This window comes from Mesorhizobium delmotii (assembly GCF_900149755.1).
Classification (GTDB): Bacteria; Pseudomonadota; Alphaproteobacteria; order Rhizobiales; family Rhizobiaceae; genus Mesorhizobium; species Mesorhizobium delmotii.
The window spans coordinates 642-107,576 of record NZ_FUIG01000025.1 but is presented as its reverse complement, the minus strand read 5'-3'; the positions used below and the strand labels follow the sequence as shown (position 1 = coordinate 107,576).

Annotated in this window: 104 protein-coding genes, 1 tRNA gene, 4 pseudogenes and 1 riboswitch; of the genes and pseudogenes, 53 read left to right on the top strand and 56 right to left on the bottom strand. The window is 61.9% G+C overall.

What is annotated here, in order from left to right:
• A pseudogene (locus tag BQ8482_RS16695) lies at nucleotides 1-240 on the bottom strand (sigma factor); the annotation flags it as partial.
• A 206-nt stretch (nucleotides 241-446) separates the two neighbouring features.
• On the opposite strand from BQ8482_RS16695, the gene BQ8482_RS16690 reads away from it, so the two are divergent.
• From BQ8482_RS16690 to BQ8482_RS16680, 3 genes are all read left to right on the top strand, one after another.
• A complete protein-coding gene (locus tag BQ8482_RS16690; RefSeq protein WP_123148657.1) occupies nucleotides 447-1,454 on the top strand; it encodes an iron ABC transporter substrate-binding protein in 1,008 nt (335 codons plus the stop codon).
• A 177-nt stretch (nucleotides 1,455-1,631) separates the two neighbouring features.
• Complete coding sequence (locus tag BQ8482_RS16685) at nucleotides 1,632-3,218, top strand: ABC transporter permease (protein WP_165848599.1); 1,587 nt, start codon at nucleotides 1,632-1,634, stop codon at nucleotides 3,216-3,218.
• Entirely contained in the window at nucleotides 3,215-4,297 is a 1,083-nt protein-coding gene (locus BQ8482_RS16680) for an ABC transporter ATP-binding protein (protein WP_123148647.1), read from the top strand. Before BQ8482_RS16685 ends, BQ8482_RS16680 begins: the two co-directional genes overlap by 4 nt.
• 48 nt (nucleotides 4,298-4,345) lie before the next feature.
• Here the strand turns inward: BQ8482_RS16680 and BQ8482_RS16675 are convergent, their stop codons facing one another.
• From BQ8482_RS16675 to tlpA, 5 genes are all read right to left on the bottom strand, one after another.
• Nucleotides 4,346-5,413: a sn-glycerol-3-phosphate import ATP-binding protein UgpC gene (locus tag BQ8482_RS16675; protein WP_123148646.1), complete on the bottom strand. Its 1,068-nt coding sequence runs from the start codon at nucleotides 5,411-5,413 to the stop codon at nucleotides 4,346-4,348.
• Between the two features lie 7 nt (nucleotides 5,414-5,420).
• Nucleotides 5,421-6,269: a sn-glycerol-3-phosphate ABC transporter permease UgpE gene (ugpE, locus tag BQ8482_RS16670; protein WP_123148645.1), complete on the bottom strand. Its 849-nt coding sequence runs from the start codon at nucleotides 6,267-6,269 to the stop codon at nucleotides 5,421-5,423.
• 8 nt (nucleotides 6,270-6,277) lie between these two features.
• Complete coding sequence (ugpA, locus tag BQ8482_RS16665) at nucleotides 6,278-7,162, bottom strand: sn-glycerol-3-phosphate ABC transporter permease UgpA (protein ID WP_123148644.1); 885 nt, start codon at nucleotides 7,160-7,162, stop codon at nucleotides 6,278-6,280.
• Nucleotides 7,163-7,244: 82 nt separating this feature from the next.
• Nucleotides 7,245-8,555 (bottom strand): sn-glycerol-3-phosphate ABC transporter substrate-binding protein UgpB, encoded by a 1,311-nt coding sequence (gene ugpB / locus BQ8482_RS16660; RefSeq protein ID WP_123148643.1) that lies wholly within the window; start codon nucleotides 8,553-8,555, stop codon nucleotides 7,245-7,247.
• Nucleotides 8,556-8,898: 343 nt separating this feature from the next.
• Nucleotides 8,899-9,585 (bottom strand): thiol:disulfide interchange protein TlpA, encoded by a 687-nt coding sequence (gene tlpA, locus BQ8482_RS16655; protein ID WP_123148642.1) that lies wholly within the window; start codon nucleotides 9,583-9,585, stop codon nucleotides 8,899-8,901.
• 34 nt (nucleotides 9,586-9,619) lie between these two features.
• Between tlpA and argH the strand changes: the two genes are divergently transcribed.
• The 3 genes from argH to lysA all read left to right on the top strand — a co-directional run bounded on the left by argH (nucleotide 9,620) and on the right by lysA (nucleotide 12,776).
• The gene (gene argH, locus BQ8482_RS16650; protein WP_123148641.1) at nucleotides 9,620-11,020 is read left to right on the top strand and encodes an argininosuccinate lyase; all 1,401 of its coding nucleotides are present in this window, start codon (nucleotides 9,620-9,622) and stop codon (nucleotides 11,018-11,020) included.
• Between the two features lie 228 nt (nucleotides 11,021-11,248).
• Complete coding sequence (locus BQ8482_RS16645; protein ID WP_095493413.1) at nucleotides 11,249-11,455, top strand: lipoprotein; 207 nt, start codon at nucleotides 11,249-11,251, stop codon at nucleotides 11,453-11,455.
• A gap of 52 nt (nucleotides 11,456-11,507) precedes the next feature.
• Nucleotides 11,508-12,776, top strand: coding sequence for a diaminopimelate decarboxylase (gene lysA / locus BQ8482_RS16640; protein ID WP_123148640.1), 1,269 nt, complete (start codon nucleotides 11,508-11,510; stop codon nucleotides 12,774-12,776).
• Between the two features lie 75 nt (nucleotides 12,777-12,851).
• On the opposite strand, the gene BQ8482_RS16635 is transcribed toward lysA, so the two are convergent.
• On the bottom strand, nucleotides 12,852-13,154 hold the full coding sequence (locus BQ8482_RS16635) for an ArsR/SmtB family transcription factor (protein ID WP_077372890.1): 303 nt from the start codon (nucleotides 13,152-13,154) through the stop codon (nucleotides 12,852-12,854).
• Between the two features lie 50 nt (nucleotides 13,155-13,204).
• Here BQ8482_RS16635 and BQ8482_RS16630 point away from each other — a divergent pair, with 50 nt between their 5' ends.
• Nucleotides 13,205-14,146 (top strand): threonine/serine dehydratase, encoded by a 942-nt coding sequence (locus BQ8482_RS16630; protein ID WP_123148639.1) that lies wholly within the window; start codon nucleotides 13,205-13,207, stop codon nucleotides 14,144-14,146.
• A gap of 173 nt (nucleotides 14,147-14,319) precedes the next feature.
• Entirely contained in the window at nucleotides 14,320-16,968 is a 2,649-nt protein-coding gene (locus BQ8482_RS16625; RefSeq protein ID WP_123148638.1) for a TIGR02302 family protein, read from the top strand.
• A 12-nt stretch (nucleotides 16,969-16,980) separates the two neighbouring features.
• Here BQ8482_RS16625 and BQ8482_RS16620 read toward each other — a convergent pair whose 3' ends face one another.
• Nucleotides 16,981-17,838, bottom strand: a complete 858-nt coding sequence (locus BQ8482_RS16620; protein ID WP_123148637.1) for a LysR family transcriptional regulator — start codon at nucleotides 17,836-17,838, stop codon at nucleotides 16,981-16,983.
• 280 nt (nucleotides 17,839-18,118) lie between these two features.
• Here BQ8482_RS16620 and BQ8482_RS16615 point away from each other — a divergent pair, with 280 nt between their 5' ends.
• Complete coding sequence (locus BQ8482_RS16615) at nucleotides 18,119-19,069, top strand: DMT family transporter (protein WP_123148655.1); 951 nt, start codon at nucleotides 18,119-18,121, stop codon at nucleotides 19,067-19,069.
• Between the two features lie 121 nt (nucleotides 19,070-19,190).
• Here the strand turns inward: BQ8482_RS16615 and BQ8482_RS16610 are convergent, their stop codons facing one another.
• The 3 genes from BQ8482_RS16610 to BQ8482_RS16600 all read right to left on the bottom strand — a co-directional run bounded on the left by BQ8482_RS16610 (nucleotide 19,191) and on the right by BQ8482_RS16600 (nucleotide 21,143).
• Nucleotides 19,191-19,562 carry a response regulator gene (locus BQ8482_RS16610; protein ID WP_123148636.1) on the bottom strand — a complete coding sequence of 124 codons (372 nt, stop codon included), beginning with the start codon at nucleotides 19,560-19,562 and terminating at the stop codon, nucleotides 19,191-19,193.
• A 370-nt stretch (nucleotides 19,563-19,932) separates the two neighbouring features.
• On the bottom strand, nucleotides 19,933-20,475 hold the full coding sequence (gene hpt, locus BQ8482_RS16605; protein WP_123148635.1) for a hypoxanthine phosphoribosyltransferase: 543 nt from the start codon (nucleotides 20,473-20,475) through the stop codon (nucleotides 19,933-19,935).
• A gap of 26 nt (nucleotides 20,476-20,501) precedes the next feature.
• Nucleotides 20,502-21,143 carry a hypothetical protein gene (locus tag BQ8482_RS16600; protein WP_123148634.1) on the bottom strand — a complete coding sequence of 214 codons (642 nt, stop codon included), beginning with the start codon at nucleotides 21,141-21,143 and terminating at the stop codon, nucleotides 20,502-20,504.
• A 192-nt stretch (nucleotides 21,144-21,335) separates the two neighbouring features.
• Here BQ8482_RS16600 and ftsE point away from each other — a divergent pair, with 192 nt between their 5' ends.
• The 3 genes from ftsE (at nucleotide 21,336) to BQ8482_RS16585 (ending at nucleotide 23,778) form a co-directional block, all read left to right on the top strand.
• On the top strand, nucleotides 21,336-21,995 hold the full coding sequence (gene ftsE / locus BQ8482_RS16595; protein ID WP_010911739.1) for a cell division ATP-binding protein FtsE: 660 nt from the start codon (nucleotides 21,336-21,338) through the stop codon (nucleotides 21,993-21,995).
• On the top strand, nucleotides 21,988-22,977 hold the full coding sequence (locus tag BQ8482_RS16590) for a cell division protein FtsX (RefSeq protein ID WP_123148633.1): 990 nt from the start codon (nucleotides 21,988-21,990) through the stop codon (nucleotides 22,975-22,977). Before ftsE ends, BQ8482_RS16590 begins: the two co-directional genes overlap by 8 nt.
• 78 nt (nucleotides 22,978-23,055) lie before the next feature.
• Complete coding sequence (locus BQ8482_RS16585) at nucleotides 23,056-23,778, top strand: YdcF family protein (protein WP_123148632.1); 723 nt, start codon at nucleotides 23,056-23,058, stop codon at nucleotides 23,776-23,778.
• A 24-nt stretch (nucleotides 23,779-23,802) separates the two neighbouring features.
• Here the strand turns inward: BQ8482_RS16585 and BQ8482_RS16580 are convergent, their stop codons facing one another.
• The 3 genes from BQ8482_RS16580 to BQ8482_RS16570 all read right to left on the bottom strand — a co-directional run bounded on the left by BQ8482_RS16580 (nucleotide 23,803) and on the right by BQ8482_RS16570 (nucleotide 25,626).
• Nucleotides 23,803-24,435, bottom strand: a complete 633-nt coding sequence (locus tag BQ8482_RS16580) for a pyridoxamine 5'-phosphate oxidase family protein (RefSeq protein ID WP_123148631.1) — start codon at nucleotides 24,433-24,435, stop codon at nucleotides 23,803-23,805.
• A 12-nt stretch (nucleotides 24,436-24,447) separates the two neighbouring features.
• Nucleotides 24,448-24,918, bottom strand: a complete 471-nt coding sequence (locus tag BQ8482_RS16575; RefSeq protein ID WP_123148630.1) for a nuclear transport factor 2 family protein — start codon at nucleotides 24,916-24,918, stop codon at nucleotides 24,448-24,450.
• A gap of 156 nt (nucleotides 24,919-25,074) precedes the next feature.
• Entirely contained in the window at nucleotides 25,075-25,626 is a 552-nt protein-coding gene (locus tag BQ8482_RS16570; RefSeq protein WP_123148654.1) for a carboxymuconolactone decarboxylase family protein, read from the bottom strand.
• Nucleotides 25,627-25,732: 106 nt separating this feature from the next.
• Here BQ8482_RS16570 and BQ8482_RS16565 point away from each other — a divergent pair, with 106 nt between their 5' ends.
• Both BQ8482_RS16565 and BQ8482_RS16560 read left to right on the top strand, forming a co-directional pair.
• A complete protein-coding gene (locus BQ8482_RS16565; protein WP_123148629.1) occupies nucleotides 25,733-26,644 on the top strand; it encodes a LysR family transcriptional regulator in 912 nt (303 codons plus the stop codon).
• Nucleotides 26,645-26,723: 79 nt separating this feature from the next.
• Nucleotides 26,724-27,518 carry a lysophospholipid acyltransferase family protein gene (locus tag BQ8482_RS16560; protein ID WP_095493428.1) on the top strand — a complete coding sequence of 265 codons (795 nt, stop codon included), beginning with the start codon at nucleotides 26,724-26,726 and terminating at the stop codon, nucleotides 27,516-27,518.
• Between the two features lie 26 nt (nucleotides 27,519-27,544).
• Here BQ8482_RS16560 and BQ8482_RS16555 read toward each other — a convergent pair whose 3' ends face one another.
• The 3 genes from BQ8482_RS16555 to BQ8482_RS16545 all read right to left on the bottom strand — a co-directional run bounded on the left by BQ8482_RS16555 (nucleotide 27,545) and on the right by BQ8482_RS16545 (nucleotide 30,389).
• Nucleotides 27,545-28,162, bottom strand: a complete 618-nt coding sequence (locus tag BQ8482_RS16555) for a LysE family translocator (protein ID WP_123148628.1) — start codon at nucleotides 28,160-28,162, stop codon at nucleotides 27,545-27,547.
• Nucleotides 28,163-28,308: 146 nt separating this feature from the next.
• Nucleotides 28,309-29,256 (bottom strand): aldo/keto reductase, encoded by a 948-nt coding sequence (locus tag BQ8482_RS16550; RefSeq protein ID WP_123148627.1) that lies wholly within the window; start codon nucleotides 29,254-29,256, stop codon nucleotides 28,309-28,311.
• Nucleotides 29,257-29,420: 164 nt separating this feature from the next.
• Nucleotides 29,421-30,389: a GlxA family transcriptional regulator gene (locus BQ8482_RS16545; RefSeq protein ID WP_123148626.1), complete on the bottom strand. Its 969-nt coding sequence runs from the start codon at nucleotides 30,387-30,389 to the stop codon at nucleotides 29,421-29,423.
• A 169-nt stretch (nucleotides 30,390-30,558) separates the two neighbouring features.
• On the opposite strand from BQ8482_RS16545, the gene BQ8482_RS16540 reads away from it, so the two are divergent.
• The gene (locus BQ8482_RS16540) at nucleotides 30,559-31,539 is read left to right on the top strand and encodes a quinone oxidoreductase family protein (protein WP_123148625.1); all 981 of its coding nucleotides are present in this window, start codon (nucleotides 30,559-30,561) and stop codon (nucleotides 31,537-31,539) included.
• 85 nt (nucleotides 31,540-31,624) lie between these two features.
• Here BQ8482_RS16540 and BQ8482_RS16535 read toward each other — a convergent pair whose 3' ends face one another.
• On the bottom strand, nucleotides 31,625-32,170 hold the full coding sequence (locus BQ8482_RS16535) for a gamma-glutamylcyclotransferase (RefSeq protein ID WP_123148624.1): 546 nt from the start codon (nucleotides 32,168-32,170) through the stop codon (nucleotides 31,625-31,627).
• Between the two features lie 120 nt (nucleotides 32,171-32,290).
• Between BQ8482_RS16535 and BQ8482_RS16530 the strand changes: the two genes are divergently transcribed.
• On the top strand, nucleotides 32,291-33,289 hold the full coding sequence (locus BQ8482_RS16530; RefSeq protein WP_123148623.1) for a DUF2125 domain-containing protein: 999 nt from the start codon (nucleotides 32,291-32,293) through the stop codon (nucleotides 33,287-33,289).
• Between the two features lie 55 nt (nucleotides 33,290-33,344).
• Entirely contained in the window at nucleotides 33,345-34,268 is a 924-nt protein-coding gene (locus BQ8482_RS16525; RefSeq protein WP_123148622.1) for a sugar kinase, read from the top strand.
• Between the two features lie 100 nt (nucleotides 34,269-34,368).
• Here BQ8482_RS16525 and BQ8482_RS16520 read toward each other — a convergent pair whose 3' ends face one another.
• Both BQ8482_RS16520 and hisC read right to left on the bottom strand, forming a co-directional pair.
• Nucleotides 34,369-35,304, bottom strand: a complete 936-nt coding sequence (locus tag BQ8482_RS16520; RefSeq protein ID WP_208867732.1) for a prephenate/arogenate dehydrogenase family protein — start codon at nucleotides 35,302-35,304, stop codon at nucleotides 34,369-34,371.
• 6 nt (nucleotides 35,305-35,310) lie between these two features.
• On the bottom strand, nucleotides 35,311-36,420 hold the full coding sequence (hisC, locus tag BQ8482_RS16515) for a histidinol-phosphate transaminase (protein WP_123148653.1): 1,110 nt from the start codon (nucleotides 36,418-36,420) through the stop codon (nucleotides 35,311-35,313).
• A 156-nt stretch (nucleotides 36,421-36,576) separates the two neighbouring features.
• Nucleotides 36,577-36,654: riboswitch (SAM riboswitch) on the top strand.
• A gap of 120 nt (nucleotides 36,655-36,774) precedes the next feature.
• On the opposite strand from hisC, the gene metX reads away from it, so the two are divergent.
• Complete coding sequence (gene metX, locus BQ8482_RS16510; protein WP_095493438.1) at nucleotides 36,775-37,944, top strand: homoserine O-acetyltransferase MetX; 1,170 nt, start codon at nucleotides 36,775-36,777, stop codon at nucleotides 37,942-37,944.
• A gap of 169 nt (nucleotides 37,945-38,113) precedes the next feature.
• Nucleotides 38,114-38,728: a methionine biosynthesis protein MetW gene (gene metW / locus BQ8482_RS16505; RefSeq protein ID WP_023797197.1), complete on the top strand. Its 615-nt coding sequence runs from the start codon at nucleotides 38,114-38,116 to the stop codon at nucleotides 38,726-38,728.
• Between the two features lie 79 nt (nucleotides 38,729-38,807).
• Here metW and BQ8482_RS16500 read toward each other — a convergent pair whose 3' ends face one another.
• The 3 genes from BQ8482_RS16500 to BQ8482_RS16490 form a co-directional block, all read right to left on the bottom strand.
• Complete coding sequence (locus BQ8482_RS16500) at nucleotides 38,808-39,608, bottom strand: DUF1194 domain-containing protein (protein WP_425294106.1); 801 nt, start codon at nucleotides 39,606-39,608, stop codon at nucleotides 38,808-38,810.
• 210 nt (nucleotides 39,609-39,818) lie between these two features.
• Nucleotides 39,819-41,645 carry an ABC transporter ATP-binding protein/permease gene (locus BQ8482_RS16495; protein ID WP_123148619.1) on the bottom strand — a complete coding sequence of 609 codons (1,827 nt, stop codon included), beginning with the start codon at nucleotides 41,643-41,645 and terminating at the stop codon, nucleotides 39,819-39,821.
• Between the two features lie 119 nt (nucleotides 41,646-41,764).
• Nucleotides 41,765-42,541 (bottom strand): class I SAM-dependent methyltransferase, encoded by a 777-nt coding sequence (locus BQ8482_RS16490; RefSeq protein ID WP_123148652.1) that lies wholly within the window; start codon nucleotides 42,539-42,541, stop codon nucleotides 41,765-41,767.
• Nucleotides 42,542-42,759: 218 nt separating this feature from the next.
• Between BQ8482_RS16490 and gloB the strand changes: the two genes are divergently transcribed.
• Together gloB and BQ8482_RS16480 are read left to right on the top strand one after the other, a co-directional pair.
• Nucleotides 42,760-43,527, top strand: a complete 768-nt coding sequence (gloB, locus tag BQ8482_RS16485) for a hydroxyacylglutathione hydrolase (RefSeq protein WP_123148618.1) — start codon at nucleotides 42,760-42,762, stop codon at nucleotides 43,525-43,527.
• Nucleotides 43,528-43,549: 22 nt separating this feature from the next.
• Nucleotides 43,550-43,990 carry a cupin domain-containing protein gene (locus BQ8482_RS16480; protein WP_123148651.1) on the top strand — a complete coding sequence of 147 codons (441 nt, stop codon included), beginning with the start codon at nucleotides 43,550-43,552 and terminating at the stop codon, nucleotides 43,988-43,990.
• Here BQ8482_RS16480 and BQ8482_RS16475 read toward each other — a convergent pair.
• The 3 genes from BQ8482_RS16475 to BQ8482_RS16465 are packed head-to-tail and all read right to left on the bottom strand — an operon-like array spanning nucleotide 43,965 to nucleotide 46,337.
• Nucleotides 43,965-44,636 (bottom strand): lysoplasmalogenase family protein, encoded by a 672-nt coding sequence (locus tag BQ8482_RS16475; protein WP_123148617.1) that lies wholly within the window; start codon nucleotides 44,634-44,636, stop codon nucleotides 43,965-43,967. The genes BQ8482_RS16480 and BQ8482_RS16475 overlap by 26 nt on opposite strands.
• Nucleotides 44,633-45,520 (bottom strand): aromatic amino acid exporter YddG, encoded by an 888-nt coding sequence (gene yddG, locus BQ8482_RS16470; protein ID WP_123148616.1) that lies wholly within the window; start codon nucleotides 45,518-45,520, stop codon nucleotides 44,633-44,635. Before yddG ends, BQ8482_RS16475 begins: the two co-directional genes overlap by 4 nt.
• A 28-nt stretch (nucleotides 45,521-45,548) precedes the next feature.
• Nucleotides 45,549-46,337 (bottom strand): DUF3108 domain-containing protein, encoded by a 789-nt coding sequence (locus BQ8482_RS16465; protein ID WP_123148615.1) that lies wholly within the window; start codon nucleotides 46,335-46,337, stop codon nucleotides 45,549-45,551.
• Nucleotides 46,338-46,594: 257 nt separating this feature from the next.
• Here BQ8482_RS16465 and rpmB point away from each other — a divergent pair, with 257 nt between their 5' ends.
• The 3 genes from rpmB (at nucleotide 46,595) to BQ8482_RS16450 (ending at nucleotide 48,438) form a co-directional block, all read left to right on the top strand.
• Complete coding sequence (gene rpmB, locus BQ8482_RS16460) at nucleotides 46,595-46,891, top strand: 50S ribosomal protein L28 (protein ID WP_123148614.1); 297 nt, start codon at nucleotides 46,595-46,597, stop codon at nucleotides 46,889-46,891.
• Nucleotides 46,892-46,972: 81 nt separating this feature from the next.
• The gene (locus tag BQ8482_RS16455; RefSeq protein WP_123148613.1) at nucleotides 46,973-47,653 is read left to right on the top strand and encodes a queuosine precursor transporter; all 681 of its coding nucleotides are present in this window, start codon (nucleotides 46,973-46,975) and stop codon (nucleotides 47,651-47,653) included.
• Between the two features lie 83 nt (nucleotides 47,654-47,736).
• Nucleotides 47,737-48,438, top strand: coding sequence for a spermidine synthase (locus BQ8482_RS16450; RefSeq protein ID WP_123148612.1), 702 nt, complete (start codon nucleotides 47,737-47,739; stop codon nucleotides 48,436-48,438).
• 33 nt (nucleotides 48,439-48,471) lie between these two features.
• Here the strand turns inward: BQ8482_RS16450 and BQ8482_RS16445 are convergent, their stop codons facing one another.
• The 4 genes from BQ8482_RS16445 to BQ8482_RS16430 form a co-directional block, all read right to left on the bottom strand.
• On the bottom strand, nucleotides 48,472-49,503 hold the full coding sequence (locus tag BQ8482_RS16445; protein WP_123148611.1) for an esterase-like activity of phytase family protein: 1,032 nt from the start codon (nucleotides 49,501-49,503) through the stop codon (nucleotides 48,472-48,474).
• On the bottom strand, nucleotides 49,500-51,398 hold the full coding sequence (gene cobT / locus BQ8482_RS16440; RefSeq protein ID WP_123148610.1) for a cobaltochelatase subunit CobT: 1,899 nt from the start codon (nucleotides 51,396-51,398) through the stop codon (nucleotides 49,500-49,502). The genes BQ8482_RS16445 and cobT overlap by 4 nt, the downstream gene beginning before the upstream one ends.
• A gap of 47 nt (nucleotides 51,399-51,445) precedes the next feature.
• Nucleotides 51,446-52,429: a cobaltochelatase subunit CobS gene (gene cobS / locus BQ8482_RS16435; RefSeq protein ID WP_123148650.1), complete on the bottom strand. Its 984-nt coding sequence runs from the start codon at nucleotides 52,427-52,429 to the stop codon at nucleotides 51,446-51,448.
• A gap of 123 nt (nucleotides 52,430-52,552) precedes the next feature.
• Complete coding sequence (locus BQ8482_RS16430) at nucleotides 52,553-53,182, bottom strand: J domain-containing protein (protein WP_036262308.1); 630 nt, start codon at nucleotides 53,180-53,182, stop codon at nucleotides 52,553-52,555.
• 193 nt (nucleotides 53,183-53,375) lie between these two features.
• On the opposite strand from BQ8482_RS16430, the gene BQ8482_RS16425 reads away from it, so the two are divergent.
• A complete protein-coding gene (locus tag BQ8482_RS16425; protein ID WP_123148609.1) occupies nucleotides 53,376-53,678 on the top strand; it encodes a BolA family protein in 303 nt (100 codons plus the stop codon).
• Nucleotides 53,679-53,704: 26 nt separating this feature from the next.
• Here BQ8482_RS16425 and BQ8482_RS16420 read toward each other — a convergent pair.
• The 5 genes and pseudogenes from BQ8482_RS16420 to BQ8482_RS16400 form a co-directional block, all read right to left on the bottom strand.
• Nucleotides 53,705-55,257 (bottom strand): annotated as a pseudogene (locus tag BQ8482_RS16420) (acetolactate synthase large subunit).
• A gap of 153 nt (nucleotides 55,258-55,410) precedes the next feature.
• On the bottom strand, nucleotides 55,411-56,214 hold the full coding sequence (locus BQ8482_RS16415; protein ID WP_123148649.1) for an alpha/beta hydrolase: 804 nt from the start codon (nucleotides 56,212-56,214) through the stop codon (nucleotides 55,411-55,413).
• 194 nt (nucleotides 56,215-56,408) lie between these two features.
• Nucleotides 56,409-57,302, bottom strand: coding sequence for an HlyC/CorC family transporter (locus BQ8482_RS16410; RefSeq protein WP_123148608.1), 894 nt, complete (start codon nucleotides 57,300-57,302; stop codon nucleotides 56,409-56,411).
• Complete coding sequence (gene aroB / locus BQ8482_RS16405) at nucleotides 57,299-58,462, bottom strand: 3-dehydroquinate synthase (protein WP_123148607.1); 1,164 nt, start codon at nucleotides 58,460-58,462, stop codon at nucleotides 57,299-57,301. Before aroB ends, BQ8482_RS16410 begins: the two co-directional genes overlap by 4 nt.
• Complete coding sequence (locus tag BQ8482_RS16400) at nucleotides 58,459-59,064, bottom strand: shikimate kinase (protein ID WP_123148606.1); 606 nt, start codon at nucleotides 59,062-59,064, stop codon at nucleotides 58,459-58,461. Before BQ8482_RS16400 ends, aroB begins: the two co-directional genes overlap by 4 nt.
• A 275-nt stretch (nucleotides 59,065-59,339) precedes the next feature.
• On the opposite strand from BQ8482_RS16400, the gene BQ8482_RS16390 reads away from it, so the two are divergent.
• The 5 genes from BQ8482_RS16390 to BQ8482_RS16370 all read left to right on the top strand — a co-directional run bounded on the left by BQ8482_RS16390 (nucleotide 59,340) and on the right by BQ8482_RS16370 (nucleotide 63,368).
• A complete protein-coding gene (locus tag BQ8482_RS16390; RefSeq protein ID WP_123148604.1) occupies nucleotides 59,340-59,492 on the top strand; it encodes a histidine kinase in 153 nt (50 codons plus the stop codon).
• Nucleotides 59,493-59,531: 39 nt separating this feature from the next.
• A complete protein-coding gene (locus BQ8482_RS16385; RefSeq protein WP_123148603.1) occupies nucleotides 59,532-60,449 on the top strand; it encodes a site-specific tyrosine recombinase XerD in 918 nt (305 codons plus the stop codon).
• 99 nt (nucleotides 60,450-60,548) lie between these two features.
• Complete coding sequence (locus tag BQ8482_RS16380; protein ID WP_123148602.1) at nucleotides 60,549-61,499, top strand: acetyl-CoA carboxylase carboxyltransferase subunit alpha; 951 nt, start codon at nucleotides 60,549-60,551, stop codon at nucleotides 61,497-61,499.
• 295 nt (nucleotides 61,500-61,794) lie between these two features.
• Nucleotides 61,795-63,087: a L,D-transpeptidase family protein gene (locus BQ8482_RS16375; RefSeq protein WP_123148601.1), complete on the top strand. Its 1,293-nt coding sequence runs from the start codon at nucleotides 61,795-61,797 to the stop codon at nucleotides 63,085-63,087.
• Between the two features lie 5 nt (nucleotides 63,088-63,092).
• Nucleotides 63,093-63,368, top strand: coding sequence for a sulfurtransferase TusA family protein (locus tag BQ8482_RS16370; RefSeq protein WP_123148600.1), 276 nt, complete (start codon nucleotides 63,093-63,095; stop codon nucleotides 63,366-63,368).
• A 174-nt stretch (nucleotides 63,369-63,542) separates the two neighbouring features.
• Here BQ8482_RS16370 and BQ8482_RS16365 read toward each other — a convergent pair whose 3' ends face one another.
• Entirely contained in the window at nucleotides 63,543-64,643 is a 1,101-nt protein-coding gene (locus BQ8482_RS16365; RefSeq protein WP_123148599.1) for a CobW family GTP-binding protein, read from the bottom strand.
• 4 nt (nucleotides 64,644-64,647) lie between these two features.
• Complete coding sequence (locus BQ8482_RS16360) at nucleotides 64,648-65,835, bottom strand: D-alanyl-D-alanine carboxypeptidase family protein (protein ID WP_123148598.1); 1,188 nt, start codon at nucleotides 65,833-65,835, stop codon at nucleotides 64,648-64,650.
• 367 nt (nucleotides 65,836-66,202) lie between these two features.
• Here BQ8482_RS16360 and BQ8482_RS16355 point away from each other — a divergent pair, with 367 nt between their 5' ends.
• The gene (locus BQ8482_RS16355) at nucleotides 66,203-67,366 is read left to right on the top strand and encodes a M20 aminoacylase family protein (protein ID WP_123148597.1); all 1,164 of its coding nucleotides are present in this window, start codon (nucleotides 66,203-66,205) and stop codon (nucleotides 67,364-67,366) included.
• 334 nt (nucleotides 67,367-67,700) lie between these two features.
• Here BQ8482_RS16355 and BQ8482_RS16350 read toward each other — a convergent pair whose 3' ends face one another.
• On the bottom strand, nucleotides 67,701-67,994 hold the full coding sequence (locus tag BQ8482_RS16350; protein WP_123148596.1) for a DUF768 domain-containing protein: 294 nt from the start codon (nucleotides 67,992-67,994) through the stop codon (nucleotides 67,701-67,703).
• 149 nt (nucleotides 67,995-68,143) lie between these two features.
• Here BQ8482_RS16350 and BQ8482_RS16345 point away from each other — a divergent pair.
• Nucleotides 68,144-68,220 (top strand) — tRNA-Arg (locus BQ8482_RS16345).
• Between the two features lie 208 nt (nucleotides 68,221-68,428).
• Here the strand turns inward: BQ8482_RS16345 and BQ8482_RS37735 are convergent.
• The 4 genes from BQ8482_RS37735 to BQ8482_RS39295 all read right to left on the bottom strand — a co-directional run bounded on the left by BQ8482_RS37735 (nucleotide 68,429) and on the right by BQ8482_RS39295 (nucleotide 70,851).
• Entirely contained in the window at nucleotides 68,429-68,731 is a 303-nt protein-coding gene (locus tag BQ8482_RS37735) for a hypothetical protein (RefSeq protein WP_133254782.1), read from the bottom strand.
• Nucleotides 68,732-68,974: 243 nt separating this feature from the next.
• Nucleotides 68,975-69,280 carry a hypothetical protein gene (locus tag BQ8482_RS16340; RefSeq protein ID WP_244602838.1) on the bottom strand — a complete coding sequence of 102 codons (306 nt, stop codon included), beginning with the start codon at nucleotides 69,278-69,280 and terminating at the stop codon, nucleotides 68,975-68,977.
• Nucleotides 69,281-69,424: 144 nt separating this feature from the next.
• The gene (locus tag BQ8482_RS16335; RefSeq protein ID WP_123148595.1) at nucleotides 69,425-70,108 is read right to left on the bottom strand and encodes an outer membrane protein; all 684 of its coding nucleotides are present in this window, start codon (nucleotides 70,106-70,108) and stop codon (nucleotides 69,425-69,427) included.
• A 539-nt stretch (nucleotides 70,109-70,647) separates the two neighbouring features.
• Nucleotides 70,648-70,851: a DUF6471 domain-containing protein gene (locus BQ8482_RS39295; protein ID WP_280178839.1), complete on the bottom strand. Its 204-nt coding sequence runs from the start codon at nucleotides 70,849-70,851 to the stop codon at nucleotides 70,648-70,650.
• 104 nt (nucleotides 70,852-70,955) lie between these two features.
• Here BQ8482_RS39295 and BQ8482_RS16325 point away from each other — a divergent pair, with 104 nt between their 5' ends.
• Nucleotides 70,956-71,327: a hypothetical protein gene (locus BQ8482_RS16325; protein WP_123148593.1), complete on the top strand. Its 372-nt coding sequence runs from the start codon at nucleotides 70,956-70,958 to the stop codon at nucleotides 71,325-71,327.
• Between the two features lie 156 nt (nucleotides 71,328-71,483).
• Here BQ8482_RS16325 and BQ8482_RS16320 read toward each other — a convergent pair whose 3' ends face one another.
• On the bottom strand, nucleotides 71,484-72,467 hold the full coding sequence (locus BQ8482_RS16320) for an SMI1/KNR4 family protein (protein ID WP_244602840.1): 984 nt from the start codon (nucleotides 72,465-72,467) through the stop codon (nucleotides 71,484-71,486).
• 495 nt (nucleotides 72,468-72,962) lie between these two features.
• On the opposite strand from BQ8482_RS16320, the gene BQ8482_RS16315 reads away from it, so the two are divergent.
• Together BQ8482_RS16315 and BQ8482_RS16310 are read left to right on the top strand one after the other, a co-directional pair.
• A complete protein-coding gene (locus tag BQ8482_RS16315; protein ID WP_165848598.1) occupies nucleotides 72,963-73,781 on the top strand; it encodes an FkbM family methyltransferase in 819 nt (272 codons plus the stop codon).
• A gap of 140 nt (nucleotides 73,782-73,921) precedes the next feature.
• Nucleotides 73,922-74,695: a lysylphosphatidylglycerol synthase domain-containing protein gene (locus tag BQ8482_RS16310; RefSeq protein ID WP_165848597.1), complete on the top strand. Its 774-nt coding sequence runs from the start codon at nucleotides 73,922-73,924 to the stop codon at nucleotides 74,693-74,695.
• Here BQ8482_RS16310 and BQ8482_RS16305 read toward each other — a convergent pair.
• The 5 genes from BQ8482_RS16305 to BQ8482_RS16285 all read right to left on the bottom strand — a co-directional run bounded on the left by BQ8482_RS16305 (nucleotide 74,692) and on the right by BQ8482_RS16285 (nucleotide 80,733).
• Complete coding sequence (locus BQ8482_RS16305; protein ID WP_208867729.1) at nucleotides 74,692-75,423, bottom strand: class I SAM-dependent methyltransferase; 732 nt, start codon at nucleotides 75,421-75,423, stop codon at nucleotides 74,692-74,694. The genes BQ8482_RS16310 and BQ8482_RS16305 overlap by 4 nt on opposite strands.
• An 8-nt stretch (nucleotides 75,424-75,431) precedes the next feature.
• Nucleotides 75,432-76,649 (bottom strand): glycosyltransferase, encoded by a 1,218-nt coding sequence (locus BQ8482_RS16300; RefSeq protein WP_133254779.1) that lies wholly within the window; start codon nucleotides 76,647-76,649, stop codon nucleotides 75,432-75,434.
• A gap of 17 nt (nucleotides 76,650-76,666) precedes the next feature.
• Nucleotides 76,667-78,355, bottom strand: a complete 1,689-nt coding sequence (locus BQ8482_RS16295) for an ArnT family glycosyltransferase (protein WP_123148588.1) — start codon at nucleotides 78,353-78,355, stop codon at nucleotides 76,667-76,669.
• Nucleotides 78,355-79,308, bottom strand: a complete 954-nt coding sequence (locus BQ8482_RS16290; RefSeq protein ID WP_123148587.1) for a glycosyltransferase family 2 protein — start codon at nucleotides 79,306-79,308, stop codon at nucleotides 78,355-78,357. The genes BQ8482_RS16295 and BQ8482_RS16290 overlap by 1 nt, the downstream gene beginning before the upstream one ends.
• Nucleotides 79,309-79,746: 438 nt before the next feature.
• Nucleotides 79,747-80,733, bottom strand: coding sequence for a phosphatase PAP2 family protein (locus BQ8482_RS16285; protein WP_165848596.1), 987 nt, complete (start codon nucleotides 80,731-80,733; stop codon nucleotides 79,747-79,749).
• A gap of 730 nt (nucleotides 80,734-81,463) precedes the next feature.
• Here BQ8482_RS16285 and BQ8482_RS40905 point away from each other — a divergent pair.
• Nucleotides 81,464-81,529 (top strand): annotated as a pseudogene (locus BQ8482_RS40905) (sunset domain-containing protein); the annotation flags it as partial.
• 127 nt (nucleotides 81,530-81,656) lie between these two features.
• Here BQ8482_RS40905 and BQ8482_RS16275 read toward each other — a convergent pair.
• The 3 genes from BQ8482_RS16275 to BQ8482_RS16265 are packed head-to-tail and all read right to left on the bottom strand — an operon-like array spanning nucleotide 81,657 to nucleotide 83,422.
• The gene (locus BQ8482_RS16275) at nucleotides 81,657-82,181 is read right to left on the bottom strand and encodes a prepilin peptidase (RefSeq protein WP_123148585.1); all 525 of its coding nucleotides are present in this window, start codon (nucleotides 82,179-82,181) and stop codon (nucleotides 81,657-81,659) included.
• A 9-nt stretch (nucleotides 82,182-82,190) separates the two neighbouring features.
• A complete protein-coding gene (locus tag BQ8482_RS16270) occupies nucleotides 82,191-82,736 on the bottom strand; it encodes a tetratricopeptide repeat protein (protein WP_165848595.1) in 546 nt (181 codons plus the stop codon).
• Between the two features lie 56 nt (nucleotides 82,737-82,792).
• A complete protein-coding gene (locus BQ8482_RS16265; RefSeq protein WP_244602837.1) occupies nucleotides 82,793-83,422 on the bottom strand; it encodes a type II secretion system F family protein in 630 nt (209 codons plus the stop codon).
• Nucleotides 83,423-83,446: 24 nt separating this feature from the next.
• On the opposite strand from BQ8482_RS16265, the gene BQ8482_RS39290 reads away from it, so the two are divergent.
• Nucleotides 83,447-83,677: a hypothetical protein gene (locus BQ8482_RS39290; protein WP_244602836.1), complete on the top strand. Its 231-nt coding sequence runs from the start codon at nucleotides 83,447-83,449 to the stop codon at nucleotides 83,675-83,677.
• An 84-nt stretch (nucleotides 83,678-83,761) separates the two neighbouring features.
• Here BQ8482_RS39290 and BQ8482_RS16260 read toward each other — a convergent pair whose 3' ends face one another.
• Nucleotides 83,762-84,733 (bottom strand): type II secretion system F family protein, encoded by a 972-nt coding sequence (locus BQ8482_RS16260; protein WP_123148582.1) that lies wholly within the window; start codon nucleotides 84,731-84,733, stop codon nucleotides 83,762-83,764.
• Nucleotides 84,733-86,124 (bottom strand): TadA family conjugal transfer-associated ATPase, encoded by a 1,392-nt coding sequence (locus BQ8482_RS16255; protein WP_123148581.1) that lies wholly within the window; start codon nucleotides 86,122-86,124, stop codon nucleotides 84,733-84,735. The genes BQ8482_RS16260 and BQ8482_RS16255 overlap by 1 nt, the downstream gene beginning before the upstream one ends.
• 523 nt (nucleotides 86,125-86,647) lie before the next feature.
• On the opposite strand from BQ8482_RS16255, the gene BQ8482_RS16250 reads away from it, so the two are divergent.
• The 10 genes from BQ8482_RS16250 to BQ8482_RS16205 all read left to right on the top strand — a co-directional run bounded on the left by BQ8482_RS16250 (nucleotide 86,648) and on the right by BQ8482_RS16205 (nucleotide 94,826).
• The gene (locus tag BQ8482_RS16250) at nucleotides 86,648-86,860 is read left to right on the top strand and encodes a Flp family type IVb pilin (protein ID WP_123148580.1); all 213 of its coding nucleotides are present in this window, start codon (nucleotides 86,648-86,650) and stop codon (nucleotides 86,858-86,860) included.
• Between the two features lie 92 nt (nucleotides 86,861-86,952).
• A complete protein-coding gene (gene cpaB / locus BQ8482_RS16245; protein WP_123148579.1) occupies nucleotides 86,953-87,993 on the top strand; it encodes a Flp pilus assembly protein CpaB in 1,041 nt (346 codons plus the stop codon).
• Between the two features lie 43 nt (nucleotides 87,994-88,036).
• A complete protein-coding gene (locus tag BQ8482_RS16240) occupies nucleotides 88,037-89,476 on the top strand; it encodes a type II and III secretion system protein family protein (RefSeq protein WP_123148578.1) in 1,440 nt (479 codons plus the stop codon).
• The gene (locus tag BQ8482_RS16235) at nucleotides 89,463-89,747 is read left to right on the top strand and encodes a hypothetical protein (RefSeq protein ID WP_123148577.1); all 285 of its coding nucleotides are present in this window, start codon (nucleotides 89,463-89,465) and stop codon (nucleotides 89,745-89,747) included. The genes BQ8482_RS16240 and BQ8482_RS16235 overlap by 14 nt, the downstream gene beginning before the upstream one ends.
• 60 nt (nucleotides 89,748-89,807) lie before the next feature.
• Complete coding sequence (locus tag BQ8482_RS16230; protein WP_123148576.1) at nucleotides 89,808-91,340, top strand: TadE/TadG family type IV pilus assembly protein; 1,533 nt, start codon at nucleotides 89,808-89,810, stop codon at nucleotides 91,338-91,340.
• Nucleotides 91,341-91,345: 5 nt separating this feature from the next.
• On the top strand, nucleotides 91,346-91,870 hold the full coding sequence (locus tag BQ8482_RS16225; protein WP_244602835.1) for a TadE/TadG family type IV pilus assembly protein: 525 nt from the start codon (nucleotides 91,346-91,348) through the stop codon (nucleotides 91,868-91,870).
• Between the two features lie 2 nt (nucleotides 91,871-91,872).
• Nucleotides 91,873-92,508 carry a TadE/TadG family type IV pilus assembly protein gene (locus tag BQ8482_RS16220; RefSeq protein WP_123148574.1) on the top strand — a complete coding sequence of 212 codons (636 nt, stop codon included), beginning with the start codon at nucleotides 91,873-91,875 and terminating at the stop codon, nucleotides 92,506-92,508.
• Complete coding sequence (locus BQ8482_RS16215) at nucleotides 92,505-93,668, top strand: CpaE/TadZ family protein (RefSeq protein WP_123148573.1); 1,164 nt, start codon at nucleotides 92,505-92,507, stop codon at nucleotides 93,666-93,668. Before BQ8482_RS16220 ends, BQ8482_RS16215 begins: the two co-directional genes overlap by 4 nt.
• Nucleotides 93,652-94,242 (top strand): L,D-transpeptidase, encoded by a 591-nt coding sequence (locus BQ8482_RS16210; RefSeq protein ID WP_123148572.1) that lies wholly within the window; start codon nucleotides 93,652-93,654, stop codon nucleotides 94,240-94,242. The genes BQ8482_RS16215 and BQ8482_RS16210 overlap by 17 nt, the downstream gene beginning before the upstream one ends.
• Nucleotides 94,239-94,826, top strand: coding sequence for a hypothetical protein (locus BQ8482_RS16205; protein WP_123148571.1), 588 nt, complete (start codon nucleotides 94,239-94,241; stop codon nucleotides 94,824-94,826). Before BQ8482_RS16210 ends, BQ8482_RS16205 begins: the two co-directional genes overlap by 4 nt.
• Before the next feature lie 571 nt (nucleotides 94,827-95,397).
• Here the strand turns inward: BQ8482_RS16205 and BQ8482_RS16200 are convergent.
• Nucleotides 95,398-95,685, bottom strand: a complete 288-nt coding sequence (locus BQ8482_RS16200) for a GIY-YIG nuclease family protein (RefSeq protein WP_123148570.1) — start codon at nucleotides 95,683-95,685, stop codon at nucleotides 95,398-95,400.
• 154 nt (nucleotides 95,686-95,839) lie between these two features.
• Here BQ8482_RS16200 and BQ8482_RS16195 point away from each other — a divergent pair.
• Nucleotides 95,840-96,853, top strand: a pseudogene (locus tag BQ8482_RS16195) (IS110 family RNA-guided transposase); the annotation flags it as partial.
• A gap of 445 nt (nucleotides 96,854-97,298) precedes the next feature.
• Here BQ8482_RS16195 and BQ8482_RS16190 read toward each other — a convergent pair.
• The gene (locus tag BQ8482_RS16190; protein ID WP_123148569.1) at nucleotides 97,299-97,838 is read right to left on the bottom strand and encodes a hypothetical protein; all 540 of its coding nucleotides are present in this window, start codon (nucleotides 97,836-97,838) and stop codon (nucleotides 97,299-97,301) included.
• A 300-nt stretch (nucleotides 97,839-98,138) separates the two neighbouring features.
• Between BQ8482_RS16190 and BQ8482_RS16185 the strand changes: the two genes are divergently transcribed.
• From BQ8482_RS16185 to BQ8482_RS16170, 4 genes are read left to right on the top strand one after another with little or no spacing between them, the layout of a single operon-like run.
• Nucleotides 98,139-99,587, top strand: a complete 1,449-nt coding sequence (locus tag BQ8482_RS16185; protein ID WP_123148568.1) for a TolC family protein — start codon at nucleotides 98,139-98,141, stop codon at nucleotides 99,585-99,587.
• A 40-nt stretch (nucleotides 99,588-99,627) separates the two neighbouring features.
• Nucleotides 99,628-101,757 carry a type I secretion system permease/ATPase gene (locus tag BQ8482_RS16180; RefSeq protein ID WP_123148567.1) on the top strand — a complete coding sequence of 710 codons (2,130 nt, stop codon included), beginning with the start codon at nucleotides 99,628-99,630 and terminating at the stop codon, nucleotides 101,755-101,757.
• A gap of 50 nt (nucleotides 101,758-101,807) precedes the next feature.
• On the top strand, nucleotides 101,808-103,097 hold the full coding sequence (locus BQ8482_RS16175) for an HlyD family type I secretion periplasmic adaptor subunit (RefSeq protein ID WP_123148566.1): 1,290 nt from the start codon (nucleotides 101,808-101,810) through the stop codon (nucleotides 103,095-103,097).
• Nucleotides 103,087-103,725, top strand: coding sequence for a ribbon-helix-helix domain-containing protein (locus tag BQ8482_RS16170; protein WP_123148565.1), 639 nt, complete (start codon nucleotides 103,087-103,089; stop codon nucleotides 103,723-103,725). The genes BQ8482_RS16175 and BQ8482_RS16170 overlap by 11 nt, the downstream gene beginning before the upstream one ends.
• 62 nt (nucleotides 103,726-103,787) lie before the next feature.
• Here BQ8482_RS16170 and BQ8482_RS16165 read toward each other — a convergent pair whose 3' ends face one another.
• Nucleotides 103,788-104,738, bottom strand: a complete 951-nt coding sequence (locus BQ8482_RS16165) for a transglutaminase-like cysteine peptidase (protein ID WP_123148564.1) — start codon at nucleotides 104,736-104,738, stop codon at nucleotides 103,788-103,790.
• Between the two features lie 321 nt (nucleotides 104,739-105,059).
• On the opposite strand from BQ8482_RS16165, the gene BQ8482_RS16160 reads away from it, so the two are divergent.
• On the top strand, nucleotides 105,060-106,935 hold a 1,876-nt coding region (locus BQ8482_RS16160), incomplete at its 3' end, for a VCBS domain-containing protein (protein WP_208867727.1).

Sequence of the window (106,935 nt, the reverse complement as noted above, 5' to 3'; positions counted from 1 at the left end):
GGCGTAGACCCAGGGCAGCACAGCCAAATCCTGGCGCCAGGTATGCCGTTTCACATGAATGGCCAGCAAGGTTTCCTGCACGACATCCTCGGGATCGACACCGCCCTGAACGATCTTGCGCCTGATAAAGCCTCGAACGAGAGCAGCCGTCCGGCGCAGAAAGTCGGCGTAAGCCTTTTCATCTCCCGCGATCGCGGCCCGCATCAGCCGGGAAAGCTCGGCTTCGTCCTTGCCGGTCACAAGAGTTCACTCCCCGATATTCGCGCCTCGGCGCTGATTTGTTACGTGCTGGCGAAATAATGTCCAAGCCAAAATATGGGAACATCACGAAGGTTTCACCTCCGGCGCCCGATTACGCAGCTCATCAATGTTGACTACACCGGTCATGAATTGATAGGTGCAGCCTTGCTAAATCAAGACCATCGAGATCGAGAGGGATGACGTCCATGAAATATGCTCTTTCCGCCCTTGCCGGTGCCACGGCACTTGCAATCAGCCTGATCGCCGGCCCGGCGATGGCCCAGGACGGCGGCATCGTCGTCTACAATGCCCAGCACGAAAGCCTGACCAATGCCTGGGTTGAAGGTTTCACCAAGGAAACCGGCATCAAGGTCACCGTTCGCCACGGCGGGGACAGCGATTTCTCCAACCAGATCGTCGCCGAAGGCGCCGCCTCGCCGGCCGACGTGTTCCTCACGGAAAACTCGCCCGCCATGGTGCTGGTCGAGTCCGCCGGCCTGTTCGCGCCGGTCGATGCCGATACGCAAGCGCAGGTCCCGCAGGAGTACCAGCCGGCCAGCGGCAAGTGGGTGGGCATCGCCGCGCGCAGCACCGTCTTTGTCTACGACAAGACCAAGCTGACCGCCGAGCAGTTGCCCAAGTCGCTGCTTGATCTCGCCGATCCGAGCTGGAAGGGACGCTGGGCCGCTTCGCCCTCCGGCGCCGATTTCCAGGCGATCGTCAGCGCCCTTGTGCAGCTCAAGGGTGAGGCCGCAACGGCCGACTGGCTGAAGGCAATGAAAGAGAACTTCACCGCCTACAAAGGCAACAGCACGGTGATGAAGGCGGTCAATGCCGGCGAGGTCGAAGGCGGCGTGATCTATCACTATTACTACTACGGCGACCAGGCCAAGACCGGCGAGAACAGCAAGAACATCGGGCTCCACTATTTCAAGAACCAGGATCCGGGCGCGTTCGTCTCGGTTTCCGGCGGTGGCGTGCTGGCCTCCAGCAAGCACCCGAAGGAGGCCCAGGCCTTCCTGAAATGGGTAACCGGCAAGGGTGGTCAGGACGTGCTGAAGACCGGCAATTCCTTCGAATACGCCGTCGGCAAGGGCGCGGATTCGAATCCGGCGCTGGTGCCGCTGGCCGATCTGCAGGCGCCGAAGGTCGACGCGACGACGCTGAACTCCAAGAAGGTGACCGATCTGATGACGGCAGCCGGCTTGCTTTAGTCGGCGTTCGTCCTAAAAGGGCAACCGACTGCGCTCCTGCGGGAAATCGCTTTCCGCAGGAGCGCTCTGTTTTTCGAGGTGGCATTCGTCCATGACGACAAGCTGCGTTTTTGGCCACGTTCGCGGCCCTTCGACCGTTTCCGCCACCGGGCCGGCAGCGGCGCGGCGTCTGAGCTGATGCAGTCTGCGGCCGACCTTGCACGTTCAGGCTTGCCGACCGGCATGGTCGCTGGGCAATGGACGCGCCGGCGGCCCATATCCTGGATTTCGCTAGCCGCCATCCTGGTCTCACTTTTCTCCCTGCTGCCGCTCGCCTTCATCATCTGGATTGCCGTGCAGACCGGCTGGGAAACCGTATCGGCACTGGTGTTCCGGCCGCGCGTCGGCGAGCTGCTGGCCAACACCCTGCTTTTGGTGGTGCTGGCCGTACCGATCTGCATCGTGCTCTCGGTGGCGCTGGCCTGGCTGACCGAACGCAGCAGTCTTCCCGGTGCCCGCCTGTGGGCCTGGCTGTCGGTGGCGCCGCTCGCCATTCCTGCCTTCGTCCACAGCTATGCCTGGATCACCCTGGTGCCGGGACTGCACGGCCTGTGGGCCGGCGTTCTGGTTTCCGTCGTCGCCTATTTCCCGCTCCTCTATCTGCCGGTGGCGGCAGCTTTGCGCCGGCTCGATCCTGCCCTCGAAGACGCCGCAGCAGCCGTCGGCCTTGGGCCGTGGCGCGTGTTCCGGCGGGTGGTGCTGCCGCAGCTCAGGCTCGCCATCTGCGGCGGCTCGCTGCTGATCGGCCTGCATCTCCTGGCCGAATACGGCCTCTACGTGTTCATCCGCTTCGATACCTTCACAACGGCGATCGTCGACCAGTTCCAGTCGACCTTCAATGGCCCCGCCGCCAACATGCTGGCTGCGGTGCTGGTGACGTGCTGTTTCGTGCTGCTCGGGATCGAAGTGCTGGTGCGCGGCGAGGAGCGCTATGCCCGAGTCGGCTCGGGCGCTGCGCGGCAGCAGCAACGCACAAGGCTCGGCCGCGCCACGATCCCGTGCTTGGCTCTGCCGGTCGTCACCACCCTGCTGGCGCTGGGCGTGCCGTTCGTCACCATCAGCCGCTGGCTTGTGGCCGGCGGTGCCGATGTCTGGCGCCTCGATGAGATCGGCCTGGCGCTCGGCCAGACCCTGTTCCTGGCGCTCGCCGGTGCCCTGCTCGCCACCATCGCCGCCATGCCGATGGCCTGGATCTCGATCCGCGCGCCGGTGCCGCTGCAGCGGCTTCTGGAGGGCTGCAACTACATCGTCGGCTCGCTGCCCGGCGTCGTCGTGGCGCTGGCGCTGGTCACCATCACCGTGCGGATCGCTCTGCCGCTCTACCAGACCCTGTTCACGATCCTCGTTGCCTATGCGCTGATGTTCCTGCCGCGCGCCCTGATCAGCCTGCGGGCGTCGATCGCGCAGGCGCCGGTCGAGCTCGAACGCGCCGCCGCCAGCCTTGGCCGATCACCGCTCAAAGCGCTGTGGTCGACGACAATCCGTCTGTCGGCGCCGGGAGCCGCGGCGGGCATGGCGCTGGTGGCGCTCGGCATCATGAACGAATTGACTGCAACGCAGATGCTGGCGCCCAACGGCACCCGTACGCTGGCGATGGCCTTCTGGGCCCACAGCGGCGAGATCGACTATGCCTCCGCCGCACCTTACGCCCTTATCATGGTGGCGATGTCGCTGCCGCTGACCTGGCTGCTCTACGTCCAGTCGAAGCGGATGGCCGGGCGATGAGCTTCCTCGAACTCACCGATGTGCACAAGCACTACGGCCCGGTGGCTGCACTGGCCGGTGTCGATCTCAGCGTGGACAGCGGCAGCCGCACCGCAATCGTCGGGCCGTCCGGCTGCGGCAAGACGACCTTGCTGCGGCTGATCGCCGGCTTTGAGGCGCCGGACCAGGGCCGCATCGTGCTCGACGGCGAGGTGCTGGCCAATGGCGGCGCCGCCGTGCCCGCATATCGGCGGGGCATCGGCGTGGTGGCGCAGGACGGCGCCCTGTTCCCGCATCTGAGCATCGCCGCCAATATCGGCTTCGGCATGCGAAATCACGAGGACAAGCGCACCGAGCGCATCGTCGAACTCGCCTATATCGTCGGGCTCGACAAGGCGATCCTGAAACGGCGGCCGCACGAGCTCTCCGGCGGCCAGCAGCAGCGTGTGGCGCTGGCCCGCGCCATGGCCATGAAGCCGCGGCTGATGCTGCTCGACGAACCGTTCTCGGCGCTCGACACCGGTCTGCGCGCCTCTATGCGCAAGGCGGTGGCCGAGCTTCTGGAGACCGCCGGCATCACCACGATCCTGGTCACCCACGACCAGGCCGAGGCGCTGTCCTTTGCCAGCCAGGTCGCGGTGATGCGTGACGGGGTATTTTCGCAGGTCGGCACGCCGCGCGAGCTCTATCTCAAGCCGAAGGACAGGATGGTCGCCGAATTCCTCGGCGATGCCATCATCCTGCCGGCCAAGATCGCGGACGGTTTCGCCAGCTCGCCGCTCGGCCGCATCGCCGTCGACAGCACCGAACGGCGCGATGTCGTCCGCATCATGCTGCGGCCGGAACAGGTGCTGTTGAAACGGACATCGCGCGAAGGCATGTCGGGCACGCCGGACATGCTGTTCGGCGAAGTGACGGAATCCGAATTCGCCGGTTCGATGTGCACCATCGCGGTGCGGCTCTTGAACAGTCCCGATCCGCCGGACGCAGCCGCGATCGGCAACACGCCATTGATCCTGCGCAAGCCGGGCATGGACACACCGGTGGTTGGCGAAATCGTCCGGCTGACGGTGTCGGGCAAGGCGCATGTGTTTGCCTGAACGGTCTTGCGCCGCTCGCGGTCCGCTGGCCAGGACGACAGGCTGGCTTCAATCGACCCGTTTTCCGGCCTGATCGAACCAATGCAGCTTTTCGGCCCTGGCGACGACACGCAACTGGTCGCCAGGCTTTGCGGCGGCGCGCCCTGACACGCGCACGACGATACGGCTGCCGCCTGCGGCGCAGTGAAGAAAGCTTTCGGCACCGACCGGCTCGACTGCCTCGACTGTCGCCGGCAGGACGAGCGCACCGGGCAGCGCCTCAGCGTTGAAGGTGACGTCGGCATCTTCAGGGCGAAAACCCAGTGTCACTGCTGGTGTTTCGCGAGCCGCGAAGTCGATCGCTGTGCCGTCAGCCAATATCGGGCCTGAGGAACTTCCGGTCAGCGCCAGAAGATTCATCGGCGGTGCGCCGATGAAGGAAGCAACGAAGATCGAGGCCGGCTTTTCGTAGATGTCGAGCGGCGCACCCGTTTGCTCGACCAGTCCGGCGTTCATGACAACAAGGATGTCGGCCAGCGTCATCGCCTCGAACTGGTCGTGGGTGACATAGACCGAGGTGACGCCAAGCTTGCGCTGCAAATTCTTGATCTCGACCCGCATCTGGCCGCGCAATTTGGCATCGAGATTGCTGAGCGGCTCGTCGAACAGGAAGACTTTCGGATTGCGCACGATGGCGCGGCCCATGGCAACACGCTGGCGCTGGCCGCCGGAAAGCTCGCGCGGGCGCCGGTCGAGCAGCGCCGAGAGCTCCAGCACCTTGGCGGTCGAGCGCACCCTGCTGTCGATCTCGTCCTTCGGCGTGCCGCGGTTGCGCAGGCCATAGGCCATGTTGTCGTAGACCTTCATATGCGGGTAGAGCGCATAGTTCTGGAACACCATGGCGATGTCGCGCTCGGTCGGGCCGATGGCGTTGACCACCTCGCCGTCGATGGCGACCGTACCGGCAGAAATGGTCTCCAACCCGGCGATCATTCTGAGAAGGGTGGACTTGCCGCAGCCCGATGGACCGACCAGCACGCAAAGCTCCTTGTCGGGAATGGCGATGGAAACGCCCTTCACGGCTTCGACGCCGCCGGGATAGACCTTCTTCACATCCTTCAGATCGACGGTCGCCATCGGCTTCTCACTTTTCGGATTCGACCAGGCCGCGCACGAACCAGCGTTGCATCAGCACTACCACCAGGATCGGCGGCACGATGGCCAGCATCGCCGTGACCATGACCAGGTGCCATTCGGTGTCGGCATCGGCGAAGGAAACCATCTTTCTCAGTGCGATGACGATGGTGTTCATATCGTTGCTGTTGGTGACAAGCAGCGGCCAGAGATACTGCGTCCAGCCATAGATGAAGAGGATCACGAACAGCGCCGCGATGTTGGTGCGCGACAACGGCAAGAGAATATCGAAGAAGAAGCGCCATGGCCCGGCGCCGTCGACACGCGCCGCCTCGACCAATTCGCCCGGTATGGTCATGAAGAACTGGCGGAACAGCAGCGTCGCGGTGGCCGAGGCGATCAGCGGGATGATCAGGCCGGCATAGGTGTCGATCATGCCGAGATCGACCATCACCTTGTAGGTCGGCAGGATGCGCACCTCCACGGGAAGCATCAAGGTGATGAAGATCAGCCAGAAGAAGGTCATGCGCAGCGGAAAGCGGAAGAACACGATCGCATAGGCCGACAGGATCGAGATGAAGATCTTTCCCACCGCAACGCCAAACGCCATGATCGTGGTGTTGAGGAGCAGTTGGCCGACGCTGACGCCGCCGATGCGGCCAATGCCGCCGAACAGCGCCTCGCTGTAATTGTTCCATAGCTGGCCGCCGGGCAAGAGCGGCAGTGGCGGCCTGAGGATGGTTTGCAGCGTGTGTGTCGAGGCAACGAAGGTGTAGTAGATCGGAAAAGCCACGATCAATATGCCGAAGATGAGCACGGCATGGGCGATGAAGGTGCGGAGCGGGGCTTGGCCGATCATCGCTGACCTCAACCGTAATGGACTTTGCGTTCCACGTAGCGGAACTGGATGGCGGTAAGCGCGATGACGATGGCCATCAGGATGACCGACTGCGCCGCCGAGTCACCCAGGATCAGATTGACGAAGCCGTCATTGTAGACCTTGTAGACCAGCGTCTCGGTCGTCTTGCCCGGCCCGCCGCCGGTGACGGCATGAACGATGCCGAAAGTGTCGAACAGGGCATAGACCGTGTTGACGACCAGCAGGAAAAAGGTCGTCGGCGCGAGCAGCGGGAAGACGATAGTCCAGAAGCGCTTGGTCTCACCGGCGCCATCCATGGCCGCCGCCTCGATCAGCGTTTTCGGCACCGCCTGCAGGCCGGCGACGAAGAACAGGAAATTGTAGCTGATCTGCTTCCAGGCAGCCGCCGATACCAGCAGGATCATGGCGTGGGTGCCGTTGAGCAGCGGATCCCAGGCGATGCCGAGGCTTCTCAGCAAATAGGCCAACGAGCCGATCGAAGGATTGAACAGAAAAAGCCACAGCATGCCGGCAATCGCCGGCGCCACGGCGTAAGGCCATATCAACAGTGTGCGGTAGAGGCCTTTGCCGCGCACTGCCTTCTCGGCCATGACCGCAAGCAAGAGGGCCACACCCATGGCAACGATCGCCGTCGCAAGCGAAAACACCACCGTGACCTTGATCGAGTTGAGGTAGGCCGGATCGGCCAGCACTTTGCGGAAATTGGCGAACCAGACGAACTTGGTCCTCAGCCCGAACGGGTCCTGTCTGAGCATCGACTGGTAAAGCGCCTGACCGGCCGGCCAGTAGAAGAAAACCAGTGTTATGGCGAGTTGTGGCGCCACCAGCAGGAAGGGCAGGATCTTGTTGGGAAAGACGATGCGTGGAGACAGGCTGATTTTCCCTCGCTATCCAGGGGTCGCCCACGCGAGCTCGCGTGGGCGATATTCCAATCGACCAACCGAGATAATCTCGTCAGTTCTCTAGCGCTTCCTTGATCGCGGCGTTGCCGCGCGTGACCGCGTTGTCAAGCGCCTGCTGAGCGGTTTGCTGGCCGGCCAGCATCTTCTCCAACTCCTCGTTCTGGATATCGCGCACCTGCGGCAGATTCGGCAGGCGCACGCCCTTCGAGTTGTCGGTCGGCGCCTTGCCCGTCATCTGCAGGATGGGCGTCTCGCGGCCGGGGTTCTTGTCATAGAATCCTGATTTCTTGGTCGCCTCGTACGCAGCGAGCGTCACCGGCAGGTATCCCGACTTCTGGTGCAGATATTCCTGCACATCGGTCTTGGACAGGTAGGCGAAGAAGGCCGCGACGCCCTTATATTGCTCGTCCGACTTGTTGCCGAACACCCACAGGCTGGCACCGCCCGGCGTGGTGTTCTGCGGTGCGCCCTTGGCGTCGGTATCGTAGGGAAGCTGGCCGATGCCATAGTTCATGCCGGACTTGACGATGTCGCCGAGACCGCCCGAGGATTCGGTGAAGATGCCGCATTCGCCAGCAAGGAAGATCTGCTTGGCTTCGGACGTGCGCCCGCCATATTTGAAGGTGCCGTCCTTGGCGAGGTCTGCGAGCGCCTGGAAGTGGTTGACGAAAATCGGCGCGTTGATCTTGAGTTCGACATCACCGCCGGCCAGACCGTTCTGCTGGGTGGCCCACGACACGTCATTCCATGCCGCGAAATTCTCCAGATGGATCCAGGTCAGCCAGGTCGAGGTATAGCCGCATGAGGCGGCGCCGCTCGTCTTGATCTTCTTGGCAGCTTCCCACACCTCGTTCCAGGTCTTGGGCGGGTTGTTCACGTCGAGGCCCGCCTTCTGGAAGATGTCCTTGCTGTAGTAGAGGATCGGCGAGGAGGAGTTGTAGGGGAAGGACAGCATGGTGCCGTCCGGCTTCGAATAATAGCCGACGATGCCGGGCAGATACTGGCTCTTGTCGAAGATCATCCCGGCACCTGTCATCACCTCGGCCACCGGCTTGATCGCACCCTCGGCCGCCATCATCACGCCGGTGCCGACATCGAACACCTGGAGGATATCTGGCGCCTGTCCGGCGCGGAAGGCAGCGATGCCGGCATTCAGCGTCTCGGGGTAGGTGCCCTTGAACACCGGAACCAGCTCATAGTCGCTCTGACTGGCGTTGAAATCCTTGGAGATCTTGTCGACGACCTCGGCGTTGGCACCGGTCATGGCGTGCCACCAGCTGATCTGCGTGACGGCGAAGGCGGAGGTGGTGGAAAGCAGGGTCAAGGTGGCGGCAACACCGGCCGCGAAGCCGAAGAACTTCATGTTTCATCTCCCGTTTTGTCATTGGCGAAAGGGCACTCTCGCAAAGGCAATATGTGCCGCTCGTGACAATTGGACAACGGATTTGTTGCGGATCGATGAACTCGATCTCCACTTAAAGTGGCGCACGCTTCCGAATGATAGTCGATGGAAAGGAATTGCCAAGCCGGCTTACTGTTCGAACAAAGGCGACGGTGACCGGCAATCGCCGGCGCCTAAAGCGCGTCGCATTTGAATGGATGCGACGCGCTTTAGGTTCTTGTTTTAATGCATGTCGTTATCGCACTGCGCACCCTCGGGTCAGGCCCTGGGTCAGGCCCGAGGGCATGCTTGTGCGCGACATGCATTAGTCGGACTTGCCGAGCGCCGTCTCGACCAGCCGCTTGGCATCCGGGCTCGACCACTCGGCAGGGCCGTTCATGTGAGCGATCAGGCAGCCTTCACCGTCGATCAGCATGGTGACCGGCAGGCCGAGCGCCAGGCCGCGCGTCTTGAGATCGTTGAACAGCGCCATCGTCGAATCACGGTAATAGCCGAGCGCCTCGACGCCGATTTCCTTGAGGAACTTCTTCGGCTTGGTGTCGTCGCCGGCATCGACATTGACCGCGACGACCTCGAAGGCGTCGCTGCCCATTTCTTTCTGCAGCGCGTCGAGCGCCGGCATTTCGGCGCGGCACGGCGCGCACCATGTCGCCCACAGATTGAGCAGCACCGTCTTGCCGGCATGGTCGGCGAGCGTCATCGGCTTGCCGCCAGGGTCGTTGAAGGCAAGGCTTTTCAGCGATTGCGGCGGATCGGCCGGCAAGAGTGCGGCAACCTGGCCGGTGGCAGCCGCCGCGACCGTCTTGGCGCGGTCAGCCTTGGCGGCGCAGGCGACATCGTCCTTGCTGTCGTCAACGGCGACTTGAGCGGGCGCGTTGTTGCCAGAACCGCTCTCGCTGACATATACCGCGACCGCGCCGGCCAGCACGCCCGCCACCAAAGCGGCGAGGATGAGGCGCGGGGCCGGAAAAAATTGATTGCCGTCTGCCATTTTTAAAAACTGCTCCGGAGCACGGGTTATAGCGATGAGCGACAAGAAGGCCAGCAACCAGATGTGGGGCGGACGTTTTGCCTCGGGTCCGGCCGCGATCATGGAAGCCATCAACGCGTCGATCTCGTTCGACCGCAAGCTCTACGCGCAGGATATCAGAGGCTCGATCGCCCATAGCGAGATGCTGGCGCAAACGGGCATTATTTCGGCGGCCGATCAAGAAAAAATCGCTCACGGGCTGAACACGATCCTGGCAGAGATCGAAGCCGGCACGTTCGAGTTCTCGACCAGGCTGGAAGACATCCACATGAATGTCGAGGCTCGCCTTGCGGAACTGATCGGGCCGGCCGCCGGCCGCCTGCACACCGCCCGTTCGCGCAACGACCAGGTGGCGGTCGATCTTAGACTGTGGGTCAAGGACGAGTGCTTTCGCGTCGCCGGGGCCCTGAAGGGCCTGATCACGGCGTTCCTAGAACGGGCCGAGGAGCATGCGGCAACTGTGATGCCTGGCTTCACCCATATGCAGGCGGCGCAGCCGGTGACCTTCGGCCACCACTGCATGGCCTATGTCGAGATGTTTTCGCGCGACCTGTCGCGTGTTCGCGACGCCATCGAACGGATGGACGAAAGCCCGCTCGGTGCCGCCGCCCTTGCCGGCACCAGCTTTCCGATCGACCGGCACAAGACGGCCAAGGCGCTCGGCTTCCGCGAGCCGATGCGCAATTCCCTGGACAGCGTTTCGGACCGCGATTTCGCGCTTGAATTCTTAGGGCTGGCGGCAATCTGCGCGACGCATCTGTCGCGGCTGGCCGAAGAGATCATCATCTGGTCGACGCCGCAATTCGGCTTCGTCAGGCTGTCGGACTCATTCTCTACCGGCTCCTCGATCATGCCGCAGAAAAAGAACCCCGACGCCGCCGAACTGGTGCGCGGCAAGACCGGCCGCGTCACTGGCCATCTGGTCGGTCTGCTGACGGTGATGAAGGGCATGCCGCTGACCTATGGCAAGGACATGCAGGAGGACAAGGAATCCGTGTTCGACGCCGCCGAGACGCTTGACCTGATGCTGGCGGCGATGACCGGCATGGTGCGCGACATGACGGTGAACGCTGCCGCCATGAAGAAGGCCGCCGGGTCAGGCTATGCGACCGCGACCGATCTCGCCGACTGGCTGGTGCGCACCCTCGGCCTGCCGTTCCGCGAGGCGCATCATGTCACCGGCCGCGCGGTGGCGCTGGCCGAAGAGAAGAAGATCGGGCTCGACAGGCTGCCGCTGGAAGACTTGCAGTCCATTCACCCCGGCATCACGGCGGACGTGTTTTCCGTGCTTGCCGTGCAGAACTCGGTGAAGAGCCGCACGAGCTTCGGCGGCACCGCGCCGTCGGAAGTGAGGAAGCAGATCCGATACTGGAAAAAGCACATTACCAAGGCGTGATGCTCGTGCGGCGAATCCGAAATTCGCATCACGTTGGAGCAGCGCGGCGAGCGAATTTCGGATTCAAAAGCCGCACGAGTTAATTGATGAATTCTAGTGTGGTTTTGGATTTGAAGTTCCTTAACGCGAATGCCATCAATGACAGGAACTTCAAATCCACCACACTAGGTGCAATGCCAGAAAAACTCGGCTAAAAGCGGCGGGCAAAAGTTTCGGACGGATGGATCGATGACCGCAAGCAGGATTTTGGTGACGCTCGCGCTGCTGGCGGCGCTGGCAACCGTAACGGCCTGCGGCAGGAAAGCCGGGCTCGAGACGCCCTATGAGGCGGCCGTGCAGGCGCGCAAGGACGCACAAAAGGCCGAGCAGCCCGTGCCGCCCGAGCCGGAAAAACCGGTCAAGGACAAGAAGTTCATTCTCGACCCGTTGATCTAGAGCCGATGAGATCGGCCGATCTCATCGTGCTCCAACTTCCGGAACCGCTCTTGTGAACCATTTCGACTACCGCGACGGCGTGCTGCATGCCGAGGACGTGGCGATATCAGATATCGCCGCAAGCGTCGGCACACCGTTCTATTGTTATTCGACGGCGACGCTGACCAGGCATTTCCGCGTGTTTGCGCAGGCCTTTGCCGGGCTCGACGCGCTGGTCTGCTACGCCATGAAGGCGAATTCCAACCAGGCGGTGCTAAAAATCCTGGGCAGGCTCGGCGCCGGCGCCGACGTGGTCTCGGAAGGCGAACTGCGCCGCGCGCTGGCCGCCGGCATTCCGGCCAACAAGATCCTGTTTTCCGGCGTCGGCAAGACCGCGCGCGAAATGGATTTTGCGCTCTCGGCCGGCATTCTCTGCTTCAACGTCGAATCCGAGCCGGAACTTGAATTGCTGTCGGCCCGCGCCGCGGCGCTGGGCAAGGTCGCGCCGATCTCGCTGCGCATCAACCCGGATGTCGATGCCAAGACCCACAAGAAGATCTCCACCGGCAGGGCCGAGAACAAGTTCGGCATTCCCTGGCAGAAGGCGCGCCAGGTCTATGCCCGCGCGGCTGAACTGCCTGGCATCAAGGTCACCGGTATCGACACCCATATCGGCAGCCAGATCACCGAATTGCAGCCCTTCGACGACGCCTTCGCGCTGCTGGTGGAACTGGTCGGTGTGCTTCGTGCCGACGGGCACGCCATCGAGCATATCGATCTCGGCGGCGGCCTCGGCATTCCCTACCGCGTCGACAACAGCCCGCCTCCCTTGCCGGACGCTTATGCCCAGATCGTCAGGAAGCACGTCGCCAAGCTCGGGCTGAAGGTGATGTTCGAGCCGGGCCGGCTGATCGTCGGCAATGCCGGTGTCCTCGTCTCGCAAGTGATCTTCGTGAAGGAGGGCGACGCCAAGAACTTCCTGGTCGTCGACGCCGCGATGAACGATCTGATCCGGCCGACGCTCTACGACGCCTTCCATAACATCAAGCCGGTGGTGCAGCAGCCGGCCGTGGCGCCGCGCATGACGGTCGACGTCGTCGGCCCGGTCTGCGAGACCGGCGATTATCTCGGCCTCGACCGCGACCTGCCGCGGCTCAAGGCCGGCGACCTGATCGCCGTCGCCACCGCCGGCGCCTATGGCGCGGTGCAGGCCGGTACCTACAACACCCGCCTGTTGGTGCCCGAAGTGCTGGTCGACGGCGACCGTTTCCATGTCGTGCGCCCGCGCCAGACTTATGACGAGCTAATCGGGCTGGATTCGCTGCCTGATTGGCTGGAATAGACCCATGATCCCGAAAAAGTGGGAACCGGTTTTCGGAAAAGATCATGGTCAAACAAGAATAGATCGTCTGCAGCGCTACAGCCGGTGCTGAATCAGCGCCCTGGTCTCGGCGATCCTGCCCTCGTCGCGGCGATAGAATGTCCACTGCTTGATGCGTTTGCTGCGCAGAAGGCCCGCCTGGGTCAGCACTCGCATATGCTCGCTGAGCGTCGCCTGGGTGATGCCAAGCTTTTCGGCGATCAGCAGCGCGCAGACGCCGTCCTCGACCAGATCGCCATCCGTCTGCGGCGAAAAATGCGCGCGCGGATCCTTCAGCCAATCGAGGATTTGCAGCCTGCGCTCGTTGGCAATCGCCTTGAAGACATCAACCTCTTGCATTTAGCCATTTTGCTAAGTTACTAAGTGATGTCAACCCTCGGGAGCAGACCATGCTGAACGGCAATAGGATCACACGCGAACGCATCGCCGCAATGGAGCCGCGCATCCGGCCATTCGTGCGCCACACGCCGGTGCTGCGCGTCGACATGGCCGATTTCGGCCGTCCGCCTCTTGCCGTCGACCTGAAGCTCGAATGTCTGCAGCATTCCGGCTCGTTCAAGGCGCGCGGCGCGTTCACCAATCTTCTCGAACGGCCGGTTCCCGCGGCCGGCGTCGTCGCCGCATCCGGCGGCAATCATGGTGCCGCGGTCGCCTATGCCGCCATGCGGCTCGGCCACAAGGCGACGATCTTCGTTCCCGAAGTGAGCCCGCCGGCCAAGCTGGAACGCATCCGCGGCTACGGCGCCGAGCTGATTGTCGGCGGCGCGCGCTATGCCGAGGCACTGGCCGCCAGCGAAGGCTTCGCGGAAAAGTCGGGCGCGCTGCAGATCCACGCCTTCAACCAGGAGGAAACGCTGGTCGGGCAAGGCACGCTCGGCCTCGAGATCGAGGCTGACCTGCCGGAGCTCGACACGCTGCTGGTCGCCGTCGGTGGCGGCGGCCTGATCGGCGGCATCGCCGCCTGGTTTGCCGGCCGCATCAGGATCATCGCCGTTGAGCCCGAGGGTGCACCGACGCTCTATCGCGCCTTCGAGGCCGGCCAGCCTGTCGATGCGCCGACTGAGGGCATCGCCGCCGATTCGCTGGCGCCGAAGCGCGTCGGCGAAATGATGTTTCCAATCGCCGAAGCCTTCGTCGAGCGTTCCATACTGGTCAGCGACAACGAGATCATCGCCGCGCAGGCGGCGCTTTGGGACCGGGTGCGAATCATCTCCGAGCCGGGTGGCGCCGCCGCCTTCGCAGCGCTCCTGTCCGGCCGTTACGCGCCGGCTGCGGGCGAGCGTGTTGCCGTGCTGGTCTGCGGTGCAAACGCCAATCCGACTAAATTCTGACGATAATGGAGGCAGTATCGTTCACGTTTTCGGGAACCGCCTCGCCTTCGCCGTGTTTGTTGATATGCTTCGAGTGACGTGCATCTAAAACTTTGAGTCCTTCGCATCCGATTTTCGGGCCGGTGCGATAGATTTGTGAGGTTCGGGTTATCCCGCCCGAACAGGAAGGGCCGATGACGCAACGACCCACCTCCACCAGCGATCGCAGCCTGGCCGGGCGCCTTGCCCTGAGCCGGCTGGCGACGCGGGTCTCGATGACGGTCGAGCGTGGCTGGCCGTTGCTGCTGCCGCTGCTCATTGTCGCCAGCCTGTTCCTCAGCGTCTCGTGGCTCGGCCTCTTCCTTCTGCTGCCCGACGTGGCGCGCATGGGCCTCATGGCAGTGTTCGGCATCGCAGCCCTTGCCGCGCTCTATCCCCTGCGTTTCTTCCGGGTGCCGACCAGCGCCGAGATCGACCGGCGCATCGAGGCGGCCAACCAGTTGCTGCACAGCCCGGTGCTGGTGCAGACCGACCGGCCGAGCGGCAGGGAAAGCATATTTTCGCAAGCGCTGTGGCGCGAGCACCAGAAACGCATGGCCGAAAAACTCGGCAACCTCGGTGGCGACCTGCCGCGCACCCGGGTGCCGGAGCGCGACCCGTGGGGGCTGCGCGCCGTGGCTGCGCTTTTGTTGGTCACCGCCTTTGCCTTCTCGTTCGGACCGTCGGGCGGCCGCATCGCAGACGGGTTCAGTGCCCACGCGGCGCGGGACGCCGTGCCGCCGCGCATCGACGCCTGGGTGACGCCGCCGGCCTACACCGGCAGGCCGCCGGTCTTCCTCACGTCCCCAGCCCTCGCCAACCCAGCCCTCGCCGACAATGGCAATCAGGCTGCGCCCACCTTCACTGTTCCGGAAGGCAGCGATGTGTCGCTGCGCGTCACCGGCGGTTCCGGCGAGGAAACGCTGAGCTACGCCGACGCCGACGGCAACGCTCGCACCATCGAGCCGGCCGGTCAGCAGGCCGACGCGGCCAAGCCGGCGGCGGCAACGCCCTCCACGGCAACGCCCTCCACGGTGCGCCAGTTCACCGGAAAGCTGACCGCCAACGGCACGCTGACGCTGAACTCGGGCAATGACGAACTCGGCAACTGGGCCTTCGCGGTGATCCCTGACAAGCCGCCGCAGATCCGCTTCGTCGGCGAGCCGAAACGCGCCGTCAATGGCTCCTTCGAACTCAACTACCAGATCGACGACGACTATGGCGCGGCCTCCGCCAAGGCGGATTTCGTATTGGCCGACCCGCCGGCGCCGAATGCGCATCCGCTCTATGGCCCGCCCGAAATGCCGCTGACGCTGCCGCGCCGCGGCGCCAAGGGGAATGCCGCCAAGACCACCAAGGACCTGACCGAGCATGTCTGGGCCGGCGGCAACATCGAGCTCAGGCTTGTCGCCACCGACGACGCCGGACATACGGCAACCAGCGAAACCAAGACGCTGGTGATGCCGGAGCGGCCTTTCTCCAACCCGCTGGCGAGGGCCGTGATCGAGCAGCGCCGCGTGCTGGCGCTCGACGCCAACGCCAAGAGCCGCGTGCTCGACCTGATGGACGCGATCACGCTCAGGCCCGAAGACACGTTCGACAACATGGCGCACTACCTCGCCATCATGAGCGCCCGCACCCGTTTGAAGATGGCCGACAACGACGACAAGTTGCGCGACGAGGTCGCCTATCTGTGGGAGATCGCGCTCGGCATCGAGGAAGGCAATCTTTCGGAAGCCGAGCGGCGGCTGCGCCAGGCGCAGCAGGCGCTGCAGGACGCGATCAAGAACGGCGCCAGCGACGAGGAAATCGACAAGGCGATGAAGGAACTGCGCGAGGCGATGAACCAGTTCCTGCAGGAATTCGCCCAGCGTGCACAGCAGAATCCGAACGCGCCGCAGATGCAGCAGAACGGCCAGGAACTGCGCCAGAGCGACATCGAACGCATGATGGACCAGATCGAAAACCTGGCGAAATCAGGCGACCGCGACAGCGCGCAGCAATTGCTTTCGCAACTGCAGGACATGATGAACAATCTGCAGGCCGGACGTCAGCAGCAGGGCGGCCAGCAGAACAGCGAAATGCGCCAGCAGATGGACAAGCTCGGCGAGATCATGCGGCGCCAGCAGGAGATGATGAACGAGACCTTCCGCTTGGACCAGATGCAGCGCGGCCAGCAACAGCGCGGGCAGAATCGCGAAGAGCAGCTCGGCGAGAACGGTGAGCAGGGCCAAATGGGCGAACAGGGCGAGCAGCCCGGCCCAGGTGAAGACCGTGATCCGCTCGGCCGGCCGAAGCCGATGACGCCGCAGGAATTCGCCGACGCGCTGAAGCGGTTGCAGGAAGGCCAGGGCAAGCTGCAAGGCGACCTCGAGCAGCTGAGAAAAGGCCTCGAAGGCATGGGTCTCGAGCCCAACGAAGGGTTTGGCGAGGCCGGCAAATCCATGGGCAATGCCGAGCAGGCGCTTGGCGACAGCGATGGCGACCAGGCCGTCGGTCACCAGGGCCGCGCGCTGGAAGCGTTGCGCAAGGGCGCCAAGGACATGATGAAGCAATTGCAGGCCATGCAGGGCGACGAGGGCGAAGGCGAGCGGGGCGGCCGCCAGCAGAACGCCGACCGCGATCCGCTCGGCCGGCCGCGCGCTACCGAAGGTCCCGATTTCGGCGATTCGGTGAAGGTCCCGGACGAAATCGACGTGCAGCGCGCCCGCCAGATCCTCGAAGCGATCCGCAAGCGGCTCGGCAACGCGCTCAGCCCCGACATCGAGCGCAGCTATCTGGAGCGGCTGCTGGAGCTGAAATAAAGCCGCCCTGCTCTAGCGGTTGGTGAACGCCTCGCGGATCGCCTCCTCCATGCCGTCGATGGCCTCGCCGGAAGCGTTCGGATTGCGGCGCAGCACCACGTTCGAGGAATCGATGTCGCCGAACCCATCGGCGGCCGTAAGTTCGCGGCAGCCGGCCGGGATGTTGCTGCGCGAGATCGGCGCGATCGCCAGCCCGGAGGTGACGGCGAGCCGCAGGCCGCCATTGGTGTCGCTGGTATAAGCGACACGATAGGCGAGGCCGCGCTGCTCCAGCGACTTGATCGCGAAATCCTTGCACCAGCCGGCACGGTTGTAGAGTGCGATCGGCACCGGCCGCTCCTCATGCATGTGATGCAGCTCCGACGTCACCCACACGGTCGGGTCATGCATCAGCACCTCACCGCCGGAGAGATCCTGCCATTCGAACACCACCGCCAGATCGAGTTCGCCGGCGGCGAGCGCCGCGATCTGCGCACCGGAATGCGCGTAGCGGACGGTGATGTCGACCTGAGGATGGCGCTTGGCAAAGGCGCCGAGCGCGCGCGACAGGATCGCGTGGCCATATTCCTCCGGGATGCCGATGCGCACCGGCCCGCCAAGCGGCGCCGCGACCATCGATGCCGCCGTCTCGTCCAGCAGCGATACGATCCGGCGGGCGTTGACGATGAGTTCGCCGCCGCGGCGCGTCAGCGCCACACCACGCGAGCCACGCTCGAACAGGCTGTCGCCGACCACATCTTCGAGCTTCTTCATCTGCATCGAAACCGCCGATTGGGTACGGCCGGCCTGCTCCGCTGCCTTGGTGAAATTGCCGGTGTCGGCAACCGCGACGAAGGTGCGCAGCAGATCGCTGTCGAGCGTGGGCTTCATTTGTCCGCCATAAGAAAATATGATTGCTGGCATCATTCCAATTCGTTTGCAACATGTCAAACGGCAGATAATAGTCACCTCACCCATTGGATATGCGGCTGCGAAATCGGCCGCGGACCAATCTAGAGTCCTCACTCGTACCCGCTGCCCGAAACGGTGGCGGGTTCTTTTTGATGCATGTCGCCCAAAAGTGCGCAGCGGTTTTGGGACAGCGACATGCATCACCAAAAATTACCAGGCCCGGCTCTCGGGCCGCACACGCAAGGAGCCGCTGAACGACATGCAGAACCGGATCGTTTTCGGCATGGCAAGCCTTTGCCTCGGCGTTCTGGTGTTCTCGCTCCAGGACCCGCTGATCAAGGCCGTATCGAGCACTTATCCGGTGACCGAGGTGATGGCGATCCGCTCAATCGTCGCCCTGCCCATTCTTCTCGTGCTTGTTCATGCCGATGTCGGGCTCAGCGCGATCTTTTCGAAGCGGTTTCGCATGCTGACGATGCGCGCCTTCATCCTGTTCACCTCCTACACGGTCTACTACCTGGCGATCGCCGCCCTGCCGCTTGCCGACGCGGTGGCGCTCTATTTCATGGCACCGCTGTTCATCATGGCGCTTGCCGGGCCTTATCTCGGCGAACGGGTGGCGTGGCAGACGCTGGTCACCGTCATGGTCGGAATGCTGGGCGTGCTGGTGATGCTGCGGCCCGGTGCCGGGCTGTTCGACTGGGCGGCGCTGCTGTCGCTGGCCTCGGCGGTTCTGTACGGCTTTTCGCAGTTGATGGCCCGCAAGATCGGTGACACCGAATCATCCACGGTCATGGCGTTCTATCAAAACGGCGTCTATCTCCTGGGCGCTGCAGCGGTCGCCGGGCTGTTCTGGCTGGCAGGAATAGCTCACGCCACGCATCCGAGCCTCGAATTCCTGGTCAGGCCATGGATCTGGCCGACGCCGATCGATCTTCTGACGATGGCCGCCTGCGGCTTGGTCGCTTCGGCCGGGATGATCCTGTTGTCGCAGGCCTACCGGCTGGCGCCCGCCAACAGCGTCGCCACCTTCGAATACACCGGCATCATCTGGTCGCCGCTGTGGGGTTTCCTGTTCTTTGCCGAAGTGCCGCGATCGACCACCGTCGTCGGCGCCGTCCTCATCATCGGCGCCGGTCTGTTCGCGCTCCATGCCAGCCGGCGCCGGAGCAGCGGGCCGGCAATCGCGGCGACCTGCGATCCCGCCTGACCGCGATTAGGCTTGGATTCTAATGCATGTCGCCCAAAAGTGCGCAGCGGTTTTGGGACGACGACATGCATAAAAACAAGAACTTAAAGCGTCGCATGAATCCCTTCAGACGCGACGCGCTTTAGGCAAAACAGGCGAGCGCCTGTTCGACACGCGCGCGGATTTCGGCCAGCGTGAACGGCTTCTGCACGACATCCACAATGACGCCGTTCAATTCCTCGGCGCGTTCGCGCTGGTCGGCATAGCCGGTCATCAGCAAGATCTTCATCGCCGGGAAAAGCGACGCCGCCGCCTTGGCCATTTGGATGCCGTCCATCGCCGGCATGCGGATATCGGAGACGACAAGGTCGTAGCCGCCACGTGCTGCGCGGATCAGGGCAAGCCCTTGCGCGCCGTCGGCGGCGATGTCGATCATATGCCCGGCGCGTTCGAGCGCGCGGGCGGCGAGGGTGCGGACGGATTCATCGTCCTCGACGATCAGGAGCTTTGCCATAGCGGAATGTTGCCGTGGAAAAGTTGACTTTTTCTGAACCGCAACCGCAGTCAGGGAGAAAATCCGGAGCGCGCCGCATCGAAGAATTGCATACAGCGATTTCAAGCCCAGCGCACGGATCGAGCACCAAGGTGTGTTGAGATTCAGGTCAGGCCGAGTCGAAAACAGCGGCTTCCGAGAACCGGAGCGGAGCGTACTTTTGGTACGTGAGCCCGCGCATGATTTCGAAATCGAATTTGATTTCGGAAAGGTCATGCGCAAAATCAGAGTTCTACAGCGTCCTTTGCGCGCCCAAGAAGGCGCGCGGCGCTGTAGTAAGCGCAGGAATCCGCTGTTTGCAGGCCGGCCTCACCCTGAATATCAGCACACCCTAGGCGTCGCCCTTGACGACGCCCACAAACGGCAGTTCGCGAAAGGCGTGGGCGACATCCATGCCGTAGCCGACGACGAAATAGTCGGGGCAGTCGAAGCCGACATAGTCGGCGATGAGCGCGGTCTGGCGCCGCATGCGCTTGTCGAGCAGCACGGCGATGGCGCAGCTTTTGGCGCCACGCGACAGCATCAGGTCGCGGGTGAAGGACAGCGTCTTGCCGGATTCGAGGATGTCGTCGATCAACAGTACGTCGCGGCCGGCGACCTCGTTGTCGATGTCGCGCAGCACCCTAACCTCGCCGCTGGTGGTGCCGGCGCCGTAGCTGGAGATGAAGATGAATTCGACCTCGGGCGACAGGCCGACATCGTGCATGGCGCGGATGAGATCGGCAGCGAAAATGAACGATCCTTTCAGCACCGAAATCACCAGAAGGTCCTGATAGTCGTGTCCGGCAATCTCCTTGGCGAGCTCCAAATTGCGGCGGGCAATCGCCGACGCCGAAAACAGAACCTCGATATCCTTGCCGCGCACGACTGGCATTGGCAGCCTTTCCAGAAATGATCGCCCTAGTTGGCGAAGGTGACCGAGACGGTCCTGACCCCGTTTCTAGGCATGTCGAGCCGGCTCGAAAAGCCAAATCTTTCGCCGGGCGCCAGCGAACGGTTGAATGTCTCCAGCGTATAGCGGGTTGTGCGCCTGTCATTGCCGGTGACCCGGATTTCCAGCGGCGGCAATGGCGACGGACTGGCGCCGTCATTCGCGGCCTCGCCACCAACGAACAGGACAGGTTCCGGCCCGGACGCATCGATACGCGACGTAACGCCTGAAATGGTGAGTGCAGCGCCCGTTTCCTGTGCCGCAAGAAGAAGCGGCGCCTGGCGCACCAGCGCGTGCCCGCCCGAGATCCAGAAGGCTGCAAACGCCGCACTGAGGCCGGCGATCCAGAAGATCGGCCCGCCGCGCGCCCGCAGCCGTTCCATCGCGGCTTTGGGTTTGCGCAGCATGTCCATGCCTTCGATCGATGGCGTGGCGATTACGCGCGAAAGCGGCGGTGAAGGGTCTATGCTGGCGGTGCGGCGCGGCAGCACCTCGTAGTCGGCATCGACGATGTCGTCGGCCGGATCACGCATGATGCGTTCCGGCGCGGCGGCCGTGTCGGTCATGATTTCGCCGGAAACCGGGCGCGCGGTTCGATCCTCAGCCATCATGGCCCCAGCACTACGGCACTTGTTCGCTCTTCGTTTCTTTTGCGTAAACGGAAATGGTTAACGCTTCCCCATCGGTACCCCTGTGACGCGCCCAAAAAACCTCAGCATTAACCGCCGGTTAACCATGCCGGCCGATGGTCTTTTCTCAGAGAAGGCTGGCTCGTCGCCGCCGCAAGTTTCAGGTCGTCGAACGTGATCCGCTTCGAAAATGTCGGCCTCCGCTATGGCATGGGTCCGGAAATCCTCCGCGACATTTCCTTGCACATACCGGAGCGCTCCTTCCAGTTCCTGAGCGGCCCTTCGGGCGCCGGCAAGACGACGCTGCTGCGGCTTTTGTTCATGTCGCTCAAGCCGACGCGCGGACTGATCACCATCTTCGGCAAGGACCGCTCGCGCATCTCGCGCACCGAGCTGCCGCATCTGCGGCGGCGCATCGGCGTCGTGTTCCAGGACTTTCGCCTGCTCGACCACATGACGACCTACGAGAACGTGGCCTTACCGCTGCGCGTGCGCGGTCGCGAGGAGGCGAGCTACCGCACCGACGTGACTGAGCTCTTGAAATGGGTCGGCCTTGGCGAGCGTATGCATGTGCTGCCGCCGGTGCTGTCGGGTGGCGAGAAACAGCGTGCCGCAATTGCCAGGGCGCTGATCGAGCAGCCCGAGATCCTGCTTGCCGACGAGCCGACCGGCAATGTCGATCCGCCGCTGGCGCGGCGCCTGTTGCGGCTGTTCATCGAACTCAACCGACTGGGCACCGCGGTGGTGATCGCAACGCACGACCTCGGCCTGATGGAACAGGTCGACGCACGGCGCATGATCCTGGCCGGCGGAAGGCTGGATATCTATGACTGACCATTCCGTTCAGCATGTCGAAGACCAGCACGCCGGGAAGGCTGCGACGACGCAGCGCGTTCAGCGCAAGATGGCGCCGATCGTGCCGGCGCAGAACATCGCCGGCCGGGCTCTGGTCCTGGTCATCGCCATCATGACGTTCCTCTCCTGCCTGACCTTCGGCGCGGTGACGCTGGTGCGCGACACCGCCTCGGTCTGGGAGAACCAGATCTCACGCGAGGCGACGATCCAGATCAAGCCAGTAGACGGCCTCGACATGGAGGCAGCACTTGCCCAGGCCTCGCAGATCGCTGGCGAATTTCCTGGCGTGAAGAGCGCCAGGATCGTCGACCGCGATGCCACGGCGCGGCTACTGGAGCCGTGGCTTGGCTCGGGTCTCAACATCGACGACCTGCCGGTGCCGCGCCTGATCATCGTCACCATAGACGAGAACAACCCGCCCGACTTCGCCGCAATGCGCGCCGCGATCACGCCGAAGCTGCCCAGTGCAGCGCTTGACGACCATCGCACCTGGGTCGACCGGCTGGTGGCTATGGCCCGCACCACGGTGACCATCGGCATCGCCGTGCTGGCGCTGATGCTGTCGGCAACCGTGCTGACCGTGGTGTTCGCGACGCGCGGCGCCATGGCCGGCAACGGCCACATCATCGAGGTGCTGCATTTCGTCGGCGCCGAAGCGCGCTTCATCGCGCGCGAATTCCGCCACCACTTTCTGGTCACCGGCATGAAGGGTGCAGCCGCCGGGGGTGCGGCGGCGGTGCTCGTCTTCATCGTCTTCTCATGGTGGTCGTCGCGCAACATGGCAACGCCTGAGGCAGATCAGGCGACCGCCTTGTTCGGCAATTTCGCCATCGGTTCGGCGGGCTATCTCGGCGTTGTCCTCATGGTGCTGGTCATCGGTGCGCTGACGGCGGCAACCTCCCATGCCACCGTCGTCACCTATCTCAGCGACATCGATGTCCGCCAACCGGACGCGGGGTGATCACGAATAGAGAATTAACGTAACGTAATGTGTGCTTTTTCACCTACTAAACGCCGCATTTCGGGGTTAACGATAAAGATGATGGACGCGCGCGACTCGACCGGAATGGCTGGACAGTTGCCCTTGGTGATTACGCGTTCCCGCGAGCGCGCCAAGCCTAGCCGATTGGCGGGCGCGTTGCGCATCTCCGCGTTCTTTCTGCTCGTGCTGGCAACGCTGTTTGCCGGCGGCTTCGGCTGGTTCGCCAACACCGTCAGCCGTCTCGCGACGCCTACTAATCCGGCAAAAGCCGATGCCATCATCGTGCTGACCGGCGGCCATTCGCGTCTCGACGCCGCTATGGGTCTGCTGGCATCCGGCAAGGGCGAGCGGCTGCTGATCAGCGGCGTGCATCCTTCCGCCAGCCGCCGCCAGCTTCAGGTCGCGACCCGCGGCGACAAGAAATTGTTTTCCTGCTGCGTCGATATCGACCGCGCCGCGCTCGATACGATCGGCAATGCCGAGGAAAGTGCCAAGTGGGTGGAAGACCACGCCTATGGCACCGTGATCCTCGTCACCAACAACTATCACATGCCGCGCAGCCTGCTGGAAATGGGCCGGCTGCTGCACAAGGCCAAGCTCGAGCCCTATCCAGTGGTCAACAGCAATCTCGGCAATGGCGGCTGGCTGACCAAGCCGAGGGCGCTGCGCGTGCTGTTCACCGAATACAACAAATATCTGCTGGCGCTGGCGCGCGGCATCGTGCCGGTAAAGCCAACGCCAACCGGCGTCGCGCTGGCCGAGGCTGCTGCGCCGAACTGAGCCGATCTGGAACCGGCAGCGGCATCATTCCTTGACCGTGGCGCTTGAGGCGTCACGCAGACGCGCGTTCTCCTGTTCGAGCCATTCGATACGCTTGTCCCTCTCGGCCAGCGCCGCCGCCACATCGGCCGCTTCGAAACGTTGTGGAATGTGCTGCGGGCAATTGGAATCCCAGGCCGAAACCGTGAACAGGATGATTTGCTCTGGGTGCGCCTTATAGCCTTCCGGCATCAGCTTCGCCATCAGTTCGGCATCGTCCTCGACGACACGCGCGCTGCCCCAGATCTTGATGCGCTGCCGGTGCGCATAGTCGATCAGGAACAGGAATGCGCGGGGGTTGTCGTCCAGATTGCCCTGGGTGATGAATTGCCTGTTGCCGGAGAAATCCGTGAAGCCGATCGTCCGCTCGTCGAGCACCTTGAGGAAGCCGGCCGGCCCGCCGCGATGCTGGATATAAGGCTGGCCCTCACCATTGGCCGTCGACAGGAAGACGCTGGTCTGCGCCTCGATGAAGGCGGCGAGATCGGGCGTGATATCGGCTTGCCAGCCGCCACGCTCCTCGACACGCGCATAGGCATCACGTGAGCCTTTGCGGGTCTGGATCGCCTTGACGGTTGGCGTAAAGGCGACATCGCTGGTGAAGACGTGAGCATTCATGGAAAGCCTCCTTCAAAGGCCGAGTTCCGTCAGAGAGGGATGATCGTCCGGCCGGCGGCCGAGCGGCCAATGATATTTGCGGTCGGCCTCGCGGATCGGCAGGTCGTTGATGCTAGCGATGCGCAAGCGCATCAATCCATGTTCATCGAACTCCCAGTTCTCGTTGCCGTAGCTGCGAAACCACGAGCCGCTGTCGTCGTGCCATTCATAAGCGAACCGCACCGCGATACGGTTGTCGCGGAAGGCCCAGACCTCCTTGATGAGCCGGTAGTCGCGTTCGCGATCCCATTTGCGTGTGAGGAAGGTCTGGATGGCGTCGCGCCCTTGCAGGAACTCGGCCCGGTTGCGCCAGCGACTGTCGATTGTGTACGCAAGCGCGACCCGTGCCGGATCACGGGAGTTCCAGGCATCCTCCGCCATGCGTGCCTTTTGTGCGGCGGTCTCGGCGGTGAATGGCGGGAGCGGCGGGCGGCTTTCAGACATGCGAACTCCTTGCGATGGGCTAGAGCGGTGAACTTTCAAGTCGAACCGTGCCGCCGCTCTATCTTTTTGTTTTAGCATCGGATTTTCCCAAAACCGGTACCCACTTTTGGGTCCGATGCTCTAACGCCACGACCGATGACACACCGGTCGCTGAGTTCAGGCTGCCCTGCGGACAGAAACGACGGGAAAGTCGATCTCCGTCCTGGCAACCTCATTGACATAGTTGGTCCAGACATTGAGAGCGACATGCTGGACGATCTCGATGATCTGCGCATCGTCGTAGCCTGCGAGCCTGACGGCGCTGAGATCCTCGTCACCGATATGGCCGCGGTCGCGCGCAATCTTGGCGGCGAAACGCACCGCTGCGGCGGCCTTGGGGTCGTTGGACCCGCCGCCGCGATTGGCGACCATCTCGGCATCGTCAAGCTTGGCGAGGTTCTTGCCGAGATAGGTGTGGGCGGAAAGGCAGTAGCTGCAGCCATTGATCTCGGCGACCGCCAGAGCGATGCGCTCGCGCGTCGGCGCGGGAAGGCGGCCCTTGGCAAGCGCTCCGGACAGAGCGAGATAGCCTTCCAGCGCAGCCGGGCTATTGGAAACGAGCCTGAAGAGGTTTGGGACGACGCCGAGTTGCTTCTCGACGGCATGCAATATCGGCTGCGACGCAGCAGGCGCGGCCTCTATGGACGCGGGCGTAGGGATACGGGGCATCGGCATTCCTTCCCATTGATCAGCTTCGCCGCCAAACATGGCCCCTTCCATCTTTTGGATTTAGATGTGATATTCGCAACCAATCCTTCCATTTTCCGGGAGAAGTATGGATCGCCTCGAGGCCATGTCGCTTTTCGTCGCCGCGGTGGAGGCCGGCAGCCTTTCGGCCGCCGGACGCCGCTTTAGCATCCCGCTTGCAACGGTCAGCCGCAAGGTCTCCGACCTGGAGCGGCATCTGAAGACGCGTCTCCTGAACCGCTCGACGCGGCAGCTGACGCTGACCGACGCGGGTCACGCCTACCTCGCTGCCTGCCATCGTATTCTCGACGAGGTCGGCGAGGCCGAGCGTGCCGCCGCCGGCGAATACAGCGCCCCGACGGGCGATCTGATCATCACCGCGCCGATCGTCTTTGGCCGGCTGCATGTGCTACCGGTCGTCACCGGCTTCCTTGCCGCCTACCCCGACGTGGCTATCCGCCTGATGCTCGCCGACCGGATAACCCAGTTGACCGAGGAGCACATCGATCTCGCCGTCCGCATCGGCGAGCTTCCCGACTCGAGCCTGGTGGCCACCCGCATCGGCTCGATCCGGCGCGTTGTTTGCGCGAGCCCGGCCTATTTGGCCGAGCACGGCATGCCAAAGACGCCGAAAGACCTCGCGGCACACAGCTGCGTCACCTTCGAAGGGCTCACCGCTCCTGCCGCATGGACTTTTTCCACCGGCAAGAGCGACCTCACTGTTCCGATCCGCTCACGGCTTCGGGTCAACACCGCGGAAGCGGCGATCGATGCCGCGATTGCCGGCGCCGGGATGACGAGGGTGCTTTCCTACCAGATCACTGCTGCGGTGCGGTCCGGCACGCTCCGCACCGTGCTGGAGGCATTCGAGCCGCAGCCATGGTCGGTCAGTCTCGTGCATGCCGGCCAGGGTCTACTGCCGGTGAAACTGCGTGCGTTCCTCGATTTCGCCGCCCCACGCCTGAAGAAGCGGCTGGTGCAAGCGACGTGGCAGGCCTGACGAACGGGCCATCGCACCGTTTCCTTTTTGCCTGCGCTTGGTGTAACCAACGCACACCTCCTCACCGGGCACTTCCCCCATGCTCCTTATTCGCTCGTTGGCGTTCAACCTCGTCTTTTACGTCAATCTGATCGTCCAGATGATCCTCTGGACCCCGTACTATTTTCTGTCGCCTCGCCACCGCGCCTGGTTTGTGCCGAAATTCTGGTCGCGCACCAGCATGTGGCTCTATGACAAGATCGCCGGCACCAAAAGCGAGATCACCGGCCAGGAAAACCTGCCCGAGGGTTCATTCATCCTGGCGCCGAAGCACCAATCCTTCTGGGACGCGATCGCCTTCTTCCCGTTCCTGCAAGATCCGATCTACATCCTGAAGCGGGAACTGACCTGGATCCCGTTCTTCGGCTGGTACATCCTGAAAATGCGGATGATCCCAGTCGACCGCGGCAGCCGCTCGAAGGCGCTGAAAGCGGTGGTCGCCGCGACCAGGCAGGAGCTGGCGCGCAATCCCCGCCAGCTGATCATCTATCCCGAGGGCACGCGCCGGGCGCCGGGCGACGAGCCGGCCTATAAATACGGCATCGTCGAGCTCTATACCCAGCTTGGCATTCCCGTGGTGCCGGTCGCCCATGTCGCCGGTCTCTACTGGCCGCGCCGGAAATTCCTGCGCTATCCCGGCACGATCAAGGCGCGCTTCCTGCCGCCGATCCCGGCGGGGTTGGGCAAGGAGGAATTCATGGAACGGCTGATCGGCGAGACGGAAGCCGCCTGCGACCAGCTGCTCATCGAGGCGTCCCAGGCGCCAAACCCGCCGCCAATGCCGCCGACGGCGGTAAAGCGGCTGAGGGAACTTGGCTCCGATACCCCGGCCTGAACCATCTGCCTGGTCGGCAGTATCCCCTAGGGAATCACAGCCAGCGCCGTTGTCAAAACCAGTGTCGCCGCGAACGTCAGATTGATGATCCGCGAGGCCAGCGGTTTGCGCAGGAAGCGCGCAAACGCTGCCCCGGCGAGAAGCCACAGGACATGGATGGCGACGATCATCGAAGCGAGGACCGCCAGCTTGAGCCCTGCATCGAGCTCACCGGCGGACGACGTGCCGGCAAATACGGCGGCAATCGCCACATAGGCTTTCGGGTTGGCGACGGCCAGAAGAAACCCGCCGAGGAATGTGGGACGTGCCGCCCCGCCGGTACGCGCTGCCAGAGGCGGAGCCGTTGCTATCTTGAAGGCGAGGTAGAGGATGTAGGCTGCGGATGCCACCGCCAGGAGCGGTGTGAGCTTCGGCACAGAGGCGAGCATGGCCGTAATGCCCGTCGCCACGACCAAAAGCACGGCGACCGTACCAAGAATGATGCCCGAGGCGTAGCGGAGCGAATCGCGCAGGCCGAAGGCGGCGCCAACGGCGGTGACGCTTATCGTCGCCGGCCCCGGACTGCCCATCACGACCGCCGATGCCAGCACAAGCGCGAGCAATTGCTGCCATAGTTCCGGATGGGAAAAGACCAGTTCGGCCATCTGTATACCAGTATCCAGGCGCGATGCGGGCAATGGTATGGCAGGGCAGACAAGGGCGTCTTGAACGATCGTGCAGGGGCCTTCCGGCGCAGGCCGCGCACGGCCCTTGGCTGCTGGTTGAGCAAGCCGCCGCTTCGCGCTGGCGTCTATGCGCTCGCGCTATCGAGCTCTGCGATATCGTCCGGACTGAGCTTCAATGATGCGGCGCCGGCGAGGCTATCGACCTGGTCCAGCGTCGTGGCGCTGGCGATCGGCGCCGTTACGCCGGGCCGCGCGATCACCCAGGCGAGCGCCACTTCCGCCTGCTTGGCCGCGTGACGCGTCGACACCGCGTCGAGTGCTGCCAGGATGCGCATGCCGCGCCCGTTGAGATAGCCCTTCACGCCGTCGCCACGCGCGCTTTTGCCGAGATCGGCTTCGCTGCGGTATTTGCCGCTCAAAAACCCTTTGGCGAGGCTGAAATAGCTGATGACGCCGATATCCTCGGCCATGCACAGATCGCGCAGCGGCCCATCGAAGGAGGCGCGATCATAGAGATTGTATTCCGGCTGCAGCACCGCATAGCGCGGCAGGCCCCGCAGGCTTGCCACGTCGAGCGCGGCGCGCAACTGGCCGGCGTCGAGATTGGAAGCGCCGACATGGCGGATCTTGCCCTTGGCGAGCAGTTTTTGGTAGGCGCCGAGCGTTTCCTCGTAGGGGGTGGTCGGGTCCGGCCAGTGCGACAGATAGAGATCGACGACATCGGTCTGCAGCCGCTGCAGCGACGCATCGATGGCCTTTTCGATATAGGCGGCGGAGAGATCTTTCCTGCCCTGCCCCATATCCGACCCGACCTTGGTGATCACCACGACCTTGTCGCGATTGCCGCGGCTCTTCATCCATCTGCCGATGATCGTTTCGGATTCGCCGCCCTTGTTGCCGGGAACCCAGCGCGAGTAGGAATCGGCGGTGTCGATGGCGTTGAGGCCGGCGCCGACGAAGCGGTCGAGCAGGTCGAAGGAGGTTTTCTCGTCGGCGGTCCAGCCGAAGACGTTGCCGCCCAGAACCAGCGGCGCGATGGACAGGTCGGTTTGACCGAGACGACGTTTCTGCAAGACTGATCTCCGTGAGGATGGGAAGGAGCGGGCGAAAAGCCCCCGCTTACCTAGGTCTCACCGCGCCGAGGTCAAAGGCCTGGCCGTTCTTTCCGACGGACCACTGCTTCACAAGGGCGCGATCCGGGGGCGCGATCCGCCGCGTTCGACGTTCCAGCCGATGTCTACTGGCTCTGGCGCCGGTATTCACCAGGCGGCAGTCCGACCACGCGGTTGAAAAGTCGGCTGAATGAGGCCGTGTCCCGGTATCCGACCTGGTAACATATTTCCGAAATACCGAGTTTGGTGCTTTCAAGAAGTGTTTTCGCGGCCTCAAGGCGCCGGTCCTGGATCCATCGGCCGGGAGTGGTGTGCAATTCATCGGAAAACCGGCGCGCAAGCGTTCGCGGCGACAGACCGAGTTGCGCACCAAGGAAGGCAAGGTCGAGCGCTCCGAGCTGTTTTCTGGACAAGGTTTCGAGCCGGTCGCGGAACGGCTCTTGCGAAGGCAGCAGATCGGTGAGCGGGAACTCGTAGGGTGTCTGGATCTGCCGCGGCGGCGGCAACACCAGCAACTTGCGAACCAGGCGCTCCTCCCTGGCGAAGCCAAGATCCCGCAGAAGCGCCTTGCCGAGCTCCAGACCTGAAAAACCGCCGCCGCAAGTATAGATCCGTCCGTCCCCGATCAGCACACGTGAAGCGTCCCAACGCACCTTCGGAAAGCGACGCTGGGCATCGGTCGTCAGCCACCAGGAGATCGTCGCGCGCTTTCGGTCGAGAAGACCGGCGTCTGCCAGGAAGTAACCGGCCCCGCAATGCGCGGCGATGATGGCGCCGTCGCGTTGCGCGCTTGCGATAAGCGGCGCGGCGTGGCGGCTCTCTTCCTCCAGCGCGGCAACAAGCTTCGGGATTTGCATGCCGGGCATGGCCAGCAGGATCAGCAGGTCCATGCGCTGCGAGGGTTCGCGTCTGGTGTGAAAGACGATTCCAGGCGTCGTCGTGGCGTCGGCCTGCCGTGCCACGAATTCGAAGGAAATCGCCGGCGCGCCGCGAATGGTGTTTACCAGCTCGAACATTTCGACAAGCGTCGCGGCGACGGCCGAATAGAAGGTCGACGGCAGCCAGATCACGGCGTGGACGGGACGATTGTCCAAGATGGCTCCTTTGAACAGCTATGGCAAGTTTAGCACATAGATTGTCAAATCTGCCAATTCCGATTTTTGCCAGCGGCCTTAGGTTCCGCGACGCCGATGCAAACGCCGGTGCCTGCGATCTGGCCGCGTCCAGATTGCATGGCCAGATCGCCCTTTATTGGAGACCACCATGAAAGCCGTTGTATTCGACGCAATCGGCTCGCCGCAGGACGTGCTCTATCTCGGCGACGTGCCCATGCCGCGAATCGGCGACGGTGAGGTGCTGCTCAGGATGGTCTCCGCCTCGATCAACCCTGGCGACTTTCTGTTCATCCAGAACCTCTATCCCGAACCGAAGAAGCCGCATTTCCCCCGCCAGATCGCCGGAAACCATGGCGCCGGCATTGTCGAGGCCGTGGGCGCGAACGTCGCCTTGAAACCGGGCACGCTTGTCGCATTCAGCTACTACAACAGCTGGGCTGAATATGCGGCCGTTCCGGCCGCTTGGCTGATCCCGCTGCCCGCCGGCTATCCGCTCGAACGCGCCGGGCAGATGGTGAACCCCATCACCGCCTGGGACCTGCTGGCGGATACCCGTGTGCAGCCTGGACAGTGGCTGGCCGTCACGGCCGGCTATTCATCGGTTTCGACGATGGTGATGCAGTTCGCCCAACGGCGCGGCATCAACGTGATTGCGCTCGTGCGACGATCTCGCGACAGGCTGGACCTGAAGGGGCTTGGTGCTACCGCCATCCTCGATCTGTCGGGCTTGAAGGTCGGCATCAGGGAAGCGATCATGGACATGACCGACGGCGCCGGGCTGAACGGGATCATCGATAATGTCGGCGGACCCGTCAGTGGCGAGTTGATCCGCACCCTGGCGATGGGCGGGCAGATGGTTATCAATGGCGGCATGAGCACCGAGCGTTTCGAACTGCACAATTTCGACGTGCTGCTGAGCGGCCTCGAGATCAGGGCAAATATATACCGCTACTTCTTTTCGCCGCCTGTCGAAGCCGACCGGCCAGTGTTGCGCGAGATTGTCGACATCTTCGGCCAACCCGATTTCCATGTCCCTTTTGGCGGCATCCATCCGCTGGCGGAGTACGAGCTCGCCGTGACAAACAGCCTGGATCGCGCCGATCTCGGAAAGCAGATTTTCGGGATGTAACCCGGACCATGATCCCGAACCGAAGGTCAGCGACGCAAAAAGTGGGAACCGGTTTTCGGGATCATGATCAAACAACGAAAGAAGATCACGACCCGATCCGTTTCGCTACCTCTTCCAGCCAGTGGTCGCGGATGCCCAGCGCCTCGAGGTGCTCCAGCGTGCTGAGCACGTAGTCCTCGTTCTTTCCCGATTGGCCGGCGGCACCGCGAACGACGGTCGCCGCATCGGCAGCATCGAGCGCGCCGGCATATTGCTCGTGGGCACGATCGACGACATAGGCGACCGCCGAGACCGTCTCGCCCCCATCCGTCTCGCCGTTCGCAGCGTCATTGTCGAGGCGGATGCTAAGCATGCGCTCGCGATAGACATTGGTGACCAACTCGCGCTCGCGCAGATAGGTGATGACCTCGTTGCGCAGATCGCCGGGGACGCGGAAAGCCAACCCGATGCAGGAGCCGCCACGGTCAAGGCCGAGCACCAGCCCGGGCCGTTCGCGCGTGCCACGATGCACGAAGGAGTAGACGCACAGCGAGCGGCGGTAGCCGTGGAGGCGGGCGCGCCGCGTCTCGACATGCGCAAATCCCGGCCGCCAGATCAGCGACCCGTAGCCAAAAACCCAAAAATCGCCCATATCGCCAAGCCTGGTTGCAGCACCGCACTGGAATCGGTGTTTTTTCAATCCGTCTCCGTCTACCTGATGTTGCCGGAAACGACAGTCCCCTCTGCAACACGCGCTAGCGAGAGCCGCAGCATGACGTCAAGTGACGAGCGTCCGCCGAATTTTCGCCGCCGCCTCTTCTGGCTTGGCGCTTTCATCCTTGTGCTGTTCGGCCTCTACAGCGCCGGCTGGTTCTACCTGGCGGACAAGGTCAAGAGCGAAGCCGACAAAGCGGTGGCCGAGCTCAACGGCAACGGCATCGAGGCGGACTGCGCCAACCTCACGGTCAGCGGCTATCCGCTGAGCTTCGCGGTTTCCTGCGACAGCCTGGCTTATCAGGACGATAACAGGAACGTCGCCGCCTCCCTCGGCAGCCTCAACGCCGTCACACACATCACCCAGATCCTGTCGCCCGGCGCCGACCTGCGGGGGCCGCTCAGGACCTCCGTGCCGGGGATGGCGCCGCTGTGGATCGACTGGGATGATCTGCGAGCGAACGTCAAACTATCCTGGCCCCTGCCCCGACGCGTTTCACTGGAGGCCGAGGGCCTGTCAGCCCAGACCGATCCGGCGGATGGCACAGACCCGGTCGAGTTGTTCAGCGCCGGGACAGCGGCCGGACAACTGCGTCCGAACGGCCAGGACATCGACTATTCCGGGAGTTTCACCAATCTCGAAATCGAACCGGATGCCATCGATGGCCGCGTGCTGCCGCCGCTCGACGGCAGTGGCGACGTGACGCTGAAGAACGGCGTGGCGCTGATCAAGACACAAACAGAGAGCCTGCGCGGCCAGGCGATGGATATCGGCAAGCTCGATCTGTCGTCGGGGACCGCGCGCGTCACCGTTTCCGGACCGATGTCGGTCGATGCCGACGGGCTGATCGACGCCGACCTGATGATCAAGCTCAGCGATCCGAAGGCGGTGGCGGCAATCCTCGGCAAGGCCATTCCCGAGCAGAAGAGCCAGATCAAAACCGGCTTTGCCGGACTGGCGCTGCTTGGCAACGAACCGTCGATGCCCCTCAAGGTCGTCAAGGGCAAGGCCTCGCTGGGTTTTATCCCGCTGGGCAGGATCAAGCCGGTCGATTAGACCATGATTGCGAACCTCCAGTTCGGAGAAAAATCATGATGAAACAGGAAGATAGATGAACAGCCCGGTGAAGCTCCTGAGTGTTGGCGCGCTGACGCTCGATACCATCCTTCGCGTCGACACGCTTCCGGCACGTCAGGGCAAGTTCATCGCGTCCGACGGCGTCCAGATCGCCTCGGGCATGGCTTCGAGCGCGGCCTGCGCCGCACGCCGCCTCGGCGCGGACGTATCGCTATGGGCGAGCGCGGGAGACGACCTCGTCGGCGATCAGCTGGTCGCCGGGATCGAGGCCGAAGGCGTCGATTGCAGCTTTGTCCGGCGCGTCGGCGGCGCGCGGTCGGCACTGTCGGCCATCTTGGTCGACACGCATGGCGAGCGCATCATCGTTCCATTCTATGACCAACTCGCCCAGGCCGACCCCGGGGCGCTCCCCATCCAAGATCTCACCGCATTCGACGCCGTCCTGGTCGATGTGCGCTGGCCGGGCGCAGCAGCTCTGGCCATGGCGGCGGCGCGCGAAATCGGCCGTCCGGCCATACTGGACGCCGACACCGCGCCACGAGACGTGCTGGAACGGCTGTTTCCGCTGGCCTCGCACATCGTCGCGTCGGAGCCGGCGGCGTTCATCCTCGGCGGCGAGGAACGAGGTCCGCAAAAGGCCTGTGAAGCGCTGGGCAGACGCACCGATGCGTTTGTCGCGGTGACCGGCGGCGCGGCGGGAAGCTGGTGGTTCGACCGCTCGGCTGGGTCCGTGCGCCATGTCGCAGCGCCAAGGATCAACGCAGTGGATACGCTTGCCGCCGGCGACGTGTTTCACGGCGCCTTTGCCGTCGGGTTGGCGGAGGCGATGCCGATCGAACGGACATTGCGCTTTGCCAGCGCCGCCGCCGCGCTCAAATGCCTGCGCTTCGGCGGCAGGCTGGGCGCGCCGGACAGGGCCGAGACACTGGCGATGATGGCGGCTCACTGGCCGGCCTGAGACAGCGGCGGGCTTTCAAATCGAATCGTACCGCTGCTCTATCTTTTTGTTTGAGCATCGGATTTTCCTAAAACCAGTACCCACTTTTGGGTCCGATGCTCTATCCCTTGGCCGGGTGCTCGACTGCCTGCCGGCCAAAGTCCGGTACGTCGATGTCCTGACCGGCCTCGATGATCGAGCGGCGGACGGCGCGGGTGCGGGTGAACAGGTCGAAAAGTTTTTCGCCGTCGCCCCAGCGGATCGCCCGCTGCAGCGAGGCCAGATCTTCCGAGAACCGCGCCAGCATTTCGAGGATGGCGTCCTTGTTGTGCAGGCAGACGTCCCGCCACATCGTCGGGTCGGACGCGGCAAGGCGAGTGAAGTCGCGAAAGCCGGAGGCCGAATATTTGATCACCTCGGACTTGGTCACCGACTCCAGATCGTCGGCGGTGCCGACGATGTTATAGGCGATGATGTGCGGCAGGTGCGAGACGATGGCCAGCGTCATGTCGTGATGCTGGGGATCCATCGTGTCGATGTTGGAGCCGCAACGGCGCCAGAATTCCGAGAGCTTTTTCAAGGCGGCCGGATCGGTGCCGGGCAACGGCGTGAAGATGCACCAGCGGTTTTCGAACAGTTCGGCAAAGCCGGCGTCCGGGCCCGATTTTTCAGTGCCGGCCAGCGGGTGGCCGGGAATGAAATGCACGCCAGCAGGCACATGCGGCTGCATCTGCGCGATGACCGACGCCTTGGTCGAGCCGACATCGGTGAGGATGGCGCCCTGCTTCAGCGCCGGTGCGATTTCCTCGGCGACCTCGCCCGAAGAGCCGACCGGCACCGAAACGATCACCAGGTCGGCATCGCCGACCGCCTCTTTCGCGTCCATCGCGTAGGAGGAGCCGAGGCCGAGTTCCCGCGCCCGCGCCAGGGTCGTTTCGCTGCGCGTCGAGATGGCGACGTGACCGGCAAGGCATTCGCGATGGATTACGCGGGCCAGCGACGAGCCGATCAGGCCGATGCCGACCAGCGCGATCTTTTCGAACATCGGTGATGTCATGGTCTTCTAGCTTTTCAGAAATGTCGCGAGGGCGGCGACAACGCCACGATTGGCCTCTTCGGTGCCGATGCTCATGCGCAGTGCATTGGGGAAGCCGTAGCCGGAAACGCGCCGCAATATATAGCCGCGCGCGGAGAGGTAATCGTCCGCAGCTGCCGCCGAATGTTTTTTGTCCTCGGGAAAGTGGATGAGGACGAAATTGCCGACGCTCGGCGTCACCCGCAGTCCGAGCTTGGTCAACTCCTCGCTCACCCATCGCAGCCAAGTGTCGTTATGAGCCACGCTGCGCTCGACATGGGCGCGGTCGCGGATCGCGGCAATGCCGGCCTCGATCGCCGTCGCGTTGACGTTGAAGGGACCTCGCACGCGGTTGATCGCGTCGATGATATGCATCGGCGCGTACATCCAGCCGATCCGCGCACCGCCGAGGCCGAGCTTGGAGAAGGTGCGGGTCATAACCACGTTTTCCGCGCCAGCCACCAGCTCGACGCCGGCTTCATAATCGTTGCGGCGGACATATTCGGCATAGGCTGCATCCAGCACCAGAAGCACGTTTCGAGGCAGGCTGGCATGCAGGCGGCGCACCTCCTGGAACGGCAAATAGGTGCCGGTCGGGTTGTTGGGATTGGCGAGGAAGATGATCCTGGTACGCGGCGTCACCGCAGCGAGGATCGCATCGACGTCGGCGCGCTCATTGGTTTCCTTGACCGACACCGGGACAGCACCTGCCGACTGGATGTAGATCTTGTAGACCATGAAGGCGTGTTCGGTGATCACAGCTTCAGCGCCGGGCGCGAGATAGGTCTGCGCAAGCAGGCCGAGAATCTCGTCGGAACCATTGGAACAGACGATGTTCGCCGGGTTGAGGCCATGCACCTCGGCGATCGCCTCCCGTAGGCGCCTGGCGGTGCCGTCGGGATATATGTCGAGTTTGGCCGCGACGTCGCGCGCGGCTTCTATCGCCTTCGGCGAGGGGCCAAGCGGGTTCTCGTTCGACGACAGTTTGTGGACCTTGGCAACGCCGGCCGGCGCCGTGCTTTTGCCCGGCACATACGCTTCGATGTCCATGATCCCCGCGCGGGGCGTTGGACGTGCCCGATCCGATGCCTGGTTCATATTGCAAAAATCCGTCGAAAACGCTTCCACCCGGGAAGCCGCAGCGGAAATACAAGCCGTGGCCTGGAATGTCGAGAGGCGGCGATCATGGGTGAGCGACTGGCATGGGTGAACGACTGGCCGTTGACGCCGAGACGCTCCGGTCCTAGAAGAAAGGCGAAATCCCGTGGTGATTTGGCCGGTCGGCTTGCAGCCACGTTAAACAACTCGCTAAAGGGCCGTTTGCATCCTGTAACCGGCTTTGCGAAGGCGATGTCGGTTTTTTTGTTGTCCGTAGCCGGCCGGACAATCGCATCGACTCGAAAATCGGTATCGACTTTCGGAAAGCGCGATGGGTTAATGTAAGAGGATGCGATGGTCGCGCTGCGCACTAAAAGAACCAACAACGAGGCCGACGAGCCGTCGAGCCCGGTGTTGCGTTTCGGTGCCGACAAGCCGCTCAAGCTCGATGCCGGCACGCTGCTGTCACCGTTCCAGATCGCCTACAAGACTTACGGCACCCTCAACGACGCCCGCTCCAACGCCATCCTCGTCTGCCATGCACTGACCGGCGACCAGCATGTCGCCAGCACCAATCCAGTGACCGGCAAGCCGGGCTGGTGGGAAGTGCTGATTGGCCCCGGCAAGATCATCGACACCAGCCGCTTCTTCGTCATCTGCTCAAACGTCATCGGCGGCTGCCTCGGCTCGACCGGCCCCGCCTCGACCAATCCAGCCACCGGCAAGCCCTACGGGCTCGACCTGCCGATCATCACCATACGCGACATGGTGCGGGCGCAGTTGATGCTGGTCGATCATTTCGGCATCGAAAAACTGTTCTCGGTGCTCGGCGGCTCGATGGGCGGCATGCAGGTGCTGCAATGGGCGTCGAGCTATCCGGAGCGCGTTTTCTCGGCGCTGCCGATCGCCACTGGCGCGCGCCATTCCTCGCAGAACATCGCCTTCCATGAGGTCGGCCGGCAAGCGGTGATGGCCGATCCGGACTGGCATGGCGGCAAATATTTCGAGCAGGGCAAGCGCCCGGAAAAGGGACTGGCTGTGGCGCGCATGGCCGCTCACATCACTTATCTGTCGGAGGCGGCCCTGCACCGGAAGTTTGGCCGCAACCTGCAGGACCGTGAAGCGCTCACCTTCGGTTTTGACGCCGACTTCCAGATTGAGAGCTATCTGCGCCATCAGGGCATGACCTTCGTCGACCGCTTCGACGCCAACTCCTATCTCTACATGACCCGGGCGATGGACTATTTCGACCTCGCCGCCGATCATGGCGGCCGGCTGGCCGACGCCTTTGCCGGCACCAGAACCCGTTTCTGCCTGGTCTCCTTCACCAGCGACTGGCTGTTCCCGACCGAGGAGAGCCGCTCGGTCGTTCACGCGCTGAACGCGGCCGGCGCCTCGGTGTCCTTCGTCGAGATCGAGACCGATCGCGGCCACGACGCCTTCCTGCTCGACGAGCCGGAGCTGTTTGCCGCCATCAACGGCTTCATCGCCTCGGCGGCTCGCGCCAGGGGGCTCAGCGCATGATCCCTGAAGATTGCAGGCTTTCCGGACCGGCATCTTTCGCCATGCATCAGCGCATGACCCCGAAAAGTTGCAGATTTTTCGGACCGGGATCATGTGCCAGGCAACGCATGGCCCCGAAAAGTTGCAGACTTTTCGGATCAAGGTCATGCGCCAAGCAAAAGCCACGATCATGAGTGTCAACCACGCCCAGCGCGTCGACCTCGAAGTTGTCGCCGATCTCATCCCGCCCCAGTCGCGGGTGCTGGACGTCGGCTCCGGTGATGGCCTGCTGCTCGAATTGCTGCAGGCGACGAAGCAGGTCGACGGCCGTGGGATGGAACTGTCGCAGCGCGGCGTCAACGAATGCGTGGCGCGCGGCCTGTCCGTCATCCAGGGCGACGCCGACAAGGACCTCAAATTCTATCCCGACAAGGGATTTGATTTCGTCGTCCTGTCGCAGACCTTGCAGGCGACCCGCAACCCGAAGCTAGTGCTCGACGAGTTGCTTAGGATCGGCAAGCACGCCATCGTCTCCTTCCCCAATTTCGGCCACTGGCGGGTGCGCCTTTCGCTGTTCGTCGAAGGGCGGATGCCGGTGACCAAGGACCTGCCCTATTCCTGGTACGACACGCCCAACATCCATTTCTGCACCATCCGCGACTTCGTCAATCTCTGCGAAGAGCTCGGCGCAACGGTAGAAAAGGCAACCGCGCTCGACGCCAATGGCCAGAAAATCGGCCTGTCGATGCCTTGGTGGTTCTGGAATTTCTTTGGCCAGCAAGCGGTGTTCCTGCTGAAGCGATAACGGCCGTCGCATATGGCGCGCGGCCGGCAAGAGTCCGGAGACCATCTGCGACTGTTCGCCATTCATCGACCAAGTCTAGCTAGCGATCAAGCTCCGGAAAATACGGATCGGAGAAAAACTGGCGGCCGCGCTCGCCTTGCAAACAGTCGACCGGCGTTGCCGCATCGACCCGGAGTGTCGCGGGAGCGGCCCTGGGACCGGCAACACCGCTGACCTCCAGGACCAGCTTGCGGCGTATGGCGGTCACGAATTCGGAAGCGGCATAGACCGGCAGCACGAAGGAACCTGGCCCGCCGGTAACGCACTCGGCATAGTACCGGTCGAGATGGCTAAAGCTGGGCGACGGGCTGATCAGGATCGGCAGGCCGTTGACGACGATGTCCTTTGCCACCGCGGCGTCGCGTGTCGTGGTGACGGGCATCCCGGTATTGTTGGGGCCATCGCCTGAAATGTCGATGACGCTGCGCGTCGCGTCGAAAGCGGCTCCATCCAAAAGCTTGGCGCCGAAGGCGAGCGCACCGGAAATCGAGGTGCCGCGAAAGCTCCTGAACGGGCGCGCCTCGATCTTGTCGGCGAAAGCGTTAGCGCTCTCAGCATTGTCGATGACCTGCCAGGCAATGACCGCATCGTCGCGGACGGTGCCTGCCCATTCGAAATAGGCCAGCGCAATGCGGCCGGTCACGCCCGAACGCACCGCATTGATGAAGTCGGGGTGGCGCAGCGCCTCGACATAGCCGGCGCGCTGCAGCGCGAATTCCTTTTCGTCCATCGAGTGCGAAATGTCGACCGCCAGCACCAGTTCGACGTCCACTGCAATGGCATCGGCGGGCGCGGCCAGTGGTGCTGCCTGAGCGCAGGCAAGGCAGGCAAGCAGGCTAATGCATGTCGCCCAAAAGTGCGCAGCGGCTTTGGGGTAACGACATGAATAGAAACAGAGGCTTAAAGCGTGTCGCATGAATCTCTTGAATCTCTTCACCGGGACGCGCTTTAAGCGCGTCAAGCATGGGTCCAACGCCGCAGGCTTTCGAACGATACCAGGCAATCTTTCGCTGCGATCACGGCGAAATAAAGCTTGCCGGCGTATAGCCGGCTACGTCTCTTGGTAGGCTGCGGCGACAGCCGGGGGTGGTTCGATCGCGCCGGCCCTGACACGGACTGGCTTGAGAGCCGGTCGCTCGATGTCTTTCACAATCGCCAATGAGCGTGGAAAGAATTCAATGTTCTGCTGGCCTCGGCCGATATTGAGGATTGCGGCGTCGGCCAGACGCGCCTCCAGCATCGACAGCACCCGCCTCAGCGTCGCGCCGTCGAACGTGTCCAAGGCCTCGTCGATGATCACCCATTTCGGCTGCCGCAAGACCAGCCGGGCAAAGGCAAGCAGGCGCTGCTCGTCATCGCTCAATTCGCGCTCCCAGCGCGCCGAGCGGTCGAGCGAGGACGACAGACGCCCGAGACCGACCTCGGCAAGCACCGCCGAGATCTCGGCGTCGCTAACCGCCGCATCGGCGTGGTCGAGCACTTCGCGCAGCGTGCCGAGCGGGAAATAGGGTTTTCGGGGAACGAAGGCGGGCACCTCTCCGGCCGGCATGCCGATCCGCCCGCTTCCCCACGGCCACAGACCGGCAATGGCGCGAAAGAACAGCGTCTTGCCGGCGCGCGGATCTCCGGTGATCATGACGCGCTCGCCGGCGCGGATTTCGACATGGGGCTCGGCGAGCTTCGTACATCCATCCCGCGACGCAATCTCGAGGTTCTCGAATGTCAACCTGCCATTCGGGTTTTCGCCGATCGTGATGCGTTCTTCGGTATCGTGCAGCACATCCGTTTCAACGAGCGCGATGCGGAAATCGGCGACGCGCATCAGCGTGGCGCGCCAATCGGCGATACCGCCGATATTGTTGATGAACCAACGTAACGAGGCATGCACCTGGTTGAAGGCGCCGACTGCCATCATCAGCCCGCCGAAGCTGATATCGCCGGCAAAATAGACCGGCGAGGCGACGAGGATCGGTGCGACGACAGTGATCCAGCCATAGGTATCGGTCACCCAGGAAAGATTGATCTGGGCGCTGTAGATGCGCCGCATCGCGCCGAGCACCGTGCCCAGGTCGAGCTCGAGCCGTCGTCTCGCGTCGGCCTCGCCGTGCGCAAGCGCGATGGCATCGACATTCTCGTTGACGCGGACCACCGAGGAGCGCAGCTCCGCTTCACGCGTATAGCGGTCGCTGTTGAAGCGGATGAGCGGCCGTCCGACCAGCCAGCTCAGCCAGGAGGCCGTGCCGGCATAGAGGATCGCGGCCCACACCATGTAGCCCGGAATGGCCAGCGAATAGCCGCCGATATGGAAGACGAAGCCCGAAGACAGCGACCATAGGACGCCGACGAACGAAACAAGCAGAATGAATGACTGCAACAGCCCTATGCCGAGACCGGTGGAAAGATCGGAGAGATGCCCGGCATCCTGCTGCAGGCGCTGGTCAGGGTTGACGCCGATGGCGCCGGCGTTGGCGAGCCGGAAGGCACGCGCCGGCCGCATCCATTCACCGATCAGATCGAGGGTCAACGCCTCGCGCAGCTTCAGCCGGATCATCTGGTCGAGCCAGGTCTGGCCGACATTGAGCACCACGAGCCCGCCGGCGATGGCGGCAAAGACCAGAAGCTGGTGCAGGAAGCCCTGCATGTCGCGCCGAGCCAGCGCATCGTAGAAGGGCTCGTTCCAGCGATTGAGCAGAACCTGCCCGATCGAGGTTGCCACAATGACAGCGACTATGCCGACGCAGGCCCAGAACAGGTGTTTGCGGATCGGCGAGGTCCCCAGCGCCAGCTTGATGGTCGCCAATTGGTCGCTCAGGCTGCTGGCCTCGATCGATGCGGCAGCCGGCTTGGCGCTGCCTTCGACATCCGGATGATCAGCCATTGGTGAAGTCCTTCAATTCGGAAGCGGTGCTGAAACCGATGAACATGTCGACTCAATCGGGTACCTAACCCGCCCTCGACAGATAGGTGAGAAAAAGCGCGATTCCGATCACGAACATGTCATCGACGGCCCGGCAATGTTGCGTTCCCGGTCGGCGATATCCGGCCGAGCCTTGTGGCGCCATGCGGCGAGAAAACCGGCACGAAGACGCGGCGAGAGGCGCGCTGGACGACCGGCACGCCCTGATAGAGCCGCTTCTGCGCCTCGACGACGATGACGCCGGAAAAGATCGGCCAGAACCTGCGACCGGCGCGCTCCAGCACATTGTGGAACTGCATCATGAAGCGTCGCCGCGATGGCGGGAAGAACAGGGCGTCGGACCAGGCCGCGGGCGTGAAGTTTGCTTCGCGCAGCAATTCGGTGAGCTGGCCGCGCGAAAACGGCCGGCCGCTGCCGAACGGCGTATGCTCGAAACGGGCCCAGACACCGCGCCGGTTGGGCACGACGATGACGACGCGGCCGGCGGGCGACAGCACCCGCCAGATTTCGTTCAGCGTCTCGCGCGGGTTCTCGGCATGTTCGAGTGAATGGACGAGCAGCATGCGGTCGATGGAGGCATCGACCAGCGGCAATTCCTCATCGAAGACCAGTGCGGTGGCGGTCGGCCCCGTAGCCGGCCAGACCACCGCGCCTTGCGTTGCCGGCATGAAGGCAAAGACACGCTCCGCGTCGGTGCCGAACCGATCCAGCCACGGCAAGGTGTAACCGAGACCAACCAGCCGCTCATTGGGCACGACAGCCCATATCGAGGACAACGCCATGGTGATCGAGCGTTCGGCCAATCGCCCGAGCGTGGTCGAATAGAAGGAGCGAAGGTCGATGATATCGGAATGCATGCGCGGGACGGTATCTTCGATGCTGTCCAAGTTCAACAAAGGCGCCAAGTTCTACAAAGGCGGATGACATCCGCGGGCAAGCGCCCTATGTCTGCGGCGACTACTGCGTCGGCCCGAAATCGGTTTCGATTTCGGAAAGCACGATGCAGCAGATAAAAAGTGTTAGAGCGTCCTTTGTGCGTCCAACTGGACGCACGGCGCACTAGTGGAGAGACGCCATGCCGGTTGAAATGGAACAGTTCATGTGCCGCAGCGACAATTTCGGTGTGCTGGTGCATGACCCGAAAAGCGGCCAGACCGCGATCATCGACGCGCCCGAGGAGGCGCCGATCCTGGCCGCGATCGAGCGTACCGGCTGGACGCCGACGATGATCCTGACCACCCATCACCATGTCGACCATGTCGAGGCCAATCTGGCGCTGAAGGAGCGCTTCAAGCTGCGCATTGTCGGACCGGAAGCGGAAAAGGCAAAAATTCCCGGCATCGACGAAACCGTCGAGCAGGGTTCGGTCATCCACCTCGGCGACGAGAGGATCGACGTGATCGCCACGCCCGGCCACACGGCGGGCCATGTCTCCTATCATCTGCCGGCATCGAAAGTGGCGTTCACCGCCGACACGCTGTTCGCGCTCGGCTGCGGCCGGCTGTTCGAATGCGAGCCGCCGGTGATGTACGATTCGTTGAAAAAGCTCGCGGCGCTTCCGGCCGAGACGGTCGTTTATTGCGGCCATGAATACACGCTCTCCAACGCCCGCTTCGCGCTGACCGTCGACCCGACCAATTCGGCGTTGAAGGAGCGCGCTGCGAAAATCGAGGCGCTGCGCGCCGACGGCAAGCCGACGCTGCCAACCACGATCGGCGAGGAACTGTCGACGAATCCGTTCCTGCGCTGGCACGATCCGGCAATCCGCAGGCATCTCGGCATGGAGAAAGCCTCCGACGCCGAAGTGTTTGCCGAAATTCGCAAGCGCAAGGACAATTTCTGAACACCATGACGTGCTGGAATTCATGACCAGTTCCGCCGAAATCATCGCAACGCTCGGCCTGAAACCGCATCCGGAAGGCGGCTGGTATGCCGAGACCTTCCGCGATGGCGCGGAGGGCGCGCGCGGCCATTCGACCGCGATCTATTTCCTTTTGGAGCAGGAGCAAGTGTCGGCCTGGCACCGCGTCAAGGACGCGGCCGAGGTCTGGCATTTCTATGCCGGCGCCCCGTTGGCACTGTCGATTCATCGGGAAAACGGGCCGGTGATCGAGCAGGTGCTCGGCGCGGCCTTGGCGGCGGGCGAGCGGCCGCAGATCGTCGTGCCGGCAGGCTGGTGGCAATCGGCACGCAGCCTAGGCGAGTGGACGCTGCTCGGCTGCACCGTGGCGCCGGGCTTCGATTTCGCCGCCTTCGAACTGGCCGAATCGGGTTGGAGTCCTAGCCCAACAGGAAACCCATCGTGATCGCCAGCTGGGCGGCGTAATACAGCATCCAGGCCGCGTTGCGCATCCAGGCGCGGTGTGGCGAGATGGCGCTTAGCAGGAACTTTTCCGAGGCGAGCAGCCCGTCGGACGCGATGAACAGCGCGGCGCCGCCGATGATCCAGAAATTGCTCAGGGTGAGGGCTGAAATCGCCATGGCGAGGATTGCCGCGATATAGACGCTGACCGGAAGGCGCAAGGCGGGGCCGACACGGCGCCAGAGCGCAAAAAGCATGGCGAGCGCGAACACGGCCATTGCCATGGCAATCGCTGCGCGCCACGGCTCGGCCGACAGCAGCCCGACCCCGTCGCCGAAGCGCAGGTACAGCGCGATGTAAAGCCCATGCGCAACGAGAAAACTGGCCAGCCCGCCGAGAAAAGCCTTTTCACCCTCGCGTGACAGGAACGCGTCGCCGATGGCACTGAGCGTCAGCGCAGCGACGAGCAGCCACGGACCGCCCTGCAGCGATGCCAGCACGGCAAGCATTGCCACGGCCAGTGTCTTGACCGCAGAACGCGCAAGCTTCGGCGGCATGTCGATGGTGAAGGCGTAGATCACCGCCGCCGCCAGCGAAAACAGCAGCGTCGCATTGGCGTTGGCGTCGATGCCGCCGGGAAACGGCGTCATGCCCCTGCCTCGCGCGTTGCCTGCTTGCGCAAGAACAGCGATTTCGCCGCAAGAGCCGCCCCGCCGGTGATCAGCACGCAGGCGGCGAGGACGCGCAGGGACGGTTCGGCGAAACCGGCTGATATCAGCACCAGCGTCGACAGCAGCGGCGCGGCATAGCTCGCCGCGCCCAGCACCTGGATGTTGCCGCGCTTGACGCCGATGTCCCAGGCGTAGAAGGCCGCGCCCACCGGCATCAGCCCAAGGCCGAGCACGGCCAGCCACTGGCCGGCGCCGACAGGCAGCACCGTCTCTTCCAGCATGAGATGGCAGACAAGCGAAAGCGCTGCCGTAGCCGCACAGAACCAGGTGACGATGCTGGTCGGCACCGACGGGAAGCGGCGCGACAACAGCGAATAGGACGACCACAGCACGGCGCAGACGCCGGCCATCGCATAGCCGAAGGCATAGCGTGCGTCGAAGGCAAGCCCGCCACCCTTGGTGACGATCAGGACAGTGCCGGCAAGACCGAGCAGTGCGCCGACGACATGGTTCCAGGCCAGCCGCTCGCCCGGCATCAGCGCCGATCCGAGCACGATCAGCAGCGGCCACAGATAGGCGATGAGGCTCGCCTCCACCGCTGGTGCGTTGCGCAGCGCGGTAAAATAGAAGAAATGATAGCCGAACAGGCCGGCAATGCCGATCACCCACACTTGCGGCGGTATCTTCTGCCGGCTGGCGGCGGCCGGCATGAACAGCCGCGCGACGAGCCCGACGCTGGTGCCGATCGTGAAGGTGATCGCCGAAAGCAGGAACGGCGGCACCGCGCCGGAAGCGTCCGTAAGCAGCGCCAGCAGCGCCCACATGGCGACCGCCGAGAAGCCGATCAGTGTTGCGCGCCCCATGTCCGTCTCCGGCGGCGCGCGATCGCGCCTATTCTGTTGCTTCGAACCGCTCCGCGCTGACGGTGAGAGTGCCGATTTTCGTGCTGACCGTGGCGTGGATCGGCGCATATACGCCAGTTTGGCCGACCGGCGCAAACGTCACCATGATGCGGCTGCGATCCTTCAGGTACTTCAAAGCTTTGCGGTTCTTGCGGTACCCCGCCACCGGCTCAAAGCCCAGCCTGCAAGTGACGGTATCGCCCTTGTAGCCGCGCACCGAGGTCGAGCCTTTCGAATCGTAGGTCAGCGTCAGATTGGCGCGCATCTCGCCATCATAGAGTTTCACCGTGCGCCCGCAGACCTTGTCGAGACTATCGGCATGGATGACAGTGGCGGCCATCGGATCAAGCACCGACGCGAGATGGCTGGCGCCCAGCGGTATCCAATTCTTGGGATTGCGCTTCTTCGGCGCAGGCACGACCTTCGTCGCGGTAACAGTGCCATTGGCGAACTGGATATCGATCATCGACGCCTTCTCGCCCGACTTGTAGTCGGCGCGGAACGCTTGCGGCTGCAATTGCTTGCCCGAAATCGTGCCCTTTGACGAGACCGTGCCACGCGTGTCGTCGAATATTGTGGCGAGGCCGGCGCTGGAGACGCTGCCGTCGATCGAATAGGTGTCGCCTTCGTAACTGCTGGAAAAGCTTGCCTTGGCCACCGAGAAGCCGTGGATCGATACCGTATACTCGCCCTTGAAGGATTGTGGCGTGGCGGCAGACGCTGCCGTCGGCAGCGCCACGGCAAGCGAGGCAAGGAGAGCAAGAGACGAACGAAGCATGGCGGGGATTGATCCTCGATTTTTCAGCGGAAGCGGACAACTCCGGCCTGGTATCTCCTTGTGCGACCGCTTATAGGCTGAATTCCGGCCTTTATGTGAAAGGCGTCGTCACACCCGCGCGCAAGCCGGAGCTTGACGCATCGGCGAAATGCAACTATGGAACGCCAACTTTTTCCATAAGGCCGCCTGACCGAAACTGCGCGCCACCCGGCGCGGGTCGAATGTTTGGCCAGACCGAGAACTGAAGGTTTAGAACCATGTCCCGCACCTGCGAACTCACTGCCAAGGCAGTCATGTCCGGCAACAATGTGAGCCACGCCAACAACAAGAGCAAGCGTCGCTTCCTGCCCAATCTCGTCAATGTGACGCTGATCTCGGAAGCGCTGAACCAGAATGTTCGCCTGCGCATTTCGGCCAACGCGCTGCGTTCGGTCGAGCATCGCGGCGGCCTCGATGCGTTCCTTGCCAAGGCCGACGTCAAGGAGCTGTCGCAGCGCGCGCGCCTGCTGAAGAAGCAGATCGCCAAGAAGCTTGCCGAACAGCCGGCCGCTTAATTTTTCAGGCAACCGCCTTCCAAGGAGTGTCGTCCGAACTCGGCATGACACCCCGCTGGTTCCATTACCCAGGATAAAAAAATGAGTTTTGTCTCCCGATATCTGTCCTTTGTTGCGTCCATGGCGCTTGTCGTGGTGGCGTCGAACATCCTCGTGCAGTTCCCGCTGCAAGGTGCGATCGGCGGCTTGTCGCTGGCCGACATTCTGACCTGGGGCGCCTTCACCTATCCGTTCTCCTTCCTGGTCACCGACCTTGCCAACCGCCGCTACGGTCCGGCCGTGGCGCGCCGGATCGTGTTTGTCGGCTTCACGGCGGCGGTAATCTGCTCGGTCGTCATCCCGCCCCTGCTGTTCCGCTACGGCTTGATCGAGTTCGAAACGGCCGCCGACCGGCTGGTGCGCATTGCGGCGGCTTCCGGCACCGCGTTCCTGATCGCGCAACTGCTCGACGTGACCGTGTTCAACCGGCTGCGCCGGCAGAGCTGGTGGCGGGCGCCGATCGTCGGCACGCTGGTCGGCTCGGTATTCGACACCGCCGTGTTCTTCACCGTCGCCTTTTCGGCGGCTTTCGCCTTCGCTGGCCCGAACGATGGCTTCGCGCTCGAAACCGCGCCGCTGATGGGCGTGCTGCCGGTCGAGACCATGCGCTGGGTGTCATGGGCGCTCGGCGACCTCGGCGTGAAGCTGATCATCGCCGTGGTGGCGCTGATCCCCTACCGGCTGCTTGCCGCCCGCTGGAGCCAGCCGGCACTGGCGGCATAGAGCATGATCCCTGAAAGTGGGAACCGGTTTTTGCTATCGCTGACCTGCGGTTCGGAAAGGATCATGCTCACAGGTTCTCGAGCATGATCCCATGGGTCCAGCTCGATACCGCGCAAACGCCTGACGGCGACCACGAGCTTCGCCTGAAACAACGCGGCGCCGAATTCTCGATCATGCTCGGCTCGAACGAGCTGATGAACAGCCGCCTCAGCGGCTCCGAGGAAGCGCTGGCCCGGCTGTCCTGCCAAAGGATTGCCGGCCATCGCCAGCCGAAAATCCTGATTGGCGGGCTGGGCATGGGTTTCACGCTGCGTGCCGCTCTAGCCGGGCTTGGCGCCGATGTCCGTATCGTTGTCGCCGAGTTGGTGCCCGCCGTCGTGGCGTGGGCGCGCGGCCCGATGGCCGCGGTGTTCGGTGGCTGTCTCGACGATCCACGCGTGACTGTTCGCGAAATGGATGTCGGGCAGCTCATACGATCGGAAGCCTCGGCCTGGGATGCCATCCTGCTCGACGTCGACAACGGTCCGGAAGGGATCGTCCACCAGGCCAACGATGCTCTCTACAGTATAGCTGGGCTGATCAGCGCGAGAGCAGCGCTCACGCCCGGCGGCGTGCTGGCGGTCTGGTCGCAGGGACCCGACAGCGGTTTTACCCGCAGGCTCAAGCAGGCGGGCTTCGCGGTCGAGGAAGTCAAAGTCCGCGCCAACGGCAAGCGCGGCGCCCGCCACGTTATCTGGATCGCGACCAACGGACCCCGGCCTGCGGCAACCGGCGCCAAGCTGTAGACTTGTTATCGACCGTCCCTTGCCGACCGCCTCTCAATCCTCGTGCAGCACAAATTCCAGGTAGAGATTGCGCTGCAGCATCGAGTGGTTGTCGTCGGAGATCAGCGACACCATCAGCGCGCCGTCGTCGCGGGTCCAGACGTCTAGCCCTTCCATGTTGTCGATCTGGTAGCTCATGTCGGCTTCCATCAGCACCGGCCCGTCGGCAACGGCGCCCTTCTCGACGCTCTCGCCATAGATGCGCCGCAGCCGGATCTTGACGCCGCGGGCCATCGAATAGCTGCGCTCCAAAAGCAAGAGGTCGCCGTCCGGCAGGAAGGCGCCGTCGGTGATATCGAAATCGCCGTTGCGCTTAACGGTGAAAACGCCTTTGTGCGGCCCTTCGATAACAGCCGCATAGATGTTGCCTGATTTGTCGAGGCTCTTTTCCGAGACCACGACCAGCCCGCCTTCGTGCTGCCCGTGAGGATTGGCGTGGGTGATGGTCTCCAAGCCGCGATTCCGTCGGAGCTCCCAGGCAGGAACCAGGAAGTCGAGCTGCCTGAACGGCGGCTTCATGTCGCCCGGTTCGATCTTGAACTGTGCAATGCGGTGATCGCGCTCGAAGCCGACTGTGGCAATGCCGTCCTTGACCGCAAGCCCTTCCGCGTCGACCTGCCATTTCTCATCGATCACATGGCCCGCCTCGTCGGCCATTTGCTGCATACGGAAATTCCGGATGCCGGACGGGCGCTTGTCGGCATCATGGGTAACCGTGCCGAAGAACCAGAAACCGGTGTCGGCGACGCCGATCAAATCACTGCCGGGCTTGAGGAAGCGAAACGCCGACAGCGCGCCGAAATCGCGTGACGGCGAGGTCATTTCTAGCCCGCCGACGAATTCAAGCGGGCCGAACCGCTTCTCGTCACGGCCGATGTGAAACCGGTCTATCGGCCGTGCCGAGATTTCGATCGGCTCGACCGAAGCGGTGCCGGCGGCGATGCAAGGCGACAAGGCGATGCCGGCAACGAACAGCGCTGTGGCGGCGAAAAGCGTCTGCCGAAAGCCGCCCCGCGAAAAAATCATCCGGCGCGCCGCATGCCGCCGCGCCGCGTGTCCCGCGTACTTTCCTCGCCAAACAGCGAGGCCAGTTGCTCGGTCATGGCGCCGGCCAGTTCCTCGGCATCGACGATGGTGACGGCGCGCCTGTAATAGCGGGTAACGTCGTGGCCGATGCCGATGGCCAAAAGCTCGACCGGCGAGCGCGTCTCGATCAGTTCGATCACCGCGCGCAGATGCCGTTCGAGATAGTTGCCCGGATTGACCGACAGCGTCGAATCGTCGACCGGTGCGCCGTCTGAGATCATCATCAGGATCTTGCGCTGCTCCGGCCGGGCGATCAGGCGGTTGTGCGCCCAAAGCAGCGCCTCGCCGTCAATGTTTTCCTTGAGCAGGCCCTCGCGCATCATCAGGCCGAGATTGCGGCGCGCCCGCCGCCACGGATGGTCGGCGGATTTGTAGATGATGTGGCGCAGATCGTTGAGCCGGCCGGGATTCGGCGGCTTGCCTTCCTTCAGCCATTTCTCGCGTGCCTGCCCGCCCTTCCAGGCGCGGGTGGTGAAGCCGAGAATCTCGACCGAAACGCCGCAGCGCTCCAGCGTGCGCGCCAGAATGTCGGCGCAGGTGGCGGCGACCGTGATCGGCCGGCCGCGCATCGAGCCCGAATTGTCGAGCACCAGCGTCACCACCGTGTCGCGGAATTTGGTGTCACGTTCCTGCTTGAAGGACAGCGGCTGCATCGGGTCGATGACGACGCGCACCAGCCGCGCCGGATCGAGATAACCCTCTTCGAGGTCGAAATCCCAGGACCGGTTCTGCTGCGCCATCAGGCGGCGCTGCAGCCGGTTGGCCAGCCGGCCGACAACGCCCGACAGGTTGGCAAGCTGCTTGTCGAGGAAGGCGCGCAGCCGATCTAATTCCTCTTCCTCGCACAGGTCCTCCGCACCCACCGTCTCGTCGAAGGCGGTGGTGAAGACCTTGTAGTCGATCTCCTTCGACAGGTTGGTGAAGGGATTGTCGTTGCGGCGCGCCTCGCCGGGTGTCTCGGCATCGGCGTCGTCATCGTCGGACAGGTCGTCGGCGGTGGCATCGGATGCCTCCGTCTCGGCCGATTGCTCGTCGTCGGACGACGCCTCGGTATCGTCGGACTGCGACTGCTCGGAGCCGGAATCGTCCTCGCCGCCCTCCTCGCTCTGTTCCTCGCCTTGCGGCTGGTTTTCGTCATTGTCTTCGGAGTCTTCGGTCTCCTGGTCGTCACTGAGTTCCTCGGCCATCTCCATGGAAGCCAGCATCTCGCGCACGACGCGGGCGAACGCCTGCTGGTCGTCGAGCTTTGCCGACAGCCCGTCGAGATCGGCGCTTGCCTTCTCCTCGACCCACGGGCGCCAGAGGTCGACCAGCCGCTCGCCGCTCTTCGGCACGGCGCGGCCGGTCAGCTTTTCGCGGACCATCAGGGCCAGCGCTTCCTCGATCGGCGCATCGGCCTTGTCCTTGACGTCGATGAGGTTGGCCCTGGCGTATTTGTCCTCGAGCATCGAGCCGATATTGTCGGCCACACCTTGCATGGCGCGGGAGCCGATCGCCTCGACGCGGGCCTGCTCGACCGCATCGTAGATGGCGCGGGCCTGCTTGCCCTCCGGCGCCAGCCTGGTGTGGATGCGCGTGTCGTGGCAGGCGCGCTTCAACGCCATGGAATCGCCGAGCCCGCGGGTGATGGCGATGTCGGCCTTGGACGCTTTTTTCGGCAGTTCGGGCAGCCGGGCGCGGCTGCCGGCGAGCGCCGGCCGATCCTTGGCGAAACCGACTTCGAGGTCCTTGTCGCCGGCGATCGCGCGCATGCAGACGGTGACGGCGCGCTTGAAGCTGTCGGCTTCAGAACCCGTCTTCGACTTGTTGCGCGTGTTGTCGCCCGGACCCGCCATCGATCATTCCTTGGAGCATGACCCCGAAAATCGGAATCGAGCCATGCTTACCCCAGCACCACATTCGCCGCGGATTCCGGCAGATCCTGGCCGAAGGCGCGCTGGTAGAACTCGGCGACCAGCGAGCGTTCCAGTTCGTCGCATTTGTTGAGGAAGGTCAGCCGGAACGCCATGCCGATATCGCCGAAGATCTCGGCATTCTCGGCCCAGGTGATGACCGTACGCGGGCTCATGACAGTCGACAGGTCGCCATTGATGAAGGCCGAACGCGTCATGTCGGCGACACGCACCATCTTGTTGACGATCTCCTTGCCCTTGCCGTCGCGATAGTGCTTGGCCTTGGCCAGCACGATGTTCACCTCATTGTCGTGCGGCAGATAGTTCAGCGTGGTGACGATCGACCAGCGATCCATCTGCGCCTGGTTGATCTGCTGGGTGCCGTGATAAAGGCCGGTGGTATCGCCGAGACCGACGGTGTTGGCGGTCGAGAACAGCCGGAACGCCGGATGCGGGCGGATGACCCGGCTTTGGTCGAGCAGCGTCAGCCGGCCGGACGATTCCAGCACGCGCTGGATGACGAACATCACGTCCGGACGGCCGGCATCGTACTCGTCGAAGCACAGCGCGACATTGTGCTGGTAGGCCCAGGGCAGGATGCCGTCGCGGAATTCGGTGATCTGCAGCCCGTCCTTGACGACGATCGCGTCCTTGCCGACGAGATCGATGCGGCTGACATGGCTGTCGAGGTTGACGCGCACACAGGGCCAGTTGAGGCGGGCGGCGACCTGCTCGATATGCGTCGACTTGCCGGTGCCGTGATAGCCCGCCACCATGACGCGGCGGTTGTAGGCGAAGCCGGCGAGGATCGCCATCGTCGTGTTCTTGTCGAACAGATAATCCGGGTCGATGTCGGGCACATGCTCGCTTGTCACCGAATAAGCCGGCACCACCATCTTGGACTCGAAGCCAAATTTCTCCTTCACCGACACGGTGGTGTCGGGCAGGTTGGCGATGTCGCGATCGACCTTCATCTTTATCAACGTCTCCACGGGCGAAACGCCGCGTTTCGCCGGCAATCGATTTTGTTCGGGGGCGGTCTTAAAGCCTTTTCCAACCTTATGAAAGTTGGAAAACGACCCGGACCGTAAGGTCGCTCAGCACAATCCTGCTTGCTTGAGCACGCGATAGGCCTGGAGCACATCGCGGAACCGGTCTTCCGAACCTCTGTCGCCGCCATTCGCATCCGGATGGTGGCGTTTCACCAGTTCCTTATAACGCGCCTTGATGTCCTTGCCAGTCGCCTTTGTATCAAGGCCAAGCGTTTCCAGCGCCTTGGCCTCAAGCGGCTTGGCCTTGCGCTCACGCGCCTCGCGCGGATCCTTCGGGCCTTTGAACAGGTCGAACGGATCGCGCATGCGGTTGTAGTAGCCGGCGCGGCCGGAACGCTGCTGGGCGAAATCGGGCGAGGAGCGCGTCGAGGCGCCGTTGACGCCCATCTTCCATGTCGGCCGGTGGCCGGTCATCGCTTCCTTCTGGAAGCGGGCGATCTCGGTATCGGGGACACCGGAGAAATAATTGAAGCCCTTGTTGTACTCGCGCACATGATCGAAGCAGAACTGAAAATATTCGCCCTCTTTCATGCGTCCGACCGGCGCGCGATGGGTGCCTGCCTCCTTGCAACCGTCCCACTGGCAGATCGGCGAGCGCGACTTCAGCTCCGCATCCTTCTCCGGGCGGATGCGAATTTTCTCGAAATATTTGGGGTACGGTTTCATCTCACCCATTTATGGGCTGTTCGCCGGTGCGAAACAAGAATTGACATTTTCGCGATGATCGCCCTAACCGCTGAATCGCGGCATAAAGCGGGCGATCGGCGAATTTTGTCGCGGCGGCGGCACCGCGCGTCCTTCTGGACGCGCAAAGGGCACCGATTTTCGGGGGTCATGCGCGGGCCATATGTGGTGAAGGGAAGTACGAATGTCCATACAGTCAACGATGGAAGGCAAGTTGAAGAAGGCGTTCTCGCCGGAGCGGCTGGTCATCATCAACGAAAGCCATCTGCATGCCGGCCATCACCATCAGGACTCCGACCATCACGGCACCTATGACGGCACCGGCGAGACGCATTTCCGCGTCCGCATCGTCTCCTCGGCCTTTGCCGGCATGAGCCGCATCGAGCGCCATCGCGCGGTCAACGAATTGCTGGCCGACGAGCTGAAGGCTGGTGTCCATGCGCTGGCGATCGAGCCGGCCGCGCCGGACGAAAAGACGCGCTGGTAAGTTTCCAAGGCGGGTCGCGAATCCGGTCAGATCAATGCTTCGATGAGAAACGGCCCGGGGCGGGACATGGCGCTGTCCAGCAGCGCGTCGAACCGCTCGCAAGTCCCGGCGCGGGCGGCTTCTACACCCATGCCATTTGCCAGCGAAACCCAGTCCAGCGCCGGTTGGTCGAGATCAAGCATGCGTCTGGCATTCTCGCCAACAGCATTCACGCCGACATTGCGCATTTCGCCATGCAGGATCGCGTAGGTTCGGTTCGAGAAAACGATCGTGACCACGTCGAGCTTTTCCCTTGCCTGCGTCCACAACCCCTGCACGGTATACATCCCGCTGCCATCCGCCTCCAGGTTGACGACCTTGCGGCCGGGACAGGCAATCGCCGCCCCGGTTGCCAGCGGGATGCCTCCACCTATCGATCCACCGGTGGCCATCATGTAGTCATGCGGCGCTGCGAAGGCCGATAGGGCGAAGTAGCGTCGCGCCGAAGTGACGGCCTCGTCGCAGACGATGGCATTGGCGGGAAGTCTTCTCGCCACCAAAAGCGCCATTGCATCGTCGGTCAGCTTACCGCGCGGGGTTGACTCGTCGGGAAAGGCCGTGGCGATGGGAAGCTGCCGCGATGGCCTGACGCCAAGTTCCTCGCGAAGCGCCGCCAGCGCTGCCTTCAGATCCTCGCCGTGCGCGGCCAGCGTCAATACATCACAACCCTCACGGACGAGCCGTCCCGGCTTTCCCGGATATGCAAAGAAGGCCACCGGTTCCTTGGCGCCGACAAGGATCAGGACATCGATGTCGTCGAGCAAGGCCGCCGCGGCGTCGATCGGATAGGGGATGCGCACGGGCGCGACACGGCCACGCCGCGCTCCATGCGCGCGATCAGAACCTCGCCAAACACGCGAACATCCATCGCCGCCGAGATCTGGCCGGCGATCTCGAGCGCATCGGCGCGCGCCGCGAGCCCACGCACGACGATGCCCGCGCGCCCTGGAGCGGCACGTATCGCTTCGGCAATCTTGCGGACAACACTCATGTCGACCGAAGGCGACGGGGGAAGCTCCACCGTGGCCAACGAGACCGGGCTGGCATCACCCCAAGCCGCGTCCGCCGGCAGGATCAAGGTCGCGATCCCCGGAGGCATCAGCGAGGCGCGAAAAGCCGCTTGCGCGGCGGGCGCGATGTCGGCCGGACCCGCGATGCGACGGACCCAGTTCGACATCGGCGCCGCGAGGCTTTCGATGTCGCTGGTAAGCGGCGCGTCAAGTTCAAGATGATAAGAGGCATGATCGCCGACAATGTTGATCATCGGTATGCGGGCGCGCCGGGCATTGTGGATATTGGCCAATCCATTGGCCAGTCCAGGGCCGGTGTGGAGCAGCGTCGCGGCCGGCCGGTCGGTCATCCGGGCGTAACCGTCGGCAGCTCCCGTCACCACGCCCTCGAACAGGCCGAGCACACAGCGCATTTCGGGCTTGCGGTCGAGCGCCGCCACGAAATGCATTTCAGAGGTGCCGGGGTTCGCGAAGCAGACGTTCACGCCGTTCGCCAAAAGCACGTCGCACAGGACGTCGGCCCCATTCATGAACTTCTCCCTCGCATGTCGACCGAACGGCAATTGAGCTGGGATACGCCCCGAGAGCAATATCCCGCCGCCGACTTTGACATGATCCAGCTTGAAGGGCGGCCGCGATCGCGGTGGACATCGAAAAGCCAGGCGAAGCGATCGCCAGCGAAATCAGACGATCGTCGCCTTCAGGAAGATCATCACCGCTGCGGTCAGGGCATCGCCCTCCTCGCCGAAATCGCGATTGATCGACATGTGCGAATAAGCGCTGCCGTCGAACAGCATGACCTCGGTCCCGGTGGCACGCAAACGCTCGGCGAAGGCCCTGGAATCCTGCTCCCTCCCCTGTGCGCGCGAATAGGCGACAAAGGTCGGCGGGTGTTTGCGGCCCTCGATATGCGCCGCCGGCGACAGCGCGCGCCATTGCGCCGGATCGGGAAAGGCCCGGGCATAAGTGCGTGTCATGCCGCCGCTCCTCGCAAGCGCCTCCAGGTCATAGGCCCTGGTATCGTTCAGGACCAGCGCTGCGACGCCGGGCAGACCGCCGCGCAGCCCGGTCAGTGCAGCGAGATGGCAGCCGGCCGAATGCCCCATGACCGCTATCCGGTTCGGATCGCCGCCGTATCTGGCGATGTTGGCGCGCACGTAGCGATATGCCTGCTCGACATCGTCGGCCTGGGTGGCGACATCGGCCTTAGGCAGCATCCGGTAGTCGATGGAGACGAAGCAGAAGCCGTTGTCGAGCAGGAAGGCCGGCTTGACGTTGACGTTGGTGCGATTGCCGGCCCGCCAGGCACCGCCATGGATGAAAAGGACCACAGGCAGGGAGCTTGCGCCATCGCGCGAGTAGATGTCGAGCCTGGCCAGTCCGTAGTCGAAGGTTTGCGGAGACGGCGAGCGCCGGCGCGATGCCGCCGCAGCGCCGGCCGGCAACAAAGCCATCGACATCAAAAGCAGGGTTCGCCGATCGATCACCGTCATCTCCAGACAGCCCAGTCGAAAGTGCACGCCGGCGCGGCGAGCGTCCAGTCAAGGATTGGTTAGCCGGGACAGAACCTACCGGAACTAATGCATGTCGCCCAAAAGTGCGCAGCGGTTTTGGGACAACGACATGCATAAAAACAAGAATTTAAAGCGCGTTGCGTGAATCTTTTCAGACGCCACGCGCTTTAAATGTCGCCGGCCGGCCTGATCCTCAGCCTTGCGATCCGGTTCTTGTCGCGCTTCATGACGACGAAGCGCTTGCCGTGAAAGGTGAAAGCCTGCTTCTCGTCCGGAATCAATTGCGTCTCGTGGATAACGAGACCGGCAATGGTGGTGGCTTCTTCGTCCGGCAGGTTCCAGTCGAGCGCCCGGTTCAGGTCGCGGATCGACACAGTGCCGTCGACGACAACGGAGCCGTCGGCTTCCTGCTTGACGCCCTGCATGTCGATATCGTGCTCGTCGGCGATTTCGCCGACGATCTCCTCGATGATGTCCTCCAGCGTCACCAGCCCCTCGACCTCGCCATACTCGTCGACGACGATGGCGAAATGCGCCTTGCGGCGCAGAAAGGCGTTGAGCTGTTCCTGCAGCGTCGTGGTGTCGGGCACGAACCACGGTTTTGTCGCGATCTTCATCACGTCGATCTGGGAAAAGTCGTTGCCGACATCGTTCAGCGCGCGCAGCAGGTCCTTGGCATGCAGCACGCCGACGATGTTGTCGAGCGAGCCCTTCCACAACGGCAGGCGGGTATGCGGGCTCTGCAGGATCTCGCGCACCACCGCTTCCGGCGGATTGTCGGCATTGACCGACCGCATGTTGGTGCGATGGACCATGACATCGGACACTTCGAGCTCATCGAGATCGGACAGGCGGCCGATGCGGGCGCGATCCTCGCGCACCACCTGGCCGTCGCGCCGAAAATCGTCGACGGCGCCGCGCGCTTCATCATGGTTCGAATGCTGCGGCTCGATGCGCTGCAATTGATAGCCGAAGGCGGCGAGCAGGCGCGCGCGAAAGGCGAAGGCGAGCAGGCCGAGCCCGGCAAGGACGCCAGCGACGATCCAGCCGCCCTCGTTCATCCCGGGCTGCCTTTCGGCTGACCCGGGCGGCTTTCCTGCTGCCCCGGATGGTTCTCCCTCAGAAACGACAGCACTTCCGACGCCGGCACATCCTTGGCGATGAAGGCTTGGCCGATGCCGCGCGCCAGGATGAAGGTCAGCGCGCCGCGCGACACCTTCTTGTCCTGGGTGATGAAGGCGAGCAGCGCCTCGGCATCAGGCAATTCGCCCGGGATATCGGCCATGCGCCAGGGCAGGTCAACGGCGCGAAGATGCGCCTCGACGCGCGCCGCGTCGTCGGGACTTGCCAGATTGAGGCGCGACGAAAAGCGATAAGCCAGCGCCATGCCGATGGCGACCCCCTCGCCATGGACGAGACGGGTGCTGTCATAGTGGGTGGCGGCCTCGAGCGCATGGCCGAACGTGTGGCCGAGATTGAGCAGCGCGCGGTCGCCGGTCTCGAACTCGTCGCGGGCGACGACATCGGCCTTGGCGCGGCAGGCTTCGGCGATGGCCTCGGCTCGCTCCGGGCCGCCGGCAAACACTTTGCCCCAGTTTTGCTCCAGCCAGGCGAAGAACTCGGGGCGGTCGATGAGCCCGTATTTGGCGAGTTCGGCGTAACCGGCGCGAAATTCCCGGATCGGCAGCGTGTCGAGCACTTCGGTATCGGCCAGCACCAGTTTCGGCTGGTGGAAGACGCCGACGAGGTTCTTGCCGCGCGCACTGTTGATGCCGGTCTTGCCGCCGACGGAAGAGTCGACCTGCGCCAGCAGCGAAGTCGGGATCTGCACGAAATTCATGCCGCGGCGCACGATGCCGGCGGCAAAGCCGGCCAGATCGCCGATGACACCGCCGCCGAGCGCGATGACGACATCGCCGCGCTCAAGCCTGGCTGCCAGCACGCCGTCCACCACCTCCTCTAGATGCGCAAAACTCTTGGTTTTCTCCCCAGCCGGCAGCGTGATGACGGCAGGCTGGGTGCCGCCCTTTTCGAGGCCGGCCTTTAACGTCTCGAGGTGGGCGGCGGCGACGTTGACGTCGGTGACCACGGCGGCGCGCGTGCCGGGCAGGCGGCGCGAAATCTCGCTGCCGGCGCGCAAAAGCAGGCCGGAGCCGATCAATATGTCATAGGCACGATCGCCAAGCCCGACTTCGACGGTGACTGTCGCATTGCTGCTCACGAGCGCACCTCGCCTGTCGCGGCTGCAACGCCGAAATACCCGCAAAGCGCGTTCACCACCTCGGCCGCAATGACCTCCTTGCGATCGTCGCGGGTCGGCACGGTGACATTTGCGGCTGCGTAGACCGGATAGCGCTCGGCCATCAACCGCTCGATCACGGCGCGGGGATCGGCGCTTTTCAGGAGCGGCCGGTTCTGCTTCTTGGAAACGCGGTCCATCAAGAGGTCGATCTCGGCCTTCAGCCATACCGACACGCCATGGCCGGCAATGGCCTCCCGCGTCTGCGCGCTCATGAAGGCGCCGCCGCCCGTCGACAGCACCTGAGGCCCGTGTTCCAGCACGCGCAGGATGACGCGCTGCTCCAGCGCCCGGAACTCGGTCTCGCCATAGCGTTCGAACAATTCCGGCACGCTCATGCGCGACACGCTTTCAATCTCCTGATCGCTGTCGATGAAAGGCAGTCCCAGTATCGCCGCCACCTTGCGGCCGATCGCCGTCTTGCCGGCGCCCATCAGGCCGACAAAGACGATGGAGCGGTTGCCCAGGCGGCCGAGCAGCGCGGCATGGCTCTCATCAGGAGGATTTGCTGGTAGCGCGTTCATGACACCATGACGTTTCTAAGCAGGTTCAGCAAAAGTGTCCCCACGGTTTGCGACAAGAACCTGCGACAAGCCAAAGAATCCAAGCAGGCATTCATGGGCCAGCCCATGAATGCCTGCTTAGGCCCTCTTTGCCGGCGTATCGACATCAAAAGCCTGATTGCGTCAAGCGTGGCGCGGCCGCGCGTCATCCGAGCTTCGCCCTTGAATTGGCCGGATTGGCGTCTCATAAGGGCACAGGGTTTGGAAACGCAGAACAAGCAGACGGGCGAAAATTGATGCCGACACTGTTTCGCTTTGTCGTGACGCTCACGATTCTGGCCGGCATTGTCTATGGCGCGATGTTCGCTCTTGCGATGTTCGTCGAGCCGAGAAAGGCCGAAATGAGCGTACGCATTCCTCCCGAAAAGCTGAATCCCCCAAAAAACTAATCAAGAAAAACTGACCCAAAAGAAAACTGACCCGAAGCAATGAACAGCGCGGCCCGCATCGAAGCCTTTCTGGAAATGATGAGCGCCGAGCGCGGCGCTGCCGAAAACACGCTTTCCAGCTATCGCCGCGACCTCGAAGACGCTTCGGCCGAGATCGGCGGCGGGCTCGCGGGTGCCGCCGCCGCCGATATCCGCTCCTATCTCGACGAGATCGCCGCACGCGGTTTTGCCGCCACCTCGCAGGCACGCAAACTGTCGGCGATCCGCCAGTTCTTCAAGTTCCTCTATGCTGAAGGCCTGCGCCGCGACGACCCGACCGGAACCCTGGACAGTCCGAAGAAAGGCCGGCCGCTGCCGAAGACGATGAGCGAGGCCGACACCGGCCGGCTGCTCGACCGTGCGGCGCAAGAAGCAGCTGACGCCTCGCTGAACGATGGCGACAGGCTGGCGGCGTTGCGCCTGCATGCGCTGGTCGAGGTGCTCTACGCCACCGGCCTGCGCGTCTCCGAACTGGTCGGCCTGCCGGTGACGGTGGCGCAGCGCGACGATCGTTTCTTCATGGTGCGCGGCAAGGGTGACAAGGAACGCATGGTGCCGCTGTCGGCAAAGGCGCGCATGGCCATGCGGACCTGGCTCGCTGCCCGGGCCACGGTGCCGGCTTTCGCAGATAGCCCGTTCCTTTTCCCGGCAGCAAGCGACAGCGGCTATCTCTCCAGGCAGGTCTTCGCCCGCGACCTGAAGGGCCTTGCCGCGCGCGCCGGCATCGCCTCGGCGAAAATATCGCCGCATGTGCTGCGCCATGCCTTCGCCAGCCATCTGCTGCAGAACGGCGCCGATCTCAGGGCCGTGCAGCAGTTGCTTGGCCATGCCGATATTTCAACGACGCAGATTTACACGCACGTGCTGGAGGAGCGGCTGGTGCGGCTGGTCAACGATCATCATCCGCTTGCCGACTAGACGTCATATCGCTATGTGAGGGCGACGTTCCACCGCCCGGAGCCTCCATTTCCCAGGTTCCGTCAGTCATTGCCTCCCGGCTTATCGGTCCGCTCAAGAATGTACAATTACCTCGATTTCGAAAAGCCGGTCGCCGATCTCGAAGGCAAAATCCTCGAGCTGAAGAAGCTCGCCGAGAATGGCGAGGCGGTCGATGTCGGCGATGAGATCAGCCGTCTCGAGAAACGCGTGCGCGACGCATTGCGCGACACTTATAGGGCGCTGACCCCGTGGCAGAAGGTGCAGGTGGCGCGCCATCCGGACAGGCCGCATTGCGTCGACTACATCAAGGGCCTGTTCAACGACTTCACCCCGCTTGCCGGCGACCGCAATTTCGGCGAGGACCAGGCAATCGTCGGGGGCTTCGCCCGCTTCCGCGGCGAGCCGGTCGCGATCATCGGCCAGGAAAAGGGTTCGGACACGGCCAGCCGGCTGAGGCATAATTTCGGCTCGGTGCGGCCGGAGGGCTACCGCAAGGCGGTGCGGCTGATGGAACTCGCAGACCGCTTCAATATCCCGTTGCTGACGCTGGTCGACACGGCCGGCGCCTACCCCGGCGTCAATGCCGAGGAGCGCGGCCAGGCGGAAGCCATCGCCCGTTCGACCTCGGCCTGTCTCGGCCTGAAGGTGCCGTCGATCTCGGTGGTCATCGGCGAAGGCGGCTCGGGCGGCGCCATTGCGATCGCCACCGCCAACCGCGTCTATATGCTCGAACACGCCATCTATTCGGTGATCTCGCCGGAGGGCGCCGCCTCGATCCTGTGGCGCGACACCACCCGCTCGAAGGATGCGGCGACCAATATGAAGATCACCGCCCAGGACCTGCTGGAGCTGAAGATCATCGACGCCATCATTCCCGAACCGCTCGGCGGCGCCCATCGTGGCCCGGAAACGGTGATTGCCGCCACCGGCGATCTCATCGCCAAGACGATGAAGGAATTCTCCGGCGCCAACACCGATTTTCGTGAGCAGCGCCGCGAGAAATACCTGGCTATGGGGCGAAACCTCTAGACCATGATCCCGAACCGAAGGTCAGCGTAGCAAAAAGTGGGTACCGGTTTTCGGAAAAGATCATGGTCAAGCAAGAAGATTCAGGCCGTCCGATTTCAATCGGACGGACCGCCAGACTGTTTCGGCGCTGCAATGTGGCGAGATTGAGCGTTTCCGCCACAAAAATGCCGCTGCACTCGTTTCAATCAGATTGCCGTAAGGCCCGGCGCTTGCAGTAAGGAATTTTCAAGGTTAACGGGATTAGGGTTGGGCCTGACGGCGCTGATGCCTGCGGCCCGAAAGAAAAGACATAGCCATGTTTGCCAAGCTTGCCCGCACCGGACTTGTGATTGCCGCGTTAGGCGTCGCCGGCTGCACCGATTCTTCGATGAAGGATTTTGCCCCCCAGGCCAACAAGCCGCTGCCCGACAAGATCCTGGCCAGCATGAAGGCCAAGGGCATGACCCGCACCTCGCCGGTGATGGCCCGCATCTTCAAGGAAGAGGGCAAGATCGAAATCTGGAAGGCCAAGACCAACGGCCGCTATGACTTGGTCGCCAGCTACGACATCTGCAAATGGTCGGGCAAGCTGGGTCCCAAATACACCGAAGGCGACCGCCAGGCGCCGGAGGGCTTCTATACGGTCCGTCCGGCGCAGATGAATCCGCGGTCGAGCTACCACCTTGCCTTCAACATCGGCTACCCCAACGTCTACGACCGCGCCAATGGCCGCACCGGTTCCCATCTGATGGTCCATGGCGCCTGCTCGTCGTCGGGCTGCTATTCGATGACCGACGCACAGATCGAGCAGATCTACGCCTTCGGCCGCGATGCCTTCCAGGGCGGGCAGACCGAGTTCCAGATCCAGGCCTTTCCGTTCCGCATGACCGCCGCCAACATGGCGCGTTATCGCAAAGACCCGAACTACGAATTCTGGAAGATGCTGAAGGTCGGCTACGACAATTTCGAGATCACAAAAGTGCCGCCGAAGGTCGATGTCTGCGAGAAGCGTTATGTCTTCAACCAGGTCGCGGCTGACGGCGCGACGTTCGATCCGGCCGGCGCCTGCCCCGCGACGACGCAGCCGGATTCGCTGAAGAGCGCCTTCAATGCCTATCAGAGCACCTACGAAGCGGCCTTCAACGGCGCGGTCAAGGCCAGCGTGCCGGCGCCCAAGCCGACCATCGCCGGCATCAAGGAAGCCAGCATCGTCTCCGAGTGGTCGAAGAAGCGCGCCCGTGGCGAACGCGTGCCGATCGATCCGCCGTCGTTCAACGCCGACGGCTCGGTGACCGAGACGGCGCGCATGGGCCGCATCGATTCGCCGGCGGGCCGCAAGATGGCCGCGCTCGACGCCGAGAAAGCCGCCAAGCAGAAGGCCGAGGAGCAAAGGCTTGCCGCGATAGAAGCAGCCAAGGCCGAGAAAGAGGCGGCCAAGGCTCAGGCTCTGGCCGAGAAGGAAGCTGCCAAGGCCGCCGCAGAAATGCCTGTCGTCACCGCCACCGTAGCGCCATCGGAGGCCGCCCCGGCAGTCGAAACGCAGGCTGCGGACGCCGAAAGCACGGCGACAAGGCTGAAGAAGAGGCTGCTCGGCATGTTCGGCGGCTGAGGTTCATGCTTGCACAAGAAGATGGGGGCCAGGAAGACAGGCCCTCAACCAGCCCCGCCGCCGTCTACGACCTCAAAGGCCTGAACTGCCCGTTGCCCGTGCTCAAGGCAAAAAAGCGGTTGGCCACAATGCAGCCGGGCAGCCGCCTGTGGCTCGAAACCACTGACCCCCTCGCCGTCATCGACATTCCCGCCTTCTGCGCCGAGAGCGGCCATCATCTGATCGAAACGGCAGCGATCTCAGGCGGCCATCGCTTCCTCGTCGAGCGCGGAGCGGGATAATCTCCCCCCTCGAGGGGGAGATGTCGCCGAAGGCGACAGAGGGGGTCGCCGCGCGTAAAGCGCCAACCTTTTCTTTCGTCCTACGGGGCGTCGCGCCAGCCGAGCCGACCCCCTCTGGCCTGCCCTCTTTGCCACCACTTGGCTTCTCCCCCTCGAGGGGGGAGATCAGCCGCTTCACCGACCAGCAATCGCCAGCGGGTTGTTTTCCAGCGCTGCGCGGTCCGGTGTGTCGATCGATGGCCGGTTGGTGAAGGCGGCAAACAGCCGGCGGACGTAGTCTTCCGGCATGTCGAGCGTGATCAGCACCAGCCTTGTGCCGCGTTGGCCGTCCGGCCAGGACGGCAGCCGCACCGGCGGATGCAGGATCTTCTGGACGCCGTGGACGACCAGTGGCCGCGATGGGTCTTCCAGCAATTCGATGATGCCCTTCATGCGCAGCAGGCGCTCGCCATGCGCCGATCGCAACAGGTCGAGGAACATCTCGATAGCCGAAAACGGCACCGGCCCGTCATGAACCAGCGAGTAGGCGCGTACGCGGGAATCGTGCCGATGATCGTGAACGTGCTCATGGTCGCCGTGGTCATGATCGCCATGATGATCATGGGCGGCTTCCTCGCCCAGCCAGCGCCGCACGTCGGCGGACTTGGTGGCCGAGAGGCCGCAATCGAACAGCGCCGCCACATCGGTCCTGCTGTCACCGGCATCGAGCAGTTCGGCACCCGGATTGATCTGCCGCAGCCGGGCCCGCAGGGCCTCGACGTCGCGTGGATCGGTGGCCAGATCGGCTTTCGTCAGCACGATGCGGTCGGCGACCGCCACCTGCTTCACCGCCTCGACATGGGCGTCGAGCGTCGCATTGCCGTTGACCGCGTCGACCAGCGTGATGACGCCATCGAGCCGGAAGGCCTGGACCAGCGCCGGATGCGCCATGATCGACTGCAGCACCGGCGCCGGATCGGCGAGGCCGGTGGTTTCGATGATGACACGGGCAAGCCGGGCGATGCGGCCGGTCTGCAGCCGGTCGACGAGATCGGCCAGCGTGTCGACCAGTTCGCCGCGCACCGTGCAGCAGAGACAGCCGTCGGAAAGCTGGATGATGCCGTCGGAGGCCTGTTCGACCAGGAGATGGTCGATCGCCACCTCGCCGAACTCGTTGATGATGACCGCGGTGTCGGCAAGCGCGGGATCCCTGAGCAGCCGGTTGAGCAGCGTCGTCTTGCCGGCGCCGAGAAAACCGGTCAGCACCGAGACGGCGATGGGAAAGCCGCTGCTCATCAGGCTAGTTCACGGCCTTGGCGGGCTCCCGGGCCGCAGTTGCGGAACCGATCACTGCCGGCTCGGCGCCGGGCGGCGGCGGCAGGTCGGGCCGCCAGTTCGGCAGCGGCACGTCTGCATATTCCTGGCCCGATGCATCGAGCATGGCCTTCGGCTTCGGCCCGGTGGCGCCGCCAAGGCCGACAGCGACCAATGTCGGCACATGGTCGAGCTTTTTCCGATAAGGAGATTTTGGCGCATTCTTGTCGCCGACGGGGACGGCTTCCGACTGCTCCTTAGCCGGCTTCTTCCTGCAAATCTCGTCATTCAGGTTGTTGACCGATGTGGTGTCGCCATAGGAAGGCAGCGCCGCCACCGTCAACCAGCCCGGTGTCGGCGTGGCAAAGCCGTGGTCGAGCAGCCTGGCGACGGTCTCGGCGCGGCTGACGGCCGACTTCTCGCCAAGCACCACCGCCACCAGCGTGCGCCCGTCGCGTGTTGCCGAGCCGATCATGTTGAAGCCCGAGGGACAGACGAAACCGGTCTTCATGCCGTCGGCGCCGCGATAGCGGCCGATCAGGAGATTGTAGTTCGGGATCTGCTTCTTGCCGATGGCCAGGCCCTCGATCGAGAACCATGGGGCATATTGCGGAAATTCCGTGCGGATCGCCATCACCAGCAAGCCGAGATCGCGCGCCGTCGTATACTGGTCCGGCGAAAACAGCCCGTTCGGGTTGACGAAATGCGTTCCGGTCATGCCGAGCCGGCGCGCCTCGGTGTTCATGCGTTCGGCGAAAGCGGCCTGCGAACCGCCGATGTTCTCGCCGACGGCCATGGCGACGTCGTTGGCCGATTTGACCAGCATCATCTTCAGCGCGTTGTCGAGCCGCATGACCGAACCCGGCTTGAAGCCCATTTTGCTCGGCGGCTCCCCGGCGGAACGCTTCGTGACCTTGATCGGCGAATCGAGCTGGACCTCGCCCGCGGCAATCGCACGAAATGCCACATAGGCGGTCATCAGCTTGGTCAGCGAGGCAGGATACCAGCGCTTGAAAGCCTCCTGGTGCTGGAGGATCTTGCCATTCCCCAGGTCGAACACGATCGTCGGATTGGCGAGAGCCGGTCCGGCCAGCACCGGAAGCGCCGCGGCGCCCGCCAGCAATAATGCATGTCGCGCAAAAGTGTGCAGCGGTTTTGCGATAACGACATGCATAAACCAACGTGCATGTCGCGCAAAAGTGTGCAGCGGTTTTGCGATCACGACATGCATAAAAACGACAACGCTAAAGCGCGTCGCATGAGGCCGGTCAAACGCGACGCGCTTTAGTTTGAGGAAATGCCTGTACCGCATGGTGGAATCCGAAATCGCCTCTTGCCGCAGTCGCCTCTGGCTCCGTAAGATTTGTTACGCGATCGCCAGCATGGTGATCCGGTCCCTGTCCGGATCGCAATCTTGCGGTGCTATTTAGCCTATGTGACGTCAAGATGGCAAAGTGCCTGAATGACAATTGTAAAACACAGGCACAATTTGCAAAGCAGCAGGCAGAGCCCGTCTGCTCCAACAGCGAGATGGAACCATCATGCCGATCCTGAACCGCGCCGCCGAAATGCAAGACGAGGTCGCCGGCTGGCGCCGCCATCTGCACCAGACGCCGGAGCTGAATTTCGACGTCTTCAAGACCGCCGCCTTCGTCATCGACAAGCTGAAGGCCTTCGGTTGCGACGAGGTGGTGACCGGGCTCGGCAAGACCGGTGTCGTCGGCATCATCCGCGGCCGCCTGGGCGAAGGCACGAGCATCGGCCTGCGCGCCGACATGGACGCGCTGCCGCTCAACGAGATCACCGGAAAACCCTACGCCTCGACCATTCCAGGAAAGATGCACGCCTGCGGCCATGACGGCCACACCGCGATGCTGCTCGGTGCTGCCAAATATCTTGCCGAGACGCGCAATTTCGCCGGTTCCGTCGCAGTGATCTTCCAGCCGGCCGAAGAAGGCGGCGGTGGCGGCAACGAGATGGTCAAGGACGGCATGATGGAGCGCTTCGGCATCTCCAAGGTATTCGGCATGCACAACATGCCGGGCCTGCCGGTCGGGCAATTCGCCATCAAGCCGGGCCCGATCATGGCGGCGACCGCCGAATTCACCATCACAGTCAAGGGCCGGGGCGGGCATGCGGCGATGCCGCACGGCACGATCGACCCGATCGTCATCACCAGCCAGCTCGTCGGCGCTCTGCAGACGATCGCCTCGCGCAGCACCGATCCGGTCGAGTCTGTCGTGGTGTCGGTGACGAAATTCCACGCCGGCGACGCCTACAATGTCATTCCCGAGAGCGCCGAGATCGCCGGCACCGTGCGCACGCTGAAGGGGGAGGTCGCCAGGAAGGCTGAGCAGCGTGTGCGCGCCATCTGCGAGGGCGTGGGCGCGGCCTTCGGCGCAACGATCGAGGTCGACTACAACGCCAATTATCCCGTCACCTTCAACCATCCGGAGGAGACGGCCTTCGCCAGCGATGTCGCGGCTGAAGTCGCCGGCGAGGCCCATGTGCACCGCGCCATCCAGCCGGTGATGGGCGGCGAGGATTTCTCCTATATGCTGGAGGCGCGGCCCGGCGCCTTCATCTTCATCGGCAATGGCGACACCGCCGGTCTCCACAATCCGGCCTACGACTTCAACGACGAGGTCATCCCGCACGGCATGAGCTACTGGGTGAAGCTCGCGGAGACGGCGCTGGCCGCCTGATGCATTTCGCCCAAAAGCATGCCCTCGGGCTTGCCCCCATATAGGGTAGGGCAATCGCATATGAGAACTGCCCCTCATCCGGCCGCGGAGCCTGTCCTCGGGCTTGCCGGAGGCAAGACCCGTGGGCGGCCACCTTCGCCGGGGAGAGAGAAGCGTCAGCGCTGGCTCCTCTCCCCTTGGGGAGAGGTCGGATTGTCCCGAATTGCCCTTCGCAATTCGGTTGGCAATCCGGGTGAGGGGGTACTTACCAATATGCGATAGCCCTGCCATGTAGAGGGGAGCCGCAACCGGTGGGATGAGGCTATGCGAAAATCAATCGATGGTGCCTTGACCGCTATGGTCCGCTCTTCGGGTCGTCGACCTCCAGCGCCTCCATGACGGGCGCCGGATCACTCTCTTCGGCCGCAGCCTGCGGCTCTGCGCCTGCCCTGGCCTTGCTCAGGGCTTCCGCAATAGCCTCTTCAATGTCGCCGATCTCGTCTTCGCGCACCTCGTGACCATAGCCGGCCGCGTCGGCATCCTGTTCGAATTGCTGAGCCAGGACCGCCACGCTCACCTCGCTTTCAGCGGGCAGGTCGCCGACGTTCTCCTGGAGCCAGGTTTCAAAGAACTCTTTCGTAGCACTCATGCGGCATCTCCTTCGGCACACTAAAGCGCGGCGGTGATCCGAAGTTCCGCTATCCCCAGCGCATCTTTGCGATCTACTCGCAACCGGCCGATTGCATCGAGCCTGCCTCTTGGCGAAACGGTCCGAAGCGGTTATGTGTCGGGCCGCGTGGTCCCGTAGCTCAGTAGGATAGAGCGGCAGATTCCTAATCTGTAGGTCACAGGTTCGATTCCTGTCGGGATCACCACTCAGTCACGGTCCATTCTGGACCGCGCTGCCGAAACCGCTGTCGTAGTAGACGTTGCTTCCGTCGCCCCGTGCGGGCGGCCAGAGTGTCGGCGAGGGTCTTTTGGGGCATGGCGATCTCCGTTTGAAGGGCTCGCCGCGAAGGGGAGGATTATATTCCTGATCTCAGGTCCTAGCAAGCGCCTACCTTGCGCACCTCCGGAGCTCCCTCAATCGATCAGGTCGATTTCAAACTCCAGTAATCGCTGCCACTGCTGCAACGGTGTTTCGCGCCGCCAATATTCCAGCACCTTAATTCCCTCTGCGCTCACATCGCCGTTCTTGGCGTGCAGACCTGCTGGTGGTTCTTCTATCGGAAGAGACTGGCGTCGGATTATTTGTTCGGCTCTTTCGAATTGCTCGGTGTAGCCGCATATCAGTTGTAGGTATTCGGGACCACCGCGAGCCCGAGCCAATACGAGGATGCATTCTCTGCTGGACCCGCCTGGACGGAAAGGGACATAGCGCGGCACGCCGTATCTATCCCACCAAATCGGTTCTCTGTTGATCAACGATTGGATGTCGTCATAGGGCGTCGATGTCGTTGCAGACGTTGTGCATCAGACTCCCCGCCTTCCACGTAAGGCGCCCTTAATAGACCTCAAATCTCATGAATGCTCAACCTGACGGCGCCGAGTGCAGAAGGGCGCGCTAACTCTCATCCCAAAAATCCTGCAGCGAGGCGTGCCGAAGGTCTTCCTCGCCCCTTAAATGCTTTACGCGGGCTTTGGTCCCCGGCTTGACCCACTGCGTTGCCGGCCGCTTTGGCATGTCCTTGGCGGTGGCCCGGCATGTTCCTGGACGCGCTTCCACAGCCGCTCCCGTATCTCGCGATTGACGCTGACGAAGGCACTGCCGACATACTTGCGGGTCCCCGGCTCGGCCATCAGGGCGAAGGCCGGCTTGCCCCTCTCGCGTTCGACGCCGAGAAGTTCAAACTCGCTTTCGGTGAAGGATTTTGTTTTCAGCCAATTGGTAGTCGGTCCGCTGCGATATTTGCTGTCTCGACGCTTCGATACCATCCCTTCCAGGCCGGCCGGCAACATGACGCAAAAGGAAAAACGCCAAGGTCGAGGCCCAGGAGGATACTGGCCGAGCTGTTCAGTTTTTAAACTTCGAGAACGGAATAGCCCGGCGCTAGGCCGGGCCCCTGAAGCTGGTTGCGCTCAGAACCTGTAATTGACGCCCAAACGAAATACGTCGAAGTCGCCATCTCCTTCGAAATCCTCGGTCCCAACCCCTGTGCCGAATGGGATATCGCCCAGATCAACATGCAGATATTCAGCCTTCGTCGACCAGTGTTCCGTCCAGCCGAATTCCGTCCCGAGGCCAGCGGCCCATCCGTCGGCCGATCCGCCACCCTGTTGATCGGAGTTCTCGATGCCCCCTTCAACTTCTCCGTAAGCGTAACCTGCCGTGCCGTAGACAAGCCAGCGGTCGAATGCGACACCGAGACGTCCGCGAACCGTGCCGAAGTACTCAATCTCGGCGTTGCAATCGCCTGTAATACAACCCCAAACTGGTCCTGCGGTACCTTGGGAAGTGGTTCCATCGGGGCCATTCGAGATGTCAGCTTCAATGCCAAGGACCAAATAGTCCCACTGCCAGTTGTAGCCAATAGTTGCACCGCCCACGAAACCGTCGACATCTACATTTGGGCCGTCGCCAGAATTACTGAACAGCGTATAATCGCCCCAAGCGTATCCTGCATGCGCGCCGATGTAGAAGCCCGACCAGTTATAGGCCGAAACCGGCGTTTCCACGACCGGATCGGAATACACAGCGTCAGCAGCAAGTGCGACACTTCCCAAGGAGAGCAGGACGGTTGAAGCGAGAAGCAGTCGGTACATAAAACCATCCTTGATTAGAAGAGGAATAAAGAGATACTCGCTCGTATGCTGCTTTGAGTTTTCGGTCCAGTCATCGAAACAGACCAGACCGCAATAGAACTATCCAGTGGCGAAAATACAACAGCCTGCGCGCGCCTTTGATGAATACACAGACCGCGATTCAATCCTTCCGGTTATATTAGGTTCCAGAAATACACGGTGCGGGCAACAAAACCGGCATCGTCAATTTGCAGGTCAATGAAGATCCGGACCGACAACGAAGCCACTGGCTACATTGGAAGGCCACACGACAGGAAGCCGAGAGATGAAGCCGACCACTTATTGCAATGTCCCATCTGCAAGCAGTCGATCGACATGCGCGACCTTGGCCAGGTTCTTCACCATGCCGCGGAAGAGCATGACCCGTTGCAGCCTGTGAATTGAAACGCAAGAAGCCCGCGCCTCTGGCGGAGAGCGCGGGCCCGATCGGGTTTGCGTCCCGATCTTGCAGCGGGCAACGGAGGTCGTGCCCGCTGGTCACAGACAATCATTAGGATTTACTAAAGTTCCACCGACGGCTGCCCTGGGTGTCCTCGCCCGCCGATGAAGAGCATGGCCCGTTGGGCCTGTGCTAAACTTCCAGGCTGACTTGGCCGGACGCAGATCACGTCCATGCACATCATGAAAAAGGCAGCGGAAAAAGTACCTCTGCATATTTTGTTCGCCAGATTGCGCTCGCCCTCATGCGCGCCGCGTTTGGTCAGTTTCTTCGGTTAGCGCGGCATACGACATATCAAAGATGGTGCATCCGTCCCATTTGGTGGCTAGGGGGGCGGATCATGATCATTTACTAAATTAGCAATTCTGAATGAAACGGCTATTGTTCGTCCCAGCCGGCGGACACGCCCACACCCCGCCGGTTAGGCCCGGCGGTCGTTGCCCACTTCGCAGCGGCTGTCGGGCCGACCATCTCAGCGAGGAAGCCCAAGATAACATCTGCAATGACTGGGCCGCGCTCGAACTGGTTCGCATGGCTATTGAACAGACATGCCCCGCTGGCGTGCTGCCGAGCGAAGAAGCTTTCCTGCTGCTCTATGGTCCTGAGCCGGTCCATGAGGGCGAAGCGCTTGCGAAGGCCATTTTTGAGACGGTCAACCGGCTTAACCCGATGAACGCTAACGGCACGCCTAGACCCGAAGCCACCGATTTTAAGTTTTTGGAGCGCCACATCGCCCTTTGAGAATTGCGATCTCGGTTTCGTGGTCGCCGCAACGAAGGATTATATTCCTCGTCTCGATCTCACTGGCAAGGGCTAATACCAAGTTGCAACCCTGCAGAGTCACGATGCTATGCCTATCCCGCTTCGCACGGACGTGCGTCACCGAAATACGTGCCGTCATAGGAAGGGGCCAGGTGCGCCCAGAAGGCTTCGTGCGCCTTCGTGGAAGTCGTTTGATGGGGGGGCTTTCAATCGGAACCGGCGCAGCACTGGCTCTTCCGCCGCTTCCAATCTGAAATTGCCGCTTTCCAGCAGGCCGGCGATCCACTCGAGGAACTTGCCAAGGGATTCCGCAAGCACCGCCTTCACGTCTTCGTCGCGCCCAAAGAGGATGACCTGGCCGACGCGACCGCTGAGCCAGGGATCGAAATCGAGACCGATATGATTGCCTGAGCCATCATGGGTCAGCGGTATCCATCGCGGATTGATATAGGCCGGGTCAACCGCGTGTTCAGGCCACGCCCCTCCGGGAATTTCATAGCGATTGCCGCCGAAATCGGCGAGCACATCGACCCAGGCTTTCCATTGCGCCCCTGCCTGATGCAGCGGCAGCAGCGGATGCCCATAGATATGGCCCCGACGGTCGTCGTTTTCGCCGTCGTGCCATCGGTATAGGTCGCGATAGGCGCGCGGCATCTTGAGGCCGATCAGGCGCTCGAAAGCATCCAGTTGCGCGTCCGTGGCCGGCGGATTGAACACATATTTGTCTGGCGGCAGATGGGCAGCATACCAGGCATCAAGGCGCGCAAGCACCGGCGCGATATCTTCCTCCAGCAACGGCTTCGCCTGTCCCGGCGGCCGTTTGGGACGACTGGTTTCGGCCATGGGGGATTTTGTCCTGATTTGCCGCATTGCGCACATGGTAGGAAGCAACCCCGCAAGGCTCAGGGCTCCGAAGATAGACGCACCGATCAGCACATTGCGCCTGCTCCGATCCATCACGGACATTCCGGCGCGATTGATCGGCGCCGCCACACAAGCCCTGAAGGCATCGCAGGTCTCGGCCCGAATTCGTTTGCCGCCATTCAGACGACGTCCGAGTCTGGCGGGTAACGGTTGTCCATGATTACCTTCATAGCAGACACTTATACCAGAGATCACCAATAGCGACTCATAGCCCCTTCCCTGATTTGGTATAAGCAGTTAGCGCAACCCGGCGCGCGAGGAGATAAAGGCGCCGACCGAGCGATGATCGCGACAGACGCATCGGGGGGGCGGTCCGGATTTGCGGCACGGGAGAGGTATCCTTCCCACGTTACCTTGCTTCTAGATCGCAGCAGATTTTTCTGACTTCCTGCCGATGAGGTCACGCACATACATTTTCAGTCACCACCATTGCGAGGCAGACGGCCGGTACAATCAGCGGCCAGATAGCCCTATTTGGCCCGTGTTGAAAAATGCTCCTTCCCTCATTGGCCGGCGATAGCGACCCGGACAACGTGCGATCAGCTAACAATTGCCGTCGCCGCGATAAACGCCCGACACGGGTCTTGATGTCCTGGCCACCTATAAAGGTGACTTTTGTCTCAGCTTCCACTAAAATGAAGATAACGTCGCCTAATTTGATAAATGAGCATGTTTTTCCAGAGGGCATCAATGAATACTATCAAGCATGCATTTCATCTGATAAACGTTCTCGGCAATATAGTTCCCCACGCTGGCAGGCGCTTTTTGCTGGATAGGCTCGGCTTCGGCAGGGTTCTGCAGCGGGCGTCCAAGGGAAGCATCGATCAGGTCAAGCTGCCAAACGGGTATGACCTCTTCTTCAACCCGATGCTGCACTGGAACGCAACCAACCCGAAAAATCACGAGCCAGAAGTCACTGCCCTGCTCCATCGCTATCTGGAATCCGGGGCGGTTTTCTACGATATTGGCGCCAATATCGGTCTGCATTCGCTGATAGCATCTAAGATTGTGGGGCCAGCGGGCCGGGTGCTTGCGTTCGAGCCCGGTGAAATCAACCTAAAGTATTTCCGCCGGACCTTGGAAAACGGCGTCCCGAATGTATCGCTCCACGAATTCGCGATAGGCGCTACGGACGAAACAAGGATTTTCGACGTTAGGGGCGGTGCGATGTCGGGGAGGTTGATCGAATCCAGGGAGAAAGCCGTTGATCCCGTAAGCGTACAGGTCAGATCGATCGACAGCCTCGTTGCCGAAGGTTATCCACGCCCCGATGTGATAAAAATAGATATTGAAGGAGGCGAGGCCGATGCTCTGCAGGGTGCCGCAAAGACGCTGGAAACATATCCAGTCGTGATTTGCGAGATGCATGATTTCGCGCCGGAGGGGGTGAGGCGCGCCACGAAGGCACTGATGGAAGCCGGTTATCGGCTGACCCGACTCACGGACCGGTCCCCATCCGATCATGCGCGCAGTCATCATGTCGTGGCGGTGCGGGGCGACTGCTCTTGAATTCGGTCAAAGCAAGGTTGGTGGGGTCTGGGCTCACCATGCTAGGCGCCCGGATTTTCAACTGGGGTTCCTCCCACCGTGCGTTCATTCGAAATCTCGGACTCATAGTGGCGATATCGATCTTTGCGGGAGGGCTGCTGTTGGCCCTGCACAGCATGCCCGGCCTGATCGAACGGCTTAACGCAACTCCATTCGTCTTCCTCGTCTTGATCGCAGTCCCTGCTACAGCGGGACTCAACGCGGTCGAACTCCAGATCATGGCGGCAATGGGGGGGAAGAACATTGCCTGGGCAAGCGCGTTCGAAATAGGCGTTTTTTCGAGTGCCGCCAACATGCTTTTTTTGCCGGCCGGCCTGCTGTCGCGTGCTACGGCGCTGCGAGTCTACGGGATCGGGCTGAAACTCGGAGGCAGCCTGATTGTCATCTTCATGGCCTTGTGGTTTGGATCTGCGTTCGGCTATTCGGGTTTTTTCCTTCTTGCGCTCGGCCATATCAAAATTGGCGCGGGCTTTGTCACATGCGGGTCGCTGTTCATTGGGGGCAGCATCGTCTTCTTTGCGCGCCTCCGCACCGGCTGGAGACTGATTGCTTCGGCGTTGATGGTCAAATTTGCCGGACTGGTCCTCGAAGCCATCCGGCTCTGTCTGGCGGCAAAGGCGCTCGGGATCGGCCTCGGCTTTGATCAGGCTTCAACCTTTTCAATCGCCTCGATCATCGGAACAGTCACATCTTTCATTCCGGCAGGCTTGGGCGTCACTGAGGCGATAACTGCGTTGCTGTCGCCTCTTGCCAATATCGATTCCGCCGCAGGCTTCGTGATTGCTGGGACCAACCGAATCGCCGTAGTGCTCGGCTTACTTTTGCTCGCAATTTTCATTGTAGGAACGAGGCGATTGAGGCGGCCGTCTGGCTAGGATCGGCTGTATACGTAGAAATCGGCAAAGGATGTATTGTCGGGATCGCGCGGATTGAGCTGATAAGCGTTCGGCATCACCGAATAAAGTTTCCATTCCGGTCGATTGGCCTCGATCCAGTCGGTAAATACGCGATGCCTGATGTGCGGTTCCGGGGTCGATTCGGCTGAATTGCTGGAATACAAAATAACAAACCGATCGGAGGCAGAGAACAGGTGGTGCATGTAGGTGTCGAACACTTCATCCTCCACTAAATGATATACTACATCCAGTGACAGTGCCAGATCGCGCCGACCGGGATCGTGATCGACAAGTTCGAATTGTTTCGTTGGATCACCTGCAAACCGCTTCCGACATAATGCGACAGCTGAAGGTGCAGTATCGAGCCCTAGATAGTTGGGATATTCTGCCAGGGTCAGTTGCGTTCCATCGCCACAGCCGAACTCGACCACCGAGCGAATTTCGTGATTTGCTACAAAGCGGTTGAGAAAATCGGCTTTGAACCGCGCCAGATGGTTGACTGAACCGGCACCTGATGTGCCGCCGCCATCATAGCGCCTTTCCCAGTAATCAGCAGAATTCCGAAATTTCAGCGCGGCCAGCGCAAAATATGCGCGCCGAATCAGCGGCCCCGCTAGCCCACTCCTTCTTGCCCATGCCCGCAATGTCATAATCAGCTCCGGCGTTTTTCCATTCGTTTGCCCAAAGTCATTTTTTGGCGAGGGCATTGATGGTTTCACCCTCCGACCGATAAAACCCGCTGATAAATCTCGTGGAATCGTTCGGCCGTCCTGGCCATCGTACCCTCCGATAAAACCCATTCCTTGGCACGGGCAGAGAGGCGTGTCGCGAAATCCTTGTTTGTGACGATCGTCTCCACCGCGTCCGAGATTTCTCCTGGCGATCGCTCGGCAACCAGAAGCCCCGTCTCCTCATGTCGTATGATATCGACAAGACCACCGCATCGCGAAGCAATCACAGGCAGATTGTGAAGCATTGCTTCGAGCGGCACGACGCCCTGTGCTTCCATTGTTCCATCCACCGCACGGCGGGAAGGAATGATCAGCACATCGCCCCTGCGCATCCAATAGATAACGTTCGCCGGCTGCAGCCAGCCGGTAAACAGTATGCGGTCGCTGATCCCGAGAGACGCCGCCTTTGCCTCCAGCGCTTGCCGTTCCGGACCGTCGCCCACGACAACGAGTCTTGCGTGCGGTAGACGGTTTTGCAGCAACGCGAGAGCCGCGACCGCATCGTCTGCTCCTTTGCAGTCGATCAATCTTCCGACGAAAAGCAGGAGTGGGCTTGCTTCATCGGCGAATCCATCTCTCCCGGCAGGGATCGTCGTCTCGGCAGGCCGTAGAGACGCCCCGATCGGAACGATCTCGACGCGATCTGGGTCCGCGCTCAGCGTGTGAAGGGCATTCGCCGTCGCGACAGAATTAGCTGTCAGGAATGAGGCGTGTCGCACGACAAGCTGTTTCGCCCACATCGGCAGGCGTCCCTGCAAACCGAGGACATCGCTGCCATGCGCAGTGACGACGAGAGCCGTTCGACCGAGGCAGGAAGGTAATGCCGTGATACCTTGCGGGATCACCCAATGTGCATGGATCAGATCATAACGACGCGATCTGGCGAGACAATAGGTAGCAGCGGCTTGCGCGACCGCGACGAATGGTAGCTTCATCGCCTTTAAGGGCTTTGACTTGAGGTTTTCGAGGGCTCCCGCGCCATAGAAGATGTTCTCCGCCTTTTCAGGCCAGGCATAGCGAAAGCGATGAACGGTAACGCCGTTGCCGAAGTCCTCGATCTTCTTGCTGCCAGGAGAATGCGGGGCCAACACGTCCAATTCTATTCCTCTGGAGGCGAGTGCGAGAACCAGATCGGCCATGAAGGGAGTGACGTTATCGCCATGAAAGCGGGGGAAAGTTGACGTAGAGATCAGGACGCGCAAGCTAGGAGATCCTCCGTTCAGAATCCGGTGAAGACCAACGTTGGCGGCCCACGCGCGGGAACTGGCGGGTTTCGTCCATGGTGTAACGCGGCCGTTCCTCCTCGATAGGTGTGCATGCCGACAGCGAGTTCGACAACATCGCCCGGATGGACTAGCTGCTGGTCAATCTGGACCGGCGCATCCGCCGTGATTGTATATGGTCCCGGAATGGTGAGTGCGAATGCAGCTTCCATGCCGCTCGTCGCAGGCAGTTGCTTTCCCGCGATCCAAATTGGACCCCAATGCCGGAGATAGTTCTCCCTCAACGCCACTATGTCCGCTGGTAGCAATTCCTCGCCCGGCTTTGCAGCGTTGGTGTCGGGTTCCAGCGCGGCTGAGAGCGCCGGGCCGGAGACGATGACGAAGAGCGGTTTTTTTTCATTAATCGCATGTAGGAGCACCGGTTCTCCACGATTGCGATACTGTTCAATTCCCCAGGTACTCATCAGAAATCCCGCATTGGGATAGCGTACGATAACGCCCGCTTGAGCAATATAGGGCACTGGTTCCGGAAAGATCTGATGCACTGCCGAAATCAGCGACTGCTGGGCCGATTGGTCTCGCTGAAGTTCTGAGACCGCCTGCACTACTGCCAAGGCGACGAATATCACGGGAAGTGTTCCAGCAATTTTCGACAGGGCGCGTAGCTCATCCGCGATCAACGCCACGACCACCGCTACTGGTGCCATCATGAACACATAGAAATAGGGGAAGCTGTTTCGATAGAAGGCAATGAGCAACAGCGGCGAAGTGAAGCTCAGTATAGTCAATGCGTGGAGCCTTTCCACACTTCGAGTCTTGATCACACGCGCAATAGCCAAGCCTATTCCAGCGCCGATCACAGACCATTGCGGCGCGCTCCCAACCAGCGAGTACAGCAGAAATCGGGCCCCGTGGAAGAGATCGTTGTCGACGAGCTGCTTGTTGTAGGCGGTGGTTAGCGTGTTTTTGGCCGGAGATCCACTCTGCGCCAAGCTCGTTGCGTGCCAAAGAAACAAACCTGCGAATGCCACGACAGCTATGGCGAGCGCGATGACCATGTTGCGGAGCAACATCTTGTCGTGGGTGCGTACCAGCCGCAGCACTGCGACCATTATGATGATAGGAACATAGAAGACCGATTTTATCGAGATCAATCCTGCAAGCGTCACTGCCAGCGCAGAAAGGGTCAGCACTCCGAGGGGCAGGCGGTCGCGAGTCAGCCCGAAGAGTGCGCCCATGAGAAGCGCGGTGATGATCGGGTCGGCGCGGAAGCTCGTCGCGTGCTGCATCACGAAGACCAGTGTGGCGTAAAGTAACGTCGCCCACAAAGCTCCGCGGACGGAAAGGAGGCTCTCAGTTGTTTTCAGGAGGAACCAGAGCGTCGCCAGGTGGAGAAGCCACATCAGGCAACGCGCCACGACAATCGTGCCTATCTCGTCGGTCGGCAGCAGCACCAGCCATGAAAATAGATGGACGTGAAACGTCTGCAGGGCAAGGCTAAGCGAAGCCCGCCTGTACTCGAAAACCAGCGACAGGAAATGGAATTCATCCCAGTTCACTTCCCGAAAGAGTGCCGTCGCCAGTTGCAGTGCGGCGATTGTGCCGAAAAGGAAAAGAATTGTCCGTCGGCCAACCCCGACAGGACTTTCAGGCTTTGCGTCAAGAAGGCCGGCCAGACTCGTCATCACTCGACTCGGTCCAGTCGCTCTTCGATTTTCCGTAGCTTGAAAAGAGCCATTTCGAGCATTTGCCGGTTGCGCCCGATGAGATCGGCGACAATCCCGAAAAGCAAAGTGATGAAGCCGATAATGATCAGCACGCCCCCAAGCACCAGCGACTGAATGTGGCCGCTACTGTTCCCGGCCAGAAACAGCCACAGAAAACGAAGTACCGGCAATGCTCCGATCAAAGCGATCGAGCTGCCGATGAGCAGAAATGTGTTCAGCGGATTGTAAAGCGCATAGGCCCGCGCGATCGTGATGCTGGTATTGAAAATAAAGTGAGGTATGCTTTTGAACAACCGCGATCCGCGCATCGGCGCGTTGGTCCGGACAGGCACCGACACCACTGCCATCCGCCTCTGGCCAGCCAGGATCAGCATTTCCGTCGTGTAGGAAAAGCGCGAAACGATATTGATCTGCATCGCCGCCTCGCGGCTCATCGCCCGAAATCCGCTGACTGCATCGGGAATGTCGACCCCCGCCAAATGGCGGACCACGCCAGTGCCAATGCGCTGCAGGGCCTGCTTGCCTGATGAGAAATGGTGATTTGTGCCGACTTGGCGGTCGCCAATGACGATGTCGGCCTCGCCGCGTAGAATCGGCCCGATAAGCAGCTCTATGTCCGACGCATGATACTGGTTGTCAGCGTCGGTATTGACAATAATACCAGCTCCCGCGCGAAGGCTGGCATCTATCCCTGTCTGGAACGCAGCCGCCAGCCCCCGATTGCGGCGGTGGCTAACCACATGATTCACGTTAAGGCTTCTCGCAACTTCGGCAGTCCCATCGGTGCTGCCGTCATCGATCACGAGAATATCGACGCTGTCTATTCCGTCGATCTCGCGCGGTATTGCCGTAACGGTTGCTCCAAGACTCGCTGCCTCATTGTAGCAGGGAATCTGGATAACCAGTTTCATGCCAAGATTTTCTCCCCCATGCCCTGATACCATCATAGGCCAACCGCTTTATTTTGCAATGCGGCGGGGCTACTTCTGGTTAACCGACCACAAAACCAGTGGCGACAAAGGCATCTGTTGATGCTGACCTTTGACCTGCCATTGGCGCCCGAATCGCTTCAGACTGGCCCCGCCGATCAACGGTCCCGGACACCGATGGGAACACCCAGCACCCCTGTTCGGTGGGGTTGACGTCGGGTTCAAGTGACAAGAGCGCGCTTGTTCCGTATCAGCTGCCGGCGCCGCTTCCGCAGGAGCCAACCGCCGAAGCCAAGTCCGCGCAGAGATCGGTGAAGCGACCGTTCACCCACATCATAAGCCAATGAAAATGTAAGTAGAATCCCCGTCCTTAACCATTTCGCACAATTGTAGGCTCTAGACCGGGCGGATTTGTGCGGATTATAGCCAGTTATATGTTCTGCGGCTTGCCCATCTCCAGATCAGCAGCACCGCGGCGATCGATACATAGCCGTCAATGGCATAGTGCCAGCCCGAATAGACAGATCCGAACAGGATTACCGCGGCATAGAGCCATGCGATGGCGCCTACCCAGCGGTTGAGGCTCCATAGGAACAGCGCGTTCAAGGTGACGATGGCGACGTGGAAACTCGGCATGGCCGAGATGCCGCTGCCGACGACGGTCACGTTGTCGGTATAAGAAGAGTACAGGTAGTCGGTAATCCGGAGCGTATCGGGCCCGGCATTGCTTGCTTTCAACGCTGTGATGAGGTCCGCGAAGCGATCGCCGCCGAACATGCGGTCGTAGAAGATCGGCCCGGCCGACGAGCCAAGCAGGCGGACGGCGACGCCCAGCAGGATCGCGGTTGTGGTCAATGCCAGGAAATAGCGTTGGCGGGCGGCGGCGTTCTCCAGCCACGCCGCGAACACCACGACGCCGGCAAGGAGTATGAGCCAGAGCTGCGAATAGAGGACGTAGAGCAGCCGGTCGAGCGCCGGCGGGACCGGCACCGAACGGGCCCAGCGCCAGGGATCGCCGAAATGGATGGCAGCGTCAACGCGGGCGAATAGCGGATCGGCGAAGAAGGTCACCAGGCCGGAAAAGTCGTGCTTGTAGGCGGTGTACGCCGCGACGCAGGCCATGAAGATCAGGATGGTCGACGTAGCGCCGATGCCGCGCGCCGCCAACTTGTCTCGAACGAAACCGAGCGGCGATCGCGGCCGGTTGATGACGCCGGCGATGGCCAGGCCGAGAAACACCATCAGTGGCATCAGCAGGTAGTAGAGCCGCAAACGGGTTTCGCCAAAAGCCGCCAGGAATGATTCCGGGAACAGCAGCGCCGCGGTGCCGGCATAGATCAGGCAGAATATCCCGAGCTTCACCGACGCAGTCATTCGAGCCGGTTTAGCGGCTATGTCAGGCGCCATCTCCATTTTCGAACCGGCTTTTCCTTGATGATTGGGAGTGGTGGCGGATCGCCCATCACGGCGGGCCTTGGGGGCTCAAGAACCAATCGTTCAATGAGCGCTACGGCTCCGGCGGCGCCGGCGCCAGCAAGCACAATGATCAAGAGCTTCTTCAGTAAATCCAAATGGAATCCCGCCCCGGCGGGAGAATGCGACCGGTCACCGCAAAACGCAACTGTAACTTCGAACTCGGGTTAACGCACTCGTCTCAGCCGGCGGACACGCCCACACCCCGCCGGTTAGGCCCGGCGGTCGGTTGCCTACTCCGCAGCGGCTGTCGGGTCGACCCTATCAAACGCGCGGTAGCAACCACGTGAGACGAGATCGAACCAACAACCCCGCAACCGGCGCGAAGTGCGGCTGTTCGTACTCCGCTGGTCCGAAAGTGCCGGACATTAGCGATCACTTGTATTTCTCTTGAATCAAGATCATGCTTAATTGGCAGAGCGGGTGTTGGGCCGCTGGATCGGGATTAGGTGGGTTTAAGGGTTAGAGCGTTATGGAATTCGCAAGTTGTTATGTGCAGGACGGGACTGTTCTCGCGTCCTCGATCTTCCTTACCGTCACGGCTGCCTTCATAGTTTTGGCCGCGGTCGCCGCTGGACGGTTGATAGCGATGTCAGGCGCGAGTTCTGCCGACCAGCTTCAGACCGCGTAAAATCCCCGCGCAAGTCACCTCTCCGCTGGAAAGGGCGAGCGCTGGTTTTGTTCTGAGGCCGATGCTCAGGCGGCCGGATGGCGGAAAGCGCGACGGTAAGCGCCGTTAGCCTCGCCAATCGGTTCGGAATAACCGTCGGTCGCTCGCCGGCTAGGCCGGGCCGAACATCGCCATCGCCATCCGGGGCGTTGAGGTTGTCCAAGCAGTTGCGGCAATTCCTGTCTGGTCAGATCGCCGGACCGGGATAGGGCATCAAGGTGACGTAGACCTGAAACACTATCGTGCAGATCGCTGCGAGCGAGATCGGCACGCCAAACGGCACAACGCCTTTGCGGTCCAGGTGCTGAACGTAGAGGCGGAAGATGCCCGCGGGCAGCATGAGCGGATTTTTGACGACCATCGCCGTGGCGAGAGCGAAAACCAGCAGCAGCACTGAAAATACGACGAGGCCGCTGCCGCCGATCAGCAACGGCACCACCGCCATCAGCTTGACGTCGCCGGCCCCGATCTTGCGCAGGGCCCAGAACGGAAACAGCGCAACAAACAGCAAAAGACCGGCAAGCGCACTCAGGCCCAAGTCCCACCACGACCCGGATTGAACGGACAGGAGCGTCAGCGAGCCCAACCCCAGGCAAAGCAGCAGCAGCACATTCTGGTTGGATATCTTCTGGGTGGTGAAGTCGAGCCAGGCGATCCTTGCCAGCAAAGGAATGGCTAGTCCCTTCAGCAGCAGCGATGCGGAGAGCAACATGCGATAGCCTTACCGCTCGAGATTCTTCACGCTGGACGACAGGAGCTGCAGATTGTTGGCCACGGTCGGATCGTTGGGCGCCAGCTCATAAGCCTTGAGGAAATTGCTGCGCGCGTCCTGCAGCTTGCCGCGCAGCAGATAGGAATAGCCGACATTGTTGTAATATTCGGGCGTCCCGCCGACCAGCCGGAAGGCCTGGCGATAGGCCAGGTCGGAGAGATCGAAGCGGCGGATGCGATCGCTAGAGGCGGCCAGACCCATCCAGGCACCACCATCATTGGGCGCCAGTTGCGTCGCCTTGTAGAACAAGGCGCCGGCATTGCCGTAGTTTTCCGCGCGGAACTGGTTCTTGGCTTCGGCGACAGCCCGGTCCGAGGCATAATATTCGACGTCGCTGACCGTCTTCAGCCCGTCGAAGGCATCGCCAAAGGCTGTCACGTCACCTTTTGAGGGCTCATTGGTACGGACGACGCCGCTGGTATCAGCCGTCTGACAGCCGGAAAGCACGATAAGCAGCAAACCGGCTACGGCTGCGAGGCGCATTGTCCCTGTCATTTTGTCCCTCAAAAGAGTCCCCCGACTCTGTATTTTCGACCAAAGCACATACCTGCCTAGAAGAAAATGCCCTTCATTCGAACAATAATCGGTAACAGCACAATCATCAGGACAACCGGAAAGACGCAGACCCCCAACGGGATCATCATTTTGACCGGCAATGCGTTGCCGCGCTCTTCAGCGCGAAGAATTCTCTTGCCGCGCATTTCATCGCTGTAAACGCGCAGCGCGTCCGTCAGGCTGGTGCCAAGTTCCTCCGATTGCCGGAATAATATCGACAGTGCCCGCGCCTCCTCCAGACCAAGACGATCGGAGAGATCTCGAAGACCCTCGCGCAGCGGCTTACCGGCGCGCAGTTGCAGATTCATGATCGCTAGCTGGATGCCGAGCCATTTGTGGGTACCGGCCAGTTCCTGGCTCACGCGCTCGACCGCGGCCTCGAGGCTCATGCCGGCGTCGGCGCAGGTGATCATCATGTCCATGAAATCGGGAAAGCCGCGACGATAAGTTTCCTTCTGCGCATTCTCGAAGCGATCGAGGGCGACGCTCGGAACGACGAGGCAAGCAAGGCCAAACAAAGCAGCAGCTGCGAATGTCAGGAACCCTGGTAGTTGCGGCGGCACCACCGCAACCAACCCTGTGTATGATCCGAGAAAGCCGACAGCGACAGCGCCGAAACGCGACAATGTATACATCAGGGGCGCGCTTGCTTGATAGAATCCTGCGCGAAAGAGCTTTGCCTCAAGGGCATTCGGCTCGCCTCGCTCCTTTTCGACCGATCGGAAATAGGCGTCGACCGGGCGCTGTGCCGCAATCTTGGCAAGCTGTTCCTGTCCAGCAAGGGACCGGCGGTCGGCAATCCCCTCGGAACGCAAGCTTTGCGCCACCAGTTTGCGGGTCTGAAGGGCAGGCCTGAAGACAAACGCTCCGAACAGGAATAGCGCCATCGCCGCCAGGAAAACGGCAATGGAGACCAAAAGGCTCAAACCTTGCGTGTTCGAAAACAGGTCTATGTCACGCTCCCGTTAGAAATCGAAGTTGACCATACGATACATGATGAAGTCACCCAGCAACGCCCACAGTCCGAAGATCAGGAATGCGGGCATGACGAGCGGGTTGCTCCATATGTCGCCGTAATAGCTCGGTGCAATTACCATAAGCAGACCGAACATGACCAGCGGAAACAAGGAAATGATCCATGCCGACATCCGGCCTTCGGCCGAGAGCGCCCGGATTTTCATTCGCAATTTCTCCCTCTCGCGCAGCACCGATGAGAGGTTCGACAGGATCTCAGTGAGGTTCCCGCCTGTCTTGGCCTGGATCGAGAGCGATACCGAAAGCAGATGGAGACCTTCAAACCCTACACGTTGCGACAGTTTCCGCACTGCCTGTTCAATGCTGAGACCAAAGGTGATTTCGTCGGAAACAATGCCGAATTCGGTGCCGAGAGGGTCAGGCATTTCACGGGCGACAAGGGCGATAGCAACTGTCGTCGGGTGACCGGCACGCAGCGAACGCACGATCATGTCGAGCGCATCGGGAAGCTGGGCAGCGAATTTCAGGATACGCTTATTGCGTGCGCGCCGAAGGACGAGAAGCGGCAGCGCAAATCCCACCAGCAGGAAAGCGATCAGCGCCACGACAGTGGAGAAGCCAAAAAGCAATGGCAGCACCAGCCCGAGCACCAGCCCGCCAAGAAGGAACATTGCTGCGAAAGCCAGCGGATTGCCGGTAATGCCGGATTGTGTGTAGAGCCGGTTCAAAGCGACCAAGCCAAAGATGTAATCGCCCGAATCCGTCAGCCCACGTTCGCGGAGCAAGCCTTGAAGGGTCTTTTCGGCAGGTGCCTCCTCCGCCAGGCGCGCGAGACGACGGTTGATCGTACCGGCTCGAACGCGCCGCGCCGCGTAAGACACATAGAGGGATTCGGCGGCAAGGATCATCGACGCGGCCGCAAGTACATAGATGAAGTAAAGCAACGTCTGGCCGGTCGGCATTAGAGCGGCACCTGCGGATTGAAGGCATCCTTGGCGAAGTGGTGGCCGAGCGTCGCAGCCTCCTGGGCAAAACGCGGGCGGACGCCGGTCGCGCGAAATTCTCCGATGATCTTACCTTCGGCAGTCGAATCCCGGCGAACGAAATGATAGATTTCCTGGAGTTGGACGACATTGCCTTCCATCCCGGTCAGTTCCGATATGGAGACGACCCGCCTCCCACCGTCTGAAAGGCGCTGTGTCTGCACGATGATGTCGATGGCCGACGCGATCTGCGCCCGAATGGACTCATGGGTCATCGGCATGCCGGCCATACCGACCATCTGTTCCAGCCGCGATATTGCATCGCGCGGCGTGTTGGCATGGATGGTGGTCATCGAGCCCTCGTGGCCGGTGTTCATGGCTTGCAGCATATCGAAGGCCTCCTCGCCACGCACCTCGCCGACGATGATGCGATCGGGCCGCATGCGCAGCGCGTTCTTGAGCAATTCGCGCTGACGAACCTCGCCCTTGCCCTCGACATTGGGCGGACGCGTTTCCAGCCGGCCGACATGCGGCTGCTGCAACTGCAGTTCCGCCGCGTCCTCGATGGTGATCAGGCGCTCCTTGGCCGGGATGTAGCTCGACAGCGCGTTGAGCAAGGTCGTCTTGCCGCTGCCGGTGCCGCCCGAAACCAGGATCGACTTGCGCGCCTGCACGGCAATGCGCATCAGGTCGATCATCGGCTGGCGAATCGAATTGAACGCCATCAGGCGCTCGAGCGAATAGGGATTCTTGGAGAATTTGCGGATCGACACCAGCGGTCCATCGACCGAGATCGGCCGCACCGCGATGTTCACGCGCGAGCCGTCTTCCAGCCGCGCATCCACCATCGGCGCCGATTCATCGACGCGTCGGCCGATCGCCGAGACGATCTTGTTGATGACACGCAGCAGATGCGCCTCGTCGCGGAAACGGATCGATGTCTCCTCGAGCACGCCGCGCCGCTCGATGAAAACACGGTTGTGGGTGTTGATCAGGATGTCAGCAATCGAGTCATCCTTGAGCAGCGGTTCGATCGGCCCGAGCCCAAGCATCTCGTCGGCCGTGTCGCTGGTCAGTTGATCGAGTTCGCGGGCGTTCAACGGCACGTTTCGACCACGGACGAATTCGCGCACGATCGGTCGGATCTCGTTGAGGATCTCGCCCTTGGACGCTGTTTCGAGGACGGCGAGGTTGAAGCGGTCGATCAGGTGACGATGGAGATCGACCTTGAGTGTCAGGAAATCGTCGCCATGCGGCGCTAGATCGGAGGCTGGGGAAAGCGTAGGGACGACAGGCGACACCGCCGCTGTCGGTTGGAGCGTTGGCTCGACCCGCGGCTCGCTTGATCCCTTGATGAATCGCCCCAGCATGACGCTTCTCCCCGTGTAATGCCCACCGCGAAACTAAGCGTTAACCACGCTTGGCACAAGCGCCAGCCGCACCATGCAACTTAATACTTCAGACATAGTTAAAATCAAGGATAAGAAAACGCGACGTTTATTTGGTCAGCGGCGCTGTCCTAATGGAATACGAGCACTCGCCTTTCAATGCCAGATGCGTTTTTGTCACAAAGGCGCCATGGAACCCACGCAAGCCCTTAAGATATAAAGGAATATGCACTACCGCTAATGCTGCCCCACTTCTGCCATACCCACGGCCAAATTGTGAACGAATGGTTAAGATGGGTTGAAAAACGAGCCGAATCAATGTTTTGGTCTGCCTGAGATCGGCAATATTCTTGCCAAATCATGTATAGGAAAGTTAAGCAATCCTTAATCCCGTTTGACTCTGATTTTCGTCGGGACTTAGATCGAGATGACGGGGGATGCTTGGGTATGGATTTCATCCTTGGCTCGTCTCGTCGGGTTCAAACCTCCAAAGGGAGAAATTGGCATGAAGAAGCTCATGACGATGGCCCGGCAGTTCCGCGACGACGATAACGGCGCTGCTATGGTCGAATATTCCATCCTGGTCGGCATTATCGCCGGCGCCGCGATTCTCATCATCGTCGGCATCGGACTGTGGGTGAACGGCCGGTTTACCGATCTCTGCGCCGATCTGCAGTCCAGCGGCCTTGGTAGCTGCGGAAGCGGCACCGGAAGCTAATCGCTTGATCTTCAGGCCCGGATTTATTCGATCCGGGCCTGAATCCATCGCGGCGGGCGAATTCCCGCTCTTGGGGTTTGGGGCTTGGGTCTATGCGCGCCAATACACTTATCATGATCGTACTCGCCGGTGTGTTCGGCGTGCTAGCGGTGGTTCTCGTCAATATCTGGCTGGCCAGCCAGCGCAGCAACATGGCACAGGCGAAGGATATTCCGCGCGACACGGTCGTGGTGGCGGCGGTGGCGCTGAAGTTCGGCGATACTTTGACCGCCGACAAATTGCGCGAGATCGCATGGCCGGCGGGCGCGGTACCAGCCGGCGCCTTCAAGACGACCAAAGAAGCGCTGGCCGGCGACGGCACAAAACAGGCGCTGCAAGCCATCGGCGCCAACGAGCCTCTTCTAGCTACCAAGATCACCGGCCCCGGCCAGCGCGCCACGCTTTCGGCGGTGCTCGGCGAAGGTATGAAGGCCGTTTCTATTCGCGTCAACGACGTGCTTGGCGTCGCCGGATTTGTCTTTCCCGGCGACCGGGTCGACGTGCTGCTGACGCGCACAGTGCGCGGCGATGGTGGCCCGGACAAGAGTTTTGTCGACGTGCTGCTGCAGAGCATGAAGGTGCTCGCCGTCGACCAGGTCGCCGACGAAAGCAAGGAAAGCCCGACGGTGGTGAAGTCCGTCACACTTGAAGCCAGCACCAGGGACGCGCAGAAGCTTACGCTTGCCGCCGGCGCCGGCCAGCTCTCACTGGCGCTTCGCCAGGCCGCCGCCAGCAGCGGCGAGACGACCGAACGCGTGACGCTGTCGGACTTGACTGGTGACACGCCCGCCGATGTTGCCGCCAGGCAGGCCGAACTCGCCAAGCAGGCAGCAGCCGAGGCTGAGGCCGCGGCCGAGCGCAAGCGCGCGGACGACAAGATCAATGGGCTCACCCAGGCCGTGGAGAAGGTGGGAAGCAGGCTCGACCTGTTGAGCAAGGCAAAACCTGCTCCGGCAGTGGCCTCAGCGCCCCAGGTGCAAGAAGTGGTTAAGGAAGTGATCAAATTTGTGCAGCCGGAGCCGCCGGCACGTGCGACAATCGGCGTCTTCAGGGGTGTGAAGCTTGAATCTTACGACGTGCCGCGACAAAAGTAACGCTAGGGTATTGCCGAACGATTCGGCAAGAGGGGTAGTCTAGATGCGAATGTTCCGGGGACCACTGGCGGCTGCCGCGCTGGCCTGTTCGGTGATGCTATTGCCGATCGATCTTGCTGCTCATGCAGCCGACCGCAAGATCGATGTATCGAACCCCAGCGTCCACCGTGTTTTCCTGCCCATGTCGCAGTCGGTAACGATCCAGGTGAACGCCACGCTGGGCGACATCGTCGTCGGCGACGAGAAGATCGCCGACGCCCAGCCAATGACCGACCGGACGCTCTATGTCATCGGCAAGAGCGCCGGCACCACCACCGTCAACCTCTTTTCCGAAGACAAGCGCTCGCTTGGCGTGATCCAGATCGAAGTCGGCGTCGACGTGAGCGACATGGCGCAAGCGATCCGGCAGGTGGCGCCCAGGTCGCGCATCGATATCGGTTCGATCAACGGCAAGGTCAGGCTTGGCGGCCACGTCAAGGACGGCGCCACGCTGGCGGCGATCATGCAGGTTGCCCAGCAATATGGCCCCGACGCGATCATAAACGCGGTGACGGTCGACGACAGCCAGCAGGTTAACCTTGAAGTGCGGGTGCTGGAGGCCAAGCGCAATGCCGGCCGCGATCTTGGCGTCTCGATCAGAAGCAACAGCGGCTCGACCCGAACCGGAACCGGAATTGCCGCCGTCGACGAGGACAATGTGGTGCTGGGGCCGGGCAATCTGCTTACCGGCCTTCTTTCGAACACCAGCCCGTTCGCGGCGCTGATCACCCGCGTCATCGACAGCAACATCAAGGTCGACCTGATCATTGAGGCGCTCGAGGCCAAGGGCGTGGTGCGCACCCTTGCCGAACCCAACCTCACCACTCTTTCCGGCGAGGTCGCCAGCTTCAATGCCGGCGGCGAAGTGCCTATCCGCACCGACGAAGGTGATGGCGAGATCTCGGTCGAGTTCAAGCAATTCGGCGTCAATCTGCTGTTCACCCCGATCGTTCTTGACGACGACAAGATCAACATCAGGCTAGCGCCGGAAGTCAGCGACCTGACCGGCTTCACCAACGCCGGAGACCCGATCTTCACCAACCGCAAGCTGTCGACCGTCGTCGAGTTGCGCGACGGCCAGAGCTTCGCGGTCGGCGGGCTTCTGTCCAGCAAGAACACCAAGATCCAGGAACAGGTGCCGTGGCTCGGCCAGGTGCCGATCGTCGGGGCCCTGTTCCGGAATTCGAGCAACCAGAAGGAAGAGACCGAGCTGGTCGTGATCGTGACGCCGCGTATTGTGCGCCCGGTAAAGCCCGGCGAACAGTTGGCGACGCCGTTCGACAAGACGCGGCCGGCCAACGACCCGGAGTTCTTCATCCTCGGTCAGCTCGAAGTGACCAAGGACATGGTCCGCAAATATGAACTCGGCGAAGGCGTGGTCGGCCCCTACGGCCACATGCTCGACCTGAAATCCAAGGACAAGATGATCTATGTCAAGAAATAGCGCGTTGATCATCCTCCTGTGTGCCGCCCCGCTGACTGGCTGCGCCGATTATCTGAACCGCTACGATACGATGACCTTGGCTGCCGGCGATACGCAGAAATACAATTCGCTGCTGCAGACGGTCGATCCGCTCAATCCGGCGTCGAGGAACACGGCGATCGAAGGCGACGGCGCGCGCGCTGCCGCTGTTGCCCAGAGTTACAAATTTCCACCACCACCACCGCCGCCGCCGGCCATCACGGTCAACGTCGGCAACACCGGGGTTGAATAGAAGGGTGCGGGTTCAGCGTCAGGCAAAGCGACTGGCGTCAGGGGAGCTAAGAGTAAGGCCATGCTGCGGATTATTCGCGCGTTCTGGCACGATCAGAGGGGAATAGCGCTGATACTGGTCAGCATTACGCTGCCTGCAATTATCGGCTTTTCCCTGCTGGCGATCGACATGAGCCGGGTCAACAACTTACACAATGATTTGCAGAAGGGGGCCGACAGCTTTGCGCTAGCCGCGGCGGCGGAACTGGACGGAAGCAGCGGTTCCTGGGCACGAGCCGAACGCGCCATGGCGATGCTCATAGAAAACGAAAGCAATTTCTCCACGGCAGGCAGGTTCACTCTGACCTCCGATCAGCCGGGAGGCACGCAGCCCTGCAACAGTGCTGGCGCAATTTCCTGGTGCTTCCTCAAAGCGATCCCTGCCAACGACGGGACCAGGATTACAACCGCCAATCTGGCCACCTATCGTGCAGATGCCAACCAAGCTGTCGGAGAGGCGGAAACGCGGTTCATCCAGGTGACGGTCGTTCCCCAAGGGTTTGCCGCGATCTTTCCCGTCTCGATTCTATCATCCGGCGCCAGCAACTCTTGGACCATAGGTGCCGTCGCTGTCGCGGGGTTTACCTCCGGTGTGTGCGATTTTACACCGGTCTTCATGTGCAACCCCTATGAGATGGTAAACGGGACAAACAATGCTGGCGGTTATACGCTTGAGCAGGCCGTTTCCGATCCGGCCGTGCGGCGCCGGCTGATCGAACTGAGGAAGGTCGGAAATGGGGCTGCGGCCGGTCCCGGCAATTTCGGCTTCCTCGAACCTCCGCCAGATGTGGGAAATGGTGCCCAAGCGCTGGCCCAGACGATTGCAACGTCGACGCCGATCGGCTGCTACAATTCCGCGAACGTAACGACGAAGACCGGTCAGAATGCCGGCCCGGTGCAAGACGCCTTCAACGTTCGTTTCGGGATTGGAGCCAGCGGCAACCACTTCAACAGCCCAGAGTACGGTCCCGCCGCCAATGTCCGAAAAGGGGCGATACAGACCACCGGCAGCACTAATCAATGCCCTTCCATGAACAAACTTTCCTTCACCGAAGCTGGAACGATGGGCCTTCCGCGCGACGCGACTACCCCGTATCTGGGCGGCAGGATGGGCGACGGAAATTGGGATTTCTCCGGCTATTGGAGCACCAATTTCGGGTCCGCTGCCTATCCAGCGTCGTGGGACACGACCAAGCCGACACGCTATGAGGTCTACCGTTACGAGATATCGGCAGGGTTGGTGGGCACCGCGTCGACCGGTGGAGAGACCGGAACGCCGCCGGCAGCTTGCCAACCGCCTGTCACGACAGTCGATCGTCGGTTGATTTATGGTGCTATCCTGAACTGCAATGCTCTCGAGGCTGCGGGCAACGGCCTGTCGGGCCACAGCACCAATCTGCCGGTCGAAGCCTTCGGCAGTTTCTTCCTCACTGAACCCGTACCGTCAGCATCGGAAGATGCGTCGGTGATGGTCGAACTGGTCGACGTAACCGGCGGTGCCGGCCAGGGTACACTCGACAATTTCCTTCGCGACGAAGCTCAGCTTTATCGGTGATGGCGATGATCAGAACCCTGTTCCGTTACCTCGACAGATTTCGACGCGACCATCGCGGCACAGCGCTTGTCGAGACGGCGCTGATACTACCGCTCATGGTACCCCTCACGGCGGGCGTGTTCGAATTCGGCAATCTGATCCACAAAAAGCTGCTGATGGAGGCCGGGCTTTCGGACGGCGCGCGCTTTGCCGCTCGCTGCAACAGTCAGTTGTACACCAAGGCCGGGCTCACGATCAATTGCGCCGATACTGCCACAAACATCGCGGTGTTCGGCAATGCTGCGGGGACAGGGAATGCGCGCATCGCCGGCTGGCCGAAGGCAAACGTTACCGTGACCATTGCCGCCTCAGGGTCGTGCCATGACGCCGTGGTCGCAGGTGTCACCCTATATCGCTCCACCACCTCGCAGGTCTGCATCGTCCGGGCCGCAGGCACGTTGGACTACAACGACATCGGAATGCTGTCGCTGCTCGGCATCGGCCCGATCACGCTCAGCGGCTTTCACGAGGAGCGGTTGATCCGGTTCTGATCATGATCAGGCGCTTCGCAAAATCGGAAGACGGCGCGGCGATGGTGGAGATGGCCATCGTCATGACGCTTATGTTTGCGCTCACTCTCGGCTTCGTCGATTTCGGTTACGCCCTCTATCAGTGGAACGCCGCCAACAAGGCCGTGCAGCTCGGCGCACGTCTGGCCTCGGTTTCCGATCCGGTTGCCACCGCGCTAGCTACAGCCGCACCGACGACCACACCGGGCGCTCCGGTCGTTGCCGCGGCCTACGGACCATTCACCTGCACATATACTGCTGGCACGGGCGCTTGCAGCAATGGCGGTACATTCAATGCAGCCAATTTCAGCCGCATCTTCCGCGGCGATACGGCAGTCACTAATGACGACGTCTGTCCCGCGTTGGCGACAGACCAGCGGCCGGGTATGTGTCATTTCTTTGCTGGCCTCAGGCGCGATAATGTCGTCATCGCCTATTCGGCCACCGGCCTGGGCTACCAGACTCGGTTCGGCGGACCGGTGCCGACGATCACCGTCAGCCTTCAGAACCGGACCTTCCAATTTTTCTTCCTCGGCGGCCTCCTCGGATTCGGAAACCTCACCATGCCCTCGATGCTCAGCACGGTCACGGGCGAAGACCTGAAGAGTACATCCCCATGAATGCCATCAACACCAAGGTTCTCCCGACCAAACGAAAGCAGGTGGCCCTGTTCTCGTCGGATCCGCAGTTCAGACGCGAGGTGGCGACGCGGCTCGACGCGCTGGCCATCTACGATGTCGGAATCTCCGAGACGGCTGACTTCCTCAAGGGTCCGCCTGTCGACACCCGGCCGGGCATTGTCATCCTCGACTTTGGCAATGGCGAGTTGCTCGGCGAGCCCGGCATCGTCGCGGCGCGCGCCTTGTGGGCGACCGTGCCGCTGATCGCGGTTTCCGACGAATTGACTTCCGAAAAGACGCGCATCCTGGTTCGCATGAACGCCTCGGACTGGCTGCACAAGCCGCTCGACGCCAAGGAACTGCTGAACGCGGTCACCTTTCACGACACCGGCAACCAGGGCACCAAGAGCCGCATCATCACTTTCATCAGCGCCAGCGGCGGCGCCGGCGCCACGACGATCGCTCTGTCGGCGGCGGAATACCTAGCCTCGAAATCCACCGAACGTGCAGCTTCGACCTGCCTCGTCGACCTCGATTTCCAGAGCGCCAATTGCGGCGCCTATCTCAACCTGTTCAACCAGTTCGACCTGGCCGGCATCATCGGCCAGCCGGAAAGGCTCGATGTCGAACTGATGGACGTCATCAAGCTCGCTCGGCCGTCCGGCCTGACCCTCTATTCATTCGAGAGGCCGCAGCTGCCGTTTGAGCCGCAGGGCGCCGATTTCGTGTTCCGGCTGCTGGACCTCGTCGCCTACCGGTTCGACGACATCGTCATCGACCTGCCGAATATCGAAACCCCCTGGCAGAATTCCGTGCTTTCGACGAGCGACGAGATCTTCATCGTCTTCGAGCTCAACGTCGCCTCGCTGCGGCAAGGCAAGCGGCTCTACACGAAGATCCGCGAGCTGCGCGGCAATTCGGTGAGTATCACGCTGATCGCCAACAAGCATAAGCGCAAATGGTTCGGCAACCACTTTTCGCGCAGCGAACTCGAGAAGATCTTCAAGGCGCCGCACATCAAGTCGGTCGGGCTGGACAATGCGCTGCTGACCGACGCGCTGAACCGGGCCATCCTGCCTTCCGAAGTGGACGGGCGGGCGCGCTTCAACAAGGACCTGAAGCGGATGTTCAAAGAGCGGCTCGATGACGCAGCCCGGTAGATACCGCTTCGTCCCGAGGCTTGCTGGCGCCTGCATCATCGGCCTGGCCTTGGGGATGCCGGCCTGGGAATTCGCCCATGCCCGATCCGCGCTGTCGGACCGGCCGCCGCTGCCGGCAATGGGGCCTAGCCTGCGCAAGGCGGTTGCTCTCCAAACCGCGGAACAGCCCGGCACGATCATCATCCGCAAGGACGAGAAGTCGCTTTATCTGGTGACCCGGCAGGGCCAGGCGCTGCGCTACCAGATCAGCGTCGGGCGCGACGGCTTTGGCTGGACCGGCATCGTTAAGGTCGGGGCCAAAACGGAATGGCCGGAATGGCGCCCGCCCAGGGAAATGCGCGCCCGCCAGCCGGAGCTGCCGGAAATGGTGCCCGCCGGTCCCTATAATCCACTCGGCGCCAGGGCACTCTATCTGCTGCGGGACGGGCACGACACGCTCTACCGAATCCACGGCACCAACGATCCCAAGGGCATCGGCTTCGACGGAACATCGGGATGTTTCCGTCTTACCAACACCGATGTGATCGATCTCTTCAAGCGCGTCCCGGTCGGCGCAAAGGTGGTGGTCCAATGACGATGATCAGCGACCCGGATATGCCGGCAATCGACATTGGGCCGGCAACCCACACTGAAGAACAAGCTGCCGTGGGGAAACCGAGCAATGCAAGGATGATCGGCGTTGTCGCCGCCGGCGCCTTGCTGATCACGGCGGTGAACATAACGGCCGCGGTCTATTTCTACCGCGGCATCAACGATCTGCGCCTTGTCGAACGGCGGCTGGAACAGCTCGGATCGTTCGAGCAACGGATCGCAGCCCGGCTCGATACGGTCAACAACGGCTTTCAAAGCCGGTTTGAAAAACTGGACGGTCAACTGCAGGGCAGCTTCAACGAAGTCAAAGGCAGTATTGCCCGGCTTGAACAGGAGCTGCCCCTGGACAGTGACGACAACATGTCGAGCATAGCGGAGCCTTCCGTGATCACGACCAGCACCATGGCGGAAGCAGCCACCGATCTCGAAGAAGCGACCGAACCCAATATCGTCGAAGCGCCGCGCCCGCCCAAAAAGAGGATCGCGGCGCCGCCCCCTCCCCCAAACTCGTCTTACCAGCGCATTGTGCAGCCTGACGGCAAGGTCCACTACAAGAAAATCAACTAGAAGCGACAGACATCGAGAGACGGTTTTTGCGTTCAGCTGCGTGCAGAGCTGCCGTCGTCTTGTTGGCAATGCCGATCGGGAGCGCGACGGCTGCGACCTGCTACCATGTTGTCAATGTCGACTTTTGGGATGTTCTCTATATCCGATCGCAGCCAAGCCACCTCTCCAGGGCTACGGGCGCAATCGCTAGCGATCACAACGGCATCATCGTGGCCACAGGCCCATGCCGGCCGGCCGGGGCGGGCCGAAAGCGGCAATGGTGCCCGGTCACCTACTATCCGTTGCCGTCAGTGAGCCTGGACGGCTACGTGAAAGCCCATTTCGTGAAAACCACGGCGTGTCCCGGGTCCTAAAGCGCGTCGCGTTTGAATGGATTCATGCGACGCGCTTTAGACTGTCGACGGTCACTGCCGACCGGCCTGCAGCCGCCAATCTCCGACGTCTGCGATTAGCCGTAAGCCCCCGCGCCTTCGTCTTCCTAGGGCGAAGCAAGGAGCGAAGCGACGCGGCGCAGACCCTAGGATCCATGCCGTTACCCAATCCGAAGAATGCAGCGGACCAGAACCGAACGCTACCACCCCGTTCCGCGAAAAAGCTCGAACCACTCTGGATTGGTCTTCTCGATCAGTTCGATCTTCCATTGGCGCGGCCAGCGCTTCAGCGACTTCTCGCGCTGGATGGCGTCGCGAATGTCGAAATGTTCCTCGTACCAGACCAGACGCTGCACGCCGTAGCGGCTGGTGAAGCGCGAGCCCTGGCCGGATTTGTGCTCCGGTAGGCGGCGGCCGAGATCATTGGTGACGCCGATGTAGATCGTGCCGCGCTTCTGGCTCGCGGTCATATAAGCATAGCCGGTCATGGTGGAAGGGTAGTGGCACCGTTGCGGATACAAGCACCGTTCTAGTCCGCTGCATTCTTCGGCTGATGTCACGGCATGATGGGGTGGACGGCGCCCGACGGCATCGAATGTGCCAGAGTGAGGTCGTATGAGATCTCAAACAAGGGAGCCGTCCGTGGAACAGGTTATCCGCATTGGCATGGATACGTCCAAGAGTGTTTTTCAATTGCACGGTGTCGACGCTTTGGAGCGGCCTGTGCTGATCCGCAAGCTGCAGCGACGTGCGGTCGTTCCGTTCTTCGCCAGGCTGGCGCCGGTGAAGGTCGGGCTTGAGGCGTGCGGCGGCTCGCATCACTGGGCGCGCACGCTGTCGGCATTGGGCCACGATCCGGTGCTGATGGCGGCTCAGCACGTGAAGGCCTATTTGCGGCGCGGCAAGCACGACGCGGCCGATGCGGAGGCGAACTGCGAGGCGATGAGCCGGCCGAGAACCCGCTTCGTGGCGGTGAAGAGCGTCGAGCAGCAGGCGGGTCAGATGCTGTTTGGGGTGCGCGAGCAAATGGTTCGGCGGCGCACGCAGCTTTCCAATGCGATCCGCGGCCATGCGGCCGAATTCGGACTGGTGGCTGCGAAGGGCCTTGCCCATGTCAAGCCGCTGCTGGCCCGCGTTGCAGCCGATGATGGCGTGCCGGCGCTGGCACAGGAGCTGTTCAACATGCTCGGCGAGGAATACCGCGCCACCTGCACCCGGCTGGCGGCGCTTGAGAAGAAGCTGGTGGCCCATTACCGCCAAGACGAGACCGCACGGCGGCTGGCTGCGATGCCCGGCGTCGGGCCGATCGGGGCAACGCTGCTCGGCATCAAGGTCGGCGACGCAACGGCGTTCAGGTCGGGACGCGACTTCGCGGCATGGCTGGGGCTGACGCCGAAAAACCACTCGACGGCCGGCAAGACCCGGCTGGGTGTGATCACGCGGGCCGGCGACGAGATGCTACGGCAGGTGCTGGTGGTGGGTGCGACGGCACACATCCAGCAGGTGCGGCGCGGCCGCATCGCGGCCTCGCCGTGGCTGGCCGCGCTGCTTGCACGCAAGCCGCCAAAGCTGGCGGCGGTGGCGCTGGCAAACAAAAACGCCCGCTTCGCCTGGAAGATGATGGTGACGGGCGAGCCATACCGTTGCGACCAAGCGGGCAGTTTGGCACCGGCCTCGCCGCCGTCAAGGCCGTCCGGCGCCGCCTGCGGCGGTGGCCTGCGGCCGGCCTTGACCGCGGCTCCGTCCGACGCCGCCATGCCCTGACTGGTCGCAACGGAGAGACACCGGGAATACAAGCTCTTGCAACGGAAGGAAGATGGCGTGATCGATCGATCCGTGACGCGCGAAACTCCGAGGGATCCATTGGCCGACGGAAATCGCTGGCATGATTGGAACGGGCGTCGCGAAACCCACCTTGGCCAGCGGCTGAAACGACCGCACCAACAGGCCGTCCACATATGGACGCAAGCGATCGAAACCGCCTGACGCCAACCATTGCAGACAGGGCGCCGTCCACATATGGATCCCAGGGTCTGCGCCGCGTCGCTTCGCTCCTTGCTCCGCCCTGGGATGACGAAGTTGGCACGGCGTGTCCCGGGTCCTAGAGATCCCGCTGCAGAGCAATAAGCCGTACGGCGAGCGCTTGGGAACGCTGTCGCGCCTCGCTGAGAAACGCAACATGACAGTAGGCGCAGGCCGCAGTGCCCAGAAGCAGCACCAGGCTGTTTTGCCATGTGAAATCGAGGAACAGCGAGAACGGATGGCCGCTCGGTGTGGTGAATGCCGCAATCGTGCTCGCCGTTTCAGAATGGCTGCTGGAAGCCATCATCAACCCGGCGAAAAGCAGAGCGGCGTGGTTGGCAAGGAAGAAGAACGCGGCCGATTTTCGCGTCCGGCAAGCCATCCAGCAGAGGATCGATGCGGCGGTCAGGATGGCGGCATCAACGGCCATTGAACCGCTGAGATAGAGGTCGACCTGCTGCCAGAACATCATCGACAACGGGCGCAGTTCAAGCCAGATCCGCCACAAAGCGGGGCTGGCCGGATAGGTTCCCAGCAGGAACGTCGCTGCTCGCTCCCCTGCCAGAATCAGAAGAATGAGAGCCGGGAAGGCAAAAAGCAGTAGCGGCTTGCGCATCATGTTCCCTCGCCAATCGATAAGCAGAATAGGCTGCAAAGATTGCGCGAAGCTTAAGGAAGGCGGCGAGCAGCATTGATCACAGGCGCAGGCGCAGCCCACAACCGTGGCGAGCGCCCGTTTTATGTGCCATTTTTGCTACATTCCCGAAACTTATGGCCCGAATTCGGTTTTTGGCCGGCCCTAAATCAATAAACACTGACGTATTCGAAGAATTTATTGGATAATTTGTCAAAGCTTCGGTGAGAAGGCTTGGCAATACAAAAAGTACCGGGCAGAAGCATGGGTGGGGTGGGGTAGACCATGAATACGACAATCAAAGTGGCCATTGGCAAGCGCCTTGGCCTGCTCTTCACATTTTCGATGCTGGCTTGCGGGAGCGCTAGTGCCCTCACGCTCAAGGAAGCGATGGCCGTGGCCGTCGAGTCCAATCCGGAGATCGGCCAAGCGGTCGAAAACCGCGAAGCAATCGAATTCGAGCTGCGCCAGGCGAAAGGGCTCTATCTTCCCAGCATCGATCTCGAGGCATCCGCGGGAGCCCGTCACCTCGACAATTCGTCCCGACGAGCGCTCTCCATAGAGGAAGACGGGCTCTATCCGGCGGAAGCCGGTGTCGTGATATCGCAAACGCTCTATGACAGCGGAGCACGACGGGCCGAACTGAACCATCAGGCGTCGCGGGTCGATGGGGCTTCTTTCAGGGTACTGGAGCGATCTGAATTCATCGGGCTCTCCGTCGTCCAGGACTATCTTGAATACATGCTGCAGGCCTCGATTGTTTCGGAGGCGAAAAAGAACCTGGGCTTCCATCAGGGGATTCTCGGAGATATCCGGCAAGGCATCGCGGGTGGTGCGTTGAACGAGGCCGACCGGCAACAGGCCGAGGAGCGCCTCTTCGCCGCCAAGGCGCGCATGCAGGAAGCCACCGAAGAACTGGAAGCGGCCAAAATACGGTTCTTCAAGACCGTCGGCAAGCCGCTGACCCACGCCTCAAGGCCAGGCAGTGTCGGCGGCGCGCTGCCAAGGTCGCTTGATGAGGCGCTGGGACTGGCGCGCGAGAACAATCCGCGCGTTCACATGGCCAACAGCGATATCGACGCTGCTGCTTCACTGGTGGACGCAGCCCGGGCTAAATTCGGGCCCGCTATCGTCGCGGAAGGCCGTGCGCGGGCCGGATATGATATTGATGGCGATGACGGCGACGCCAGCGATCTGCAAGCGCGGCTCGTGCTGCGCTGGAACCTCTATCGCGGAGGTATCGACAAGGCCAACGAACAAGAACAGATCCGCCGCACCAGCGAACAGCGTCTTGGGCTGCATCAGGTCTTGCGGGAAATCGAGGAAGCCGTCCGCACCTCGTGGGACCGCCGTTTCCGGCAAGCCGAACTTGCAAAGACCTTGAGGCAGCAGGCCTCCGCAAGCGAAAGACTCGTCGCCTCCTATCGCGAACAATTCAAGGTCGGACAGCGTTCGCTGCTCGACGTGCTTGATGCGCAAAATACGCGGTTCAACACAGCAACGCTGGCGGATACCGCCTCCTACGCATCGCTGTTCGCCGAGTATCGGCTGCTGGCGGCGACCGGGCAGTTGCTGAAAACGATGAACCTTCAGCCGGCAAAACAGGCGGCGGCTTATGCCAGGACCGAGTTTGCAACGCCGGAGACTGCTGACACCGAAACCTATGCGCGAACCCCGTCGGAACAGAAAAATGATCTGCCTTTCGACATCCTCGCCCCGGTCAGGAAAAAATAGCTCGGTTTAAGGATCGATCGAGAGTCCTTGCGGGCAGATCGTGAATCAGCAACCCAACATCCTCTCCCCTAAAGAGGCATTCAAGGCCTGCTTTTCGGCTGTTGCCGGATATCTCGGCAGACCGAGCGCCGAAACCGTCCTGTTCGCCGGGGTTCCGCTTTCAGAGACGCGAATAGAGGTGGATGACATCAGGCATCTTGCCGAACGGATCGGTCTGGAGGTCCAGGAATTCAGCCACCGGGATTTTCTGCGCGGTCGTGTCGATCTTCCTGCCATTCTCTTTCGCGTCAGCCAATTGCCTGTTGCTCTGCTGGCGGAGATGCAAGACGGCGCATATACGACTGCCCCGCAGGAAGATGGCCGCACGATCATCGCCAAATCCGAGCTTGCCGCCGGTTTCATCAGTGGCGGCGTATCCTTTTCGATAACCTATGCCAATGCCGCCGAAGGAATGAAGGTCGGTTCCGCCGCGAAGATAGAAAGGCGCCACTGGCTGACGGGAACGATGGGCGCCTTCTGGCGCACCTATTCGAAGGTGGTCCTGTCGGCGATATTCATCAATCTGCTGGCCATCGCCTCGCCGATCTTCACCATGAATGTCTACGACAGAATCCTGCCGAACAAGGCAACTTCAACGCTGTGGGTTCTGGCAATCGGCATCGGCGCCGTCATTCTGTTCGATCTGCTTTTGAAGACCGCCAGGGCATCTCTCATCGACTATGCCGGGCGCAAAGCAGATCTGCGAATATCATATCTTCTGTTCGAAAAGGTCCTCAACTCGTCTCTGTCAGCGCGCCCTGGCTCGACCGGTGAATACGCTAATCGCGTGACCCAATATGAGTTCGTGAGGGAGTTCTTCACCTCCAACACGATCAGCGTCTTCATCGATACGGCTTTTGTGTTCGTCTTTCTTCTGGTCATCTATGCGATAGGCGGCTGGCTGGTGGTGATACCGGCATTGGCCTTCGTGGCGTCGGTCATCGTCGGGCTGATCACGCAGCGACGTATCGGCAAGCGAGTCGCCGCCTCGATGAACGAGGCTTCTCAGCGCCAGGCCTTGCTGGTCGAATCCATTTCGACGCTGGAGACGATCAAATCGCTGCGGGCCGAAGCGTATCTGCTGCGGAGATGGGGCGAGCACTCCAAGAACGCTGCCAACACGTCGGAAAAGATCAAGCAGCTTTCGGCCGCCGCCGGCAACATCACCCAGGCCATACAGCAGCTTGTGACCGTCGCCCTGGTCGTAGCCGGCGCCTATGCCTTCTCGGAAGGCCATATTTCTACGGGAGCAATAATAGGCACGGTCATGCTCGCAAGCCGCGCGGTTGCTCCGCTTGGCCAGATCGCCATCACCCTTTCGAGACTGCGGCAAGCCATGCTCTCGTTGAGAATCATCAATTCGATCATGGCTCAACCGGAAGACCGGCCGGACACGGTGGGCTTCGTCAATCGCCCCATCCGCAACGGTGCGATGGTGTTCAGGAATGTCGGGTTCGTCTATCCCGGTTCGGAAAACGAGGTTCTGACCGGCCTCAATTTTTCGGTGAAACCGGGAGAACGGATCGGCATCATCGGCCGCATAGGGTCCGGCAAGACAACGATGGGTCGCCTGATCGGCAGGCTTTTCCTTCCGACCTCGGGAGAGCTTTTGCTCGACGGCATCGACATCCGCCAATACCATCCGTCGGAGGTTCGCGCTGCGGTAGGAATCGTCGCCCAGGCCGGCGATCTGTTTTCAGGCACCATCAAGGAAAATCTCCTGATGGCGTGCCCCGAAGCGACCGATGAGGAAATCATCGACGCCGCTAAGGCCGCCGGCGTCGACGAGTTCGTCTCTCGCCACCCGCGCGGCTATGACATGAATGTCGGCGAGCGGGGTACCAATCTCTCGGGGGGGCAGCGACAGACGGTGGCAATTGCGCGCCTGCTGCTGACCAAGCCGAAAATCGTCTTCCTGGACGAGCCGTCAGGCTCAATGGATCTCGCCTCGGAAAGACAGTTGATCAAACAGCTCAAAGTGGCCTTCAATGAAAACACGACGCTGATCGTGTCAACCCACCGCTACAGCATGCTTGAGCTGGCGGATCGGCTTATCGTTGTCGAGCAAGGCAGGATAGTGGCAGACGGGCCAAAGGAACAGGTCGTAAAGGCACTGCAGAAAAGTGGCTGATAAAAAATAGATTATATTGAGCGAGTTCAATATAATGGGGGCGTAAGGAAATGCTTGCCAAAGAAGATCGTCCGCCGCTTTTCGCGTCGGCGTCCATATTCATCATAGGAGCGCTCTTCGTCGTTTTTGTTGCTTGGGCGTCTTTTGCCGAAGTCGATGAAATCGCACGCGGCGACGGCAAGGTCATCCCGGCGTCCAAGACCCAAATCATCCAGGCCAGCGAAGCCGGCGTCGTCCAGGAAATCGCCGTCAAGATTGGGCAGGTCGTCAGGAAAAACGATCTGATCATTCGCCTCGACAACACGCTGAATACGTCCAGCCTTGGCGAGCAGCAGGCCAAGTCACGCGCGCTTGAAGTGCGAATCGCAAGGCTCAAATATGAACAAAGCGGCAATCTCGCAGGGTCCTTTCCGTGCCCGGCCGACATTCAGTCGATCGCTCCGCAAATCTGCGATAATGAGCAGAAGCTTCTCATCGCCCGGCGCGAAAACTTCGACAATAAATTGTCGGTTCTCAAATCGCGCCTCGACCAGCGCGAGAAGGAACTGGACGAAGCAGCCGCCAATTCCGAACGCCTCACCAAGAATCTGGCCGTTAGCGACGAAGAGGCAAAACTGGTCGGATCAATGGTCAAAAAGGGACTGATGGCCAGGACAGAGCAAATCCGGGTCGAACGGGAGCAAACCGAACTCAATGGTCAGCTGAATCTGTCCGGCGAGACAGTCAAGAAGATCAGGTCAACGATCACCGAAGCTCAACTCCAGGTTGAAGAGCTCGGCCTCCAGCTGCAGCAGGAAGCACTGGATGAACTGACGCAGGCGCTGGCCGAGCTTTCGGTCGTGGACGAAACCATTCGTGGGGCCACCGACAAGGTAGCGCGCACCGATATCCGTTCGCCGGTGGACGGCATCGTCAATACACTGGAGCTAAACACGGTTGGCGCCTTCGTCCAGCCTGGCTCGGTCGTGGCAGGCATCGTGCCCACCTCCGAAACCTTGCTGGTCGAAGCGCGCGTCTCGCCACGCGATGTCGCTTTCATTCGTCCCGACCAGGAGGCGCTGATAAAAGTCACCGCTTACGACTTCTCGATCTTCGGCGGCATCGAAGGCAAGGTCTCCAACATCACCGCCGACAGCCTGGTCGACGAGAAAACGGGTGAGCCGTTTTACCAGGTGCGTGTCGCGACGGACAAGTCGACCCTCGAAAGGGACGGCAAGGCCTATTCGATCATCCCCGGCATGATCTGTTCAGTCGACATCAAGACAGGACGCAAGACGATCCTCAGTTACCTTTTGAAGCCGATCAACAAGGCGCGTCAGGAGGCCATGAGTGAGCGCTAGCACCAACTCTCCTCCCAGCACCCATGATCGGTTGCTCCTGCCGATCACCAGAGAGGATTTCGGGCTGGAGTTCCGGGTTGTCGCGCGTGGCGGCATACGCCGCGGCATTCGTCTGGAAAGGGCTTTCTGGATGTCGCTGAAGCAGATGGCTGAAAACAGGAAATGCACGATCGGCATGCTGATCGACGAGATCGCCAAAAATCAAACCAAGGCTGGTAATCTGACGTCGGCGATACGGGTGGCCTGCATACAGGGGCTGGCGGATGAAAACTTGATCCTAAGAAAGCTTGCATCGATCAGAACGATCAATGCCATATTGGTTGCCTGCCCCTCGCCCGCTTTTGCCTTGGCGTCATCGAAGAAGATCCTGACTTTCAATGCTCCGTTCCAGCAACTGGTCAAGCGTCAGTTGCCGACCGGACCAAACAATGATGCACGACAAGATCTCAAGCTGGCGCTGGATCTCAATGTCGCCGACATTTTTGCCCGACTCGATGCCAATGGCGAAGTTCCGATCGCCAGCGGCTTCGTCATCGGCGCCGGCGAACGTCGGTATCGGGGTCAATTGAATGCAGTGCGGGCGCCCGTACCCGAACCGGAGCTCCTGATGGCGTTCGTCAACGGCTAATTTAGAGCTACCGCTCCGGGCAAGTGCAGCTCAATCCTGGCTGACGATGCTTCGCGTAATGTTCACAGGGACATATCCGGCTCCGAACCTTCGCCAGGGGCAACCGTTGCGAAAGCGCCTTTGATGTCGGCTATTTGCGCGCCCCCTGGTTTTGCGCCATGGATCCACGCCCGGTCAGTGCTGAAGGAATACAGCGGCAGATAATCAGGGAGATCGCTGTCTTTCAAAACAGTGTTGTTGAGACTGTCGAGGATGAATGTGCCGCTGTCCGCACTCACCGACAGTACGGCATGAAAGAATTTTCTGCGGCGATCCTGGAGAACAACAAGCGACATGCTCTGCGCCGGGATGCCGGCCCGCAGCAGTGCCGCCATCTTGAGGATGGCAAAATCCTCACAGTCGCCAGCCCGCCGCTCGAGGATTTCCGAAGGCTTCGCCCAATAGTCGAGCCTGCTGTAAACTGCACTGTCTTTCTTGTAGGCAATCGCGCGGTTTATGCTGCTGTTGACGAAGGACAGCGTGTCGCTGAATCCCCGGTCTTTGACAGCGTTAACGATCTCGGCAAAAGCAGCGCTCTTGCGCTCGCACGCACTGCTCGCAGAGCAGTCGGCGATGGCCCTGTAGACAGGTGCCCAGCGCGCCGAGACGGGAGAGTTGCGCATGGACAAGGCAACCGATCCGAACACACCGGGGATTATCGCCGCCGTCTGCACAGGATCTATGCCGACATCGCCTCGCGACGTCGAAAGAGCCTCCCCGTAATCAGCAACGGCTAGCCCGTAGCTGCCGGGAAACATATCTGTGCGGTAAGCTTCAGCAGGCCGCCAAGGCTGAAATCTCGCCAGCGAAACGCCGCCGAGGCATGGCGGCGCCTGCACCTTTTCCAGCTGCGCACCGGCCGCAGCGACATCCGCCACAATGGCATTCGCGAGTGCTGGCTGCGACAGGCCGACAACGCCGATCGCCAGCAAGAGCATTTTGAGACCGCCCAGGCCAGCCTTTTCTTTTTTCATAACGCCCACCTTTGACTGTGGACGCTACCAATCTTGTCTCAAATTATTGGAAAGGAAGGTGGATAACTTTGCCGCAAAGGGCTACGTCTATTTTGTATAAAATTTTATATATATTTATACTTATTTTCCGCATCGTTGTTGTAAGGATTGCCAGCAAATTGGCCTGCTGCGGCAACATATATAGGGTTATATAAATATGATTTACCATGCGTAAAAAATAATGGCAAATGCATATTCGGATATATGGAATAGATTACCAGACTGTTGCAAAGCCGAGGTGACCGCTGTCTCTTCCAGAGAAATACCGGAGGGGTTTCAGCTATGGCGACCATTATCGAATTGGACAGTGTTTCAGGTTCCTCGGACGAACATTCTGCTTCCAATGAACACAGCGGCCTGGCATCGGCGGCAGGTATCCAGGTCGCGCAAGCAGCCTCGACCGAGCAACCGGCAGCAGCCGAGCCGGTGCCGGCGGATGTGGGCAACGGCGCACCAGTGCAAACGGAAGCGCCGGCAGCGGCCAATGCACCAGCGGCTGCGGCGCCGCATGAATATGTGGCCGACGCCAGCAACACCGTGAGATTTCCGGCCAACGTCGCCATCGACAATATCCGAGTCGACGGCCGCCACCTTCTGCTCGAACAGCCAGACGGCTCGGTGGTCGTCATCAAGGACGGTGCCCTGAACGTGCCGACCTTTATTCTCGGCGACATTGAGGTACCGCGCGTCGCCTTGCTGGCGGCGCTTGAAGCAAGCCATGTCGACATTGCCTTCGGCGCCGACGGCTCGATCTCGGCGGGGCCGGGAAACGGGACGCCGGGCAGCGCCGGCGGAAACTTCGCGGTTCCAGTCGGCGGGATCGGCAATGGATTCGATCTGTCGGCGTTGCTGCCGCCGACAGCCTTGCAGTTTGGCCGTTTGGAGCCGCGGGAACTGACGATTGGCGTCAGGGAGCAAGACTCTACCCCTTCGATTGATCCTGTAGCCTCGACCACGGTCTATGAGGCTGGCCTGCCGGCACGCAGCGGCGAGTCACAAGGCTCGAACGAGCCTGCGGCCTCGGAGACGACCTCTGGCACGATCGGCTTCAGCTCGCCCGACGGCGTGCTGGAGGTCTCGCTGGGCGGCCATGTGCTGACCGGCGTGCCCCAGACCTTCACCGACGCGACCGGCTCGCTGACAGCGAGCTATGTCTATGATCCCGCGACCGGCCTCGGCACGATCAGCTATTCCTATACGCTCATCGACAACACCTCCGGCGACGCCACCAGCGTAAACCTCCCGGTCGCGGTGACGGACGCCGACGGCGATCCGGCAGCGCCAGGCAACCTGGCCATCAACATCGTCGACGACGCGCCGACGGCGATTGCCGACACGGACAGCATCGCGGCGGGTCAGTTCGGCCCCGCGACGGGTAATGTGCTTGCTGGCGGGACAGACGGCCTTGACGTCAACGTGACTGACGGGGCGGCCGACACGCAGGGCGCCGATGGCGCGACGGTGGTCGGGGTCACGAGCGGCACGACGAATTCCGATCTGGACGACGCTGGTACGCTTGGCGTGCAGATCCAGGGGACCTACGGCAAGCTGACGCTGAACGCGGACGGCACCTACAGCTATGCGCGCGATGCCGGCACGCCCGGCGGCGTCGACGACGTGTTCACCTACACCATCGAGGATGGCGACGGCGACCTGTCGCATACGACACTGACAATCTCGATCGGCGATGCACCGCCGGTGATCAGCGACCTGACGCCCGAGGCGCGTGGCGGCGACGTGACGGTGAATGAAGAGGCGTTAAATGTCGGGACGCCGGGCGGGCCCGGGTCGAACCCGTCAAGCACGGCCGAGACCGGTACGGGCACCTTCACCATCTCCTCGCCCGACGGCATTGCCTCGCTGACAATCGGTGGTCAGGCCTTCATCACCAATGGCGTGTTCACGGCGGGCTCGTTCACGACGCCGGAGGGCAACACGCTGGCTGTGACGGCCTACGATGCCGCGACAGGTCAGGTGAGCTACACCTACACGCTCCTCGACAATGAGGCACATCCCACCGCCCTCGGCGAGAACAGCCTGTTCGAGAACTTTGCAGTGGTGCTGACCGACCAGGACGGGCAGAGCGCCAACGATACGCTCACCATCGATGTCGTCGACGACGTGCCGACGGCGAACGCCAACACCAACAGCGTCGCCG

Bases quoted from the DNA above. Each gene is read 5' to 3' on its own strand.
- BQ8482_RS16585 (WP_123148632.1), top strand. From the start codon at position 23,056: ATGATGGACGCGCGCGACTCGACCGGAATGGCTGGACAGTTGCCCTTG.
- BQ8482_RS16685 (WP_165848599.1), top strand. From the start codon at position 1,632: ATGCAGTCTGCGGCCGACCTTGCACGTTCAGGCTTGCCGACCGGCATG.
- BQ8482_RS16580 (WP_123148631.1), bottom strand. From the start codon at position 24,435: ATGAATGCTCACGTCTTCACCAGCGATGTCGCCTTTACGCCAACCGTC.
- BQ8482_RS16260 (WP_123148582.1), bottom strand. From the start codon at position 84,733: ATGCCGACCGGCCAGACGTTGCTTTACTTCATCTATGTACTTGCGGCC.
- BQ8482_RS16675 (WP_123148646.1), bottom strand. From the start codon at position 5,413: ATGGCGACCGTCGATCTGAAGGATGTGAAGAAGGTCTATCCCGGCGGC.
- BQ8482_RS16335 (WP_123148595.1), bottom strand. From the start codon at position 70,108: ATGTACCGACTGCTTCTCGCTTCAACCGTCCTGCTCTCCTTGGGAAGT.
- BQ8482_RS16290 (WP_123148587.1), bottom strand. From the start codon at position 79,308: ATGAAACTGGTTATCCAGATTCCCTGCTACAATGAGGCAGCGAGTCTT.
- BQ8482_RS16495 (WP_123148619.1), bottom strand. From the start codon at position 41,645: ATGGCTGATCATCCGGATGTCGAAGGCAGCGCCAAGCCGGCTGCCGCA.
- BQ8482_RS16540 (WP_123148625.1), top strand. From the start codon at position 30,559: ATGAAAGCCGTTGTATTCGACGCAATCGGCTCGCCGCAGGACGTGCTC.
- BQ8482_RS16400 (WP_123148606.1), bottom strand. From the start codon at position 59,064: ATGAACGCGCTACCAGCAAATCCTCCTGATGAGAGCCATGCCGCGCTG.
- cpaB (WP_123148579.1), top strand. From the start codon at position 86,953: ATGCGCGCCAATACACTTATCATGATCGTACTCGCCGGTGTGTTCGGC.
- BQ8482_RS16520 (WP_208867732.1), bottom strand. From the start codon at position 35,304: ATGACATCACCGATGTTCGAAAAGATCGCGCTGGTCGGCATCGGCCTG.
- argH (WP_123148641.1), top strand. From the start codon at position 9,620: ATGAGCGACAAGAAGGCCAGCAACCAGATGTGGGGCGGACGTTTTGCC.
- BQ8482_RS16385 (WP_123148603.1), top strand. From the start codon at position 59,532: ATGAACAGCGCGGCCCGCATCGAAGCCTTTCTGGAAATGATGAGCGCC.
- BQ8482_RS16235 (WP_123148577.1), top strand. From the start codon at position 89,463: ATGTCAAGAAATAGCGCGTTGATCATCCTCCTGTGTGCCGCCCCGCTG.
- BQ8482_RS16185 (WP_123148568.1), top strand. From the start codon at position 98,139: ATGAATACGACAATCAAAGTGGCCATTGGCAAGCGCCTTGGCCTGCTC.
- BQ8482_RS16225 (WP_244602835.1), top strand. From the start codon at position 91,346: ATGATCAGAACCCTGTTCCGTTACCTCGACAGATTTCGACGCGACCAT.
- BQ8482_RS16430 (WP_036262308.1), bottom strand. From the start codon at position 53,182: ATGGGTGAGATGAAACCGTACCCCAAATATTTCGAGAAAATTCGCATC.
- BQ8482_RS16375 (WP_123148601.1), top strand. From the start codon at position 61,795: ATGTTTGCCAAGCTTGCCCGCACCGGACTTGTGATTGCCGCGTTAGGC.
- BQ8482_RS16390 (WP_123148604.1), top strand. From the start codon at position 59,340: ATGCCGACACTGTTTCGCTTTGTCGTGACGCTCACGATTCTGGCCGGC.
- BQ8482_RS16200 (WP_123148570.1), bottom strand. From the start codon at position 95,685: ATGACCGGCTATGCTTATATGACCGCGAGCCAGAAGCGCGGCACGATC.
- BQ8482_RS16680 (WP_123148647.1), top strand. From the start codon at position 3,215: ATGAGCTTCCTCGAACTCACCGATGTGCACAAGCACTACGGCCCGGTG.
- BQ8482_RS16525 (WP_123148622.1), top strand. From the start codon at position 33,345: ATGAACAGCCCGGTGAAGCTCCTGAGTGTTGGCGCGCTGACGCTCGAT.
- BQ8482_RS16455 (WP_123148613.1), top strand. From the start codon at position 46,973: ATGAGTTTTGTCTCCCGATATCTGTCCTTTGTTGCGTCCATGGCGCTT.
- BQ8482_RS16360 (WP_123148598.1), bottom strand. From the start codon at position 65,835: ATGCATGTCGTTATCGCAAAACCGCTGCACACTTTTGCGCGACATGCA.
- BQ8482_RS16355 (WP_123148597.1), top strand. From the start codon at position 66,203: ATGCCGATCCTGAACCGCGCCGCCGAAATGCAAGACGAGGTCGCCGGC.
- BQ8482_RS16240 (WP_123148578.1), top strand. From the start codon at position 88,037: ATGCGAATGTTCCGGGGACCACTGGCGGCTGCCGCGCTGGCCTGTTCG.
- BQ8482_RS16480 (WP_123148651.1), top strand. From the start codon at position 43,550: ATGACCAGTTCCGCCGAAATCATCGCAACGCTCGGCCTGAAACCGCAT.
- BQ8482_RS16250 (WP_123148580.1), top strand. From the start codon at position 86,648: ATGAAGAAGCTCATGACGATGGCCCGGCAGTTCCGCGACGACGATAAC.
- BQ8482_RS16570 (WP_123148654.1), bottom strand. From the start codon at position 25,626: ATGCCCCGTATCCCTACGCCCGCGTCCATAGAGGCCGCGCCTGCTGCG.
- BQ8482_RS16530 (WP_123148623.1), top strand. From the start codon at position 32,291: ATGACGTCAAGTGACGAGCGTCCGCCGAATTTTCGCCGCCGCCTCTTC.
- BQ8482_RS16555 (WP_123148628.1), bottom strand. From the start codon at position 28,162: ATGGCCGAACTGGTCTTTTCCCATCCGGAACTATGGCAGCAATTGCTC.
- cobS (WP_123148650.1), bottom strand. From the start codon at position 52,429: ATGAAGGTCGATCGCGACATCGCCAACCTGCCCGACACCACCGTGTCG.
- BQ8482_RS16340 (WP_244602838.1), bottom strand. From the start codon at position 69,280: ATGGTATCGAAGCGTCGAGACAGCAAATATCGCAGCGGACCGACTACC.
- BQ8482_RS16630 (WP_123148639.1), top strand. From the start codon at position 13,205: ATGCTGAACGGCAATAGGATCACACGCGAACGCATCGCCGCAATGGAG.
- ugpE (WP_123148645.1), bottom strand. From the start codon at position 6,269: ATGATCGGCCAAGCCCCGCTCCGCACCTTCATCGCCCATGCCGTGCTC.
- hisC (WP_123148653.1), bottom strand. From the start codon at position 36,420: ATGAACCAGGCATCGGATCGGGCACGTCCAACGCCCCGCGCGGGGATC.
- BQ8482_RS16370 (WP_123148600.1), top strand. From the start codon at position 63,093: ATGCTTGCACAAGAAGATGGGGGCCAGGAAGACAGGCCCTCAACCAGC.
- ugpB (WP_123148643.1), bottom strand. From the start codon at position 8,555: ATGAAGTTCTTCGGCTTCGCGGCCGGTGTTGCCGCCACCTTGACCCTG.
- BQ8482_RS16560 (WP_095493428.1), top strand. From the start codon at position 26,724: ATGCTCCTTATTCGCTCGTTGGCGTTCAACCTCGTCTTTTACGTCAAT.
- BQ8482_RS16465 (WP_123148615.1), bottom strand. From the start codon at position 46,337: ATGCTTCGTTCGTCTCTTGCTCTCCTTGCCTCGCTTGCCGTGGCGCTG.
- BQ8482_RS16275 (WP_123148585.1), bottom strand. From the start codon at position 82,181: ATGTTGCTCTCCGCATCGCTGCTGCTGAAGGGACTAGCCATTCCTTTG.
- BQ8482_RS16175 (WP_123148566.1), top strand. From the start codon at position 101,808: ATGCTTGCCAAAGAAGATCGTCCGCCGCTTTTCGCGTCGGCGTCCATA.
- BQ8482_RS16210 (WP_123148572.1), top strand. From the start codon at position 93,652: ATGACGCAGCCCGGTAGATACCGCTTCGTCCCGAGGCTTGCTGGCGCC.
- BQ8482_RS16380 (WP_123148602.1), top strand. From the start codon at position 60,549: ATGTACAATTACCTCGATTTCGAAAAGCCGGTCGCCGATCTCGAAGGC.
- BQ8482_RS16165 (WP_123148564.1), bottom strand. From the start codon at position 104,738: ATGAAAAAAGAAAAGGCTGGCCTGGGCGGTCTCAAAATGCTCTTGCTG.
- yddG (WP_123148616.1), bottom strand. From the start codon at position 45,520: ATGGGGCGCGCAACACTGATCGGCTTCTCGGCGGTCGCCATGTGGGCG.
- BQ8482_RS16690 (WP_123148657.1), top strand. From the start codon at position 447: ATGAAATATGCTCTTTCCGCCCTTGCCGGTGCCACGGCACTTGCAATC.
- BQ8482_RS16620 (WP_123148637.1), bottom strand. From the start codon at position 17,838: ATGAAGCCCACGCTCGACAGCGATCTGCTGCGCACCTTCGTCGCGGTT.
- BQ8482_RS16600 (WP_123148634.1), bottom strand. From the start codon at position 21,143: ATGATGGCTGAGGATCGAACCGCGCGCCCGGTTTCCGGCGAAATCATG.
- BQ8482_RS16350 (WP_123148596.1), bottom strand. From the start codon at position 67,994: ATGAGTGCTACGAAAGAGTTCTTTGAAACCTGGCTCCAGGAGAACGTC.
- BQ8482_RS16215 (WP_123148573.1), top strand. From the start codon at position 92,505: ATGAATGCCATCAACACCAAGGTTCTCCCGACCAAACGAAAGCAGGTG.
- BQ8482_RS16365 (WP_123148599.1), bottom strand. From the start codon at position 64,643: ATGAGCAGCGGCTTTCCCATCGCCGTCTCGGTGCTGACCGGTTTTCTC.
- BQ8482_RS16325 (WP_123148593.1), top strand. From the start codon at position 70,956: ATGAAACGGCTATTGTTCGTCCCAGCCGGCGGACACGCCCACACCCCG.
- BQ8482_RS16610 (WP_123148636.1), bottom strand. From the start codon at position 19,562: ATGGCAAAGCTCCTGATCGTCGAGGACGATGAATCCGTCCGCACCCTC.
- gloB (WP_123148618.1), top strand. From the start codon at position 42,760: ATGCCGGTTGAAATGGAACAGTTCATGTGCCGCAGCGACAATTTCGGT.
- BQ8482_RS16305 (WP_208867729.1), bottom strand. From the start codon at position 75,423: ATGCCCTCGCCAAAAAATGACTTTGGGCAAACGAATGGAAAAACGCCG.
- BQ8482_RS16230 (WP_123148576.1), top strand. From the start codon at position 89,808: ATGCTGCGGATTATTCGCGCGTTCTGGCACGATCAGAGGGGAATAGCG.
- BQ8482_RS16615 (WP_123148655.1), top strand. From the start codon at position 18,119: ATGCAGAACCGGATCGTTTTCGGCATGGCAAGCCTTTGCCTCGGCGTT.
- BQ8482_RS16575 (WP_123148630.1), bottom strand. From the start codon at position 24,918: ATGTCTGAAAGCCGCCCGCCGCTCCCGCCATTCACCGCCGAGACCGCC.
- BQ8482_RS16645 (WP_095493413.1), top strand. From the start codon at position 11,249: ATGACCGCAAGCAGGATTTTGGTGACGCTCGCGCTGCTGGCGGCGCTG.
- BQ8482_RS16410 (WP_123148608.1), bottom strand. From the start codon at position 57,302: ATGAACGAGGGCGGCTGGATCGTCGCTGGCGTCCTTGCCGGGCTCGGC.
- BQ8482_RS16445 (WP_123148611.1), bottom strand. From the start codon at position 49,503: ATGATTTTTTCGCGGGGCGGCTTTCGGCAGACGCTTTTCGCCGCCACA.
- cobT (WP_123148610.1), bottom strand. From the start codon at position 51,398: ATGGCGGGTCCGGGCGACAACACGCGCAACAAGTCGAAGACGGGTTCT.
- BQ8482_RS16565 (WP_123148629.1), top strand. From the start codon at position 25,733: ATGGATCGCCTCGAGGCCATGTCGCTTTTCGTCGCCGCGGTGGAGGCC.
- BQ8482_RS16315 (WP_165848598.1), top strand. From the start codon at position 72,963: ATGAATACTATCAAGCATGCATTTCATCTGATAAACGTTCTCGGCAAT.
- BQ8482_RS16475 (WP_123148617.1), bottom strand. From the start codon at position 44,636: ATGACGCCGTTTCCCGGCGGCATCGACGCCAACGCCAATGCGACGCTG.
- tlpA (WP_123148642.1), bottom strand. From the start codon at position 9,585: ATGGCAGACGGCAATCAATTTTTTCCGGCCCCGCGCCTCATCCTCGCC.
- BQ8482_RS16205 (WP_123148571.1), top strand. From the start codon at position 94,239: ATGACGATGATCAGCGACCCGGATATGCCGGCAATCGACATTGGGCCG.
- rpmB (WP_123148614.1), top strand. From the start codon at position 46,595: ATGTCCCGCACCTGCGAACTCACTGCCAAGGCAGTCATGTCCGGCAAC.
- BQ8482_RS16535 (WP_123148624.1), bottom strand. From the start codon at position 32,170: ATGGGCGATTTTTGGGTTTTTGGCTACGGGTCGCTGATCTGGCGGCCG.
- BQ8482_RS16190 (WP_123148569.1), bottom strand. From the start codon at position 97,838: ATGATGCGCAAGCCGCTACTGCTTTTTGCCTTCCCGGCTCTCATTCTT.
- BQ8482_RS16295 (WP_123148588.1), bottom strand. From the start codon at position 78,355: ATGACGAGTCTGGCCGGCCTTCTTGACGCAAAGCCTGAAAGTCCTGTC.
- BQ8482_RS16450 (WP_123148612.1), top strand. From the start codon at position 47,737: ATGATCCCATGGGTCCAGCTCGATACCGCGCAAACGCCTGACGGCGAC.
- BQ8482_RS16285 (WP_165848596.1), bottom strand. From the start codon at position 80,733: ATGGCGCCTGACATAGCCGCTAAACCGGCTCGAATGACTGCGTCGGTG.
- metX (WP_095493438.1), top strand. From the start codon at position 36,775: ATGGTCGCGCTGCGCACTAAAAGAACCAACAACGAGGCCGACGAGCCG.
- BQ8482_RS16635 (WP_077372890.1), bottom strand. From the start codon at position 13,154: ATGCAAGAGGTTGATGTCTTCAAGGCGATTGCCAACGAGCGCAGGCTG.
- BQ8482_RS16220 (WP_123148574.1), top strand. From the start codon at position 91,873: ATGATCAGGCGCTTCGCAAAATCGGAAGACGGCGCGGCGATGGTGGAG.
- BQ8482_RS16270 (WP_165848595.1), bottom strand. From the start codon at position 82,736: ATGACAGGGACAATGCGCCTCGCAGCCGTAGCCGGTTTGCTGCTTATC.
- BQ8482_RS16590 (WP_123148633.1), top strand. From the start codon at position 21,988: ATGACTGACCATTCCGTTCAGCATGTCGAAGACCAGCACGCCGGGAAG.
- BQ8482_RS16625 (WP_123148638.1), top strand. From the start codon at position 14,320: ATGACGCAACGACCCACCTCCACCAGCGATCGCAGCCTGGCCGGGCGC.
- BQ8482_RS16425 (WP_123148609.1), top strand. From the start codon at position 53,376: ATGTCCATACAGTCAACGATGGAAGGCAAGTTGAAGAAGGCGTTCTCG.
- hpt (WP_123148635.1), bottom strand. From the start codon at position 20,475: ATGCCAGTCGTGCGCGGCAAGGATATCGAGGTTCTGTTTTCGGCGTCG.
- BQ8482_RS16255 (WP_123148581.1), bottom strand. From the start codon at position 86,124: ATGCTGGGGCGATTCATCAAGGGATCAAGCGAGCCGCGGGTCGAGCCA.
- BQ8482_RS16490 (WP_123148652.1), bottom strand. From the start codon at position 42,541: ATGCATTCCGATATCATCGACCTTCGCTCCTTCTATTCGACCACGCTC.
- metW (WP_023797197.1), top strand. From the start codon at position 38,114: ATGAGTGTCAACCACGCCCAGCGCGTCGACCTCGAAGTTGTCGCCGAT.